This window comes from Vreelandella sp. DA03-1M (assembly GCF_055725665.1).
In genome coordinates, this window is sequence record NZ_CM146798.1 from 967569 (window position 1) to 1082911 (window position 115343).

The window sequence follows — 115343 nt, forward strand, 5'->3', positions numbered from 1 at the left end:
AGTGGAGCGGCTCGGCGGGGCTTAGCTACCGCTATCGCTCACAGCATCAGGCGTATATCAACACCGGCACCGCCTTTGAAACCCCAACGTTCTCAGAGTTTGCTAACCCAGCGGGCGGCGGTTTTAACCCGGCGGTTGAGCCACAAAAAGCGTGGAACCGCGAGGTGGGGTTGCGTGGCTATGTGGGGCCACTCGCAATGGATTATGACTTGGCGCTGTTTTCAGTACGCGTGCGCGATGAGCTAGTCCCTTACGAAGAGGAAAATGGGGGGCGCACGCTCTACCAGAACGCGGGTGATACTGATCGTGACGGTATCGAGTTGGCGCTCGGTTGGCAGTTAGCCGACCAGTGGCGGTTGGATAGCGCCCTGACGCTGGCGCGCTATGAGTTTGATCAATTTGCCACACCAACGGAAAGCTTTGACGGCAACCGTATCCCCGGCTTACCTGAACAGACCTGGTTCAACCAGCTAACCTGGGAAGGAGTTGATGAACGCTTTGCGACCCTGGAAACCCAATACGTGGGTGACTTGGTGGCGGACAATGCCAATGAAACCGAGGTCGATAGCTACTGGCTGGTCAATCTGCGGGTGGGAGATGGTTGGCAGTTGGGCAGCGATACGCGGCTAAATGCCTATGTGGGCGTGCGCAACCTATTAGATGAAGAGCATTATTCCAATGTGCGTTTGAACGGCACCTTTGGTCGTTTCTATGAACCTGCTCCTGGACGCAGCGTTTATGGCGGATTAGAAGTGCGTTTCTAAACGCTGCATAAATAAAAACGGGCGGCCCATTGGGTCGCCCGTTCTCGTTGGTGAATCTATTAGCTCGATCGGTTACTCAGGCAGCGCGTAGCCAATCACATAGTCACCCATTTTGGTGCCAAAGGTGCCGTGACCCCCTGCCGTGACCACGACGTACTGACGACCATCTTCGCCGGTGTAGGTCATGGGTGTGGCTTGACCACCTGCTGGCAGGCGCGCTTTATACACTTCCTCGCCAGTGGTGATGTCGTAGCCACGCAGGTACTGATCTAGCGTGCCGCTCAGAAACGATACACCGCCCGCAGTGGTGATCGGGCCGCCGAGTGCGGGAACACCGACATTCAGCCCAATCGGCAGGTCGAACGGCATGCTGTCGCGTGTCGTGCCATTACGGTGTTTCCATACCACTTCTGCGCTTTGTAGATCGATACCGGCCACATCACCCCAGGAGGGTGCTTGGCAGGGCAGCCCTAGCACGGAAAGCAGTGGGCCAAGCTCAACGGCATAGGGGGCGCCTGCATTAGGCTGCAACCCCTGTTCGCTGGCCGAGCCTTGGCCTTCTTCTACCTCTTCGCGAGGTACCAGGGTGGAGACGAATGCCAGGTATTTAGCACCGGTAAACAACGCTTGACGCTCAGGATCAACAGCGACGCCACCCCAGTTCATTACCCCGACATTGCCCGGATAAACAATACTGCCTTCCAGCGAAGGCGGCGTGTACTGGCCTTCATAACGCAACGAGTTGAACTGAATGCGGCACATCATTTGGTCAAACGGTGACGCACCCCACATATCGCGTTCGGTGAGCGGGGGAGGCAGCAGGTTTAGCGCTGAGCGCGGCTGTGTTTCCGCTGTCCAGTCGCCTTCAACAGCGCCTTGCGGAGCAGGCACCTCTTCGATGGGCACAATCGGCTCACCGGTTTCACGGTTCAAGACGTAAAGGCTGCCTTGCTTGGTCGGCTGAATCACCGCGGGCTGGGGGCCTTCATTTGTGGCCAGGTCAATCAGCACCGGTTGGGCGGGTGTGTCCATATCCCATAAGTCGTGATGGACAAACTGATAAACCCATTCCACTTGGCCATCTTCCAGATTAAGTGCCACCAAGCCTGCGCTATAGGTTTCATCGTTTTCGCTACGGTTAGCGCCATACTGGTCAGGCGTCGCGTTGCCCATGGGCAGGTAAACCATGCCGAGTTCTTCATCTACGCTAATCGGCGCCCATACGTTAGGCGAGTTACGGGTGTAGGTTTCGCCTTCAGCTAGTGGTTCGGTGTCATCGGGGTTACCGCTATCCCAGTTCCACACCAACTCGCCGGTATGCACGTCAAAAGCGCGAATGACGCCAGAAGGCTCATCAGTGGAGCTGTTGTCGGTAACGTGTCCACCAAGAATAACCAGATTTTCAGTTACTGTCGCAGGCGAGGTGGAGTAGTAACCACCAGGGTCGAAGTCGCCAATATTGTTGGTCAAGTCGACTTCACCATTCTCGCCAAAGTTGGCGCACCGTTCACCGGTGTCAGCATTCAGCGCAATTAAACGCGCATCAGCGGTGGGCAGATAAAGCCTGCGTGGGCACATGACATCCGTTTCGCTAAGCATGGGCTGCGAGTTGCCTTCATTTTCAGCGCCAAACATCAAGGATAGGAAAGAGAGGTCGAGGCTGAAAATATCATTGTTATCGAAGATGTCGAAAGAGAGCGCTGTGTCACTCGTCGCGGCGCTATTGTTGCCGGCCTCGCTGTCATCCGCTGTTTCGCTAGTGTCTGAACCAGCGGCGTAATTAGCCGCATCGTAGTAGGCGAGGCCGCGGCAGGTCATATGCGCCCAGAGCGAGAAATCCTCGGCACCCAGCGTGCTCACCTCGGGGTCAAACTCCCACAATGTTTCCCCTGTTTCCGGGGAGAGCGCCATCGCGCGGCTGTGCGAGGTACAAATATATAGGCTGTCGTTTACTTTAAGCGGGGTATTCTGGTTGGTGATTTCGGGCGGCGCGCTGGGCCCCGCCACATCGCCGGTTTGAATGCGCCATACCTCTTCCAGTTCGCCGATGTTGTCAGGCGTAATCTGTTCAAGCGAGGAGTAGTGAGTGCCTGCGTTGGTGCCGCCATAGGCGGGCCAGTCGTCTCCCGCTACTTGCGCAGGGTTAACGGTGCTAGCAGCTTCGTTGGGGTTGGAAATCGTCCCTTCGATTCTGCCTGGGTCGCTTAACTGGCTCGCAATAGCCACCAAGATGGCAGCAATAATGCTACCTACCAATGCCAAGCTGCCGCCCCGTGAATGTAACGGTTTACGCCACCAGGGAAGCAGTAGAATAATTCCGATTAGACAGAGGATCGCAACGCGTGGCACCAACTGCCACCAGTCTAATCCGACTTCCCATAACGCCCATACAAGCGTCGCAAACAAGATAAGCGCATACAGCCAGAGCGCTGCTCCCCGGCGCATTGCCAGTAAAACACCGCTGGCGATAACGCCTATGCCGGTAATTAAGTAATAAGCACTGCCGCCTACGCTAAGCAGCTTGCCGCCGCCAATGGCCAAGGCAAGTCCCGCCGCCACTAGCAAAAGGCCAAGCAGTAATAGCGGCCATCTGCTGTGCGTACGTAAGTGTTCATCCATGAGGTAACCCCTATTTAACAACGAGTTAATGCCGCTTAGTAGTGGCTGCTAAGCGGCGATTCAGCAGTGTGCCCTAACCCATCAGCAAAGCCGATGGGTTAAAACACATCTCAACAGCTAATCGATTTTAATAATCAATTCGCTTTTGGTCTAATGATTTCTGGTAGGTAAGCATGAACAGTGATCAATAAAAAAGCCGCACTATCAACGTAGCGCGGCTTTCGGGGTGTGGGATAGGTAACTCCAGCAAGTTTAATCTAGCGCAACGATTAGCTGTCTAGTTTGACCAGCATCTTACCGGTATTACCGCCCTCAAACAGTGCCAAGAAAGCCTCTGGGGTGCTCTCTAAACCCTCTTTCACGGTTTCTTTATAAGCCAGTTTGCCAGCGGCGACTTGCGGGGCCACTTCGTTTAGGAAGTAGGGATAGCTCGACCAGTGATCTGCCACGATAAAACCCTGCATCTTGGCTTTTCGTATCACCAGTTGCGAAAGGTTGCTGGGGCCGGGAGTGGGCTCTGCGGCGTTGTAATCGTCGATCATACCGCACACCGCGATTCTGGCGCCTTCATTTAACTGGCTGAGGGCAGCTTCCAGGCAAATGCCACCCACATTTTCATAATACACATCAATACCGTTGGGGCTTGCGAGCTTAATGGCGTCGCTTAATTCATGCGCATTGCGATCACGATAGCTGACTGGTTCGACACCCAGTGATTCAAGCCAAGCGAGCTTATGAGCAGCACCCGCAATGCCCACGACATGGCAGCCTTTTGCTTTGGCTAACTGAACCGCCAACGAACCAACCGCACCGCTGGCCGCACTGACCAGCACGTTATCGCCCGGTTTGCATTCTGCAATCAAATTGAGGCCGGTCCAGGCGGTCATGCCGGGCATGCCTAACACACCCAGGTAAGCCTGTTCAGGAACATCAAGGTCGGGTAATGGCGTCACCCCTTGGGCAGGCAGTTGGGCAATATCACGCCAGCCGCCCATATGGCTGATACGATCGCCCACCTTGAGGTTTGCGTCATTGGATTCGATCACTTCACCAATGGCGCCGCCTTCCATGGGTTTGCCGAGTTCAAATGGGTCTACATATGTGCGAACGCCATTCATGCGGCCCCGCATATAAGGGTCTACAGAGAGCCAGCGATTACGAATTCGCACTTCGCCGTCGGCTAGCTCAGGCAGCGTCTGCGTCTCCAGTTTAAACAGAGCGCGATCGGGTAGGCCGCGGGGATAATCGGTGAGCGTATAAAACTGTGACTGCATAAATGCCTCCTGCGAATAAATGGCGCTTTGAGCTATCTGTTTCAGCTACGCGCGTTAAACTCCTTGCAGCATAGAGACCATTAGCTTGCTTGCAAGTTCGCCATGCATGAGAAAGCGGTAAGAGATAAAGCACCTCAAAAGAAACAGGGCGACCATTGCTGGTCGCCCTGTATTTATAGAGTGGCACTATTTTGACTGGTTTACTGTCGCATTAATTAGGCTAAGGGGTATCACACACCAACCAAGAATGTGTTATCCGTTAATCCAACAGCGTTACCATAACCGGTGCTGTACCGCGGCGTAGCATGCCAAGTTTCACTGCCGCGCGTTTGGATAAATCAATAATGCGCCCTTTAACGAAGGGGCCGCGGTCATTGATCAATACTTCTACCTCTTGCCCCGTGTCCGGGCGCGTCACCAACACCTTCGTGCCAAACGGCAAGCTAGGGTGGGCGGCTGTCAGTGCCTGCTGGTCAAAGGGCTCTCCACTCGCTGTGGTGGCTCCTTGAAAGCGGTCACTGTAAAAGGAGGCGACGCCTTCCTGTGTATCTGTTTCGTGTGCGAAAGCACTATTGGCAGCGCTACCAACTACTACCGCTGCCAAACAAATCGTTCGGATCAGTCGTTTTTGGGCTCCCATTAGGAGTACCTCAGTTTTGCGTATTACGGATCCCGCATTCTTTGATGAGGTGCCGAGTAGGCCTTGCGATAGTACCCTTGTCGTTGCGGGTCAGCAAGCTTTGAGAAGATCGACGCAATTAGGTTCAATTTCAAGATTTTTTAATCGTAATGTTCGTGCCCTTGCGTTTCAGTGACTTATCAACCCAAGGGTTAAGTTAGTAAAAAATCAGTTTTTTGCAATGCAGTATTTTTTATCAAACGCTCACTTGATTTCGTTAAGCATCTTATAATCACGTTTGCTTAATTTATTAATGATTGTCATTACAACTTAACAAGGGATCGTTCATGGCTAAATCAGCTTCGCTAGCGTTTATATTAGTGGCTTTTGGGGGCGCTGCCGTCGGCTTTTTCATCGCTCAGGCGTTGCCTCTAACCGAGGAGATGGCGGAGAAGGCGCCCACCGAAAACGCCGAAACGACTGATCAGCCAGCGGCCGCCGAGGCTATTGTGGGTTTGGAAAGGCTCGCGCTAGCGGAGCGCACACGCGGAGAAATAACCTCGGCGAGCGAACTGAACGGTAACGATGGCAGCCGCTTTATGCGCTATGCCATCGCCTTAGATGCGGATGAGATTGTCGAAATCTCTCTTGATGGTGCCTTGCAGGGCGTCGTGGCTCTTTACGATGACCAGCTCCAGTTGCTCGATAATGCGCCTGTGGTGCGCCATCGAGTCGAGGAGAGCGGTGACTATGTGGTGGTGGTGAGCGGTGCCGATGCTTATAGCTATGGCCCATTTACCATTGATAGCCGCAGCGTAGAGCTCACCGATGCTGACACGGTGACAATAGGCGAACCATTCGACAGCTGGTTGCAGGGCGATGCTGATGAAATAGCGTTGAACATAGAAGAGGCGGGTCTTTACCAGCTTGAAATGCGCTCTGATGATTTTGACGCCTATTTAGCCATAGAAGGACCCAACGGCTATACCCGTGCAGATGATGACAGCGCCGGTGATTTAGACGCTCGCATTGCCGATTTCTTTGAGCCCGGTGAATACACGCTGACCGCGCGCAGTGCTTATGACGATGGCAATGGTGTTTATACCCTTTTCGTGGCGCCTCACGAATTACCGGGCGATGGCGAGCTGCGCAACGATGGGTCACTCACTGCCGATGGATCGCTCAGTGGTTGGTACAGCGGTGAACCACTGATCTATCAGTTGGAGCTGGAAGAGAGCTCGTTGGTTACCATAGAAATGCGCTCCGCTGATTTCGATACATTGATTGAAATTAGTGGCCAAGGCGTTGCAGCCAGCGACGACGATGGCGCAGGGGGCACCGATTCCCGTCTTCAAGAGCAACTACTGCCTGGTATTTACACAGTAAGCGCAAGCGGTTTTAGCGCTACCGGTAGCGGTTTGTTCGAGTTAAATGTGGAAATGGAACCGACGGAAATTCCTCCTGAGCTGTAATTGCTACCTTACTTACCCCGGTAAATCTATTTAAACCAGCTAGGCTGAAGAGGCATTGCCAAAAGCACGCATTGTGTCTGCTTTAGCACTGTTTACTGCAATTCAATAATAGGCATGGATCGCTTATGAACCAACAAATCAAAACACACCGCTCAGCACGTTTAATGGTGGTTGACCCGCAAGGCCACCTACTGCTTTTTCGCTATCATGATGAGCATCAAGCGCCTTATTGGACCACCGTAGGCGGCGAATTGCTTGAAGGAGAGGATTACCCCAGCACGGCAATGCGCGAGCTGAAGGAAGAAACGGGGCTGACCTGCCCCATCGGCCCGCTATTGTGCGAACGAGATGACATATACGCCGTGGCAGGCTCTTCGCCAGCCCGCTGGCTTGAACGCTACTTTCTGGTGCGCTGCCCGCCAATGGCTGAAATTGCCACTGCCCAGTGGAGCGATGAAGAGCCTTCTACTGTTCATGCCAGACATTGGTGGACGCGGGAAGAGATGCGCGAGTCCGACCCCGCGCTTTTTAAACCCAGGTGGATACCTGAATTACTCGACGACATTCTATCTAGCGAGCCAGTGACTAAAGTAGCCGAGGTGAATCTGTTTAAGTAAGCCTAGCCCGGATTTCTCACAGGGTATAAAAGAAAGCGGCTGAAAGTGTTAACGTTTCAGGGCCTTACACCAAAAACCAACACCAACAGCCGCTTCCAAAATGGTACCTGAAAAGCTGACCTTCTCGCCACTCTCTCGCCGCCAAATTGAAGCCGACTTCTCCGGGGGCCACATTACGTCGGACGCCGGATTACTCCTGCTTCGTGAAGTCGATAAACAGCATCGCCTAACACGCCGCTTGGCCGCCGTGCTTCATGATCCCCGCTCACCGGAACAGGTTCGTCATAAGCTCGACACGTTGGTTCGTCAGCGGGTGTTCGGTGTCGCCGCTGGCTATGAAGATTTCAACGACCATGAGGCCCTGCGCTATGATCAGGCCCTTCAGACAGCGCTCGGTGAAGAGGATACGCTGGCAGGCAAGTCGACGCTGTGCCGGGTGGAGCAGAACGCCGATCGGCAAGCAATAGTGAAGGCCCATGAGTTGCTGTGGCATCACTTCATTGAACAGCATGACGAACCACCCAAGGAGATCGTGCTGGACTTTGATGGCACCGACATCCCCGTGCATGGCGAGCAACCCGGCAAGTTCTTTAACCGTTATTACGATCACCACTGCTACTTCCCACTGTATGTCTTCTGTGGGCGCCACTTACTGGTGAGCTATCTGCGCACCAGTGACCGCAGCGACAGCCGCCATAGCTGGGCGATCCTCGCCTTACTGGTACGCTTTATCCGTCAATACTGGCCCGATACGCGCATCGTGTTACGAGGTGATAGCCACTTTTGTCGTCCCCGGATGCTGAACTGGTGTGATCGGCATCACGTCGACTACATCGTGGGAATCGCAAAGAACAGCCGGCTGCTCAAGGAAGTGGACGTCCCCATGATGCTGGTGCGCAAGACCCAATGGCAGGTGGGAGGGAAAGTAGCGGGGACGTTCCGCTTCCAGTATCAAGCCCGCTCCTGGAAATACCCACGCTGGGTGGTGGCCCGCCTAGAAGAAGGTGAGTTAGGCTCTAATCCCCGGTTTATCATCAGCTCTCGTTACGATGACGGCTTCAAGCTTTACTACGAGCAGTACTGTGCCCGGGGTGACATGGAGAACCGGATCAAGGATCAACAACTGAGCCTGTTTGCTGACCGGACCTCCAGCACGCACTGGTGGGCCAATCAGTGGCGGCTGATCTTGTCGGGCTTCGCTTATACGCTGTTCGAGCGGTTACGGACTTACCTGAAGCACACGCCCTTCGCGCGCATGAGTCCAAGCAACCTGAGGCTCAAGCTCATCAAAGTAGGCGCGGTCATCCTCCGCAATACGCGCCGCATCCGGGTGTTGATGAGTGACAGCTACCCCTATAAAACGGCGCTATCCGATCTGGTCAGGCGGTTGGTGCCGAACTGACTGCTCGGGCGCCCCCGGCCCGACGCAATGGGGGAAAGGGGGAAGTGTGTCTGAAGGACGGAAAGTGGTTAAAAAGTAGCCGATGTAAGTCGAGCCAGTAGGTGTTTAGCGGTGTTACAGCCTGAGTGCGGTACTGGCTGAGGTACTATGAGAAATCCAGGCTAGCGGCCAGCTTTAAGGCAGCCAACCACCACCAGCACTGCCGCAGTGGGTAAGCGCCAGTCGAGCACACTCATGCCTGCTAGAACCAGTAGCAGGGCGGCCAAAATCGGCACGCCATACGCTAAGCTGCCCACTAGGCTGGCGTGCCCCCAGCGCAGTGCTTTATCCCATGCCACCATGGCCACGCCGTAAGGGCCTAATCCTAGCGCAATGCCTGCTAGTAACGCTTCCCCGCTGGGCAAAGGGAGTTGTCCTTCAAGTAGCAGGCTAGCGGCCACAGCAATAGCACAAGCGATCAGCAGCAGTCGTGGCAGTAGCGGTGTCAACGCCACTGGAGATGCCTGGCTGAGCCATGAATAGAGTGCCCAACAGCAGGCAGCCAGCAGCGCTAGTGCATAGCCAGTGGTGGCGCCCCCTAATCCGCCGCTGATGGCTTGAGGAACCAGCAGTAATGCTGCGCCTGAAAACGCAATCAGCGCACCGACAACGCCTGCGATGCGCAGACGGCCAAAGCGGCTCCACTGACTAAGCAGCACAAATAGCACGGGCCAGGTATAAGTAATCAGCGCCGCTTCAGCGGCGGGCGCTAGCCGCATACCAATAAAGTAAGTACTCACAGCACCAAAAATAAGCAACGGAATGCCCACCCAGACACTTAACTGCCAACCCGCGCCGCTGGCAGCAACATTAACGCGGCGGCTCAGCGGGAGCGTTGCCAGCGCCCCCGCAAGCAGTGTTACTGCGGTTAGCTGTAAAGGTGGCGTCGCCTTGGCAAACTCTGCCAGCAGCGGCGCTGCGCTCCAAAGCATCACAGCCACCAGTGCCGCACCAACACTGTACCAACGTGGAAAAAGGGCGGGAGAGTGGGCGCGATGCATCGGAGGTCTCCTTGATTTGAGCATGTGCCGAGCAGCATACTCATCATCAATGCATCACAATATCGATCTTCTATGATCATTTTCATCAAGAATGGTGATATATGCGCGCGCCTACCTTAGACCTAACCCTGCTGCGTACCCTGGTGGCAATTTCGGATACCGGCAGTGTGACCGCCGCCGCCAAACGCTTGGCTTACACGCAGTCTACGGTGAGTATGCAGTTGCAAAGGCTGGAGGCGCAGTTATCGCTAACACTGCACGAGCGGGAAGGGCGACGAATACGCTTTACGTCAGAAGGCGAGCGCCTACTTAACCATGCCCGGCGGCTGCTGACGCTTAATGATGAAGCATGGAGTGATATGCAGGCGCGCCAAGTTACCGGTGACCTCACGTTAGGCATACCGGAAGATTACGCCTCGCTGCTGCCCTCGGTGTTTGCTTACTTTAATCAGCTCTATCCGGCGGTGGGGCTCAAGGTGATCTGCGGTACCAGCGCCCATCTCGTAGAGCAGGTAAAAGCCAAAGAGCTTGATCTGGCACTGGTGACACGCCAACGCAACTCACCAGGGGGCGATGTAATCCGTCGAGAGCCTTTGCTGTGGGCCGTCGGAATGCACCAGCAGCCGCTGCTAAGCGATCCATTGCCATTAGCGCTTTATTCGCCGGGGGCTGACGTGTTTCGTGAAGTCGCCGAGCAGGCGCTGCAGTCGGCAGGGCGCAGTTGGCGTGTTGCCTATACCAGCCAATCAATGGCCGGGCTGGCGCCGATTGTGACCGCGGGGCTCGCGATAGTGGTGGTGACGCGCAGCATGCTGACGCCGGCGCTAAGGCCATTGGATGAGAGCAGTGGCCTGCCTGCGCTGCCAATGATTGAGCTGGCGCTTCACCGCGCACCCCACCGGCCCTCAGAGCCAGCGCGGCGCTTGGGTGAGTTAATACGTGAGCAATTAGCCGTGCCTGACTAGGCTATATAAACACCGACCGTAGCGATTCAACCGTTCCCAGCAGGTAGTAGAGGGTAGGCACTGGGCAAAAGTAACACTTAACGTTGAGGGCAGCGAAGTGCTTTAATCAGCGAAAGGGAACGTTACTGACTAGACTAAAAAGCAAATAAATTTGCTGTTAGGAGCACTGCATGCACGAACTGGATCATTATATCTACCCGCACCGGGTGCTGCACTGGCTAGTGGCGGGCGCCGTGTTACTCTCGTTGGCTAGCGGTTTAACGCTAGGCTTGCTGGGGTTTGAGCGCACCGTGGCGTTGGTAGGCAATACGCTCACGAACTTGCTTTATACCAGCCATAAAACGCTCGGCGTATTGATATTATTGCTGATGACGCTGCGCATTATTACCCGGCTGGCGTTTGTGGTCCCAGATCATGAACCACCTTTAAATGCGTTCGAGCGGATTGTTAGCTCCAGTGTGCACCATCTGCTCTATTTAGCGCTCATTATTATGCCTTTACTGGGTTGGGCCGCCACTGCTAGCGGCGGCTTTCCGGTAGAGTTTTTCCACTGGCATTTGCCCGGTTTACTTGCTGAGCGTGAGCAGCTCTCTGAACAACTTTTTATGTGGCATGGGCGGTTAGGTTGGATCATTTTAGGCTTAGTGGTACTACACGTTGCTGGCGCGATATTCCATTGGAAAATCAAGCGTGACAACGTTATGAAGCGCATGAGCCTGTTTGACTAGAATTAAGAACTCGCCGAGCCGTAGCGATAGTAAGCTGCGGCTTGGCTTGATTTAACTGCATACATATTGCTATCAGCTTCACTTAGCAAACTTTCAAGCGTGGCCTCATCTGCGCCGTGACAGGTGCTTACCCCAATACTGACGTTAACGCTGACTTGCTCACCGCCGGGAAGGTCGATCGGCGAACAGATGGCTTGGTCAATACGCGCCAGAATAGGCGCTAACGTATCGCCGGTTCCTATATTCTCCATGATAATAATGAACTCATCGCCTCCAAACCGGGCACAGTGATCATTGGTGCGCGCTAAGTGGACGATGCGTTTGGCTATTTTCTGTAAAACAAAGTCGCCTGCTTCATGACCATAATTATCATTAATAGGCTTAAAGCGATCCAGGTCGAGCATTAATAGTGCCAAACGATGGCCATGCTGACGATTACGCTGTAGCGCTCCTTCGGCAGAACGCATCAGTCCATGGCGATTCAGCAGGCTAGTGAGTACATCATGATTGGCCAAATGCTCCAATGCTTTGGTGCGGGCAGCGACTTTTCGTTCCAACAGGGTTTCCTGTTTCTGGAGTGCTGCCAACATCGTGCTTTGAGTTCTCTCTTTTTGCCGTTTAAGTTTATTGAAGCGCGATGCTAAGGCAAACGAGAGCAATAACATTTCCAGTGCTGAGCCAATTTGAAGGCCGTGCAGAGTAATAAAGTTGGCTGGAAGCAGACTCAGGTTACGCAGCGCAAAGACACCAGTACCTAGTAAAAATAGCGACCACGCAAATACAAACAGCCGCGCACTGGGTACGCGTTGCAAACTACAGTAGCTGCCACAGAGCAGGAGTAGTAAAGCTGCCATACAGCCCGTCACATCCATGAGGTGAAGCGCCGAGGGAATGGGCAATAACAGTGTGGCAATCACTGTCAACCAGCAGTAACTGCGAAAAGTACTCAATACGTTGTGCCAGCGGGGACAATAGGTCTTAGTGTTAAGAAAACTTTGCGAAAATAGCGTGGCCATGGTGGAAGCGAAGGTAAAACCGAGTGCCACTAGACGAGCCGTGTTGTCACCCAGAAAACTCCAAAACATCAGTGTACCGATGCCGTTAAAGGTCAGAATAGCGACAGCAAAGCCGCCGACAAAGAGCGAATAGTGAAGAAAAACCCGTTCCTTTAAGCCAAAAAATAGCAGTAAGTTATATAAACCCATTGCCAGCAGCATGCCGAAGTAGGTAGCCAGCCAAAAATTATAGCGATCGTTTTGGGTATAAAACGCCTCGGGCGTTATTAGCTTGTAGTTGAGCATTTTACTGCCTGAGGCAGCCACATGGGTATACAGCGTTACTCGCTCATGGGCAGCAAGCTCCAGTGAAAAAACCGCCTGACGATGGGCTAGGGCGCGCTGTTCAACCGGGACTGCACTACCGCTGCGCTGCGCCTCAATGCCCTGTTGGCGCAGTGTGTAAAGTGTGACGTAATCCAAGAATGGGTACTCAAACTGTACCATCCAGCGCTGAGTTTCCGGTGAGTCATTACGCACTTGTGTTCTCAGCCACACATCATGACGGGTATAGCCGAGGTTTAAATCCTCTTCGTGATGGGCGTGCTTAAAATCAGGCGGGTGAGAGAGGAAGTTTTCAAGCATGATTGACTGATCAGTTGCATGCCAAAGTTCGCTATAAGGGGCAAGCGAGTAGCTCGCCTGGTTTGGCGATGCGGATAAAAGAGTAGTTGCATGTGCCCAAGGTACCCAACATCCAGCCAACAGCAGCAATAGTCCGGTGTAAACATCCGCCGTTAAGCGTCGAAAATGCATATCACATCGCTTTTTTAGTTTTTAACCTGACCAATTTTCCTGTGTCGCGCGATAAGCATTTTTAGTTTAGTCGGGTTTGAAAAAAGTCACTGTTTAAAACTTGCGTACTTAATAAATGATATGACTCAAATGTTGCGTAAGGCGTTGAATCAACTCTCCACTATGGCGCCAAAAATGCCAATAGAGAGGCACCGATAAAGAGTGGCCTGGCGCCACGCTGACCAGCTGGCCACTTTGCATTAATTCACTCGTCTGCAATTGCGGCATCATGCCGTAACCGACCCCCGCGGCGGCTAAACGAACAAAGCCCTCCGATGAGGGGCAGAGGTGATAAGGGAAGCGACCTTGAAAACCAAACAGTGCCATAAACCGATGCTGCAACTGATCGTGGGGGCCGAAAACGATGGCTGGTGCACGCTGAAAGTTCTTTGTCGCCGGGCCATCTGGAAAATAGCGCTCAACGTAAGCAGGTGTCGCCAACGGGTGATAGCGCATTTCTCCCAGCGCAACGCAACGCGCACCTGCAATTGGTTGCGGTGTGGCGCATAGACAGGCCGCTACATCTCCATCGCGCAACCGCTTGAGTCCGACATCTTGATCTTCAATCACAAGGTCCAGTAACACGCCTTCTTGCTGACAAATAGTGGCGACAGCCTCGGCCCACCAGGTGACGAGGCTGTCGGCATTAATCGCAATACGAAGGCGTGGAGCCTGATCATCTAAGGTGGGTAGTGAGCCACGCAGGTCACGCTCTAATAGCTGTACCTGCTGGTAGTGGGTTAACAGCCGCTGGCCAGCAGGGGTTGGAGCTAAATGCGGGTGCCGAACCAACACTGGCTGGCCAAGGCGAATTTCTAGTGCTTTTATACGTTGGGATACGGCGGATTGCGACAGCTCCAATTCATCCCCCGCGCGCTCAAAGCCGCCGCACTCCACCACGGTCGCCAAGGCATGAAGCAGTTTGTAATCCAGCATGGTGGTTTTCCCAGGGCAGCAAAAAATGATGTAAAACAAAGAAGGGCAAATAAACACAGCAGCGCATTATTTTTGGGCTTCAAATGTAATTGAATCTCAAAAGTTAATGAATTACATTTAAAGCGAAATATCTACCCCTCGTATTGCCAGGATATGAGTAGCTTCTGTCACGCCTCAGCCTAAAGGATACTGTAATGCCTGCCATCATGCTCCGTCGCCCCCTTGCTGGCATCGTTGCGCTTAGCGCGCTGATGCCTTTCGCTTCAGTTGCTGCCGACACTGCTGCTGACGACACCGTTAGCGCTGACGCCGTGGTTAATCACTACGCCGATCTGGCTCATGCCAATTACGCCGATGCGCTCAACGCCGCCGAGGTGTTGAACGAGCGTATCGACGAATTGCTCGCCAATCCCACCGCCGAAACGCTGAGCGCAGCCAAGCAAGCCTGGCTGCAGGCGCGGGTACCTTATCAGCAGAGCGAAGTATTCCGTTTCGGTAATGCAGTGGTGGACGACTGGGAAGGGCAGCTCAACGCCTGGCCTCTGGACGAAGGCATGATCGATTATGTCGAGGGCGACGACTACCAGCATGAGCTGGGTAACGAAGGCGCCACTGCCAATATTATCGCCAATGAGCAAATTACCGTCGGCGGTGAAACTCTGGACGTCAGCGAGATTACCCCAGAATTACTCGCCGATCTGAACGAAGTCGGTGGTTCGGAAGCCAACGTCGCCAGCGGCTATCACGCCATCGAATTTCTGCTTTGGGGGCAGGATCTGCATGGCTTTGAGGCAGGCAGTGGCGAGCGCCCGGTAAGCGATTACCAAACTGGCGATGACTGCACCCATGGCCACTGCGATCGCCGCCGTAGCTATCTGGACGCGGTGTCCGACCTGCTCGTTGACGACCTTGAATGGATGGTGGCCCAGTGGGCGCCGGAAACCGAGGGTAACTATCGCCAGGAGCTGCTGGCGGAGAGTGATCAGGAAGGTCTGCGCCGTATGCTGTTCGGTATGGGCTCGCTGTCGCTGGGCGAGCTGGCAGGTGAGCGTTTAAAGGTCGCCCTTGAAGCCAACTCTTTTGAGGATGAGCACGACTGTTTCAGCGACAATACCCACAACTCTCATTACTACAACGGCCAGGGGATTCAGAATATCTACACCGGCAGCTATCAGCGTCTTGATGGCAGCGTGGTAGAAGGGCCTTCACTGGAGGATTTGCTGGCTCAGGAAGATAGTGAGCTGGCTGACACGCTAGGCAAACAGCTTGAGGCGACTATGGCGCGGCTTGATGCTATCAAGCAGGCGGCTGAAGCGGAAAGCTCGCCGATGGCCTTCGATATGATGATCGCGCCGGGTAACGCGCAGGGCAGTGAAATGATCAACGAAGCGATTCTTACCCTGGTGGCGCAAACAGGATCTATCGAACAGGCCGCAGGCGAGCTGGGCGTTACTTCCCTGCAACCTGATGACGCTGGTCACCGGTTCTAAAGCGAACTAGCGTCTACCATGAGCCGCCGATAGTGTTGCTATCGTGCGGCTCTGTTAGTTTTTGTCGAATGGCTCGTATTTAGTATCGTCCTTCTCAAGGTATCACCATGTACCGCTTACTCCGTGTCTCGCTAAGCAGATTATCTCAAGGCAGTCTGCTGCTGATCCTGCTGGCGGCGCCCTTGCAGGCAGCCGACTCACCTACCCAAGATCATCCCATCCAAACGACGCCCATGAGTGGCGGCGATGGCTCGGTGGAGCAGTTTGACCATAACGCCTATTCGCTGCCGTTGGGCAATATGTCGATGACCAAGCGGCTGGATTTCAGCGTTGGCAACAGCTTCTTTCGCAACCCCTGGGTAGCAGCACCCGCCAGCACCGAGGCCCGGGATGGCCTAGGCCCACTGCTCAATACCAATAGCTGCCAGGGCTGCCACCTTAAGGATGGTCGGGGACACCCACCCAGCGGCGACGAAAACCCCATCGCGCTGTTTCTGCGCCTCTCGTTACCCGCTAGCCAAGCGGATCCAGAGACACTGGAGCAGCGGGGCGCACTGCCGGTGCCTAACTATGGCCTGCAGCTACAAACCGCCGCTATTAGCGGCGCCAAGCCTGAGGCCACGCTGGTGATTGAGTATCGTCCCCGAGAAGTCAGTTATGCCGATGGCTCCAGTGTTACTCTGCAGGAGCCGCTCTATTCAATTGCCGAGCCCGCCTACGGAGCGCTGCCGGAGTCACTGCAAACCTCGCCACGGCTGGCACCGCCAATGATTGGCCTGGGCCTGCTAGAAGCGATTCCTGAAGCTGACCTTATCGCTGCCGCAGACCCCGATGATGCTGATAACGACGGGATTTCCGGCCGCTACAACCAGGTGTGGGATGTGCGCAGTGGCACCACGGTAATGGGGCGTTTTGGCTGGAAAGCCGGCGAGCCCAGCATTGAGCAGCAGGGCCTGCACGCCTTCGCTGGGGATATGGGGCTGACCTCCAGCCTGGTGCCACACACCGACTGCATGGAGAGCCAGGGGTGCGATGCTTTTCCTAACGGTGGCACGCCTGAAGTCAGCGATGACGTGGCCGACTTCGTGACCTTCTACGCCTCTAGCTTGGCGGTACCGATGCGCCGCGATATGGATGATCCCGCGGTGAAACAGGGCGCAGAGAGCTTTAACGCGCTGGGCTGCGCCAGCTGCCATACGCCGCGCCATCGCACTGCTACGGACGCTCCTCGCCCGGCGTTGGCGGGGCAGGAGATATGGCCTTATAGCGACCTGCTGCTTCACGATATGGGTGAGGCCTTGGCGGATCATCGCAGCGAGTTCCAGGCCGATGGCCGTGAATGGCGCACCCCGCCGCTATGGGGGATCGGCTTGGCGCAAACGGTTAATCCCCGGGCTGGCTTTCTCCATGATGGTCGCGCCCGCACCCTGGAAGAGGCGATACTTTGGCACGGTGGTGAGGCAGAAAGCGCTACCCAGGGCTATCGCGCATTGCCTGCCGAACAGCGCGCGGAACTTATCCGCTTTCTTGAGTCTCTGTAAATGATTGTTGTTAAGGAGTTGACGTGATCGCATCTCTTCGCCGCCTGAGTTTGCTGGCCTGTGCGCTACTCGCAACGCCGCTCTCTTTCGCGACAGACACCCCCACGCCGCGAGAAATGTGGCACGGCGCGGTGGAGCTTCAGTATGCCGAACTGAGTGTCGCTTCCGAGCGCCTGGAAGCCAGCGCCGCACGCTTTTGCCAAAGCCCAGGCGAGGCACTCAGGCTGCGGCTGGAAAATGACTGGCTGAGCGCCTATCAAGCTTGGCAGGCGGTGCGTTTTATTCAGTTCGGTCCGCTCGAGCAGAATAGCCGAGGCTGGCAGCTGCAGTTCTGGCCAGACCGTAAAAATCTGGTGGGCAGTAAGGTGCGCGGCTGGCTGGAGGCAGCCAAAGCCCCGGATGCTCAGGATATCGCCAGTGACAGCGTGGCGGTCCAAGGCTTTCCCGCCCTTGAATACTTGCTTTATGACGACGCCATGGACGCACAGGTCCTGAGCGCCCCTGGAGCCTGCTCGCTGATGCAGGCCATCACCACGCATCTTGCGGATACCACGAGCGCGCTGCATCGCGACTGGCAGGCCTTTGGCGAGCACTATCTTAATACTGCCGACTACACGGAGGCCACGCTGGCGAGCGCCATCCAAGCCCTCGAAATACTCGAAGATAAACGGCTCGGTGAGCCCATGGGCCTCAAAGGCGCACCTGCCAACGGCTACTTAGCCGAAACGTGGCGTAGCGGACAAACGGTTCGTTTGGTAGAGAGTAGCCTGGAAGGCCTGCGTACCGGCTTTTTGCCGGGCCTTACCGCGCTGTTGCGCGAGGCCGGTGCGCTGCCGCTTGCCGAGGCGTTTCGTGATCAGTTGGATAAGACACTCGTTCAGGCCAGCGAGCTGCCGCCGGGCTTGGTGCCTTCCCTTGAAGACGAAGAGGCGTTTCGTGGTCTGCAGTCGCTCTACCTCGACATCAGCCAGCTACGCCATCTGCTGGGTAACGAGATTGCTGGTGAGCTGGGGCTGGTGCGCGGCTTTAACTCTAGCGATGGGGATTGAACTATGCATAGACGACAGGTACTCAAAGTCGGGTTGGGCAGCTTCGCCATGGCACTGACCCCGCTGAGCTGGGCGCTGCCCGCACGAGAGGAAGCCGCTTGGTTGTTTAGCGCGGTGGATGACCCCAGCGGTGCGCATTGCATCGCCGGGGTAGCGCTGGATGGTCAGACCCGCTTTATGATCGAAGTGCCCGAGCGCTGCCACGGCGGCTGTTTACGGCCCGGTTCACGCCAAGCGGTATTGTTTGCACGCCGTCCTGGTACACGGATGCATGTGATCGATGGCGACAGCCGTCAGTTAGCTCACACCATTGCAGCCGGTGAGGGCCACCACTTCTATGGTCATGGCGTGTTCGATCTAAACGGACGCTACCTTTATGTCACCGCCAATCGTTTGGAGGATAGTGAGGGGCTCGTACGCGTTTACGATGCCGCCAACGACTACACCCATGTGCGCGATATGCCGCTGGACGGTATTGGCCCCCATGAGCTTAGGCTAATGCCAAATGGCGACACCCTGGTGATTGGCCTGGGGGGTATCCAGACGCACCCTGACTACGGTCGGGTAAAGCTTAACCTAGACACCATGGCACCGGCGCTGATTCTGCTGGATCGCCACAGCGGTGATGTCCTGGCCCGTCACAAACCTTCCCATCACCAGCTAAGCTGCCGTCATCTTGATGTGGCGGCGGACGGCACGGTGATCGCCGGTTATCAGTTCGAAGGCCCCGAGTGGGAAACCCACCCACTGATCTGCCGACTGGATGCCCAGGGACACTTTTCTGAACTGTCGCTGGCCGATGAAGTCACCGCCAGTCTGAAGCACTACACTGCCAGCGTGGCGTTTAGCCGTGTGTCTGGCAATGTTCTGGTGACTGCCCCTCGCGGAAACCGAGTGCTGCTGCTGGATGCCGCGCAAGGCAAACTTGTTGCCAGCTTCGCATTATCCGACGCCGCTGGCGCCCGGTGCGATGGCAACGGCGGCTTTCTGGTTTCCTCCGGCCAAGGCGGGCTCTACCGTGTTACGCCTGACTTAGCGATGCCCGAGCTTCTCGCCAGCCTGGAACTGCACTGGGATAACCATCTGACATGATTTTCAGAAAAGCGGCTTGGGATAGCATTCCGCACCAGTGACCGGTTGCCACATAATCCTCCAATGTTAATGACTCCTTCTTGGTGAGCGGCGCTGCTGTTAGACTTCAGCGCTCTTTACAGGAAGGCAAGGAGTCCCATGGAACTGCTGCGCTTAGTATTTCATCACTACCGCTGGCCTTTTTTAGGCGCTATTGCTTTGAGCCTATTGAGCGCTGGCTTAGGGGTCGGGGTGATTGCTTTTATCAACCAGCGGCTTATTGAGGTAGGCAGCATGGCGGCGCTGCCGCAATTTCTAGGCCTGCTGGCGGTGCTGCTGGCAGTCACGCTAAGTACGCAATTGGCGCTGACGGTACTGGGGCACCACTTTGTGTTTGACTTGCGCTCGCGACTGGTGAAGCGGATTCTCGACACCGATATTGAGCGCTTGGAGCAGCTGGGCAACGCCACCTTGCTTGCTAGCCTGTCCAGCGATGTGCGCAACATCACCATTGGTTTTGTGCGCCTTCCGGAGCTGATTCAGGGCGTGGTGCTTACACTTGCCTCGGTGGCCTATTTGGCCTGGCTCTCGCCGCAAATGGTGGTGATTACCGTGTTGTGGATCGCGTTCACCATGGGCGTGGGCTGGGTGCTGGTGTCGCGGGTGTATCGCCACTTTCGCCTGGTGCGTGAAAGTGAAGACAGCCTCTATAAAGATTTCCAGGCAGCCATTGAAGGGCGCAAAGAGCTGGCGCTGAACCGCGACCGTGCTCGGCGCTTTTATGATGAGCGTTATACCGCCAATGCCCGCGACTACCGTCACCACATTATCCGCGCTGATACCTACCACTTAAGCGCTAACAACTGGTCTAACATTATGATGTTGGGCGCCATCGGGGTGGTGTTTTTCCTCTCTAATGGGTTGGGCTGGGCGAGTACCACGGTGGCTTCCACCTTTGCATTGACGCTGCTGTTTCTGCGTACGCCGCTGATTCAGGCGGTGGGCGCTTGGCCAACGCTGATCAGTGCCCAAGTGGCCTTTGATAAATTGAGCAGTCTGGAGCTAGCCGAGTACCAGTCAAGCTTTGCCGTCGACGATACGCTGGCTGATTGGCAGCGTCTGGAGCTGGAGGAAGTCACTTATCACTACCCGGACACTGCCCAGGGCGAGGGCTTCCAGGTGGGGCCTCTCAATATGACCCTTGCGCGCGGTGAGCAGGTGTTTTTGATCGGCGGCAACGGCAGCGGTAAGTCGACCCTGGCAAGACTGCTCTCGGGGTTATACCGCCCCCAAAGCGGCACCATTAAGATTGATGGGCAGGTGGTCAATGCTGCTCAGTGGGAAGCGTTCCGTGCTCGCTTTGCCAGCGTGTTTACCGATTTCCATCAGTTTGATCAGACCATGGGCCCTGAAGGGCTACCTGCTGACCCGCAGGTCGTTGATACTTGGCTTGAGAGACTGCAGATGCAGCACAAACTGCAGTGGGAGGGTGATCGCGTTATCAACACGCAGCTCTCACAAGGGCAGCGTAAGCGCCTGGCACTTCTGCTGGCGATTGCCGAAAAGCGCGATATCTTGCTCCTCGACGAGTGGGCGGCGGATCAAGACCCGCAGTTCCGACGACTGTTCTACCGCGAGCTATTACCACACTTAAAAGCGATGGGTAAAACCGTGTTTGCCATCAGCCACGACGACAGCTACTTCGTCCACGCTGATCGGTTGCTGGAGATGTCGAAGGGGCAATTAAGCGAGCTGAAAGGCGAGCAGCGTGCGCGAGCAAGTGAAGATGCGGTGGCGCAAATAAATATCTAAACCGCTTTAACGGGCGGCCAGTTTGGCGCGTTTGCGCGCCTCCAGGTCGCAGCCCTCAAGTGGGCAGGTACCGCAGGTATCAAACTCATCCAGTAAATAGCGCAGGCAGCAGAGCTTGCGCACCCGCTTAACTTCCTCACTCCCCTTGGGCGTAAAGTAACGCACCGGCTGAAACAGCGGGTTGCGCTTGCCGTTGGGCAGGTTGCGCGCCTCCAGCAACGCCTTGGCGGCCTCAAACGCCTGCCTATTGGCAAGCGGGTGCTCGCCCAGCGCGTTGACGTAAAAATCCAGGTAGCCACCGGCATTGCTCCAGAACACCCGCTGTGCAGCGCCAGAGATAGCCGCTAATTGCTCAATCAACGGTGCCCAGTGCTGTTCAATCAGGGTGGCAAAACGCTCAAACGGATCTTGAGTGGTTATCGGCGTGCCTTCGTGGGGTAACCACAGCCGCGAGGTGGCGCCCTTGTCGTTAAAGATAACCTGCATGTCGTCCAGTCCCACCGGCAGGTCACGGTTAAGCAGTAGGTTGGCTGTCAGTGTGGGAACGGTTAGCGCACTTAAATGCCATTTCGACCAGATCGATACCACTGCCCGCTGGTCTCCGTCTGGATACTGTCCAGCGAAACGGGAGAGATCCTCTTTGAGCCAATCGGCATTCCGCCAATAGGCTGTTTTGAACGCTTCCAGCGGCGGCGTTCCACCTATTAACGGCGGCGTAAAGTTCGCCAACGGCCCGGTGTAGCAGGAAGCTAACGAAGGCTCGAACAGTTGTGGCTGACGCAGAGCAGAGGGCATCGCGGGGCTCCATCACAGGGCTTTAACACAAGGTTTTGACACAGCGCACTGAGGAAATAAGGCTGAGGTCATCATAAACGATAATGCATATCACTAAAATAGCTATATACGTTAAATGCATCGCTGTTATAAATTTAAATGATTATTCTTTAGTGTAAGATTCGCGTTCCCATTGCAATGATTATATTGCTGGCTGCTCTTATCTGAAGAGGATTCACCATGTCGCTACCTTGCCTCTCCTGGCGTACGCTCACGTTCGTATTGCTGGGATCGCTCCCTTTGCCCTGCACTGTCTGGGCGCAAGCATCTTCCAACGACAGTGCTTCGCTGGAGACCGTAACGGTGATCGGGGAGGCTGCAGCGAGGGGTGATACTCCGGCGCCTGCATTTGCCGGTGGCCAAGTGGCTGCCGGTGCCCGCGTTGGCACCTGGGGGCAGCGCAATGCGGCCGATGTGCCGTTCAATGTGATTGGGTTTACCGCTGAGCTGATTGAAAACCAGCAGGCTGAGACGCTGGCCGATGTGTTAATCAATGATGCATCGGTACAAAGCGGTTTTGGCTACGGCAACTACGCAGAGAAATTTCAGATCCGCGGTTTTGAACTCGATGGCGAAGACGTTGCTTACGGTGGACTGTATGGCGTTCTACCTCGCCAGGTAGTCGCGACCAATATTGCCGAGCGTGTGGAGCTATTTAAGGGCGCCAACGCCTTCGCTAATGGTGTTTCGCCCAGTGGCTCTGGCGTTGGTGGCGCTATCAACATTGAGCCTAAACGCGCTGCCGATGAACCCCTCAATCGGCTTACTACCGGAGTGACGGACAGCGGCTATGTCGAAAGTGGTATCGAGCTTGGTCGGCGTTTTGGTGATGAAAATCAGTTTGGCGTGCGCGCTAATGTCGTGCGGGGGCGTGGCGACACAGCGATTGACGGTGAAGAACGCCGTGCGACCTCCGCCGTGATTGGGCTTGACTATCGCGGTGAGCGCGGCCGCGCTTCGTTGGATATTGGACATCAAAGTCACACCGTGAACGGTGGCCGCTCAGTGGTTTACGCTGGGAGTATCACAGCAGTACCCGACGCACCTTCTGCTAGCACCAACTATACGCCAGAGTGGGCCAATACCGATCTAAACACCAACTTTGCGATGCTGCGCGGTGAGTATGATATCACCGACAGCTGGACAGCTTATGCGGCACTGGGTGGCAATGACACTCGTGAAAGCGGCGTTTACGCCTCGCCTACGGTCAATAATTCTCAAGGCGATGCTACTATTGGCCAGATGCGCGTACCTTATCGGGCTGAAAGCGTAGGCGGCCAGGCGGGGCTACGGGGCGTTTTTGATACAGGCATGGTCACTCATCAGTTGGATTTAGGCTATTCCAGCGTCTATCGCACCACGCGTTCGGCTTATGAGATGGTGCTGTTTACACCGAGCGATACCAACATTTATCAACCTGTCGATGTGCCGCTGCAAACGCCGGATTGGAGCGACGGCGATATGAGTAATCCTAACCTACGTAGCCGCACCCGTAACAACGGCGTATCGCTATCCGATACGCTCGGCTTCCTGGATGATCGACTGCTGTTTACCCTGGGCGCCCGCTATCAGGAAGTTGACGTCACTAACTATGACTATAAGGGTGATTTTGACAACAATTTCAGCGATACACGGCTTTCGCCTGTGTATGGCGTCGTCGTGAAACCGACCGACTCACTCTCGCTATACGCTAACCATATTGAAGCACTGCAGCCGGGTGATACGGCTCCTACCTCGGCGGTAAATGCTGGGCAGAGTATTGGTTTGGTCGAAGCTAAACAGAACGAGGTAGGTGCCAAACTCGATCTGGGTAACCTGGGTGGCAGCTTAAGCCTGTTTGAAATTGAGCAACCCAACGCCTTTATTAACACTGAAACCGGCGTTTATGACTATTACGGCGAACAGCGTAATCGTGGAGTGGAGGTAAGCGTTTACGGTGAACCGCTGGACGGCTTGCGCTTGCTAAGCAGTGCTATGTGGATAGATCCTGAACTGACGCGTACTGACGATGGCACTAACCAGGGTAACGATGCGATTGGGGTGCCCGGTTATCGGTTAGTCCTAGGCAGCGAGTGGGATATTCCACAAGCCCCGGGCTGGACGCTCAGTGGCCGTGCGGTGCGTAATGGCAGCCAGTATTTAGACGCTGCCAATCAGCTTGAAGTTGACGCCTGGACGCGCTGGGATCTCGGCGTACGTTATGCCATGCCGCTCAACGGCACTACGCTCACCTGGCGAGCTAATATCGAAAACCTTACCGATGAGAACTATTGGGCCTCGGCAACCGGTGGTTATTTGACTCAAGGTGAGCCGCGTACGGTCAAACTTTCGGCGGCACTGGACTTCTAAACGCTCTTTAAAACGGCTTCGTTTAACGGGCTAATAGCGCTTCGCTGAGTAACTCAGCGAAGCGCGCAGCGGATGGCAGCCCCCCAAAACTCCAGACCGCCGGTACGCGAACAACGCGGTTCTCTTTCACAGCGGGTAATTGCTGCCACAGTGCATTACTGGTAATGCCGTCGTCCATTCCTGAAGGGAGCGGCTCGACGATGATGATTGCCGCATCGGAGTAGCTCAACAGCTCTTCTAACGCTACCGTGGAGAACCCCCATTGATTGGTAGGTTGTTGCCAAACATTGGTCAACCCCAAGCGTTCTACCACCGCCTGAAACAGACTGTGCTCACCAAATACCCGTAGATGTCGCGCGTCGATAAACTGCACGATAAGTAGTGGTGGCTGTGGTTCCAAGCGTGCTTTTTGTTGACTCAGGTATGTTTCAACGCCATCAATCAGCGTGGCGGCCGCGGCTTGATTGCCGCTCAGTTTGGCTAGGGTCACCGTTGTGCGCTTTAGGCGCTGCCAAAGGGGACCTCCAGGCTGGTAGGTGGCCAGCGCAGTGATAGGAGCAATAGTACTCAACTGGTCGCTCAAGCGCATAAACAGCGGTGAGAGAAGGACGTGATCGGGTGCCTGCTGAGCAATGAGCTCGCGATTGGGTTGAGCACGCAGGCCGACATCAAGAACGCCACTCGGTAATCGCTCGACGCCAGCCCAACGCTGGTACTGGGGAATCTCTGCTAACCCAACGGGCGGACTATCTAAAGCGATCAGCGTTTCGGCTATTGTCCAATCCAAGGTGACTACCTTCGTTGAAGCAGCTACTCCATTGGATGTTAGGGTGCCAAGACAGGCCAACACTAACAAGCCACGGTGAAAGCAGTGTCTCATTGTGCAACAGCAATATTGTGCTCTCCGTTGGGATGTTTCATGACTTGCATCGGCAATCCATAAATCGCCTCTAAGGTACTACAGCACATCAAATCGCCAGGACTGCCATGGGCCAACAAGCGACCGCTGTGCAGTGCCATTAGCTCGTCGCAGTAACGTGATGCCATGTTGATATCATGCAACACGATAATCACACCAAGGTTTAACTCGTCACACAGCTTACGGATTAGCGCTAGCACTTCGATTTGATGGGCGATATCAAGCGCCGCTAAGGGCTCATCCAACAGCAGGAATCGGCTGCCCTGGGCTAGCAGCATCGCCAACCACACCCTTTGACGTTCACCACCAGAGAGTGTGTCGACCAAGCGGTCGGCAAAGGCCTCTGTGTGGGTCAGAGCAATAGCGCGATCAATAGCATCTTTGTCTTTCTGGGTGTGGCGGCCCAGCAGCCCGTGCCATGGGTAGCGGCCAAAGGCGACTAGCTCGCGCCCGGTAAGACTTTCTGCGCTTGGTAAATGCTGGGGTAGGTAAGCCACCTGGCGGGCAAACTCACGATTCCCCCAGTCACTCAGTGGGCGCTGATCAAAGTGAATCCCCCCCTGGCTTACCGGCTGCTGCTGGGCCATGAGCTTGATCAGCGTCGACTTGCCCGAGCCGTTATGGCCAATCAGGCCGTAAACCTTGCCCTCATGAAAGCTGTGGTCAATGGGGTTTAGAATCGACTTACCATTGATTTCAAAGGTGGCGCCTTTGACCTCGAACATGAATGACTCCTGGGGACGGGGTGAATAACAATAGTTCTATTCTAGTGCTAATGGTTCTCATTTTTAACAAAAAAATGAAAAGATTTACGTGAGAGAGGGCAAACGCCCTTGGGGAACGCAGGCAAGGGGAAAGTTTCAGCCAGCTAGCCTCCACTGATTGGCTAGCCAGTGAGCTTAGAGATGACTTAGATCGTTTATCAGGGCAGCTAAAACGCTAGCAGTTGGCTATGCCAGTCAGGGGGCACCCCGCTGGGCACAGTTATCATAGAAGGCAACCGTGGCTGGCCAATCGCTGAAGACGCCGATAACGCCAACATCATTGACGAGGGCATCCAAGGTAATCAGTTTGTCGCCATCACGCTGGATAACATCTTCAGTGGTGCTGTGGTACCACTGGCCGCCTTCCTCCAACGGCCCCGAGCGTTCCAGGGTCCATGCAATCATTGTTAGACCCGCTTCACGGGCACGTTGGGCATAGAGTGAAGGCTGCAAGCGCCTCTCCAGTTCATCGTTGCCGAAATCGGGATTCGTTTCTAGCAGCATCCAGGTGGGAGGGGCGATAATCTGAACACCGCTCTCCACCAGCGACTGCATACTTGGCTGCCACGTATCGGGGTTAGTGTGATCAAAGGACTCATCGCTGTAGCGGCCATCAAGGTAAACCGCCTGATTGCCAAACTCAGGCTCATGTTCAATCCAGTAAAGCACATCGTCTAGATTGAATGACTGCGGGAAGACGTCGCTGGGAGGAACGCCTGCCGCTTTGTACTCATCGATCATTTTTTGTGCGTACGCCTGCTGCGTAAATGCTTGCTCTGAACCGCCTGTAAACGGCATTTCAACCTCTGGCGCTTTCAGCTCTGGGGTCATCTGCACGCCAAGCTGCTGAAACAGCGCAATGCTGTCGGCATGGCTCATCAGTGTGCCGCGGGTAGCATACAGCTCTGTGCGCCATTCGGGTGTGCCTGAAAGGTACTCTTCAAGGGTAGCTGCATCAGTGTTAACCCCCTCCATGGTGCCTTGCAGGCTACGAAATTCGGCTAACGTAATATCGCTGGTACAGCAGCGTATATCGGCTGCATTTACTAGCTCGCCATTTTCTTCGTCAAAAGCGGGAGGCACGCTGCATTTTTCAGCTAAGTCGGTCTCGACGATGTTGGTGGTGTAGTGTAAATCGCACTGGGAGTGACGGCAGACGAGCTCCTCATCTGCGGTGAAGGCGACGTCGCACTCAAGAATACCCGCCCCGCCTTGAGCCCCGGCAATATAAGATTCGAGCGTATGTTCTGGAAACTGTAACGGCGCGCCACGATGTCCAATCGTCAAGGGAGAGCGCTGCCATTGGGTTTGCTCCGCAGCACAATTCAATAAAGAGGCTTTCAATTCGCGCTCGTGATCGTTATCCGCGCTCATGTCGTTAACCAAGAACAGCGGACGCGGCCCCAGCGTCACCTGCTGAGCCGCGTTAACCAGGGCATCATCCCAGCGCTTTGCGTCACTCTCTTCTTGAGCATGGGTGGTGTTAGCGGCTAGCAGGCCAACTGATATGAACGTAGTTGTTAGGAGACCGGGAGCCTTCATCAACGAGATTCTCTTTGCGGCGAAGTGGGTGTTTTGAGTGTAGGTAGGTTTCACGTGTTCTTCGATGACAACCTTTACATGCTAATGAGAATCATGTTTAATTGTTATGTTATCTTATATCTATTATAGTTGAAGGAGCCGAATATGCGAAAGGGGATTCATCCTGCTTATGACTACGTGGTATTTCGTGACACCAGCTGCGGCGCCACTTTTCGGATCCGTTCTACCTGCACCTCAAAGCAGACAATTGTCTGGAAAGATGGCAAGACCTATCCGGTGATTGATCTGGATGTCTCTAGCGCGTCTCACCCTTTCTATACCGGCGAGCAACGCAGGGTTTCCGCAGAAGGTCGGGTGGCGCGCTTCCAACAGCGCTTTGGTAGGGTTTCGCGTCAGTCTTCTGACGCCAAATAGCGGAGCTATAGCGTGCAAGTACTCAGCTCACTCAAGTCGGCCAAAAATCGCCATCCCGATTGCCAAGTGGTCAAACGTCGCGGGCGGCTCTATGTCATTTGTAAGACCAACCCCCGTTTCAAAGCGCGCCAGGGAGGAAAGCACAAAAAATAGGCCGAAGGGGCTTTCATCAGCCGCTTATTTGCGTCAATGAATCGACAACGCGCGAGTTCCGAGGTGACGTTGATCGTTTATCAACAGGCATTTAAGCACGCCAGCAATTGGCTATGCCGCTCAGGGGGCGCTGCAATTAGGCTGTCCCATTGAGCGGGATTCGGCTCGCCAGTGAGATCCGTGACGGTGTAGCCAGCTTCTCGGGCAATCACAATACCGGCGGCGATATCCCAAAAGTCGAGCTTAGCGCCTTGAGACCAAAACGCATCAAACCGGCCCAGGCTGGTGTAGGCGATCTCCAGCGCCGCTGAGCCTGGGCTGCGGATGCCGGCCACCCGGGGCATTAGGGCAGCGAGTTGATCTAGGGCCGTCGTGCAGTCGCCTTTAGCATGGTAGGGCAGGCAGGTGCTTATTAGCATCTCGTTGAGTGGGCGCGGTTCCGGCGTGCTGAGTGGTGTGTCGTTGAGGAAAACGCCGAAACCAAGGCTTGCCCAGAGCATTTCATCAAGCAGCGGTTGATAAACAACACCAATGATCAGCTCGTCACCTTTAGTCACCGCGATGGAAACCGAGAAGTGAGGCACCCCATGCAGAAAGTTGCTAGTGCCATCAAGAGGGTCAATGATCACGGTATAGTTGCTATCGGTGGGTGTAAGCCCGCTCTCTTCACCGAGGAAAGCGATATCGGGAAAAACGCTGCTGATACAGTCGATAATGATGTTCTCGGCGGCTGTATCGTAGTAGCTGACAAAGTCTGACGCCCCCTTTTGCTCAAAGGCAATCCGACCCTTGAGCGAATATCCCTCGCGTAACAGCGCACCCGCCTCGTACGCCGCCTGCTTCACCGTTTCGAGCAGGTCATTGCTGCTATCGAGCATTGTATTTCCCCTAAGCATGCATCGTGTCTTATTGAATGGTCAAAACTGTATCTATGCAATGTAACAAACCATTCAATGTAACTAGCCATTCATGACATACCGATGACAGCGGCGGAAAGCTTGATAACTAAGCCAGAGTTTCCACTTCAAACCCCCCAATTTGGCGCTGGACGCTAGAAAACTCCACGCCGATTAGATGGATGGGCTTGCCAGAGGCGAGATGCTTATCGGCATAGCCTTTGTGTTTGATCTGCGCCAGCGCTTTGCCTTCCGGCAGTTGTTCCACCACCTTGAACTCAAACAGGTAGATATGCCCACCAAAATCCACGCTCATGTCCACCTTGCCGTGGTGGCTGGCGTCTTCCACGGTCACATTCAGCCCCAAGGCTGCAAAGTGGCTGTAAAAGACGCTGGCATAATGGCCTTCGTATTTGGCGATGGGATTGTTGCGGTACCAGTCGTGGGGCAGACCTGCGTAGAGCGCTTTGAGGTGCGTTTCCAATCCGGCCAGGTCGTGTTGGCTTAAATGACGAAACAGCGTTCTGCGCTCGCGTGGGGCGTTCTCGACCCCCAGTGACGGCAGCAGCGCATGGTTGAGGCTGGTTTCGACTTCGCGGTTAGGGAAGCCAAGGGTGTACTGGCGGTAGCCCCGCAGAGGCTCTTCTACTTGCTGAATGGTCAGGTAACCGGTTTGAAACAGCAGGCCTTCGGTGCTGATCTGATCCACATCAAATTGGCTGAGCAATTCGTACTCGGTTTCCCAATGATCCAACGAGGGGGTAAAAACACCGCGCTGCTTAAGAATGTCGACCAAAAACGTCGGAGTTGCGGACTCAAACCAGTACGGGCCGAACTCGCGTTTCTGAAACAGCAACAGCACGTCGAAGGGATTGTAGACGGACGTTACCTCACGGCCACCCCAGCGGTAGCCGTTATACCACTGGCGGATCGCCTCGCGATCAAGGCCGGGCAACTCAGCGGTGAACACCGTGTCAATGTCCTCGTCGGTATAGCCGCAAATCGTGCTGAAGGGGGCATCCAGAGTGATATCGTTGAGGTTATTCAATCCTGAGAAAAGGCTGACCTTACTGAATTTGGAAACGCCGGTCAGCAACACAAAGTGCAAGTATGGGTCGGCGTCTTTAATAACGCTGTAAAGGTTCTTCAAACCCTCACGCAATTCCCGGGCGCGCTCCGGTACCAGGATATTGTCCAGAATCGGCTTGTCGTATTCGTCAATCAGAATGACCACCCGCTGGCCACGCTGCTGGTGGGCGGCACGAATGAGGGCGGAAAATTCACCCGGTATATCGGTTTTATGGTGGTGGGTAATGCCGAGTTGCTCACGTTGGACGCGCAGCTGCTCACGGATACGTTCATCCAGCCCTTCACGGCTCTGCATCACGCCATCGGCAAAGCTAATCCGAATCACCGGATAGCGCTGCTGCCAGTCCCACCTGTCGTGAATATACAACCCTTCGAACAGCGCCTGGCGACCTTCAAACAGGCAGCGCAGGGTGTCCAGCAACAGGCTTTTGCCGAAGCGGCGTGGCCGCGAGAGGAAGTAGTATTTATTCTGGTTAACTAGGCGCTCAATGTGCGGGGTTTTATCGACGTAGTAATAGTCACCCTCGCGGATATCCGAGAACGTCTGAATCCCGATGGGTAGCTTACGGCGGTGGGCATCCGTCACGGTGGGTCTCCAGAGCAAAAAACAGCGATACGAGCAGCAGTAGTTTAGCATGCTCAGGGGCTGAAATGCCTAGCCACGAGTCGTCAGCGTGCCGAGTGTTGTTCGCAGCCTAAGGCAGAGGTGTTGGTGGCAATGAATGAAGTAACAAGTGCTGGAGAGGGGGGGGAAACATCTCATGGAGCAGTGCCGCCAACAAGCATATCGTTATAAAAAGTGAGTTAGCTCTCACCCGTTGACTTACCAGGCTCTAACGCAAATAATAATTATTGCCATTTATTCCGTGGTGTTAATCAAGGCAGGAGGCCGAGCTGTGGATACCCAGACCTGGAGCGCTGAGTTAGAAGATATCTTCGTTAATCAGCGGCCCCGGCTCTGCTGTGTCGCTGCAAGAGTCTTGGGCAATGCTGATCAAGCCGATGATGTTGTGCAGGATGCCTATCTTAAAATTTCGGAAGCAACCACGCTTTTTGAGGTGAAGCAGCCCATATCCTACATATCACGTGTGGTGCGCAACCTCGCCATTGACCGCTGCCGTCGTTCCGCGTTTGAGTCAGCGCTGTTTGCAAAAGCAGAGGAGGGGGATAACGCCTCTTGTGCGTCACACTCACCTGAGGTGATTGCCATTGATCGCCAGGCATTGGCCCAGGTGGTCGAATCGTTGAACGAACTGCCAGAGCGTACGCGACGCGCATTTGAGCTTTACCGTTCGGGAAACCATACCCAGCGGGAAGTGGCGCTACAGCTAGGTGTTTCTACCACGTCAGTTAATTTTATGATTCGCGATGCACTGACTCATTGCCGCCAGTCGCTACAAGGTCAGACGTTGCCAGATCGGTAAGCCCACGTTCCGTCCCCTCTTTGTTGTCGCTTTGTTACACTGTCAGCAAATAGCGTTGATACTATTACACGCTTCCCGAAACAGGTGTTCAGCAGGCAGCAGTAGCGAGGTTTGACAATAACGATGGATAACGAAAGCGGCGATGATGCCGTTTGGCAAACGGCGCTAGACTGGCTGATGCGCGAACATGAAGAGACATTGAGCGATGCTGACCGCGAATCGCTCCATGCGTGGTTAGCGGCTTCTTCTCAGCACCGCCGGGTATTTCGTGAAGCCGAACAGCTCTGGCTGCTAACGGGGATGATTCCAAGTGGTGATGAGCGCAACTGATCAGCCACTGTTTTTTTACTCTCCTCCTTCGGTTGTCAGGCTAACTAAATGGTCGCGAGCTAAAGCTGCCTCCCACTGGTCCAATTCTTAGCCTGGCAAGGGTAATTCTATGCAGACACCCTAGCGGCTCCTCTCCTTATTTTTTCTATTTTCCTCCCTCAACATTAAATTTTCTGACGCCTCACTCGTCATTGAGTAATGAGAAGTAATTGCATTTTATTTCTCATTCCTTTGGCAACGATGAGGTTAGTCCCATGACAAGTTGTTTTGATCGTGAAGATGGTGTCTTCCGCGTATTAGTCAACCACGAAGAGCAGTACTCCCTCTGGCCAGAATGGAAAGCGATCCCTGCGGGCTGGACCGATACCGGCGTGCTTGGCGATAAGCCAACCTGCCTCGACTACGTCGAAAAGACCTGGACTGATATGCGGCCACTCTCGCTGCGCCAGTGGATGGATGCGCAAGCCAAAAGTGAGGCGGAGCAGGTGGATGCAGGTTAAGCGTTTAAGGCTGCTCTGCCTGCCTTGTGCCGGGGCTAGCGCCACTATGTATCTGCGCTGGAAGCGTCAGTTGCCCACCTGGATAGAGGTATATCCCGTCGAGCTGCCTGGGCGTGGTGAGCGCCTGGGTGAGTCGCTCATCGATGACTTCGAGACCCAGGTCGTGCGGTTGTGCGAAGAGCAGGCAACGCGGATGCGCGGCGACTTTGCCCTGTTCGGTCACAGCATGGGGGCGCTGCTGGCCTATGGCATGGCGGTACGCTTACGCGATGTGGGGCGCCCTCAGCCACGGATGCTATTCGCCTCAGGCAGCGCGGCGCCCTCAATGCGTGACTCAGAGCGCTTGGCGGGGCTTGATAACGATAAGGCCTTAATCGCAGATCTGCGCCAACAGGGCGGCACCCCAGAGGAGGTCTTCGAAAGCCCTGAGCTGCTGCGCCTTACCCTCGATATCTTGATGGCGGACTATCGCCTCTGCCGCAGTTTTCGCTATCGCGGCGGGTCGCCGCTTGCTTACCCACTGCAGGTACTCGCCGGGCGTGAAGACGATATTGAGCAAGAGCGTCTGGAAGCGTGGCAGCGAGAAGCGGGCGGGGCGTTCTCGTTGAACTGGTTCGAAGGAGGGCACTTCTTTATTCGCCAGCAGCAAGCACAAGTGCTGGAGACTATCGAACGGGCGCTGACTCGACGGCTTGAGGAGGTGCCCTATGCAGCGCCTGCGGTTAGCTGAAGGGGCGCCCGCAGGGCTTGAGGTCTGGTGTTTAGCGCTCGACCTGAACGCCCCGGTGGCCGACGAAGATGATCGACTGCTGAGTCGAACCGAATGGCAGCGTGCCCAGCGGCTTCGCTGTCACGCCGATGTCGTACGCGCCGTGGCGACTCGCGCGGCCCTGCGGCGACTGCTATCAGCCCACACCGGTATAGCGCCAGAAAAGTTGGTGTTCACTCAGAACGCTTACGGCAAACCGGCGTTGGAAAACGCTGATGGGCCTGCTTTCAATGTCTCCCACTCTGGCCATGTCGCCCTGATCGCGCTTGCTCCCGGCGGCGCGGTGGGGGTCGATATTGAGCGCTGCCGACCCGAGGCCGAACTGGCGCCGCTGCACGGGCTGGTGCTATCGCCGAGTGAGCAGCTCGACCACGCACGCGACAGCTCCGCACTGCCCTTTATGGAGCGCTGGGTGGTTAAAGAGGCGGTGCTCAAAGCTTTGGGCCTAGGCATCGCTGATCATTTGCGGTCGCTCTCGATCGCTTCCTCTTTAGGGCCGCCAGGCACCTATCACCTTGAGCACTCGCTTCCCATGTCATCACCTTTGCAAGCATGGCCGCTGCCAGCGCCGAGTGGCTATGCCGCTGCCCTGGGCTATGTCGACAAAAGCTATGTCGACTCGGACTGCACCTGCTATGCCCATGGCGCCCAGGGCCAACGCGACTCAACGACTTTTCAGGAGATCCATCATGGATAATCAAAGCGCAACACCAACGCAACCAACCAACACCATATCCAAACGTCAGGGGCCTGCTGATTCGGAGCTGCCCATTATGATTTCCCCCACCTATCCAGGGCAGCCGCTGCTGGAAGCCTTTGGCGAGTTGCGTGCTGATATTGAGACGCTGGTGGCCAGAGTCGGTGGGGTGTTGCTAAGAGGCTTCGATGTTCCCTCCGTGGACGATTTTCAGCAGTTTGCTGCCGCCTTTGGTCATCCGCTGCTGAGCTATGAGTTCGCCTCAACACCGCGTTCAGCGGTTTCGTCAGGCATTTATACCTCGACCGAGTATCCCGCTCATCAACATATTCCCCTTCACAATGAGCAGGCCTACACCCGCGAGTGGCCGATGAAAATCTGGTTCCACTGTGTCACCGCTTCACCCGAGGGCGGTGAAACCCCTATTGCCGATAGCCGCGCCATTTACCGCCGTATGCCGGTAGAGATTCGTGAGCGCTTTGCCCCCGGGATTCTCTACGTACGCAACTACGGCGATTTTGATATGCCTTGGGAAAAGGTGTTTAACACCGAAGACCGCGCCGAAGTGGAGGCATTCTGCCAGCGTGCGGGGATTCGCTGTGAATGGAAACCCGATGGCGACCTGCGTACTACCCAGCTATGCCAAAGCATAGAGACTCACCCTGTCACCGGTGAGCAGGTGTGGTTCAACCAAGGCCATCTTTTCCATGTCTCCAACCTGCAGCCAGAGGTACGAGAGTCGCTGGAAGAGCTGCTTGACCCCGAAGACATGCCGCGCAACGTCTTCTTTGCCGATGGTAGCCCCATTGACGATGCCATCTTCGATGAGATTCGCGGTGTTCTGGCCGAAGAAACGGTGATGTTCCCCTGGCAGGCAGGCGATGTGCTGATGCTCGACAACATGCTGGTCGCCCATGCGCGCACGCCGTTTAAAGGGCCGCGCAAAGTCGTCGTCGCCATGGCGGAAGGTCACGGCAACCTCTCCAACGACTAAACATAACGCCTCATCTCACGGCCAGGAGTTCCAGCAGGTACGCATATGAATATAAGGCACGCCCAGACAATGAACAGCCACCCGTCCCATAATGTTGCTAACAACAGCTTCGTTGAGCATTTAAGTCGCCTGGCCCAGGAAAGGCCCAGCGACAGGGCGCTGATTGTAGTGAACGCTCAAGGTGATACCACCCTTGATTACGCCACCTTGGAGCGGCGTTCGCGTGCTTTGGCCAGCGAGCTACAGCAGCGGTTCCCGGCGGGTGAGCGTGCCTTGATCCTGCTGGATAACGATGAGCACTACGTGGTGGCGTTCTTCGCCTGCCTGTATGCCGGGGTGATTGCCGTGCCGGTCTTCCCTCCAGAGTCGGCCAAGCAGCAGCATCTGGCGCGCCTGCTCGCCATTGCCGCCGACTCTCAGGCCGCCTGTGTGCTCACCTCTACAACGATTATCGATGTGGTCGCATCGGCAAGCGAAGGCTTCGGCAGCGCCGAACTGATCCCCGTGGATGCCGTAGATGAGAGCCGCGCTGAACACTGGGTCGAACATCACCCCAAGCGTGGTGATATCGCCTTTTTACAGTACACCTCAGGCTCCACGGCCACGCCCAAAGGCGTTATGGTCAGCCATGGCAACTTGATGGCCAACGAGCGTGCTATCGAGACGGGCTTCTCGATTGGTGCTGATGATGTTTTCGTCAGTTGGCTGCCGCTTTACCACGACATGGGGCTGATTGGCGGCCTGCTGCAGCCCATCTATCGCGGTATCCCTGCGGTATTGATGAGCCCCACCTTCTTTTTACAGCGGCCGGTACGCTGGCTGGAAGCGATCTCCCGCCACCGGGGCACCATTAGCGGTGGCCCCGATTTTGCCTATCGGCTGTGTCTTGAGCGTATCCGCGACGAGCAGCTTGAGGCGCTCGATTTATCCAGCTGGCGGGTCGCGTTCTCAGGCGCTGAGCCGGTACGCCACGATACCCTCACTGGCTTTATCGAGCGCTTCCGCCCAGCGGGCTTTGCCGCTGACACCGCAGCACCCTGTTATGGCTTGGCCGAAGCGACGCTATTGGTTAGCTGTAATTCGCGCGGTACGGGCGTGGTGGGCACGGCTTTTTCTCAACAGTCGCTGGCCGAGGGAAAGGCTGCCTCAGCGGTTGAAGGCAACACCCTGGTGGGCTGCGGTACACCGGAACCTTGTCACGCTATCGATATTGTCGATCCTGAGGGGCTTCACTCGCTGCCCAATGGTGAAGTCGGCGAGATCTGGGTCAACGGGCCCAGCGTGGCACATGGGTATTGGCAGAATCCAGAAGCAACAGCGAAAGCCTTTGTCACCCGCGATGGGGTCAGTTGGCAGCGCACCGATGATACTGATGCACAGAACCACGATGCTCGCGATGATCGCTGGCTACGCACCGGCGATCTGGGCTTTCTGCACGAGGGGCAGCTGTATATTGCCGGGCGTATCAAAGATCTCATCATTTTGCGCGGCCATAACGTCTACCCACAGGATATCGAGAGCGCTATCGAGGCGGAAGTGGAAGCAGTGCGCAAAGGGCGCGTGGCGGCCTTTGCCGTGACCACCCCCGAAGGCGCCGAAGGCATTGGCGTCGCGGCAGAAGTCTCTCGCGGCATACAGAAGCTAGTGCCCGCCGAGAAGTTGGTCGAAGCGCTAAGCGAGACGGTGGGATCCGCTTGCCACGAGCCACTTTCGGTAGTGCTACTGCTCAACCCAGGTGGCCTTCCCAAAACCTCCAGCGGAAAGCTACAGCGCAGCGCCTGCCGCCAAGGCTGGGAGGCGGGTAGCCTGGATGCCTACGCCATTCACGCCTTTGGGCATTTTGTCAGTGGTGGTGACGCTGAGGACGCTGGTGGTGGAGAGTCATCACAATCTACTGCGGAATCAGGGAGCGAAACCGAGCAGACGTTAGCGATGCTCTGGCGCCAAGCGCTGGGAAACAACAAGGAAACGCCACTGGGAAGCAATGCTCACTTCTTCGCCAGCGGGGGTAATTCGCTGGCGGCGGTTCGACTAGCCGCCGCCATCAGTGATCACTGGGGCGTCGAGCTATCTCTGCACGCGCTGTTCGAGCAACCGCGCTTGTCTGCCATGGCTAAAGCTATCGAAGCATGCCTGGCGGCATCATCGGATCAACGGGTGCTGGTCATCCCACGCCTTGAAGATGCTCAACGTCAAGGCGATATACCGTTGTCAGAAGGGCAGCGTAGCCTATGGCTGACGTGGCAACTCGATCCCCAGAGCGCTGGTTACAATATGGCAGGGGCACTGCACCTCAAGGGGGTGTTGGATCTATCAGCGCTCAATGCAGCGCTGGAGGCCCTTGTTCAGCGACATGATATTTTACGTACTTACTACCCCTTGAGTGAGGCGGGAGAACCTGTTCAGCGGCTAGCGCAGGACTGGAGTCCTGAGCTGATCTGCAACGATATACCCGGTGATACCGTGGTTGAACAGGAGCAGGCATTGCATGACGCACTCACTCAACTGGCGCGGCAGCCTTTTGATCTTGAACAGGCGCCTCCTTTAAACGTCGTCCTCTACCGCTTGTCCACGGAGCACCATGTGTTAGCTGTCGTGCAGCACCACATTGCTGGCGATGGATGGTCAGTACAGGTGCTCATCGATGATCTATGCGCATTTTATGAGAGCGCCTGCACACAGCGAGACGTCGAGCTTGCACCTCTGCCAATACAGTTCGCAGATTATGCGGTTTGGCAGCAGCGTCAGCAGCACAGTAGTGAGCGGCAGGGCCAACTTGCTCACTGGTGTGAACGCCTCTCCGGGGATCATCCCCCGCTAGCGTTGCCCTTGGATCGCCCACGCCAAGCGATGTCCGCACCGAGCGAAGGCCACCTGCGCTTTACGCTTCCCGGTGAGTTGAGCGAGCAGCTACGTAGCCTAGCCCGTGAAAGAAACGTTTCACTCTATGCCGTGATCTTGGCGCTATTGAAGCAGACGCTGTATCGCTTTAGCGGTGAGACAGATATCAAGGTAGGGGCGCCGATTGCCAATCGGCATAAAGCCGAGCTTCAGGGCTTAATTGGGTACCTTATCAATGTCGTTGTGTTGCGCACTCAGATTGATCACACTGGAAATTTCGACCGTTTGTTAGATGAGGTGAACGCTACCCTGATCGATGCCCAGCTGCATCAGGATGTCCCCTTCGATCAAGTGGTGGAGGCGCTACAGCTAGAACGGCAACCGGGGGTACATCCGCTATTTCAGGTGAAGTGTACTCAGCAGGAAATGTGGCAGGCGGAGCGTCACGTGGCTGGCCTGGCCATTCAAGCCGAGCAGGTATTCACGGGTATTGCTCACTTCGATCTGAGTCTCGATTTTTGCGATGAGCCTGAGGGAATAACAGGTCTATTCGCCTACTCCGCAGAGCTGTTCGATGCCGCTACGATCGAGCGTTTCTGTCAGGCATTCCGGTGCCTGGCTGAGCAGGTCGTCGCTGATCCGCAGTCTCACACGGCGATGCTGGCGCTACCCGAGCCTATCTCCGTGCTGGAAGGCAACCAAAGCGAATTTCTTGCTCAGGATATACCCACCCTGCTGTCGAAAGCGGTGGCAGCTAATGCTGATGAGTTAGCCATAAACGACGGGCAGTACCGTTATACCTATGCCAGCCTGGATGCCCAAGCCCAGAGTCTGGCACAGGCGCTAATCGCAAAAGGCGTTGGTTCCGAGGTGCGTGTTGCCATTCACGCCGAGCGTTCATGCGAGTACGTGCTCGGCATTCTCGCCGTACTTAAAGCGGGTGGGACGTTTGTACCGCTGGATCCGCAACTGCCGAGTGAACGTTTGGCCTATCAACTGGCTGATAGTGGTGCTCGCTTAATGCTGAGCAGTACGGCTTGCGACTGGAATGGTGACGTTCCGGTAATGGAACTGGCGTTTGCCGACGATATTTCGGCTGCAGTCGAGCACGAACCACCCGTCATTCATCCCCAGCAGATCGCCTATGTGATCTATACCTCTGGCTCCACGGGCAAGCCTAAAGGGGTGGCGGTTAGTCACGGTGCTCTGGCCAATTACGTACAGGGCGTTCTGGAAGCGTTGGCGCTACTAGAGGATGCCCGCAACATGGCGATGGTCTCGACGGTAGCGGCGGATCTGGGGCATACGGTGCTGTTTGGTGCCTTGTGCACCGGCCGCACCTTGCACCTTATTTCCCCCGAGTGCGCCTTCGACCCAGATGCCTTTGCGGCTTATATGCGGGAACAGCGGGTGGATGTGCTCAAGATTGTGCCCAGCCACCTGCGGGCACTGCTGAGTGCTGCAAACCCGGCTGACGTGCTTCCGCACGAACGCCTGATTCTGGGCGGCGAAGCGACCGACTGGGCGCTACTGGCGCGTATTGCCGAGCTTAAGCCCACCTGCGGGGTGCTCAATCACTACGGCCCCACGGAAACCACGGTAGGTATTCTCACCCAGCAAGCCGACATGGCCGATCGAGCTGCCAGCACGCTGCCGATCGGCACACCGCTGGCCAATGCTCGGGCCTATGTGCTCGATCCCTGGCTTAATCCGGTGCCGAAGGGTGTTGCCGGTGAGCTCTACTTGGGTGGCCCAGGGCTGGCTCAAGGCTATCTACAGCGGCTGGGGCAAACGGCGGAACGTTTCGTTGCAAGCCCCTTCCATCCGGGGGAGCGGCTCTATCGCAGCGGTGACCGCGTGCGCCAACTGGCCGACTGTAGCCTGGAGTTCCTTGGCCGTGTGGATGATCAGGTCAAGATTCGCGGCTATCGGGTGGAACCGAGCGAGGTCGCTGCCCTGTTGCGCGACCAGCCAGGGGTCTCGGAGGCCGAAGTGGTCGCTCGGGAAAATGAGGAAGGACGCGCGCAACTGTACGCTTATGTGGTGATGGCAGCCGGGAGCGACGTTGAAGATGCTGTGTTACTCGCGCAGCTTGGCGAGCGCGTGCCGGACTATATGGTTCCCAGCGCCCTGGTACGGCTGGAGGCTCTGCCACTAACCGCCAATGGCAAGCTGGATCGCAAGGCGCTGCCCGAGCCAGTGCAAGCCGGTAGTGGTAAAACCTTTGAAGCGCCCCAGGGAGAAGCAGAAGAGACGTTGGCAGCGGTCTGGGCTGACGTGATCGGCTGCGAGCAGGTGGGGCGCAACGACAACTTCTTCGAGCTGGGTGGTGACTCCATCCTCAGCTTGCAGATCGTCGCGCGCTCGCGTAAGCGTGGCTACAAGGTAACGCCCAAGCAGTTGATGGAAGGGCAGACCATTGCCGCAGTGGCGGCGATGGCCACGCCCTTGGTGGCTGCCGCACCTAAACAAGCGGCTGCGCCCAGCAAGGCTGCTTCCTTTGCGCTGCTGCCGGTACAGCGCTGGTTCTTCGAGCAGAACTTTGCCAAGCCACACCACTGGAATCAGTCGTTGATGCTGGAAGCGGACAGTGGTGTAGATACCGCGCTGCTACGGCGTGCCATTGAGGCAGTGGTAGATCACCATAGCGCCTTGCGGCTGCGCTTTGAGCGCGTTGGCGATAGCTGGCAACAAGCCTATGGCAAGCTAGCCGACGATCTCCTCAAGCACGTGGACGTAAGCGATCATGCGGATCCGGCGCAGGTCATCACCCAGGCTGCCGATGCTGCGCAAAGCAGTCTGAGTTTGGCGCGGCCGTTCCGTGCTATCTGGATGGCACTGGGAGGCGAGCGCGGCGGACGATTGCTGCTAGTGGCTCACCACCTGGTGGTGGACGGCGTCTCGTGGCGCGTGATCCTCGACGACCTGCAAACGGCCTACGCGCAGTTAAATGCAGGAAAGATAGTCGACCTACCACCGGCAACCACCTCGCTAGATGAGTGGGCGCGTGCCCTGGCCGACTATGCCAAATCGGAGGCTTTGGCTGAGCAATGCTCCTATTGGGAGAGCCTTGTCAAAGAGCCAGAGCCTAGCCTACCTGCACATAATCCCCATGGCAGCAACACCGTCGCCGATACCGCATCGCTCGTTGGCAGTTTGCCTACCGAGGCGACCACGCAACTATTGGGGCCGGTGCATAAAGCATACCGCACCCAGGTGGATGACCTGCTTCTCACTGCACTATCGAGCGCCCTGTGCCAATGGGCAGAGAGAGAGAGCGTACTGATTGAGCTGGAAGGCCATGGCCGCGAAGACCTGTTCGACGGTGTCGATCTCAGTCGCAGCGTAGGTTGGTTCACCTCGCTCTACCCGGTTCGCCTGAGCCCAGATAATGCGGAGCCCGGCACAAGCCTAAAAGCAATCAAAGAGCAACTTCGCCAAGTGCCTGAAAAGGGGCTCGGCTACGGCGTGCTGCGCTATTTGAAAGAAGAGCCCGCGCTGGTCGGTGGTGCCTACCCCCAGGTCACCTTCAATTATCTAGGCCAGTTGGATCGCTCCCTACAGGGCGATGGGGCCTGGCGGCTCGCCAAAGAGAATGCAGGGCAGGCTCGCGCGCCGCAAAGCAAGCGCCGTACCTGGATTGAGGTGGTGGCCTGGGTTCAAGATGGCCAACTGCGCTTCGACTGGAATTACAGTCGTGAGATTCACCGCGAGGAAGCGATACACGCCTTGCAAGCAAGCTTCCAAGCGCAACTTGAGGCACTGATTAGGCACTGTGCTAGTGGCGTTCGTGGCGCAACACCTTCGGACTTCCCGCTGGCGGGGCTGAGTCAAGAGCAGCTGGACGGCTTGCCTATTGCCACCGACCAACTGGCGGATATCTATCCGCTGTCACCACTCCAGCAGGGCATGCTGTTCCATAGCCTCTACGATGACCAAGATGTGGCCTATCTCAACCAGTTGCAGGTAGAGATTACCAACCTGGATATCGAACGCTTCCAGCGCGCCTGGCAAAACGTACTCATGCGCCATGAGATATTACGCAGCGGCTTCCTGGAGCGAGCTGGAACGCCGCTGCAGTGGGTCGCACGTACCGTCGACTTGCCGTGGTTCGAGGCGGATTGGAGCGAACGAGCGGATCTATCAGGAGCGCTTGAGAGGCTGGCCGAGGAGCAACGGGCGCCATTCGATCTGACGGCGCCGCCCCTGATGCGTTCGGCGCTGGTGAAAATAGCAGATACCCGGCACTGCTTTATCTGGACGCGCCACCATCTGCTGCTGGATGGCTGGAGTACCTCGCAACTGATGGGTGAGGTATTGCGCAGTTACGCAGGGGAGACTCTGCCACCTACAGAGGGGTGCTATCGCGATTACATCGCTTGGCTCCAGCGCCGTGACACTGATGCCAGTGAAGCCTACTGGCGTGACCAATTACAGCATCTCGATGCGCCTACGCATCTCGTCAGCGCCATGCCTAGACCCCATGAAGCGCAAGCTGGGCATCAAGAGATCACCCTGTCACTGGATAGCACGACCACTCAGCAACTGGAGAGTTTCGCCAAAGCGGCTCGCATAACGCTCAATACGCTAATGCAAGGCGCCTGGTCGCTGCTGGTGGCACGTTACACGGGGCAAGATAGCGTCTGTTTTGGCGCGACCGTAGCCGGGCGACCTGCGGAGCTACCGGCGGCAGAGCAGTTGATCGGCCCCTTCATCAATACCTTACCGGTCATTGTCTCACTAGATCCCTCGCTTCGCGTCGATGAGTGGTTGCGCCAGTTGCAGGAACAAAACCTGGCGAGTCGTGAACATGAGCATACGCCGCTTTACGAGATCCAACGTTGGGCGGGGCAGGGTGGCCAGTCGCTGTTCGATAGTTTGCTGGTATTCGAGAACTATCCCGTTGATGCAGCATTGCATCAGAACCTGCCGGATGAATTGGTGTTCGGCGAGGTGGCCAACCGCGAACAGACCAATTACCCCGTCACGCTGGTGATTTTCCAGAAGGAAACGTTGGAGCTTTGCTGTGGCTATTCACGATCACAGTTAGATGATGCCGCTGCCGAGATGTTGATCCAGCATCTGGTAGGAGCGCTTAAACAGTTGAGTGAGTCGGCCACTCGACGAGTCGGTGAAATCGACTGGTTAAGTGACGGTGAGCAGCAACAGCTTGAGGCGTGGAGCGTTAATGATGAGCATTATAACTGGGAGGGCCCGATCCATCGTTTGATTGAGCGTCGTTCCAATATAGCGCCTGGAGCTACAGCCCTCATTTTCGATGATCAGCATCTCAGCTACGCCGAGCTTAACACCCGGGCCAATCGCTTGGCCCACTATCTGATTGGTTTTGGCGTACAACCTGAGACTCGAGTAGGCATCGCTGTTGAGCGCTCCGTCGATATGGTGGTGGGGCTGCTGGCTATCCTCAAGGCGGGTGGCGCCTATGTACCGTTGGATCCGGATTATCCGAGCGAGCGGCTGGCCTATATGGTTGAAGACAGCGGTATTGAGCTGCTGCTTACCCAACAGCACCTTCGCAATACGTTGCCGGTGTCTGAGAGCCTTGGCGTTATCGAGCTGGATCAATTGGACGTGGCGCATCATGCGTCAACCAACCCGGAGGTGGCACTGCACGGTGAACATCTCGCCTATGTCATTTACACCTCGGGTTCTACCGGGCGCCCTAAGGGTGCGGCCAACCGTCATCACGCGCTGACCAACCGCCTGCAGTGGATGCAAGACGCCTATGGGCTGACGACCGACGATGCGGTGCTGCAGAAAACGCCATTCAGTTTCGATGTCTCGGTATGGGAGTTCTTCTGGCCGCTGATGCAGGGGGCGCGGCTGGTGATGGCGCCGCCGGGAGCCCATCGCGAACCGGCACAATTGGTCGAGCTAATCCGTAGCCATAACATCACTACACTGCACTTTGTACCTTCAATGCTTCAGGCCTTCTTGGCTCATGGCAAGGTTGAAGACTGCACCAGTCTGACGCGCTTGGTATGCAGCGGTGAGGCGCTGCCGGCCAAACTGCAGGATCAGGTATTTGCCCGCTTACCTCAAGTGGCGCTCTACAACCTCTACGGCCCCACCGAAGCGGCCATTGATGTCACCCACTGGATCTGCCAAGACGATGGGCGCAACCACGTAGCTATCGGTCAACCCATCGCCGGTATCCGCACCTACGTGCTGGATGGAGATCTTAACTTAGCGCCACCGGGAGTTGCGGGGGAGCTCTATCTCGGAGGCATTGGGTTGGCACGGGGCTATCTGCACCGCCCTGACCTTACCGCAGAACGTTTTGTCGCCGATCCATTTGCGCAGGGCGAATGTCTCTACCGCACCGGCGACCTAGTGCGCTGGCGGGAAGATGGTCAGCTCGAGTACCTGGGCCGCCTCGATCACCAGGTGAAGATCCGCGGCCTGCGTATCGAGCTTGGCGAGATCGAAGCCGAACTACTCTCTCAGCCGGAGGTTCGCGAGGCAGTGGTAGTCGCTCAAGAAGGCCCCGGTGGTTTGAGGCTGGTGGCCTATGTGGTGCCCCAGGCCGACAGTGAACTCGACACTAGTTCACTGCGTGAAGCGCTGGGGCAGCGACTGCCGGGCTATATGGTGCCGGGAGTCGTGGTCACGCTCGATACGTTACCACTGAACCCCAACGGCAAGGTGGATCGCAAGGCGCTACCTGAGCCGGATTTGGCCATTGGCTCGCAGTACGAGCCGCCTCAAGGCGAGGTGGAAGTGGCACTGGCGAATATCTGGTCAGAAGTCCTTGGCGTCGAGCGTGTGGGGCGTCATGACAACTTTTTCGACTTAGGGGGGCACTCGTTATTGGCTTTAAGAGTGCAAGCCAGAGTGGAGGAACATTTCTCTATACGACTTCCCCTGCGTATCTATTTCGAGCAGGCCACTTTGGTCTCGATGCGTGAGTCCATTCAGGAGTGGGGTGAAAGCGTGAAAGAGGAAGAGGGCGCACAGCTCGAAAAGATGGCGGCGCTATTAGATGGTATGGAGAGCTGATATGGAACTCAATAAACACACGATTGCTGAGCGCTTCGCACACCTGCCACGAGGCAAGCAGAGCGTATTTCTTGAGGCATTAAAACAACAGGGTATCGACTTTTCGCAGTTGCCAATCGTTAGGTCTCAGAATCAAGAGAGCAGAACACTCTCCTATGCCCAACTTCGCCAGTGGTTTATGTGGCGCATGGATCCCCTAAGCAGCGCCTACAATATTACTGGAACTCTGTCCCTTAAGGGGACTCTTGATCCTGAAGCATTGCGGTGCAGCTTCGCCGCTTTAGTAGCACGCCATGAGGCATTGCGCACGGTGTTCCGTGACGATGGTGAAGGCGAGGCAATGCAAGTGGTGAAGGCTGAAAATAACTTCATATTGCACGATGTTGACCTAGGCCATATGCCGGCGAATGAGAGCGAAGCGGCAGTAGAGAATCAGGTTGTGCGGCTCTGCAATGCTCCCTTCGACTTGGAGCAGGGGCCACTGCTAAGGGTTGGGCTACTACGTTTATCAGAAGAGAAGCACCTTCTGGTAGTGGTGATGCACCACATCATCTCCGATGGTTGGTCGATGCAGTTGATCATCAATGAGTTTGCCGCTGACTATCGCGCTCGGGTGACGAGGGAGGCTTGGGAGCCGCCAACCTTGCCAATTCGGTATGCCGATTATGCACTCTGGCAGCGTCAATGGATGGAGGCGGGTGAGAAAGAGCGTCAACTCGCCTACTGGCAGGCGGAACTTGGTGACGAACACCCAGTGCTGCAACTGCCGACCGATCGCCCGCGCCGTAACGATGGACATTATCACACTGCACGCCACCACATAGTACTTCCAGAATCGCTGGTGAGAGGATTGCGTCAACGAGCTCAGACTCAGGGTGCCACCCTGTTTATGACGTTACTCACCGGCTTCCAAGCGTTGTTGTATCGATATACGGGGGAGGAAAGTATTCGGGTCGGCGTGCCAATCGCCAATCGGCATCGTACAGAAACCCAAGGAGTGGTAGGGCTTTTCGTCAATACCCAGGTGATGTGCAATCAGTTAAATGGTCGCCTGAATTTGGCCGAAGCGCTAAAACAGGTAAAACGTGCGGCGCTTGGTGCTCAAGAACATCAAGATCTGCCTTTTGAGCAGTTAGTAGAAGCGCTGCAGCCGGAGCGCAGTCTGAGTCACACGCCACTATTTCAAGTGATGTTCAATTACCAGCAGCAGGATCATAGTGCGCTGAAGACACTACCAGGATTGGAGTTGAGTACCTGGCCACTAGAAAAGAAAGAGGCGAAGTTCGAGCTGACGCTAAATGTGGAGGAGTGTACTGAAGGTTGCCTGGAGGCAAGTTTTATTTATGCTGAAGCGCTGTTTGATTCCACCACCGTTGGGCGCCTGGCGCGGCATTATGTCATTTTATTAAAGGCTCTGGCAGAGATGCCAGAACGTGCGTTAAGTGATATCGAACTACTTGATAAGAATGAACAGCTTCAATTGAAGAAATGGGGAGGTAGCACTCAACGATACTCCGATGTTCTACCTACTCATCATCTAATTGAACGCCAAGCAGCGGCAGCCTCTGATATCACAGCGCTAGTGTTCGAAAATCAGTTACTTAGCTACGCAGAACTCAATACCCGCGCTAATCGCTTGGCGCACTATCTGATTGGCTCGGGTGTAAAACCTGAAACCCGAGTAGGCATCGCCATGGAGCGCTCAGTTGATATGGTGGTGGGGCTACTGGCTATTCTCAAGGCGGGTGGCACTTATGTGCCGCTGGATCCGGATTACCCCGCCGAGCGGTTGGCCTCTATGGTAGAAGACAGCGGCATAATGATGTTGGTCACCCAGCAACACTTACGTAAGACGCTGCCGGTAACTGATGGGGTGAGCATTATTGAGCTGGATCGACTGGATATAGCACATCATGACTCTACCAATCCGGAAGTGGTACTGCACAGCGAACATCTAGCCTACGTGATTTACACCTCGGGTTCTACTGGACGACCTAAGGGGGTTGGGATCACGCATGGTGCTCTGAGCAATTATGTGGAAGGGGTTCTGGAGGCTTTAGCGTTATCTGATGATGCTCGTCGTTTTGCAATGGTGTCGACAATAGCCGCGGATTTAGGCCATACCATGCTATTCGGTGCCTTGTACAAGGGGCGAACTCTTCATTTGATTTCATCTGATAGCATACTTGATCCAGATGCTTTTACTAGATACATGCATGAGCATGAAATTGATGTCCTCAAAATAGTGCCTAGCCATTTGCGCGCCCTAATGAGTGCAAAGAATCCATTAAATACATTGCCGAGAAGGTGTTTGGTTCTTGGCGGGGAGGTAAGCGATTGGTCTCTGGTTAACTGGATCTCAGAACTAAATCCATCTTGCCAAGTTGTTAACCATTATGGCCCCACTGAGACCACTGTCGGAGCTTTGACACAAAGACATGAAAGCGCTGATCAGCGAGCATCCACGCTACCGATTGGCACCCCCTTGCGTAACATGCAAATTCGAGTACTTGACCCTTGGATGAACCTTGTGCCTCAAGGAGTGAACGGTGAACTTTATCTAGGAGGGGTGGGGTTGGCCCGCGGTTATCTGGGGCGCCTTGATATGACGGCGGAACGATTTGTAGCTGACCCCTTTGGTGAAGGAGAACGTTTATATCGCACCGGCGACAGTGTGCGGCAGTTGCCAGATGGAAGCTTGGAGTTCCTTGGTCGTATGGATGATCAAGTTAAAATCCGAGGACATCGTGTGGAGTTGGGGGAAGTTCAAGCGCAGTTGTTATTGCAACTGGCGGTTCGCGAGGCGGTGGTGGTCTCCCAAGATGGATCTAGTGGCCCGAGGTTGGTGGCTTATGTGGTTCCCCAAGCCGGCATGGAACTTGACGCCACCTCAATACGCGAGCAGTTGAGCCAACATCTGCCAGACTATATGGTGCCGGGAGCTGTGGTCACCCTCGATGCGCTGCCGTTGAATGCCAATGGAAAGATAGACCGCAAGGCACTGCCCGCACCGGATTTGGCCAGTGGCTCGCAGTACGAGCCGCCTCAAAGCGAGGTGGAAAAAGCGCTGTCGGAAATCTGGTCAGAGATACTTGGCGTCGAAAGGGTGGGCCGCCACGACAACTTCTTCGAGCTGGGCGGCCATTCGCTATTGGCTCTGAAAGTGCTGGAGCAAATGCGGCATCGGGGACTAACGTCGCAGGTACGCACGCTGTTTCAATTCCCAGAACTGGCGGCCTTCGCCCAGGTACTAACGCAGACATCAGAGAGGCAGGAAATCATTATCCCGCCCAACCGTATTCCAGATGGCTGCTCGGCAATCCAGCCCGAGATGCTGCCTTTGATTGAACTCAATGGCGAAGAGATCAGTGCGATTGAAGCAGCAGTGCCGAGTGGAGCCAGCAACATTCAGGATGTCTACCCGTTGGCACCTCTGCAGGAGGGTATCCTATTTCACCATCGACTGCAGGAAGAGGGCGATGCCTATGTGACCCAACACTTGCTTGGCTTCGACAGCCGAGAACGGCTGGAGGCCTTTATTGCCGGTTTTAACCAGCTCATTGCCCGCCACGATATTCTGCGTACCGCCGTGCTCTGGGAGGGCTTACGAGAGCCAGTGCAGGTGGTGTGTAGGCATGCCGAGTTGGAGCTTGAATGGTTAGAATTGGATCATGTTTCTTCACTTAGTGTTGTCGAACAACTGAATGCTGAGGTAGATCCTGATTATCATCGCCTTGATGTGCGCCAAGCACCGATAATACAAGCGGTAGCCGCATACGATGCCGAGCAAGGGCGATGGTTGCTACAGTTACCTAGCCACCATCTAGTCATGGATCACATCACCCTCGAACTACTGTTAGAAGAGATTGCCTTGATCCAGCAAGGCCGCGAAGATGAGCTACCGCAACCCCTTCCATTCCGCAATTTCGTTGCCCAGACCCGACTAGGGGTAAGCCAGGAAGAGCATGTGGCCTTCTTCGGAGAGAAGTTGGGCGATATTGATGAACCGACCGCGCCCTTCGGCCTGTTAGACGTTCGTGGCGATGGCAGCGAGATCGAGGAAGTTCGCCTTCCTTTTCCAGCGGAACTAGCCCAGCAAGTTCGGCAACAGGCCCAGCGCCATGGTGTCAGCACGGCCAGCTTGTTCCATCTGGCCTGGGCACTGGTGCTGAGTAAAACCACCGGACGGGACGATGTGGTGTTCGGCACCGTGCTGTTCGGCCGCATGCAGGGTACCGAGGGAGCCGAGCGGGCGCTGGGGATGTTTATTAATACGCTCCCTGTGCGTATCAAAATGGGCACTCAAGGTGTCGATAAGTGCCTGCGTTACACCCACGATACTCTGTCTGAGCTAATGCACCACGAGCATGCCAGCCTTGGCCTCTCGCAGCGCTGTAGTGGTCTATCTGGGGGGGCGCCTCTGTTTACCAGTTTGCTGAACTATCGTTATAGCGCACCTCAACAAGAGGGCAGCACCGTTCATAGCTGGGAAGGTATGGAGGTGCTGGACGTTCAAGAGCGTACCAACTACCCGATCACGATATCGGTGGACGATCTAGGTAACGGCTTCCAGTTGGTTGGTCAGGTGAGCCGTATGATCGGTGCGCAGCGGCTATGTGATTACCTGGAAACTGCCATTGCAGACATCGTAAAACATCTGCAAGCAAGGCCGCAGCGAGCGATGAGAGATATCGAGCTGCTCAATAAAACCGAGCAGCATCAATTGCAGGGATGGGGAGTGAATACGCAGCATTACTCCGATGCTCCGCCGATTCACCACCTGATTGAGCGCCAAGCTGCGGCAACCCCTGAGGCTACGGCACTCGTCTTTGAAGAGCAGTCACTTAGCTACGCCGAGCTTAACACCCGCGCCAATCGTTTAGCCCACTACTTGATTGGCTTAGGCGTAAAACCTGAAACCCGAGTGGGCATTGCTGTGGGACGCTCTATCGAGATGGTGGTGGGGCTGCTGGCGATTCTCAAGGCAGGTGGTGCTTACGTACCGTTGGATCCGGATTACCCTGCCGAGCGGTTGGCCTATATGGTCGAAGATAGTGGCATTGAGCTGCTGCTTACTCAGCAGCATCTTCGCGATACGTTACCGGTAGCTGAGAGTCTGAGCGTTATCGAGCTGGATCGTCTAGAAGTAGCGCACCATGCCTTGAATAATCCCGAATTAGCTCTGCATGGTGAGCACCTCGCCTATGTCATTTACACCTCGGGTTCCACCGGACGGCCCAAGGGAGTGATGGTGCGCCATCATGCGCTTAGCCATTTCTTATTAAGCATGCAGGAAACCCCAGGCCTAAGCCCAGACGATATCCTGGTGGCGGTGACCTCACTATCGTTCGATATTGCCGCCCTGGAGCTGTATCTGCCATTGATCAGCGGAGCAAGGGTAGTGTTGGCGAGCCGCGAGACGACTCGAGATGGCAAGGCCTTGGGTGAATTACTCAATCAGGAAAAAGCGACGGTTCTGCAGGCGACACCCTCCGGCTGGCGGTTGCTACGTTCGTCAGGCTGGCCATGGACGACGGTTCCGCTCATAGAGGGCTTTAAGGGGCTATGTGGCGGTGAAGCTTTGCCACCTGATTTGGCTGAGGATCTGCAAACTCAGGGGGTCGAATTGTGGAACATGTACGGCCCCACTGAGACCACGATTTGGTCAGCAACGGATCAAGTGAAGGGCTGCCAAGCTTTCCTGGGAAGGGCGATTGCGGCGACGCAGTTGTACGTTTTGGATAGTGCGCTCAACTTGGCACCCCAAGGGGTGGCGGGGGAGTTGTATCTAGGAGGTGTGGGCTTAGCGCGGGGCTACCTGGGCCGTGCAGAACTGACGGCGGAGCGCTTCGTGGCCGACCCCTTTATTGCGGGCGAACGAGTCTATCGAACCGGTGATCTAGTGCGTTGGCGGGAGGATGGCCAGCTTGAGTACTTGGGACGGATTGACCATCAGATCAAAGTGCGCGGTTTCCGTATTGAGCTAGGCGAGATCGAAGCCCAACTGCTAGCCCTGTCGGAGATACGCGAGGCAGTGGTGGTTGCCCAAGAGGGGCCTAGCGGATCTAGGTTGGTGGCTTATGTGGTTCCCCAAACCGACGTTGAGCTCGATACTACCTCGCTACGCGAAACGCTGGGACAAAAGCTACCAGATTATATGGTGCCTGGAGTGCTAATCACTCTGGAGGCGCTGCCGCTAACCCCGAACGGTAAGGTGGATCGTAAGGCACTGCCCGCACCAGACTTGACCAGTAACTCGCAGTACGAGCCGCCCCAGGGTGAGGTGGAAGAAGCGCTGGCGGAAATCTGGTCAGAGATACTGGGCGTCGAGCAGGTGGGCCGACACAACAACTTCTTTGAGCTGGGGGGGCACTCGCTACTTGCTGTGCAGATAGTGGCTCGCGTTCAAGCAGATATGCAAGTTGAGCTCAAAATATCTGAAGTGTTTAAACATCCATTACTTAGCGATTTAGCAGAATGTATAGCCGCACTAAACAGTGGGTACCCCATTGAGCAATCGCTCTCCGATATTGATTCCTTCATCGACAGCATGGATACCGTTCAATGAGTAATATCGATACCCGTCGTATTGCGGAACGCTTTGCCGGATTGCATGCCGAGCAGCGCCGCGTGGTTTACGACAAGATTCGTACACAGGGGTTAGGCATTGGCCAGTTCCCAATTCTTTCTCGCCCTGCATCACAACAGAAAACTTGCTCACCCTCTTATGCCCAGCTTCGCCAGTGGTTTCTGTGGCGCATGGATCCTAAAAGCAGCGCCTACCATATTACGGGTGCTCTGACCCTTAAGGGGGCTCTTGACTCTGGAGCACTGCGGGGTAGCTTCGCCGCCTTAATATCTCGTCATGAGGCATTGCGCACGGTCTTCCGTGACGATGGCGAGGGCGGGGTGATGCAAGTGGTGCAGGCTGATAGCAACTTCGCATTGCATGAGGTCGACCTAGGCCATATGGCGAAGGATGAGCAAGAGGTTGCAATAGAAAATCAGGTTGATCGGCTTTGCAATGACCCCTTCGACTTGGAGCAGGGGCCAATGTTGCGGGTGGGGCTATTGCGCTTAGCCGAAGAGGAACATCTTCTGGTAGTGGTGATTCACCACATCATCTCTGATGGTTGGTCAATGCAGTTGATCATTGATGAGTTTACTGCCGACTATCGTGCCCGTGTGATGGGTGAGACTTGGCAGTCGCCAGCTTTGCCGATTCAGTATGCAGATTATGCGCTATGGCAGCGTCAATGGATGGAAGCGGGCGAGAAAGAGCGTCAGCTTGATTATTGGCAGACGGAACTGGGTGACGAGCACCCGGTACTGCAACTACCGACTGATCGCCCGCGTCGCAACGATGGGCATTATCACGCTGCGTGCCACCAAATTATGTTCCCTGAGCTATTGGTAAGCGGGTTGCGTCAGCGAGCTCAGGCGCAGGGTGCCACCTTGTTTATGACGTTACTCACCGGTTTCCAAGCGCTGTTGTATCGATATACGGGGCAGGAAAATATCCGGGTTGGGGTACCGATTGCCAACCGTCACCGCACGGAAACCCAAAGTGTGGTGGGCTTTTTCGTTAATACTCAGGTATTACGCAACCAGTTGGATGGTCGCCGGAGCTTGGCTGAGGCGCTGCAACAGAGCAAACGTGCGGCGTTGGACGCACAAGAGTATCAGGATCTCCCTTTTGAGCAATTAGTGGAAGCGCTTCAGCCCGAGCGTAGCCTGAGCCACACGCCGCTGTTCCAGGTGATGTTCAATCACCAGCGGCAAGATCATGGATCACTGCAGACGCTACCAGGACTGGAACTGAGCACCTGGCCGCTGGAACAGGGAAGAGCACAGTTAGAACTGACGCTAAATGTGGTAGAGCGCAAGGATGGTTGCCTGGAGGCAAGCTTCGTTTATGCAGAAGAGCTGTTTGATGCAACCACCATTGAGCGCCTAGTTCAGCACTATATGGTTATTCTACAGGCGCTGGCGGAGGTGCCAGAACGCGCGTTGAGCGATATCGAGCTGCTAGGTAAAGATGAACAGCTGAAATTACAGGAATGGGGTGTAAACACACATAGGCATACCGATGCTCAGCCAATCCATAGCCTAATTGGGCGACAGGCTGCTGCAACCCCAGAGGCCACAGCGCTAGTATTTGAAGATCAGTCACTCAGCTACGCCGAACTCAATACCCGCGCCAACCAGTTGGCTCACTACCTTATCGGCCTAGGCGTAAAACCTGAGACCCGAGTGGGTATTGCCATGGAGCGCTCCATCGAGATGGTGGTGGGGTTGCTGGCGATTCTCAAAGCGGGGGGCGCCTATGTGCCACTGGATCCCGAGTATCCTTCGGAGCGGCTGGCGTTCATCGCCGACGATAGTGGCATCGAGCTGTTGCTGACTCAGCACCACTTGCGCGAGTCATTGCCGGTAGCTGATAGCCTTAGCGTTGTTGAGTTGGATCAGCTAGATGTAGTACATCACACCTCTTTCAATCCATCGGTAACACTGCACGGCGAGCACCTCGCCTATGTGATTTACACTTCGGGCTCCACCGGGCGGCCCAAGGGCGCCGCCATCCGCCATGAGGCCTTGACCAACTGTATGGTCTGGATGCAGGAGACCTATCAGCTCACCAATACCGATGCCGTATTGCATAAGGCACCGTTCGGGTTCGACGTCTCTGTGTGGGAGATTTTCTGGCCGCTAAGTGTCGGGGCACGTTTGGTGATTGCCCAACCAGGAGATCATCGAGATCCAGAGCGCATCATCGAGCTGATCCAGCGGCACGGCGTTACCACGCTCAATTTTGTGCCCTCAATGCTCAAGGCCTTCCTAGCCTATCCCGATGTTAAGACTAAGACGCGGCTCAAGCATATTATGTGCGGTGGCGAGGCCGTTCCAGCCACGTTACAGCACGATGTAGCTGAGTGCCTCGACGGTGCCAACCTGCACGATCTTTATGGCCCCACAGAAACCACCATTCATGTCACTCACTGGTGGTGCCGTGATGACGCTCACCGTCAGATTCCCATTGGGCGACCCATTAGCAGTACCCGTACCTATGTCTTGGATAGTGAACTTAACCTGGCGCCAACGGGTGTTGCGGGAGAGCTCTATCTCGGCGGGGTAAGCCTAGCCCGTGGGTATCTCAATCGCAGTGATCTAACGGCGGAGCGTTTTATCTCTGATCCGTTCGCCGAGGGCGAACGCCTTTACCGCACTGGCGATCTGGTGCGCTGGCGAGAGGATGGCCAGCTCGAGTATCTGGGCCGCCTCGATCATCAAGTGAAGATCCGCGGCCTGCGTATCGAGCTGGGTGAGATCGAAGCTGAGCTGCTATCGCAACCGGAAATTCGCGAGGCGGTGGTGGTCGCCCAAGAAGGCCCTGGTGGCTCAATACTGGTGGCGTATGTGGTTCCCCAAGCCGACTGTGAACTCGGCACCAGTAAATTACGCGATCGATTGGGTCAACAGTTGCCAGATTATATGGTGCCGGGAGTTGTGGTCACTCTCGATGCACTGCCGCTGAATGCTAACGGCAAGGTAGATCGCAAGGCGTTGCCCGAGCCGGATTTGGCTAGTAGCTCGCAGTATGAGCCGCCTCAAGACGAGGTGGAAGAAGCGCTGGCGGAAATCTGGTCAGAGATACTTGGCGTCGAAAGGGTGGGCCGTCACGATAATTTCTTCGAGTTAGGTGGCCATTCGCTATTGGCTCTGAAAGTGTTGGAGCAAATGCGGCATCGGGGGCTAACGGCGCAGGTACGCACGCTGTTCCAATTCCCGGAACTGGCGGTCTTCGCCCAGGTATTGACGCAGACATCTGAGCGGCAGGAAATCATCATCCCGCCCAACCGGATCCCCCACGATTGTCAAGCTCTCAAACCTGAGATGTTGACGCTAATCGAGCTTAATGCCGAAGAGATCAGCGTGATCGAAGCGGCAGTGCCTGGCGGTGCCAGTAATATCCAGGATATCTACCCGCTAGCACCGCTGCAGGAGGGTATCCTCTTTCACCACCGGTTGCAGGAAGAGGGCGATGCCTATGTCGCTCCGCGTCTGCTTGGCTTCGACAGCCGAGAACTGCTGGAAACATTCATTTCCGGTTTTAATCAACTGATTGCCCGCCACGACATCCTTCGCACTGCTGTGCTGTGGGAAAACCTGCGTGAGCCGGTGCAGGTGGTATACCAGCATGCTGAATTAGCTCTAGAGTGGCTAACCCTGGATGGTGTCCCATCACAAAGCGTTGCCGAACGACTGAATGCCGAGGTGGATACTGAGAACCATCGCCTCAACGTGCGCCAAGCACCTATGATTCGGGCGCTGGCTGCCCTCGATGCTGAGCAGGGACGCTGGCTGCTGCAGCTACCTAGTCACCACTTGGTCATGGATCACACCACCCTCGAGCTACTGGTGGAAGAAATTGCCCTGATCCAGCAAGGCCGCGAGGACGAACTGCCCAAGCCGATCCCATTCCGTAACTTCGTGGCGCAGGCCCGGCTAGAGGTAAGCCTGGAAGAGCATGAAACCTTCTTCCGCGAGCGGTTGGGAGATATTGAAGAACCGACAGCGCCTTTTGGGTTGTTAGACATTCGCGGCGATGGCAGCGATATCGAAGAAGTACGCGTTCTTTTGAACACGGAACTGGCCCAGCAGGTGAGGCGACAGGCCAAGCGGCATGGTGTCAGCACGGCTAGCCTGTTCCACTTGGCCTGGGCTTTGGTGCTAAGCAAAACCACCGGGCGGGACGATGTGGTGTTCGGCACCGTTTTGTTCGGCCGTATGCAGGGCACTGAAGGGGCCGAGCGTGCACTAGGGATGTTTATTAATACGCTTCCTGTGCGCATCAAAACCGGTGCCCAGGGAGTAGATAAGTGTCTGAGCCAAACCCACGGTGCCCTATCTGAGTTAATGCACCATGAACATGCCAGCCTCGGGTTAGCACAGCGCAGCAGTGGCTTGATGGGGGGAACACCGCTATTCACAAGCTTGCTGAATTATCGGTATGGCGCGACTCAACAAGAGGAAGCCCCTGTTCATACCTGGGAAGGCATGGAATTGTTGGAGGCTCAGGAGCGCACCAACTACCCGATCACTATGTCGGTGGACGATCTGGGTAACGGCTTCCAACTGGTAGGACAGGTTAGCCGAATGATTGGTGCACAGCGGCTGTGTGATTACTTGAACTCAGCCATTGTAGGTATCGTAGATAATCTGCAAGTGGCGCCTCAACAACCATTAAGTGAGATCAACCTGCTCAGAACAGACGAACAGCAGCTGTTGAACGAGCGGGGAGAAAATACGCAACAGTATTCAGGCACTTCTCTGATTCATCATCTATTTGAGGGTCAAGCAGCGGCAACCCCAGAGGTCACGGCACTCGTATTTGAAGAGCAGTCACTCAGCTATGCTGAACTTAACAGCCGTGCAAATCGCTTGGCGCACTATCTGATTGGCTCGGGTGTAAAACCTGAAACTCGGGTGGGTATTGCTGTTGAGCGCTCCCTTGAAATGGTGGTGGGACTGCTGGGTATCCTCAAAGCGGGTGGCGCTTATGTGCCGCTAGATCCAGATTATCCGAGTGATCGGTTGGCCTATATGGTCGAGGACAGTGGCATCGAGCTGCTGCTTACCCAGCAATATCTTCGTGAGTCGTTACCAGTAGCTGAAAGCCTGAATGTCATCGAACTGGATCAGTTGGATGTGACGCATCATGCGTCGACCAATCCAAACGTGGCGCTGCACGGCGAAAATCTTGCTTACGTTATCTACACCTCGGGCTCCACAGGGCAACCTAAAGGGGCGCAGCTATGTCATGCGAACGTGACACGATTACTTGATACCACGGCACCTTGGTTCAATTTTGACGAGCAGGATGTCTGGACAATGTTCCACTCCTACGCCTTCGATTTCTCAGTATGGGAGATGTTTGGGGCACTGTGTACGGGCGGAAAACTTGTCGTAGTGCCCTACTGGGTTAGCCGTTCGCCGGAGGATTTCCTTGAGTTGCTATGCCGGGAACAAGTGACAGTCCTAAACCAGACGCCTTCTGCCTTCCGGCAGTTGATGGCCACCCCTGATCTCTATAACACGGAAGACTTAGCACTGCGTGTAGTGATCTTCGGTGGTGAAGCATTGGAACCGGAAAGCCTGCGCCCTTGGATTGAGCATTTCAGTGATGATCATCCCCTCCTAATCAACATGTATGGCATTACTGAAACTACGGTGCATGTCACTTATCGGCGTGTGACAGCTGATGATCTGAGAGGTCAACGTAGTCCTATAGGAATTACACTCCCAGATCTTGGTGCACATGTATTAGATGGCCAGCTTAATCGCGCCCCCATCGGGATTCCTGGAGAGCTTTACGTATCAGGAGCAGGTCTGGCACGAGGCTATTTGAACCGCCGCAGCCTTACTGCGATGCGTTTTGTTGCTGACCCGTTTGGCTCTGGAGAGCGGCTCTATCGCACTGGTGACCTAGTACGCTGGCATGAAGACGGCCAACTCGAGTACATGGGGCGTATTGACCACCAGGTGAAAGTTCGTGGCTTCCGTATCGAGCTGGGGGAGATTGAAGCCCAACTGCTATCTCAGCCGGAGGTGCGTGAGTCGGTGGTGGTAGCCGAAGAAGCCCTCGTCGGCATTAGATTAGTCGCGTATTTAGTTCCTCAAGCCGACATTGAACTCGACACTGGCTCTCTACGTGAAGCACTAGGTCAGAAGCTACCGGATTATATGGTGCCGGGAGCTGTGGTCATCCTCGATGCGCTGCCGTTGAATGCCAATGGAAAGATAGACCGCAAGGCACTGCCCGCACCGGATTTAGCCAGTAGCTCGCAGTATGAACCACCGCAAGGAGAGGTGGAAGCAGCCTTGGCGAAGGTCTGGAGCGAGGTGTTGGGGGTGGAGCAGGTAGGGCGTCATGATAATTTCTTTGAGTTGGGTGGGCATTCGCTGCTGGCTCTGAAAGTGCTTGAGAAAATGCGGCATCAAGGTCTGACAGCGCAGGTGCGCATCCTATTCCAGTACCCGGAGCTGGTGGCATTTGCTCAAGCGTTGACGCAAGCGCCTGAGCAAGCTGAGATCACCATCCCGCCCAATCTGATCCCTCGTCATTGCCAGGTTCTCCAGCCGGACATGCTGACACTAATCGAGCTCAATGCCGAAGAGGTCAGCTTGATCGAAGCGGCAGTGCCCGGCGGTGCTGCCAACATCCAGGACATCTACCCATTGGCGCCGTTGCAGGAGGGCATCCTTTTCCATCACCGTCTGCGGCACCGGGGAGATACTTATGTGCTTCCCTGCCTACTTGGTTTCGATAGTCGGGAGCGGTTGGACAGGTTTATTGCTGGTTTTAACCAGCTCATTGCCCGCCACGATATTCTTCGTACCGCTGTGCTCTGGGAAGGGCTCCGTGAGCCGGTGCAGGTGGTATACAAGCATGCCGCAATGGAGGTCGAATGGCCGTCGGTGCCGGATGAGGAAGCTGGTCGTGTCGCCGAATGGTTATACACCCAGGTGGATCCTGAACATCACCACATCGATGTGCGCCGAGCACCCATGCTACGAGCGGTGGCAGCATACGATGCCGAGCAAGGGCGATGGTTGCTACAGTTACCTAGCCACCATCTAGTCATGGATCACACCACCCTTGAGTTATTGGTGGAAGAGATCGCTCTGATACAGCAAGACCGTGAAGCTGAGTTGCCCAAGCCGCTACCCTTCCGCAACTTCGTGGCACAGGCCCGACTAGGGGTAAGCCTGGAAGAGCATGAAACCTTCTTCCGTGAGCGGTTGGGCAATGTTGAAGAACCGACCGCGCCCTTCGGCCTGTTAGACGTTCGTGGCGATGGCAGCGAGATCGAGGAAGTTCGCCTTCCTTTGCCTGCGGAACTGGCCCAGCAAGCTCGGCAACAGGCGCAGCGTCATGGCGTCAGTACGGCAAGCCTGTTCCATCTGGCCTGGGCCTTGGTGCTCAGCAAAACCACCGGACGGGATAATGTGGTTTTTGGTACCGTGCTTTTCGGCCGCATGCAGGGTACTGAAGGTGCCGAACGGGCGCTGGGGATGTTTATTAATACGCTCCCTGTGTGTATCAAAACAGGTTCCCAGAGTGTTGATAAGTGTCTACGCCTCACCCACGATACTCTGTCTGAGCTAATGCACCATGAACATGCCAGCCTTGGACTCGCACAGCGCTGCAGCGGGTTGCCTGGTGGGACGCCACTATTCACGAGTCTGCTGAACTATCGTTACATCGCACCTCAGCAAGAGGGCAGCACCGTTCATAGCTGGGAAGGTATGGAGATGCTGGGTGGCCAGGAGCGTACCAACTACCCGATCACGATGTCGGTGGACGATCTTGGGAACGGCTTCCAATTGGTAGGGCAGGTGAATCGTATCATTGGTGCTCAGCGGTTGTGTGACTACCTGAGTGCCGCCATTGCAGGGATCGTAGGAAATCTGCAAGCGGTGCCTCGACAACCATTAAGTGAGATCAGCCTGCTCAGAGCAGACGAACAGCGGTTGTTGAGCGGGTGGGGAGAGAATACGCAACAGTATACAGGCACTTCTCCAGTCCATCATCTGGTTGAGCAACAGGCGGCGGCAACCCCAGAAGCCAGGGCACTCGTGTTCGAAGATCAGTCGCTCAACTACGCTGAACTTAACACCCGTGCCAATCGTTTAGCCCACTACTTGATTGGCTTAGGCGTAAAACCTGAAACCCGAGTGGGCATTGCTGTGGGACGCTCCATCGAGATGGTGGTGGGGCTGCTGGCGATTCTCAAGGCAGGTGGTGCTTACGTACCGTTGGATCCGGATTACCCTGCCGAGCGGTTGGCCTATATGGTCGAAGATAGTGGCATTGAGCTGCTGCTTACCCAGCAACATCTGCGTGATACCTTGCCGATGCCCGATGGGCTAAACGTTATTGAACTGGATCGCTTGGATGTGACGCATCATGCGTCAATCACCCCGGAGGTGGCACTGCACGGTGAACACCTCGCCTATGTCATTTACACCTCGGGCTCCACCGGGCGACCTAAGGGCGTAATGGTGCGTCATCACGCCCTTAGTCACTTCTTATTAAGCATGCAGGAAACCCCTGGCCTAAGCCCAGACGATATCCTGGTGGCCGTAACCTCTCTGTCGTTTGATATTGCCGCCTTGGAGCTGTATCTCCCATTGATCAGCGGAGCAAGGGTCGTGCTGGCGAGCCGCGAGACGACTCGAGATGGCAAGGCCTTGGGTGAATTACTCAATCAGGAAAAAGCGACGGTTCTGCAGGCGACACCCTCCGGCTGGCGGTTGCTACGTTCGTCAGGCTGGCCATGGACGACGGCTCCGCTCATAGAGGGCTTTAAGGGGCTATGTGGCGGTGAAGCTTTGCCACCTGATTTGGCTGAGGATCTGCAAACTCAGGGGGTCGAATTGTGGAACATGTACGGCCCCACTGAGACCACGATTTGGTCAGCAACGGATCAAGTGAAGGGCTGCCAAGCTTTCCTGGGAAGGGCGATTGCGGCGACGCAGTTGTACGTTTTGGATAGTGCGCTCAACTTGGCACCCCAAGGGGTGGCGGGGGAGTTGTATCTAGGAGGTGTGGGCTTAGCGCGGGGCTACCTGGGCCGTGCAGAACTGACGGCGGAGCGCTTCGTGGCCGACCCCTTTATTGCGGGCGAACGAGTCTATCGAACCGGTGATCTAGTGCGTTGGCGGGAGGATGGCCAGCTTGAGTACTTGGGACGGATTGACCATCAGATCAAAGTGCGCGGTTTCCGTATTGAGCTAGGCGAGATCGAAGCCCAACTGCTAGCCCTGTCGGAGATACGCGAGGCAGTGGTGGTTGCCCAAGAGGGGCCTAGCGGATCTAGGTTGGTGGCTTATGTGGTTCCCCAAACCGACGTTGAGCTCGATACTACCTCGCTACGCGAAACGCTGGAACAAAAGCTACCAGATTATATGGTGCCTGGAGTGCTAATCACTCTGGAGGCGCTGCCGCTAACCCCGAACGGTAAGGTGGATCGTAAGGCACTGCCCGCACCAGACTTGACCAGTAACTCGCAGTACGAGCCGCCCCAGGGTGAGGTGGAAGAAGCGCTGGCGGAAATCTGGTCAGAGATACTGGGCGTCGAGCAGGTGGGCCGACACGACAACTTCTTTGAGCTAGGTGGTGATTCGATTCTCAGCCTTCAGATCGTCTCACGGTTGCAACGGGCTGGTTGGATGGTTACTCCGCGTCAAGTCTTTGAGCACCAGAGCATAGCCGAGTTGGCTCTGAACGCGACCGGTGCGCTGGAGGAGGCGCAAAAAGGTGAAGTCGAGCTAAATGGATTGGCAGATTATCTAAGCAGTGAGCAGATTGAAGCCCTAGGCTTAGACCAAGACAATATCGAAGATGTTTACCCCCTGTCGCCCACGCAAGAGGGGATGTTCTTCCACTCTCTTGAAGCGGAAGAGCCGGGGCTCTACGTCAATCAATTGAACGTAGACGTCAGTGGACTGGATGCCAATAGGCTAGTGAGGGCTTGGCAAGCTATGGTCGAACGCCACGCCACGCTAAGAACGGGTTTCTTATGGCAGGCGGGTATGGCGCGTCCACTACAACTCGTCTTGGCACAAGTAGAGCCTGAGATCGTACAGTTGGATTGGCGCAATAGGAAAGATGGGCTTGATGAGTCCCTCGCCACCTATGCTGAGCAAGTAATTAAGCGCCAAATTGATTGGCTGACACCACCCTTAGCCTGGTTGCATTTGATTCGACTCGATGATGACCGCTATCAACTGATATGGACTCGGCACCATATCTTGTCCGATGGCTGGTCAGAAGCCCGTCTAATTAACGAGTGGCTGGCCAGCTACGCGGAAGAGCCCTTGGCGGCTGTTGGACGGCCCTACGGTGATTACATTCGCTGGTTGCAGCGCCAGGATGCCGCTTCGACTCAAGCCTTCTGGACATCGGAACTGGCGGAGCTGGAGGGGCCGACACTGTTGGCAGAGTCGACCCGTCAGGAGAGTGAGGCCCAGGGCTTCGCCAAACGCTATACCCGTCTAGGATGGCAAGATACCGCTCTACTAAAAGCTGCTGCTCAGCGGCAACGCGTGACTCTAAACACTTTGATACAGGCAGCCTGGGGTGTGTTATTGCAGCGCTACTGTCATCAGGAACGGGTGGTGTTTGGCGCGACGGTATCCGGTCGCCCACCCAGCCTGCAAGGCGCTGAGGAGATGGTCGGTCTGTTCATCAACACCATCCCTGTGGCATTGGAGGCGCGGCCTGAGCAGAGTGTTGGTACTTACTTGCAGAGTGTGCAGGCTACCAATCTGGGCATTCGCGAGTATGAACATGCCGCGTTAGCAGATATTCAACGCTGGTCTGGGTCATCGGGCCGCGCCTTGTTCGACAGTATCATTGTATTTGAGAACTTCCCCGTCGATAGAACAATGCGTGATCAGCAGCGGCATGGTCTGCGCTTTGGTGAGGTTGCTGGGGAAGGCATAACTGGCTACGCGATGGATCTGCAGGTGGTGATCGACGATGAACTGGAGATTGAGTACTGCTATAGCCGAAGGGATTTCCCTGAGCCGTTCGTTGATGAACTGAAATATGCTATGGAACTGCTCATTCGTCAGATGGCGGAGTCGCCTGATCGGCCTGTGGGTGAGTTAGAGTGGATTGAAAAGACTCGATGGGATGCACTGAGTGAGTTGGGCCAGAGTGGCCGCAGCGGGTTCTCTCGCATGCCTGTGCATCGCCGTATCGCTTCGCACGCGGATACACGGCCAGATAGCACTGCACTTCGTATGGGTGATCAGGCTGTAAGTCATGCGCAGCTGAACGCTCAGGCTAATCGCCTTGCTCACTATCTACGCGAGCAAGGCGTAGGGCCAGATGTGCGGGTCGGCGTAGCGCTGGAGCGTTCGCCCCAAGTCATTGTCACTCTGTTGGCTGTACTGAAGGCGGGCGGTGCTTATGTGCCACTCGATCCGACTTACCCGCCCGAACGTCTGAGTTTTATGATCAAAGATAGTGGCATGGCCCTGCTACTAACGCAGCACGTGGTGCTGCCGCGCTTGGCAAAGGTGGAGGGTATACCTTATGTGGATTGCGAGGCGCTCGATCTTAGCCGTTATGACGATGCTGATCTCGATGTGGCCGTGCATGAAGAGTCATTGGCTTACGTGATCTATACCTCGGGCTCCACCGGTACGCCTAAAGGCGTTACGGTGGCTCATGGCCCGCTGGCAATGCATTGCCAGGCGATCAGCGAGCTCTATGATATGGAACCAGACTCCTGCGAGTTACACTTCATGTCATTCTCCTTCGATGGTGCCCATGAGCGCTGGCTGACAGCCCTGTGCTCGGGGATGAGTCTAGCGATTCGGGAAGAAGAGCTATGGACAGCGGAACAAGCCTATACGGCCCTGCAACACTATCGTGCAGCGAACGTGGCTTTCCCTCCAGCCTATTTGAATCAAGTCGCTGACTGGGCGGAAGGGCGTAATGATACGCCGCCGGTGGAATTATACGTTTTCGGTGGCGAGGCAATGCCCAAGGCAGCCTATGACAAAGCGCGCCGCACACTGCGGTCGCGCTGGTTCATCAATGGTTATGGGCCCACCGAAACAGTGGTGACGCCACTGCTGTGGAAGACACCCGCCGAAGAGACCTTTGACTGTGCCTATGCACCGATTGGTCGCCCCGTTGGCGAGCGGTCGCTCTACGTGCTGGACGACAACCTACAGCCGGTACCCAAGGGCGTTGTGGGCGAGTTGTATATCGGCGGTTATGGTTTGGCGCGAGGGTATCTTGGACGTACCGGCTTAACAGCCGAGCGCTTTGTGGCCGATCCCTTCGATACTTTAGGGGCGCGTCTCTACCGCACCGGGGATCTGGTGCGCTGGAGAGAAGATGGCAATATGGAGTATATGGGCCGGGCGGATCACCAAGTGAAGGTACGTGGCTTCCGTATTGAGCTGGGTGAGATAGAGGCACGTGCCCGTGAAATACCTGGCGTGAGTGATGTCGCCATCGTTACCCATGAAACCTCGAATGGCCATCAATTGGTTGCTTATTTGGTAGCTGATGAGGAGGCAGATAACGATCGATTAGTGCGCCTTGCACGCCGACACTTCGAAGCGCATCTGCCCGACTACATGGTGCCAGCACATATGATGGTGCTAACAGCCCTGCCGCGTATGGTCAATGGCAAACTGGATCAGTCGGCGTTACCCGAGCCACGGCTGGATGAGAACCGCGAGCACGTGGCCCCCTCTACACCGGAAGCCCGTCAGCTCGCCGAGATTTGGCAGGACGTATTGGGTATCGAGCGGATCGGAGAAACTGATAACTTCTTCGAGCTGGGTGGGGACTCCCTGCTGAGCCTGAAGGTGTTGAGCCGAGTACGCTCTCTCAAGGAGAGTACTCTTGATTTCAAACTGCGTGATCTGATGCAGAAGCCGACCATTGCTGGCTTGTTGGGGCTGGGAGAAGCTTCGGATGCCTTGCTGGATGGCGTGGTTATGCTCAATGGCGAGAAGCAGGATCAACCTCCGTTGTTCTGTGTTCATGCCGGTATGGGCACCCTTTACGACTACCAGCCGCTGGCACGGAGTCTACAGGGAGTATGTACGGTATATGGATTGCCGTGCCGGATGCTAACCGACCCGCAACATTGTGATACGTCGCTGGAAGCAATGGCTGATGAATATGCAACCATTGTTCGTCGCTTGCAGCCTCACGAGCCCTATCGGTTATTAGGGTGGTCATTAGGCGGCACCTTGGGGGCGATGATCGCGGCACGGCTTGAAAAGCAAGGCCAGGAGGTGAGCCTTTTGGCGCTGGTGGATCCCTATATCCCGGGTAGCGACCAGAGGCGCGAAGATGATTGGCGGCAGGACTTCGCAGCTTTTGTGTCAGTGATCTTACCGGGCATCTCGGCTGAGGCAGTAGCCAGTAGTAATAGTGACGCGCCCCATGAGGAGCCGAGCGAAACTAAGCTAGCCGACAGGTTGGATAGGCTACTGGCGTCGGATGAGGCACACGGACGGGAAGGTTATGCCGCTCTGGGCGGTGAGGAACTAGCTCGAATCTTCTGTGTAGCGCGGCATCTGAAAAGGCTCTCCCTGCAGACCGATACCTTGCCAGCGTTGGGCTGTGAAGCGGATTGTTGGTGGTCTGAGGGGCGTCCACACGAGGAGCGACAAGCGTTAACGAATCAAGTGGGGCAAGCGCCACATCGTGCTATTGAAACTTCTGAGGATCACTTCTCGATTGTTTCCAGTGATTTGCTGTTGTTACAGGTGGTGGAAAAACTGCAAGAGGTACCCTATCCATCGAAGTGTATAGAGGAGAACTTACCGGCCTAAGGGCCGGTTTTTGAAAAGTATGCTTACTCTTCTCGGCTGCCAGGTGAAGGCAGTCGGGAAAGTTAAGTATTTTCCAGCGCTTCTTTGAGTGATTTAGCGAAGCGGAGCATGGATGGGAACCCTCCCCATGGCCAATAATTTCTATTGACACTTACTGATGTATCATCCAACCAATGCTGCCATAGTCCTGACGCTGGCAATGTTGAGTCAGGTAAGTCTTGAGAGTAATTCGAGCGAAGCAGAATTATTTTCCCTTCTAACTGAAATGCCTCTGGGATAGTTAATGTGCTGAACCCCCAGTCATTAGTGTGGCCTTTCCAGGCATTCTCCAATCCAAGTTGGGTTAGGGTCATATCCTCCAGGCTTCCAGGCCCATAGACACGAACATGTCGGTCATCTCGGATTTCTACGATCAACAGAGGATCTGCAGGTCTTTCAATCTGTGTGGCTATTAATGATAGCTCAGCGTCTACAGAGTCAATTAATGTTTGAGCTTGCTGTTGCTGATCGTTCAGTTTCCCCAAATTTCTAGTAAGTTGTTCAAGGCTCTGCCAAATATTTAATTCTTTCCCAAACAACCGGATTTTAATTACATCAGCAATATCGGAAAGTTTATTCTCTAAATTCAAGTGGGCCGGTGGCGATATCAGAATGGCATCAGGTTCCAATGATGCTAGATATTCAAAATTGGGCTGAAACCTAAGTCCGAGCTCAAGGGTGTCAGGCAGTAAGTGTTCTTGGTTTAATTTTCTATATTGTGCTAAACCAGCCATTGCTATGGGAGGGCGTTGCAAAGCAGCAAGTGTATCTGCAATAGCATAGTCGAAAGTGACGAGTTTTTTGGGTTCTTCAGCGTTAGCAAGTGGCACGATCAGCGGTAAAAATAGCAGTATGACTAAAAAAACTGCTCTGTGGCCTGACGATGGTAAGTTGCCCATATCGATCATTTATATAATTTCTATTTTGGCTTTTATAAAACAATGGCAGGCGGTGATGCCGCCTGCCATTGCCTCTATTGGTAATGACGTTACCACTGGTAACTTACTGAGCCTATGATGCTTCTCGGCTCGCCATAGTAGCAGCCATAAGTGCAGGACTCGATATAGGTTTTATCAGTGAGATTGGTGGCATTCACTGCATATACCCAAGATCCAGTTTCATAACTCACTCGCGTATCGACAAGTGTAAACGACGGCACTTCTCCCTCTACCCAAGTCGCCCGGGTTGGGCCTACGTAGCGAACTCCACCTCCTACTTTCAACCCCGGCAGGCCGAAATCGCCAAAGCGATAATCACTCCATAGCGAGAATTGGTTATAGGGTGTATTGGCCGTTCTCCTGCCCACCTGATCTGGCGTAACGGGGCTGCTTTTCGTTGTACGCGCATCTGTGTAGGTGTAGGCGGCTATCAAGTTGGCATTGGGGCCTAGTGCCGTCTTCGCTTCCAATTCGACACCACGTGAACGCACTTCCCCTATCTGTGTCTGAAAGCTGGTGTCCACCGGATCGGTGACGCTGACGTTTTCCTGTGTCAGCTCATAAGCGGTTGCGGTGAGCATTGTATCCCAGCCATCTGGCTGAAAGCGAACGCCTAATTCATATTGCTCACCCCGTGTGGGCTCGAACTGATTGCCGTTACGGTCAGTGCCGCTGGTAGGTTCAAACGACTGGCTATAGCTGATGAAAGGCGCCAAACCGTTATCGGCAAGATAGACTCCCCCCACACGTCCAGTGAAAGCATTATCCGTTTCACGACTCCACTCTGTGGGGCCAAAGTAGGGTGAGGTCTCAGATTCAGTCCAGTCCTGACGCCCTCCTAATAAGAGAACCCATTTGTCAGCGATTTTCATCTGATTTTGAGCATACAAGCCAACCTGCTCACTGCGTTGCTTGGATGACCATGCAAAGGCCACCGGGTCGCCGAACTCTCCACTTCCGTACACAGGATCAAATAAATCAAGCGATGACACAGTTCGGTTGTAGCGCTCAGTTTCGTGGCGTTGTCGTGTGTAGTCTATTCCGATCAAGCTGGTGTTGTTGGTGTTGCCAGCCTCCCAGTCATATTGCAAGGAGGTATCTGAGGTTAAGCCCGATGAGGCATCACGGCGATCCTGGGCGCTCCGGGCATAAATCCGCTGATCGATACTTTGGCCAAGACCTATCTGAGGAAAATCTCGATCGGCCCGGAAAGTGCGGAGGCTATGTTGTAGGTGGAGGCTGTTAGAGAAGTCGTGCTCGAGCAAGTAGCCGATCGAATAACGCTCGTTATCATACTCATCAAAGCCGGGCTCCCCAGTGAACCGCTCCCGAGGAATGTCACCATTCGGGTTAGAAAGAATGGTGCCGCTGGTGGGTAGCCCATACACATAGGCCGTGTCGTCGCGCTGATATTCACTCAGTAGGGTGAGCGAAGTATTCTCGCTAGGCTGCCATTTTAAAGCTGGAGCGATATAGGTGCGATCATCCGGCACGTGGTCGACGAAGCTGTCACTGTCCCGATGCAGCATGGTAATACGGTATGACCATACGCCATCTTCATCCAAGGAATCGGAAAAGTCCGCAGATATTTGACGTCGGTCGAAACTACCTGCCTCGATATTAACTTCGCGTAGTGGAGTACTGGTGGGGCGTTTACTAACGGCATTAAGAATGCCTCCTGGGGCAGCCACACCATACAAGATTGATGAGGGGCCCTTAAGTACTTCCAGCCGTTCCAGACCATAGAGCTCTTGCTGACCGTCATACATGTTGGCTTGGTATTTGCTGCCGTCTCGGTAGGTTGTTGTGTTGCGAAAACCGCGAATTCTTAACCCTTCCGTGGTTCTTTCGGCTCCATTGAACCTGGAGATGCCAGCAGTATAGCCGAGCGCTTCAGTGAAGTTCCGAGCCCCGTAGTTTTTAAACTCCTCACTGCTAACAACCGAGATAGACTGCGGCGTTTCAATAATAGGTGTGTCGGTTTTGGTGCCTGTTGCGCTGCGAGTGGCGGCAATACCTTGTACAGGCCCTGTGGCTTCTTCATAGAGGCGGCTTTCGGTTACTTGCAGGGTAGGTAGTGTGGTACTTGTTTCGCTGTTTTCGTTAGATTGTAGATTAGTGCCTTGAGCGAGGGCAGCCGGTGCCGCCAATAGCGTCGCAGCGCAGGCATTAGCAATGGCCACAGAGAGCAGTTGCCTGCGCAGGCCGGTACGAAGTTGCTGCATAGTAATCCCCTTGAATGATATTTATGCGTTAATGGTAATTGTTATTATTAGCATTATGTTCTGGATTTGTACTGTCTTGCAACACTCTGTTGCTCAAAATGGTACCTATGGCAAGAGGCGCCACAGGTACTAATCATGCCGTGCCCCATGGGAGGAAATTAAAAATCAACAGGGCTGGGGTGCTTACTAAGATGGTGCTGAAGTGCTTTGGCGATATCTGCGCGTACCTGGCCGGTGGCATCGGGGGTAATGCTGCCCAGGCGCGCGAAGTCGTGCACCATGCCGGGGTATATGGTTAGTTGGGTATCCACGTTCGCTTCCTGTAAGCGGTTCACGTAGGCGATGCCTTCGTCGACTAGAAGATCATGTTCGGCCAGGGCGATGAAGGCAGGTGGTAAGTTTTTGAGTTTCGCAGCCTCCAACGGCGCAAAGCGCCAGTCATGGCGTTCCTCACTGCTATTTAGATAGTGGCCAAACATCCACTGCAGGGTGTCTGCTTCCAGCAGGTAGCCTTGCGCGTATCGGCGATGAGACTCGCTGTCTTGCCAGGCACTGGTGCAGGGGTAGAGCAAAATCTGGCAGCGTGGAAGGTGCCAACCATTATCACGTGCTGACATGCAAAGAGCCGTGGCGAGGGTGCCGCCTACACTGTCACCACCAACGGCGATGCGTGAGGTATCGAGGCCCATCTCTTCGCCATGCTTCAGCAGCCAGCAGTAGGCATCTTCAGCGTCGTGAAAAGCTGTCGGAAACTTGTGCTCGGGGGCCAGGCGATAGTCGACAGCCAACACTGTGTAGCCAGTTGCTTGAGCGATGCTTTGGCAGAGCGAATCGTGGGAATCCAGGCTGCCCAGTAGGTAGCCGCCGCCATGGAAGTAGAGCAGAGTGGGCGCTAAAGGCTCCTCGCCTTGGTAGCGGCGCAGTTTAAGAGGGTGACCATCTCGACAGGTGATGCTCAGTGCCGTTGCATCGTTAGCTATTGGCTCATCAAGCATCTGTGATGATGCCTCGTAGGCAGTGCGTGCCTGTTGTGGTGAGAGAGAGTGGAAAGGCGGGCTGCCACTATCGGCGACTAGGTCTAAGAAAGCGGCGACATCAGGATGTAAGGACATAATGGGCTTAAGTCTCGGTATTAGGGGCCGCTCTGAGAGAGCGGCCATGCGTTAATAGTGCTTGGTTAGTCCGCGCCTACTAGTGAGGAAGTTGATACTCCTGAATAGGATGTTGGCAGTGCCTCATTAAGCACTTCACAAATCTCACTTGTCCTGGCTGCCAAAATCGACAGCAGGGTATCGCTTAAACCATGGGTGGGCTCGCAGCTACCTTGCAGGAAAATAGCCGGTTTGAACGCAGGCTTGGCGTAAAGCTGATAGTGGCGGTTAACGGCAAAATCAGGCAGGTAGTCCGCGACGGGGGCTAACAGCTGTTTATGAGTGTCGCGTACATAGCCGGTGGCTAACACCACTGCGTCGTAGCGAGTGGACTCCGTATGACCACTCTCTAAATCGCGTACAAGTAGCTCAACGCCTTCAGTAGTTGCTTCGCTGCCAATAACCTCATGTCGGCGGCGGAAGCGGTGGCGGGCCTGGCCGGTTACTTTTTGCTGATAGAACACATCGTAAATCTCCTGAATCAGCGCCAAGTCAGGGGCTGAGTAGTTGGTGCTTTTGTACTCCTGCAGCAGTGCTTCCCGCTGGCCAGTGGGGTTGTTGAACACGTAGTCGGTGTATTCGGGGTTGAATATCTCATTGACGAAGGGGCTATCGTCGGAGGGCTTAAAGGCCCATGCCCGGCTAATAAGATCCACCTGAATGCCTTCACGGCCATGCAGGTCAAGGAATATCTCAGCGGCGCTCTGGCCCGCACCAATCACCGCGATGCGTTTGGGGGCGTCTTGCTTCGCCAGCTCTCTGAGGTAGTGGCTGGAGTGGAAGACCCGTGGGTCGTCTTTTAGCCCGGCGAAGCATTCAGGCACATTGGGCGCACCCCCTACGCTAATGACCAATGAACGGGTGAGCCTTTCCTGTACCGCCCCACTCTCATCCCGTGAACGCACGCGGAGGTAGGCGACCTCGTCGTTATCCGTTTCGGGCAGCACTTCAAACACATCCTCTCCATAGGTGCACTGGTGTTCAAAGTGGCTGGCAGTCCAGCTTAGGTAGTCATTGAATTCGTGGCGGCTGGGGAAGAAGGTTTGTAGATTGATAAAGTCTTGTAGGCGGCCTTTGCTGTGGAGGTAATTGAGAAAGCTGAAACGGCTGCCTGGGTTGCGCGGCGTGACCAGGTCTTTGAGGAAGGAGATCTGCATATGGGCATTTTCCAGCAGCATATGCGGGTGCCAAGCAAAGCAGGGCTGACGCTCAATAAACAAGACATCCTTCGCTTGCCCTGCCTGGCGCTGTTCGTCGAGCGCAATGGCCAGGGCAATATTGGAGGGGCCGAAGCCGATGCCGATCAAGTCGTGAATATGCATAAGAGTCCTCGTGGCTGACGTATTTATGGGGTGAAGCGTGGATCGGGTCGTGGGGCTGACCCAGGGTGCGAGGGCTGCGGAACCCAGCAGCGCTCGTTGAAAAAGTGTTCGCGTAGCTGCATGCCGAGCATGGCCCGCTTATGGGGGAAATCGAACGCCTTCACATGGGCATAACCGCACTGGGCAAGGTTGCGCAGCATCTTGGCGTTATCCACCCGGGGCTCGATCACCAGGCGTTGGGTGCGGCAGTCGTCCAAAAAGAGGTAGTGCGAGATAGAGGGCAGCCAGGCGGCGACATAAGGCCGCCCGCGAAAAGCGGCTTCACCGATCAGCACGTGCCAGCCGCGGTCAAAGTCATCGGCGTCGTAATAAGCGCCGATGCGATCCTCCTTGGCCCAGTAGGTCTCGAAATAGCCGAAGGGTTCGCCGTCGATACAGCCGATCAGCGGTACAACGCTGGGGTTCTGGAGCGTGCTTTCTAGCCGCTCGCGATGCTGTTCCAAATCACCCTGCTCTTCCCAGAAATGGGCGACGACCGGGTCGTTCATCCAGCGGTTGAAGCGCTCCAGATCAAGTTCCAGGTCAAGCACTCGAAAGCTCAGGGTGGCATCCAGCCAGGCAATATGGCGCTGATATACCGTGCCGCTGGGGCGCGGCGGGCGGCGCGGGTGCCGTTTTCCGTTCTCCAGGATGGGCTGCTGCGGATAGGGGCGCATGCGCGTTGAGGTCAGCCAGAGCGTGGGTAACTGCCAAAATAGCTCCGCATATACCCAGAGCTCTCCATGGCTTTCTTGAACCGCGATGCCGGCGGCACACAGGTTGGCGTGCAAAACACTAGGTAGCTGAAGGCGTAGCGCAACACTGGCCGGGTAAAAGGCAAAAGCCCCTTCGATAGCGGCAAGCAATGCCGGGAAAGGTGGTGCTGAACGCTGTGACCACTGCAGCATCAAGATGCTGTTATCGTCTACTAGCAACCACTCAAGACGCTCTTGATGTCCTTCCACATAAAGTGTCTGCGTGGTTACCTCATAGGAAACTTGATAGGTGCACCCCTCTGGGCGTGAGAGCAGCGAGGCCACCGCGTAGCTTTCAGAGGGTACGTGTACCTGTGGTTGTGCCTGGACAGAACTGGACACCGCTAAGCTCCTATCAATAAGAACGAATCAAAGAAACGAATTAAAATCACCCCGCCGGAGGGCGGCGTTACTGACTTCCTTATTTAATGACGAATGAGAATGAGGCTTGTTTACATAAAATTGGTTAACTTTTTACGCGAGCGGTTCGTCATTAGAGATAGGTGCCGATTTCCAGTCGCTTTTTCTAATGGCTTTCCAATGAGGTGAATGTGCTTCCCTATCTGATTCGTCGAACTCGCGGGTTGATGACCGCTGCTGCGCTGGCCAGCATTCTCTCGGGGCTTTTCAGCGTGCTGCTGATTGCCCAAATTAATGCGGCGTTAACCAGCGACTCCGCCAGCCGCGCCAGTGCGGCCTGGGCCTTCGCGGGTATCGCCGTGGCCCTAATGGTCTGTCGGATGGTGTCGACGGCGCTGTTTGAGCGGCTGGGGCAGCGTGCGTTGGCCGAGTTGCGCAGTTTTGTCGCCCAGTGTGTGGCCGAAACCCCCTTTGCTCGGTTCGAGCGTGTGGGCAGTGCGCGGATCCAGTCGGCACTCACCGAGCACAGCAACAACGTGGCGGTACTGTTCGTTAGCTTGCCGGTGATTTTGACCAATACGGTCATCGTGGTGGGATGCTTGGGCTACCTGGCAATGCTTTCATGGCAGGTGTTTTTATTTGCACTTGGGGTGATTGGGCTGGGCGCTGTCGGTTACCATCTGGTGCACTTACGCGCTATTCACTACCTCCAGGATGCCTCGTCAGAGCAGGATCGCTTGTTTGGTCATTTCCGCGCGCTGACCGATGGTGCAAAAGAGTTGCGGCTACACCAACGTAAGAGCCGGGTCTTTATGGATCAGATACTGGGGGAGTCGGTTGAAGGCGTGCGGCGGCTGCGTACCTATGGCATGTCGCTGTTCGTGATCTCGACCAGTTGGGGGCAGTTCCTGATGTACGCCTTTATTGGTCTGGTGTTGTTCGTGTTGGCAGGCGATGGGCCTAACCAAACCCAGGTAATGACCGGTTTTGCCCTGGTGTTTGTGTTTATGGTGACGCCCCTTGAGGGCTTGCTGATCAATATTCCACGGATCAATATGGCGCGGGTAGCCGCTAGCCGAATTGATGACATCACACGAGAGATGCCCCAGGGGCAGGAGAGGCAGGCGTCACCTCAGGTGCTTGCTTTGCAGCGTCTTGAGTTGCGCGACGTCACCCATCAGTACTACCACGAGCAGAGCGATGACTTCTTTGAGTTGGGGCCGATTAATCTGAGCTTTACGCCGGGGGAGGTGGTGTTTCTGGTAGGAGGTAACGGTAGCGGTAAGACCACGCTGGCCAAAGTAGTGGTGGGGCTTTACCCGCCGGAGGGTGGCGAGGTGTTGCTTAATGGCGAGCGGGTCGAGCCAGATGGCTGGGATGCCTACCGGCAGCTCTTCTCGGTGGTGTTCTCTGATTTCCACCTCTTCGAGCGTCTGTTGGAAGCGCCGCGGGAAGATCTCGACGAAGAGGGCAACCGCCTGCTGGCCAAACTGCACTTGCAGCATAAGGTGCGGGTTGAAAACGGTGCGTTTACCACTCAAGCACTCTCCCAGGGCCAGCGTAAGCGTCTGGCGCTTGTCGTGGCCTACCTTGAGGATCGGCCCTTCTTGGTGTTTGACGAGTGGGCGGCGGATCAGGATCCATTATTCAAAGAGGTGTTTTACTGCGAGGTGTTGCCCGAGCTAAAACGCATGGGCAAAGCGGTGTTGGTCATCACCCACGATGACCGCTATTTCCACCTTGCGGATCGATTGGTGCGGCTAGAGAGTGGCAAGCTATTGACTGCTGAGTCTGAGACTGCCGAAGAGTCGCTAGCGGAACCCTCACCGGCCACTTGACCCCACCATCCGCGCCAGTACGCGGTCTTTGAGCCAGAAGCGGTGAATCAGCGCCATCGTGATGTGGCCGATGACTAATCCACATAACAGCCACGAGAGCGGGCCGTGAAGGAGCTCGGCTGGGGCGATCATCCAGGTGATGTCGCGTTCCGCTTCGGGCAGCAGCTCCATGCCATAAAAGCGTAGCGCCCCGCCGCGGCCGTACTGGCGCAAAATAGCGAAAGCGGGCAACCACATTAGTAGCCCATAAAAGGTGATATGGACAAAGCGCGTCAAGCGCCCACCTAGCCCTGGCGTGTGGGGCGGGCGTTGCTTGCGATTTATCCATGCCCAGCCAAGGCGAGCCAGCGTCACGATCAGAATCATAAATCCTAATGAGCCGTGGGGCCCGATGCTCGCCAAGAACAGCGTGATAGCGTTTTCGCCCATTCCTCGCCAGGCCAGCAACACGGTAAATTGCAGCGTGACCAGCGTGGCGGTCAGCCAGTGAAGCGCACGGCTGACCCGCCCATAGCCGTCAGGGCTGTCTCGCCAGCCAATAGGCGCTTGAGCTGGTGTGCTTAAGTAATCACTGTTTGGCGCCGTGCTGTTTACTGCTTCTTTAACCATTGGCCTTGCCCTGACGCCAGTAGCCCATGCTGGTGACGTACTGTTTGGGGAGGCCGCACTCGTTGACCAGGTAGCGGCGCAGCGTCATGGCGACTTTGGTTTCAGCGGCGATCCAGGCATAGAAGGGCGCGTTGTCGTCCAGAGTGGCGGGATCCCAGAGCGGGCCGTCCTCATCGTCGCTTTCGTCGTTGGTAGTGGTGTTAGTAGGCGTGCCGCCTAGCGTTTGAATTTCCTTATGTAAATCAATATTACGTAGCGTTCTCAGTAGTAGCTCACCGTGCTGGCAGCCTGGCTCACTATCGCGTGCCAGCCAGTGAAGTTTGGCGGCATGGGGGAGCGGCTGAACATCGTCGCTGCGAGGCACTTCGAACAGCGCTTCAACCTTGGGTTTGAGCGGCAAATCATCAAGGGTTTCCAAAATACCGGCGGCAGCGGGGAGGGCAGTTTCATCGGCGAGGATCAGAATACGGCGCACGCCTTGGGGTGGCTTCCACTCATAGCCCAGCTTTGGGCCCTCCGCACTGGCGTCGGGGGCTGTCATCGCTAAGCGGTCGCCGGGGCGTGCATGCATTGCCCAGCGTGAGGCGGGGCCATTGTCGCCGTGGAGTACAAATTCAACGTCCACCTCGGCTTGTTCTGGGCGCAGGGCTCGGATGGTGTAGGTGCGCGCAGAGGGGCGCTGGGCGTCCGGCAGTGCGCGGTAGGCGCCGTACCAGTCGTGCTCTTCCAGCTTGGCAATCTCAAACAGCGGGTCGAGACTGCCACCGCCTTCGGGGAAGAACAGCTTGACGCGCTGATCCGGGGCGTAGGTGTCCATTTGACCAACATCTGGGCCAGTAAAGGTGAACCTGACTAATGAGGCGCTGACTTGGGTGCGCCGGGCGAGGGTGATATCGAAAAGCCGGTAGCTCGGTTTGGCTGCCATAATGATGTCTCCTTTATATAAGGAGTCAATTGTAGTGCTAATCGTTATCATTTAGAATCATTGTTAGTTATTCAATCGCTAATTTCCATAAACTCGTTTGCATAAATAGTAAGGCTAAGAAAATGACGCTGCTGCCTATCACGTCTCTTTGGGCGAACTGTCCGGTTACCACGAAAGGGTGCTCGCTATGTTAGGCGCCGCGCAATTTGCCCAAAGAGCGGGGGGGATGTCGCCCGCTAAAGCCTGCCTATTGCTTAGCCTACCGATGGTGGTGCTGTTTTGGGTGGGCCTAGAGGGCCAAGGCGGTTTTGCGCTAGGCCTGCAGGCGTTAGTGGCTCCCTCCTTTGAAAACGTTGATGAGTTGCTGCTTTACTATGCTTGGTGGCCGCGACTCTCGATCGCCCTGCTCGCCGGGGGCGGCTTGGGGCTGGCGGGCGTACTCATGCAGCAGGTGCTGCGCAACCCGCTGGCCTCGCCCACCACCTTGGGGGTGGCATCGGGCGCTAATCTGGCGCTGATGACCGCCACCTTGCTAGCGCCGGGGCTGCTTGTCGCCGGGCGCGAATGGGTCGCCTTATTGGGTGGCGCGCTGGCGGTTGGGTTAGTTTTCCTGCTCTCCTGGCGGCGCGGGCTGGCGCCAATCGTGGTGGTGCTGGCGGGCCTGGTGGTCAATCTTTACCTGGGGGCGCTGTCTACGGCGCTGCTGCTGTTTAACCACGAGGCGCTCTCGGGGCTGCTGATCTGGGGCGCGGGTTCGCTGGCGCAAAACGGCTGGGATGGTGTTGCCATCCTCTGGCCTCGGCTGGCGATTAGCTGCATAGCCGCGTGGTTTTTGCTGCGCCCTTTGGCAGTGCTGGAGCTTGACGATGCCAGCGCCAAGAGCCTGGGGGTTTCGCTGACCTATCTGCGCTTTGCGGGGATGGGGCTGGCGGTGTTTATTACCGGAACCATTGTTAGCGTGGTGGGTATTATTGGTTTCATCGGGTTAGCAGCGCCCAATATTGTACGTATGGCTGGTGCGCGCCGCTTAGGGCCACGGCTACTCTGGTCGACGCTATTGGGGGCCGTGCTGCTGGCTACCACCGATCTGCTCCTGCAGCAGTTTGGTGGCATGGTGGCGGCCTTTATTCCTACCGGGGCGATTACCGGTGCCCTGGGGGCACCGCTGTTAATGTGGCTGATTCCGCGCCTGAAACTGCAGGGCGACCAGCCGCCAAAAGGGGCCGGTGTTTTCGCTCATCGCCACCCTGCGCCGTCACGTTTAGCCACTGGTTTAATCCTCGCGTTACTGGGGGCAACGGTTCTCGGCTTGCTGTTTGGCCAGGGTGTAGACGGCTGGTATTGGCTGGCGCCCAATAACTGGAATGTCATGCAGTGGCGCATGCCCCGGGTGATGGCAGCAGCCGCCAGCGGGTTGATGCTGGCGATTGCCGGGACGATTCTTCAACGCCTTTCTGCCAACCCCATGGCCAGCCCCGAGGTACTGGGTATCAGCGGTGGCTGTGCCATTGCGCTGATTCTAGGAATTTTCCTGCTGCCTGCGCCCACCAATATGATGCTGATTGGCGTGGGCACCCTGGGGGCTTTCGCGACGCTGTTGGTGTTGGTGGGTATCAACCGCAAGAGCGGTTATCTCCCCGAGCGTTTGCTGCTCACCGGGGTGGCGGTCAGTGCGTTATTTGATGCGGTTCGCAGCGTAATGCTGGCAGGTGGCGATCCTCGTGGCCAGCAGGTGATTGCCTGGCTGGCGGGCTCCACCTACTACGTGGATATCACCAATGCGGTGGTGGTAGGGGGGATTGCCGCTGTATTGGCGCTGGTCACACTGCCCTTCACTCGCTGGCTGGATATCCTGCCCCTGGGCGCGCCCACGGCCAAGGCCCTTGGGGTCACTCTAAACCGTGCCCGTTTGGCGTTGCTGCTACTGGTGGCGCTGCTCACCGCTTGCGCCACCCTGGTGGTGGGGCCGCTTTCGTTTATTGGCCTGCTGGCGCCGCATATGGCGCGCTTGGTCGGCTTCTCCCGTGCAGGGCAGCACCTGCTGGGTGCTGCGTTGATCGGCATGCTATTGATGGTGCTGGCGGACTGGGTGGGGCGTCAGATTATTTTCCCTTACGAGATACCTGCAGGCTTGGTCGCCTCGCTGATTGGCGGTGCCTACTTTATGTGGGGGCTAAGGCGGTTGTAGTTACCCGTGCTTTTAGCACGCGCTTTTAGCATGCACCGAAAACAAGATGCCGGGGAGTTGTGGTCATGGAGCTGTTAAGGATTGTATGGCGTGATTATCGCTGGCCGTTTGTGGCCGTGGTGGTGCTCAGTTTGGTCAGCGCTGGTCTCGGCATCGGTGTCATCGCCTTTATCAATCAACGGCTGCTAGGCACCTTTTCCGATCCCTGGCGCATCCTGCCCGAATTCCTGGGGCTGATTGCGCTGCTGCTGGTCATTACCCTGATATCACAATTGGCGCTAACTACCCTGGGTCACCATTTCGTCTACCGGCTGCGAGGGCAGTTGATCAAACGAATTCTGGATACCAATATCGAACGCGCCGAGCAGATTGGCAGTGCGCGTTTGCTGGCGAGTCTCTCCACCGACGTGAGTTCAGTGACCGTTGCTTTTATACGCTTGCCGGAGCTGATGCAGGGCGGAGTGCTGACGGTAGGTGCCACGCTTTACCTGGCGTGGCTTTCGCCTGCCATGCTGGGCGTCACCGCGCTTTGGGTGATCGTGACTATTTTAATTGGCATACGCTTGGTGGCCCGGGTCTATGGGCATATGGCCAAGCTGCGCGAAATACAGGATCGTCTTTACGCGGATTATCAATCAGTAATCGAGGGACGCAAAGAGTTGGCGCTCAACCGTGACCGGGCAGAGTGGCTGTATCGCGATGTCTACACCCCTAACGCACAGGATTGCCGGCGCCATTTCATTCTTGGCGATACCTATCATCTGAGCGCGGTGAACTGGTTCAACATTATGATGCTGGGGGCCATCGGTGTGGCGTTCTTTTTGGCCAACGGCCTGGGTTGGGCGTCGGTGCAGGTAGCCACTACTTTTTCACTCACGCTGCTGTTTTTACGTGCGCCGTTGATGCAGGCGATAGGGGCCTTTCCGACACTGATTAACGCTCGAGTGGCGTTTGAGAAAATCAGCAGCTTAGACCTGGCCGAGCACCGTGAGGGGTTCGGCCATTCTGCGCTGCGCCATGACTGGCAAGCGCTCACCCTGGATCAGGTTAGCTATTGCTACCCGGATGAGGAATCGCGGGCGGGTTTTGCCATCGGCCCTATCGATCTGACCTTGAAGCGTGGCGAGGTAGTGTTTCTGATCGGCGGTAACGGCAGCGGGAAATCGACTTTGGCGAGGCTGCTGACTGGGCTCTACCAGCCCCAAAGCGGCTGCGTGCGAGTCGATGGCAGGCCGCTGCGGGAAGAAGACTGGACACGCTATCGCCAGCACTTCTCGGCCATTTACACCGATCTGCATCTCTTTGACCGTTTGATGGGCCCTGCGGGCGAGTCACCCGACTCGGGGCTGGTGGAGGAGTGGCTTGCCGCGCTGGGCATGCGCAGTAAGCTCGACTTCGACGGCGATCGCATCACCAACGTCAACCTCTCCCAGGGCCAGCGCAAGCGTCTGGCGATGCTGCTAGCCGTTGCGGAGCAGCGCGACCTGTTGCTGCTGGACGAGTGGGCCGCCGACCAAGACCCACAGTTCCGCCGGGTCTTCTATCGTGAGCTACTGCCCCAGTTACGGGCGTTGGGCAAGACGCTGGTGGTAATCAGCCACGATGATCACTACTTCGACCAAGCTGATCGCCTGCTGGAAATGCGCCAAGGGCAGTTGGTAGAGCTCACCGGTGAGCAGCGAGAAGCCGCGAGCCGCGATGCGGTGGCAAAGGTGAGTGGGTAATGCGTAACGATGTTGGGGCGCCTAATTTAGCCAAGACCACGGCGTACCATACCGGCTGCCGGGACTCCCTCGGTCAGCTGTATCACCACCACCAGCCTTGGCTGCAGCAGTTGCTCAGCCATCGGTTGGGGTGCAGTGAATCGGCGGCTGACTTGGCGCAGGATGCGTTTGTGCGATTGATCAAAACGCCCCGCCAACTGGATAGTTTCGACGGTGCCAGAGCCTATCTCAGCCGTATGGCCAAAGGGCTGTGCGTGGATCATTGGCGCCGTCAGGATATCGAGCGTGCCTGGCAGCAAGCCTTGGCGGCCAGCGCCGAGGCGCATTTGCCCTCTGCCGAACACCAGCAGATCGTCATCGAAACGCTGTGCGAAATCGACCGCATGCTGGCGCGGTTGCCCGAAAAAGTCGCCAGCGCCTTTCTGGCCTCCCAGCTACACGGCAAACCCTATCGGCAGATTGCTGAGGAGCTAGGGGTTTCTGAGCGCATGGTCAAAAAATATATGGCCCAAGCCATGCTGCGGTGCGCGTTGATCGAAGCGGGCTTCGAGGCGAGCCTCTAAATGGCCTCTGCCGCCAGCCCTGATGAAGCCGCCAAGCGCCGCGCCTTGGCCGATGCCGCCGAGTGGTTTGCTGAGTGGCAGGCAGGCGAGCTCTCTTCAGTTCAGCGTGAGCATTGGCAGTCGTGGTTGGAGGCCAGCGATACCCACCGCTGGGCCTGGCAACAGGTGGAAGGCGTTAGCCAGCGTTTTACCACTCGTCTGGATGAGGCTGAGCGCCACACCGCCGACTGGGTCATCAGTTCGGCGCGGCAACGACGGCGAGGGCGATGGCATCTGCTAAGTGGGCTCTCTAGCCTGGCGATTGTGGCCGTGTTGATAGGGCTCTCTTGGCAGTGGACGCCACTGACCCAATGGGTAGCCTACTGGGGCGCCGACTACCGTACGGCTACCGGTGACATCACTCGCATCGAGCTGGATGATGGCACCCAAGTGTGGCTCAGCAGCGCCTCGGCGTTGGACGTGGACTACGACCGCCAGCGGCGCCGACTGCAGCTGGTGGCGGGCGAAGTGCTGGTTACGACCGGCAAAGACCCCGAACGACCACTTTATGTCGATACCCGCAGTGCCCGGCTAACGCCCTTGGGCACCCGCTTCAGCGTGGCTGAGCAGCCATCAGGCGAACTGCTGGCGGTGTTTGACGGTGCCGTGGCGATCCAGACCCTGGGTGATGCTCAGCATGCGAGTCAGCGGCAGGTGGTCAATGCAGGACAGCAAGCTTACTACGCCGCTGACCGCATCGGTGAACTCACCCCCGCTGAAGGCCGCAGGGAAGCCTGGGCCAACGGCATTCTGCTGGCCGAAAACATGTCGCTTAAGACCTTCGCTGCGGCGCTTAGCCGCCATCACCGTGGCCGCCTTGAGGTTGACCCGGCGGTGGCGGATCTCACCCTGCTCGGCGCTTTCCCGCTTGATGATCTAGAGCGCACCCTGAACATGGTCGAGACCACGCTTCCGGTGAAGGTGCGCCGGGTCATGCCCTGGTGGATCAAGATCGAGGCAAGCGAGAAAAGCCCCAACCAAGAATAAAAAGAGAAAAAATTGGTTTTTCTGGTTCCCCTTTTTCGCGCTGGTTCGATTCCCCTTTATAAGCACTTAAAACGTATCTGCAAGGGGAATCGATATGCTCCAACAGCGCACTGCACTTCAACCGCTTACTGCCAAGCACCAACCGACGCTTAACCGCCGCGCCTTGGCGCTGGCGGTTCATTTTGCCGCCGCCGGACTATTGGCCGTGCCGCAGCTATCGCAGCCCGCCATGGCACAAGCCTCCCAGCAGCAAACGCGCCACTATGATATTGCCAGCGGCCCGGTAAGCAGGGTTATCAACCGCTTCGCCGCCGAGTCAGGCGTTTTTATCAGCGGCGCCGGCGAACTGGGAGAAGGGCGTCAAAGCCCTGGCCTGCAAGGCCAGTATCGCGTCGATGAAGGGCTGGAGCGGTTGTTGGATGGAACAGGTTTAACGGCAGCCCGCCAGGGTGATGGTAGTTATCGGTTGGAAGAGCGGGCTGCGGATGTGGCATTGACGACAGTAGAAGTAACCGGAGCGCGCCTGCCCTACGGCATGACCGAGAATAGCGACTCTTACACAAGCGAAAGCGCTAGCATTGGCTTAGCTTCCCAGTCAGTAAAAGAAATACCTCAGTCCGTGAGCGTCGTAACTCGGGAACGTATGGATGACCAAGGTACGGCCTCATTAGCTGAGGCTATGCGCAATGTCACTGGTATGACCGTGCGTGAGTACGGGCCCAATCAGTACGAGCTCAAGTCTCGAGGTTATAATATTAACTCCTTCCTCATTGATGGTAGTCCTGCTCAGAGTCCAGAAAGTGCCTGGGAAAGCGCTGGAGTATTTGACACAGCCCTACTCGATCGTATTGAGGTGCTTCGTGGGCCTGCAGGTATTCTCCAAGGGACTGGTGAGCCCAGCGGTACCATCAACCTTGTGCGCAAACGTGCTTTAGCTGAAAGCCAAGCTTCGGTTACCCTTTCTGCCGGTACAGATGATGCTTACCGAGGGGTAGTCGACGTAACTGGTGCACTGGATAGTGATGGGCGAGTCCGGGGCCGCTTCGTCGGTGTCTATGATGATCGCGGCTCTTTCATTGATAATGTATATTCGGAGAACCAAGTCGGTTATGGAACCTTGGAGTTCGACCTGACCCCGAATACCACATTGTCCTTGGGGGCAACCATACAAGAGGAGGAGTTCCGTCCTAACTCGGGATTACCGACCTACAGCAACGGCTCCCTACTCAATATTAGTCGCTCTACGTATCTAGGTTCGGACTGGGAAAAACAAGCTGGTGATGCCCAGCGCTATTTTCTAGAATTGGAGCATCAGTTGAATAATGGTGCTGAAATCACTTTTAAAGCCAATCACCAGAATCGAGATTCTAACCTCCAAAAGAGTGAAAGCCATTCGTCCGTTTCACCCGATACCGGTGAATTCTTGATGCGCCGAATCCAGTGGGATCAAGAACGCCAAGATGATTACCTCGAACCCTGAATTCAACTAATAAGTGCAGCACCTGCGGTTTCTAGCGCTCCTGAGTATTCACCTAAGAACACCTGGGCTGGGGTTCGGTATCCCAGCCGCTTTCTTGGTCTATCGTTTAGCTTATTGACGACTCTTCGTAGCTCGGCATTGGTCACTTTGCGGAAGTCAGTACCTTTAGGAAAATACTGCCTAATCAGACCATTGGTGTTTTCATTAGTACCACGCTGGCATGAGCGGTACGGGTCGCAAAAATAGATCTTGGCCGAGACGGACTTGGCAACCTTCCGATGCTCGGCGAATTCCGACCCATTATCCAAAGTGATGGTGTGCACTGCCCCTCGGCGTGGTGCCAATAACCGCGTCATCGCCTGTGCCGTTCTAGTGGCGGTGATTGTTGGCAGCCGCGCTGCCAAGAGGTAGCCACTGCGTCTTTCGACCAGGGTCACCAGCCCGGATTCTTTGTGGCCCTTAAGCACCGTGTCGCCTTCCCAATGTCCGATATGGCGCCGTTCTTCCACCTTGGCAGGGCGCTGCTCGATGCCTACTCGGTGCGGGATTTTGCCTAACCCCGCCCGCTTAGCCAATTGGCGCTGATAGCGCCGCTGGCGTGGCAGCCGGAGCCGTTTCCATAAGGTTCCACCGTGCTTCTTGTCGTCCCAGATTAACGCATAGATCCACTGATGGCTTACGCAGACTCCGTTGGCATTGGCCATAAAACCACTGATTTGTTGAGGGCTCCATTCGTCCATCAATTGGCCAGTGACCCAGCGAACCAGGCTGGGTAGTCGTTTAGTCACTTTCCAGGCGGTGCGTCGGCGCTGATCACTTACCAATTGGGCCTGTTCAGGCGCATAACCACGGGTCAGACCGTTACGTTTTATCTCGCGGCTAATGGTGCTGCTGTGGACACCAATGGCCTGGGCGATCTGTCGCTGGCTGATGCCGGTCTCAAGATAGGCAAAAATTTGGTATCGTTGGATTTGGGTCAGTTGTCGGTATCCCATGCTCTGCTTCACTTTGGTAGGTAAGGCAGAGAGGGTACCGGCGCTGGCCCTCCTGCCTCTACCTTGTGATCCAAAGTGCTGCGCTTATTCTATGAATCCAGGGCTTCAGGCACGTACTCCCTTTGAACTGGCTGGAAACTCTCACGAAGCCGTATTCGGCGCCAGCTATTTAGATAGGGAAGTTATCCGTATATTTGCATCTGGTAATCCGATCACTGTTCCGGCAAGCATTTTCTCTTCCGGCCATAGAACTTCAGAGCCTCCTACCTTCGATCAAAACCCTGTCGATTTTGACGTAGGTAGCAAGCAATATGCGGCTTATAGTAAAGCTCAGTTCAACCTATTTGATCCTCTCACCCTTGCCTTGGGGGGACGCATCAATTGGTGGGAAACTGAGAGTTCCCTCAGTTCTGGAGGATCAGTGAGCGAGAATGCTAGCAGTGGAACCGAATTCATTCCCTATGCGGGCTTGATCTACCAACTCAACCCCGAGATCAATCTCTACGCTAGCTACACCGGCTTCTTCGAACCGCAGACGGCAACAGACCGCAATGACAATATTATCGATCCACGTGAAGGCGACCAAATAGAGATCGGGATCAAAGGATCTAACCTTGAGGGCGGTTTAAACTGGCATGTCGCAGCTTTCCGTATTGAAGACACCAACCGTGCCTTTGCCGATCCTGATAATCCAGGTTTCGCGATCCCTATTGGAAAAGCCGAGAGTGAAGGCTTAGAAGCTGAAATCAGCGGTCAGTTGTTGCCTCGCTGGGATCTCAGCGTTGGTTATGCTTATACGCAGACAGAGTTTGTAAGGGACGCTAGCTCAGAAGGCCTCACACTCTCACCGGACACACCTGAGCATAACTTCAACCTATGGTCACGCTATCGCTTTAGCGACAACCCAAGTCAGGGGTGGCGGGTTGGTGCAGGCGTGAATACCGCTAGTGGAGTTTATGCCGAAAGTGGGGATGTTAAAACTGAACAAGGAGGTTATACCACTGTTTCAGCACTGCTCGGCTATCAGGTCAATGAGAACTTGGACATCTCATTGAATGGTAATAACCTAACCGACAAGGAGTACTACTCTACAATTAGAGGAGGAAGTAGGCATAATTATTACGGTGCACCACGAAACTTCATGCTTACCATGGATTACAATTTCTAATCACCCATGGGCAGAGTAATATACCTGCCGTTCTAGGACTTATTAACTTGGCGGAAACTTAACGGCTACTGAAATGATGAGTGATTGAAGTTGCCGCCACGTTAACAGCGCATATATTTTTATAAGTATTACCATATATTGAGAAAAACATGAGTACTCCTCTCTCTCAACCAAAGATAAACAACGAATTTTCTCTGCGTGCCTTTTTTGTATGCCTCTCATTTTTTATCCCCGTCACCTGTCTAGCTTCGCCCCTACCTTCTACGATAGCACTTAGTTGGACTACTGCCGAAACACTGGTCGCCATTGGCGCCCCACCTGAAGGGATGTCAATGAGAAATAATTATCAGAAATGGGGAAGCATCAGATCCATACCCGAAGACACAGTTGAAGTTGGCCTTTCTTTTCAACCAAATCTTGAACTCATTACATCGATGCACCCAGATATAATAATATCAGACAGTGTTTTCGCCGTATCCGATGAGAAGCTATCAGACAAATACAAGACATATCGCTTCACTCTCTATCACGAAGATGTAAATAGATGGAATGAACTTACAGATTTCACAAGAGAAGTGTCTTCGGCTATTACACTGTCAGATGCTGGAGAGATGTATATAGCCGACGTTGAAAATAAAATTGAACATTTAAAAAATAGAATCAAGGAGTGGAACGAACCACTACTGATTATTCGCGCTCTAGATTCCCATCATGTGAGGGTTTACGGAAAAAATAGCTTGGTTCAAGCCGTGCTTGATCGCCTGGGCTTAGCCAACGCCTGGCAAGAACCAACAAACCAGAAGGGGTTTTCAATTGTCGGTGTAGAGGAGCTAATCGGCATTGATGCGCGACTAGTAATCGTGGAGGGCCCACAACTTTCTGGGAATATAGCAAGCCAACTTTACGGCCGTGGCCTATGGCAGTATGTGCCTAGCATTCGAGAAAAAAATTTAATAACAGTTCCTCCGTTCTGGGTATTCGGTGCTCTTCCCTCAGCCCTCCGCTTCGCCGAATCCCTCGTTGAGGCATTAGAGGGGCCAACCACGCCCTAACACGGATCTGATCACCGCCATATGATTTGTAATGATAAGTATTATCACTTATTGTTTGCGTCTGGTTTTGCCCCTTTTTTGGGGCAGTTGGCACCATGTTACCGGATGGGCGGCGCAATCCACTCTATCAACCAGTGCGTTATCTTGAATTGGGTGGCGATACTCCCAACCGCGTACGACGCTTGTGTTGTATCAAGTATCGCCTTCCAAATGAGCCGTTGTGCGCCGCCTGCCCTTTGAAACCTGAGAATTGTCAAGCAAAGCGTCACCGCTAACTCTCTTGCTCCCAGGGAGTGTTGGGGGCGTATAGAATCCCATGCTTTTTAATAAATCCAATCAATACCCCCATCATAAGAAAAACTAATACCCCATTAGCAGGATGATTTTTAGCAATCAGCATTCCCAGTTACTTTATTGCCAGGTTAATGAACGCGGCGCTAATTCCGGCAATGAGGGCAGAGCAATGTGGGAAAGTTATATCACCGGGCTGGTGGTGTGCGGCGGGATTATCATGGCGATTGGCGCGCAGAATGCCTATATCCTAGGGCTGGCGATTCGTCGCGAATACCACTGGTGGTCGGCGGGGCTGTGCATCAGTGCGGATATCATTTTGCTTACCGCGGGCATGTTTGGCGTGAGCGCCATTCTGCTGACCATGCCCAATGCCATGGAAGCCATGCGCTGGGTCGGCGTGGTATTCTTGAGCTGGCTGGCGGCCCAGGCGCTGTGGCGTGCGGTTAGCGGTCGGCAAGGGTTAAGCGCTGAGGCGGGCAAAGCGCCTAGCTTAACTAAAGTAATTTTCGCCACCCTTGCCGTCACCGTGCTCAATCCTCAGGTCTATCTGGATACGCTGCTGCTGATACCCTCCATTGGCGCCCAGCAGGAAAGTGCGGGCATTTTTGTAGCGGGTGCCTCCACGGCTTCAATCCTGTGGTTTAGCCTACTGGCTTGGGGCGGCGCCGCGCTTTCACCGTGGCTCTCAAAGCCCATTGCGTGGCGCGTCATTGACGGATTGATTGGCATGATGATGGCAGGCATTGCCATTCATCTTGCGCTTGGCGCGGCGTCGCTCAGCTAAGCAGCTGAGCGTTTTATGGCGGCGAATGTTTAATGACGACTAAAGTAGGCCTCCATGACCGCGATGACTTTATCAATGTCCGCATCGTTAATATCGCGATGGATAACAAAGCGGGTGGCGTAAAGTAGCTCAATCAAAATACCGTGCTCTTTTAGCCAGGCGGAAAGTGGCTGCACATGGTTGTCGGGAAAGCGTGCGAACACCATATTGGTTGCCTGTGAGGTGATGTCGACCCCCGGCAGTGTTGCCAAGCCTACGGCCAACCGTGCGGCGCGGCGGTGATCCTCGTTTAAATCGCTCACATGATGATCGAGGGCGTACTGACAGGCCGCCGCGATAATGCCTACTTGTCGCATTCCACCCCCCACCATTTTGCGTAGACGGCGAGCTTTATCAATCAGTGCTTGAGAGCCCACTAATGCCGATCCCATTGGTGTTCCCAAGCCTTTTGAAAAGCATAATGAAACGCTATCGAAAGGTAGGCAGAGCTGCTTAAGCGACCTGTCGGTTGCGACGGCAGCATTAAACAGACGTGCTCCATCTAAATGCGTTGTTAGGCCGCGTTCTCGAGCGAGTTCTGTCGCTTTTAGAACGTACTCTTCGGGCAGCACTTTACCGCCAATGGTATTTTCCAACGCCAGCAGTTTGCTACGGGCAAAGTGACAATCGTCAGCTTTGATGGCAGCGCTTATTTTTTCCAGTGGCAGCGTGCCATCGGCCGCATTTTCAATAGGCTGAGGTTGGATACTGCCCAAGACCGCTGCGCCACCGCCTTCATAACGGTAAGTGTGCGCCGACTGACCCACAATGTACTCATCACCGCGCTCGCAGTGGGCCATGAGCCCAACTAGGTTACTTTGCGTACCACTAGGAAACAGTAGCGCAGCTTCTTTGCCTGCCAGTTCGGCCAAGTTTGCCTGGAAAGTGTTTACCGTTGGGTCATCGCCCCACACATCATCACCTACCGGCGCGGCCATCATGGCTTCAAGCATCTCGGGAGTGGGGCGCGTTACCGTGTCGCTGCGTAAATCAATCATGTGGAACTCCTTTTTTGTTTAAGAGCGCCCACTTAGGGCTATTTTGTCGAGCAAGTTTTGAGGAACCATCTATGGTTAACAGCATACTGCAAGTCTCTCCAGCATAGGCATCCCGATGGACCTAAAAAGTGGCTATCCCTTTTGGGCTGTAAAAAACGGCCTGTTGAAAACCTTTCCAAAGCTTACCCGAGACCACCAAAGCGAAGTGGTGGTGATTGGTGGTGGTATTACCGGTGCACTGATTGCCGATGAGCTCAGCCGCCACGGCCACCATGTGGTCGTGCTTGAACGGCGCGATGTGGGGTGGGGCAGCTCCGCTGCGAGCACTGCCTTACTTCAGTATGAGATTGATACGCATATGACGGAGCTAGCGAAGCGTTACGGTGAAGCCGACGCGGTGCTTGCTTACCGCGCCTGTGCCGATGCCATTGGTGAGCTTGAAACCTTGGCGGCTGGCCTGGGGGATGTCGATTTTGAGCGTCAGCAGAGCCTCTACTATGCCAGTAATGAAGAGGATGTGGCGTCATTAAAAGAGGAGCTGGCGCTACGTTTAAAGCACGGCTTTGACGCTTCCTGGCTTGAAAGTGAGGCTATCTTGGCGGAGTACGGCTTTGTGGCCCCCGGCGCGATACTGACCCAATTGGCCGCCAGTATTGACCCATACCGCATGGCTTATCAGCTGTTTACCAAGTTAGTCGAGCGCGGTGGGGAAGTGTATGACCGTACGCAGATGGAGATGATGACGCCGGATGAGCAGGGAGTCACGCTCACGCTTACCAACGGTGCCACCCTGCGCTGCCAGTACGTGGTAATGGCGGCGGGCTATGAGTCGCAAGCCTGGTTGCCTGAGAAGGTCGCTATTAACCGCAGTAGCTATGCGCTGATTACCGATCCGCTACCGCCGGAGGCATTAGGTAAATTGCGTCATACCATGGTGTGGGAGTCCGCGCGGCCCTACCTTTATATGCGTACGACCTGCGATGGTCGCCTTTTAGTGGGTGGCGACGACGATGATGAAGATATTCCCAAGCGTCGCGATGCTCGGGTAGAAGAGAAAGCCGAAGGGCTGGCGCGGAAGGTCGAGGAGCTATGGCCTAAGCTCGATATCAATCCGACATTCTCATGGGGAGGCACCTTTGCCGAAACCGATGATGGCCTGCCTTTTTTTGGGCCTCATGAAGCTCATGGGCCACGGGTATATTTCGCCATGGCGTATGGCGGTAACGGCATTAGCTATAGCATGATCGGGGCAACATTACTGCGGGCGCTGATTGAAGGAGAGGCGCATCCGCTGGCAGAGCTGTTTTCATTCCGGCGCCTAGCCAAAATGACTGAACAGTAAAAAGCGACCTTGGCTTCGGCCTTAAAATCAGTCATAAAATCTAGCGGCGCGTCAGTGGAAAACGAGTATTCTGAAGGGATATTCACAAGGATTGAGGGCCATGAGCCATACACTGTATTTACGGGCACTAGAGCGCAATGATCTGCGCTTTGTCCACGAACTCAATAATAATCAGAGCATCATGTCGTACTGGTTTGAGGAACCCTACGAGTCATTTGACGAGTTAGAGGAGCTCTATAACAAGCATATTCATGACAATGCAGAGCGGCGCTTTGTCGCCGAAGATAGCCACGGTACCGCGATTGGCTTGGTCGAGCTGATTGAGATCGACTACATCCATCGCAGTGCCGAATTTCAAATCATCATTGCTCCGGACCATCAGGGTAAAGGGTTTGCCCGTTCGTTGATTCGCCAAGCATTGCACTACTCCTTCACTATCCTAAACCTGCATAAGGTCTATCTCATTGTGGCGGTGGAGAACGTTAAAGCGATCCACCTTTACGAAGAGAGCGGTTTTATTGAAGAGGGGCATCTAGTGCATGAGTTCTTTATCAATGGCAAGTATCGGGATGTGAAACGTATGTATATCCTACAGGGCACCTATCTCGATCAACTTGATACCACCGAAGCGCCCGAATCTAACTGGCTGTGAACATAGCCAAAAAAAACGCCTCGCTGTGACGAGGCGTGATATGTAGCTGACATCGCAGGGTGCAAAACAGGGCTTACGCTTAGCCGAGATAGGCCTTGATCGCATCAAGCGCCGCACGCTGCTGTTGAGCACGTTTAGCCCAGACTTCCATAATATCGGCTTCCATCGACTGTCCGTGGTTGAGTGAGTGCTGCATGGCGACCGCTCCTTTTTCAGGGGTTAGGTGAAAAGCGTTGTAATTCACAGCTTATTTCTTATACACATGTTAGTTTTTGCAAAGCAGTATTTTAGCTGTGGGTAACGATAGTAAGGGCTTTTCCTGGCTACGGCTAGTTCAAAAGATGTAGGTGATTTGCTATTACGTGTAAGCATTTGCTTACAATTAAGCCATATATACCTCTAGGCAATTGAATGGAAAAGGTTTTCATAGACATAAAAAGCCGGGAGTTACCCCGGCTTCTGTGTTTATCTTTCAGTCTTAAGGGGATAAAGCACCTGAATTAACCTAAATAGGCTTTCAGCGCTTCTGCTGCGGCACGATTCCATTGGGCGTTCAAGTTCCAGAACTCTAGAACTTCTTTATCGCGTGCAGGGGGCGTTATTAGAAATGTCATATGTGGTCCTCCTAGTGGGACTACATATGGAGTATAGTCTCTTTATGCTGCGATGCAGCATAAAAATTGTTATAAAAACCTCTGGGTAAAGAGAAACAGGCTTAAAATAAAATATGTTATTGTTAATAAACGACTAAAGATAACGATAGTATCTTCTAATGACTTATCTCTCTTCCGCCTCGGTTGTACACCATGACAGCATGATAGACGCCCCAGGTGGGCGACTATTTGTACGTGCCTGGCAACCAGCCAGTGCCCAGTCCCTTGAACAAAGCCCTATCGTGCTGCTGCACGACTCACTAGGTTGCGTTGAACTATGGCGTAGCTTTCCTGCTGCGCTGTGTGCAGCCACCCATCGCACGGTAGTCGCCTATGATCGCCTGGGTTTCGGCCGCTCTGATGCCCGCCACGACACGTTGCCATTGAGTTTTATCGATGATGAACCAGCTCAAGGTTTCTCTGTCCTTCGTGATGCATTGGGTATTAAGCGCTTTATTGCCCTTGGGCATAGCGTAGGCGGCTGTATGGCTGTTCACTGCGCGGGGGTATATGCCGATGAGTGCGGTGGTTTGATTACCATCTCTGCCCAGGCGTTTAACGAAGCACGTACGCGAAACGGTATTGTGGGAGCCAAAGAGGTATTTCAGGCGCCAGAACAGCTTGCCAAGCTGGAAAGATATCATGGTGATAAAGCCCAATGGGTACTCAAGGCCTGGACAGAAACCTGGTTAAATCCAGCGTTTGAAAACTGGACATTAACGCCAGCATTGGCGCAGGTGACGTGCCCCAGCTTAGTGATTCATGGTGAGAAAGATGAGTATGGCTCGCACCGTCAGCCGGAGCGTATTGTTCGCTATATTAACGGCTCTGCACACGGCGAAATGCTGGCCAATATTCACCACGTCCCTCATCGTGAGTGTGAAGCCGATGTAGTGAGTCTGGTCAGCCGGTTTGTTGAATGTCGTTCACGCTAGCTACCGTGATGAAAGCCACAAGGAGCCTTATGCGCCTGCGTATTTTGTCTGATTTACACTTGGAGTTTTTCGATGGCAACCGCGAACTGCCAGAAGTGGATGCCGACGTGGTGATTCTAGCTGGCGATATTCATCGCGAGAGCGAAGGGCTTGCCTGGGCGCGTTACCGCTTCCCGGATATGCCTATTATTTATGTACCTGGCAACCATGAATTCTACGGCACGTGCATGCCGCAGCTGCGTGGAGAGTTGGCGCGCGAAGCCGAGCGCCTCAATATCGAGCTTTTGGATAATCGCGCGGTAACCCTCGACGGCGTGCGCTTTTACGGCACAACACTGTGGACGGACTTCGCGCTCTATGCCAATGACCCGACCCAAAACCCTGCCCATGCCGAGTCAAAAGCACTGCGTTATATGCCCGATTTCAAAATCGTCCAAACCTCTCCCGGCATAACGTTCACCCCGCTGGCGAGCCGCCAGCTACATGCTGAAGCGCTAGCATGGCTTGAAAGCCAACTGGCCCAACCGTTTGACGGCCCTAAGGTGGTGATCAGCCATCATGCACCGCTGCATGGGTGTATTCCTGGCCAATACCTAGGCGACGCGTTATCCCCCGCGTTTGCTTCAAACCTGCCGCACCTGATGGGCAAGATGGATGTGTGGGTGCATGGGCATGTTCATGAACCAATAGATATGTTGCGTAATGGTACGCGCGTTATCGCCAACCCCGGTGGTTATCCTTATGAGTTCACTCCTGAGCTATTTAAGCCAGATTGGGTGATTGACGTATAAAAAATTATTTATTTCATTGGGTTGCATCTATCTACTGGCTGTTTCGGGTGACTGTTTGGGTTTACGAAGAAGTTCTACTTTGGTTTAAGTTACGCTACTTTCGCTTGCGCCATATCGACTCGATACTTATCTTCCTAGTTGTATGATGTATTACATAAGATGTTGGCCAGCCGATGGAGCCTGCTCATTCAATGGTCAGCGCATTTACAAAGAGGGCGCAACGTGACGTTTTCAAGAGAAGCAGTAATCAATGCCATCGGTGATGGATTGCTATCGTTCCCCATCACGGACTTTGATAGCCAGGGCCGTTTTGATGAAGCGAGTTATCGTAAACGGCTCGAATGGTTTATTAGCCATGAAATTTCCGCAGTCTTCGTGGCGGGTGGTACGGGCGAGTTTTTCAGTCTCTCAATTGATGAGTATCGTGACATTGTTCGTGTTGCTGTTGAGGTAATCGACGGACGTTTGCCGGTAATCGCCAGCGCGGGGTTAAGCGTAGAGACAGGCAAAGCCTTTGCAAAAGCGGCAGAAGAGGCGGGTGCTGACGGCATCCTTTTAATGCCTCCCTACCTCACCGAGTGCCCGCAGGATGGCCTGGTTGAGTATGCTCGCCAGATCTGTGATGCCACCGCCGTCAACGTGATTTATTACAACCGCGGCAATGGCATTTTGACCGCTTCCTCTGTTCAGCAACTCGCCGATCACTGCCCTAATTTAGTGGGGCTGAAAGATGGCAAAGGCGATATTCAGGCACTCAACAAAATCGTCAAAACCGTGGGCGACCGGCTGGTGTATATCGGCGGTGTGCCTACGGCAGAAATTTTTGCTGAAGCCTATGTGTCCATTGGCGTGAATACTTATTCCTCAGCCGTTTTTAACTTTGTACCAGAAATGGCTGTCACGTTTTACAAGGAGTTGCGTAAAGGCAATAAAGACGTCGTGAAGCAGATTACCAACGACTTTTTTATTCCTTTCGTGGATCTCAGGGATCGAAAAGCAGGCTATGCCGTTAGCCTCATCAAAGCAGGTGCTGCCATTGTCGGTAGGCCAGCGGGCAATGTTCGCGCACCGCTGGTAATGCCAACCAACGAGGAGTGCCTGTTGCTTGAAGCCCTTATCAAGGTAGCAAAAAAGACTAATACGTCATTGATGCTATAAAACAGCATTAACTAATAAATAACTATCAATAATAAGAGGATGTTAGACATGCGTACACATAACAACTGCATGAGCGCAAGCCCTATGAAAAACCATACTTTAAAAACGTTAGCCCCCATTGCCAGCGTGGCTGTATTAGTCGCCATTGCGCTACCTGCCCAAGCTGAAGACTGGCGTGGCTGGAATATTCACCCTGACGGTTACCCCAATACCATGGCGCTAGAAGAGTTTGCCGACGCCGTGGCGGAGCAAACGGAAGGGCGCGTTAACCCACGTGTTTATAACAATGCGGTGCTGGGGGATCAGTCCGACGCTATCGAGCAAACCCGCAACGGGGCGCTGGATTTTGCTAATTTTAATATGGGGCCGATGGGCCCGATCGTTCCAGAAACCAATGTGTTCTCGCTACCCTTCCTGTTCAATGATGTTGAACATATGCATACGGTAATGGATGGTGAAATAGGTGAGCGTTTTGCCGACGCCTTAGAAGATAAAGGCTTGGTGGTGCTTTCGTGGTTCGATTCGGGTGCCCGTAGCATATATAACACTCAACGCCCTATTAAAACCCCTGAAGACGTTGAAGGCTTAAAGATTCGCGTGATGAATAACGATCTTTACGTCGACATGATTGCCGCCATGGGCGGTAACGCCACGCCGATGTCTTATGGTGAGGTGTACCAAAGCTTAACCACCGGCGTACTTGATGGTGCTGAAAATAACTATCCCTCTTTTGAGTCAAGCAATCACTATGAAGCAACGGGGTACTACTCATTAACCGAGCACTTGATTATTCCTGAGTGTCTGTGCGTGGCTAAATCCAGCTGGGAGGAACTCTCGGAAGAAGACCAGGAAATTGTTCGTGAAGTAGCCGAAGAGGCTTCCGCACGTCAGCGCGAGCTATGGGTGGAAAGCTCCGAAGAGAGTCGTCAGATTGTTCTCGACTATGGTGTTGAGATTAACGAAGTAGACGATAAAGCCGCCTTCCAGGCCCTTATGGAGCCTATGTATGAGGAGTTTATCGCCAACAACCCTGGCACGGGTGAACTGATCGCGGAAATTCGCGCCACCGAGTAATACTGACACCCATACGCTTCCGGCAGTTAGCTAGCGGTTACGTAGCCGCTGTCGGAAGTTAAAAAGGAAACGTGCCGTGAGTATCGAACTTGAATCGTCGGTCGATAAAGAAGACGCAGAACATAGCGGCTCACTGAATCGAATTTTAGATAGTGTTGCCAGTTTATGCATCCTGGTGGCGGGTATTTTGTTAGTTGCCTTGATTACTATCTTTGGATGGTTAGTCTTTGGCCGATATGTACTTAACAATACCCCTACGTGGGTTGAACAGGCCTCACTAGTGCTGGTTGTGTATATCACCTGTTTAGGCGCAGCGGCAGGTGTCAGGCATCATAGCCATCTTAATATCGATTTTATACGCGAGAGCTTTAGCGGCCCTTTACGTAGCTTAATGCATCACCTTGCTGACCTTTTTATTCTTTCCTTTGGCGGATTCATGGCCTTTCAGGGGTGGACATTAGTCATGTCAAACCTGAATAGAGCCATCCCGATGATAGGACTATCAGAAAGTTGGCGTGCAGCTCCCCTAGTAATATGTGGTGTATTAATCATGCTTTTTGCAGCCTCTGATATAGCGCAGCGCTTACTGACTCGAAAAGTTAAGAGGGTATAAACGATGGGTCTTATTATTCTTTTCGGGATCTTTTTCTTAGGCCTTATAGTTGGCGCACCGGTTGCTTTTGCTGTTGGTTTAGCTGCCGTTGTTACCTTCCTGTATGAAGGCTTGCCGCTGTTTGTGGCCTTTCAGCGCATTCTCTCCGGTATTTCCGTTTTTTCACTACTCGCAATTCCCTTCTTTATCTTTGCCGGTGAGCTAATGATGCACGGCGGTATCTCCACTCGCTTGGTGCGCTTAGCATCGGCGATGGTCGGTAAGGTGCGCGGTGGTTTGGGAATGGTGAATATCAGCTCTTCCATGCTGTTCGGGGGAATCTCCGGCTCGGCAGTAGCGGATACCTCTGCTTTGGGTTCTATCCTGATCCCGGTAATGAAAGAGAAAGGCTACGATGCCGACTATGCCGTCAACGTCACCGTGACATCATCAATTGCGGGTGTCGTGATTCCTCCTAGCCATAACATGATTCTTTATGCGGTCGCAGCAGGCGGTGGCATTTCCGTTACTCAATTGTTTATCGCCGGTATTGTTCCGGGAATTTTGATGTGCATAAGCCTAGCCGTTGCGGCCTACATCGTTGCGGTTAAACGCGGCTACAAAGGTGAAGCATTCCCTGGTTGGTATGCACTGATGATTAGTTTTGTCGCCTCGCTGCCTGGCCTGATGACGGCTGTAATAATCGTTGGTGGGGTGCTGTCAGGCATCCTAACCGTCACGGAGTCGGGCGCCTTCGGGGCTATCTATGCCATTGTGGTGACCGGTTTGGTTTACCGCGAATTGACCTGGGCATCGTTTAAGTCAGCCGTGATTCAAGCCGTAAAAACCACCTCGCTGGTGATGATATTGGTCGGGTGTGCATCGGCCTTTTCCTACCTGCTAGCGCTCTATAATGTTCCGGAAATGCTGACAACAGGCCTGATGGCTATTTCCGATAAGCCGCTGGTTATTTTCCTCATGCTTAATATCATCCTATTGATTTTAGGGATGATTATGGACATGGCGGCGTTAATTCTTATCTGTACGCCTATTTTTCTTCCGGTGGCCATGCAGTTCGGCATGGACCCGATCCAGTTCGGCATTATTTTAATGATGAACCTGGGGCTAGGGCTATGTACACCTCCCGTTGGGGCCTGCCTGTTTGTCGGCTGCGTGATCGGCAAAATCAAAATTGAGGAAGCAGTGCGCACTATTTGGCCGTTCTTCTTAGCGCTGTTTGTGGCCTTGATGCTGGTGACCTATGTGCCCGCTATCTCTTTGACGCTACCCAGCTTTTTTCAATAAGTCCGTTTGATTAAAATCGCTAACAAGGATAGACAGATCATGAAAGTCGTCGCTGTAAACACCCATATACTTGATTATCAGCTTGAGACGGCGTTTGAAAGTGCCTCTATGCATTTTTCGCGCCGCCAACACTGCTTAGTCGAAGTCATTTGTGACGATGGCACCATCGGTTGGGGCGAGTGCTTGGGGCCCGCGAAGCCTAATGCCGCCATTGTGGAGGTCTACGCCCAATCGCTCGTAGGCGAAGATCCTCTCCAAACAGAGAAAGTTTGGTTAACGCTCTATAACCGGTTACGCGACCAAGGTCAGCGTGGCTTAACCGTGACGGCCTTAAGCGGTATTGATATTGCGCTGTGGGATATTAAAGGCAAGCACTTTGGTGTACCTATCTCGACGCTACTGGGTGGACGTTTTCGCGACAGCGTGCGCGCCTACGCCACCGGCTCTTTCCGCCGAGAGGGCGTTGATCGCGTCACGGATATAGCTGCAGAAGTAGCAGGCTACCGTCGCGATGGTTTTCACGCCGTTAAGATAAAAATTGGCTTCGATGTCGAGGAAGATCTTGCGGTGATTGCCGCCGTACGTGATGCCCTTGGGCCGGATATGCGCATGATGATTGATGCCAATCACGGTTACGATTACTTGGAAGCCATTGAGCTGGGCAAGCGCGCCGCGCAATACGGTATCGATTGGTTTGAAGAGCCCGTTCTACCTGAACAAATTTCTACTTATGAAGCGGTTCGTGCCGGTCAGCCGATCCCTGTTGCCAGTGGTGAAAACTGGCATGGTCGCTATGCCATGCACGAGCCGCTGGCCCGTCGCGCCGTGGATATTGTGCAGCCGGATATCTGTGGCGTCGGCGGGTTCAGCGAAATGCGCCGGGTGGCGGATATGGCCGCCCTGCATGGCGTTCGCTTAGTACCACACGTATGGGGAACGGCGGTCTGTTTGGCGGCAAGCCTGCAGTTTATGGCCGCGCTACCGCCTAACCCACCACGCCGCAAGCCTATCGAGCCCATTATGGAGTTCGACCGCACTGAAAACCCCTTCCGCCAAGCCGTTGTACAAACCCCTTTAGAGCATCATCAGGGCGTGATGACGATCCCTGATGGCCCCGGGCTGGGGATTGAAATTAACCGTGATGCGCTATCCACCTATGCACTTAGGGAGAAGTAACGTTGTCTATCCCCGCCAATACACGTCCGCTAACAGGGCCGCCGCCTGCTTTAAAGGCGCCTGCAGGGGCAACCGATTGCCATATGCATTTATATTTGCCCGGCTATGAAGCGCAGGCGGGTGGCCCAAACATTGCCGAGTTGGCGACAGTGGCCGACTACCGCCAAGTTCAGCAGCGGCTTTCGCTGGAGCGCGTTGTGGTAGCGCAATCTAACGCTTACCAGTTTGATAATCGCTCGATTTTGCAAGGCGTGGCGGACATTGGGCAGGCGCGCGCCAGAGCGGTTGTGGCAGTCCCCACGGATATTTCTGAATCACAGGTTGAAACGCTACATGCTCAAGGTGCTCGGGGTGCCAGAATTATGCAGCTACCCGGTGGGGCCGTCGGGATGGAGGGGTTAGCCGCAGTGGAGGCGCGGGTAAAAGCGTTTGGTTGGCATTTAATGGTGCAGTTCAATAGCCATGAGATCGATAACTACATGGCCACGCTGCAAGCGATCGAAACCGATTACATCATTGATCACATCGGTAAATTTATGCCGCCGGTAGTTGCTGATGATCCTAGGGTAGCGCAAATACTAAGCTTGCTGGATCGTGGTAATGCATGGATAAAAATCTGCGGCGGTTATGAAACCAGTTTAAGCGGCGGGCCTGAGTATGCTGATGTTAGCCCGCTTGCTAAGCGGCTTATCCAGCATGCCCCTGAGCGGGTGATCTGGGGCTCAAACTGGCCCCATGTTGGCGTCCCCAGAGAGCAGTATCCCGACGATGCTGAACAGCTGGATGTCTTGCTGCATTGGGCCGATGAGAGTATTCGCCAAAAGATTCTGGTGGATAATCCTGCCGCGCTCTATGGCTTTTAAAACAGATGGCTTTTAAAACTGACGGCTTCTAAAACAACGCTTTATTTAATGGTTTATACAAAACAGTAAGGAGTTCTTATGTTAAATCGACTTTTAGTTACCGGTGCGGCGGGTGGTCTGGGCAACAGCTTGCGGCCTCATTTATCCAAACTCGCCAAGCATGTTCGTTTATCTGATATGGCTCCATTAGGCGAGGCGGGTGAAGGTGAAGAGCTAGTTCAAGCCGATCTTAGCGATATGCAGGCAGTCTCAGAACTGGTGCGCGACTGCGATGGTATCGTTCACCTAGGCGGCATGTCGGTAGAAAGCCCCTGGGAGGCCATTTTGCAGGCCAATATCATGGGCACTTATCACCTTTATGAAGCGGCCCGTAAACAAGGGAAGCCGCGGATTGTGTTCGCCAGCTCCAATCACGTCATCGGTTTTTATGAGCGCCATCAGCGTATCGATACCCAGGTAGTTCAAAAGCCGGATTCCCTTTATGGCGTTTCAAAATGCTTTGGTGAAAACCTCGCTAGCCTCTATCACGACAAGTTTGGTGTAGAGACGCTTAGCGTGAGAATTGGCTCGTGCTTCGATAAGCCTGTTGATACCCGCATGATGGCAACGTGGCTGAGCTTGGCGGATTTTGTCAGTCTTTTGCAGCGTGCTTTTGTGACGCCGAGTTTAGGGCATACAGTAATTTACGGCGCATCGGATAATGCTGAAAAATGGTGGGATAACTCCCATGCCAGCTTTTTGGGTTGGGCACCTAAAGACAGCTCAGAGCCTTGGCGGGAAGAGACCGAGCAGCTTGATCGGACCATTGATAGCAAGGATTTGGCTGTACGTTTTCAAGGCGGTAAATTTACTAAATCAGGGCACCCAGACGACGTTTAATAGTACTTATAAGTCCTGAGTTGTACGATATAATACAACTTTAGGCATTAATGAAGGACAGCTTTCATGGCCAAACCTAGCGCAACGGCATCTGCTCTAAAACCGCTTCAAGTAAGCAAAGTGACGCAGCAGGGCAGCTTGTCCGTTCACGTAGCTGACCAGCTGGAAGCGTTGATCACTCAGGGCAAGGTTGCGGTGGGGGATAAACTACCCACCGAGAACAGCCTGTGTGACTCCTTTGGCGTTAGCCGCACGGTAATACGCGAGGCGATTACCCACCTTAAATCGCTGGGGCTGGTGGAGACTCGACGGGGTGTCGGCACATCGGTGCTGCGCTCATCTACCGTAGAGGCGCGGCCTGCTGAGCGCATTAATCCGACCACCGTCGAAGATATCTTACATTTGCTGGAGCTACGTTTAACGCTAGAGCCCACTGCGGCTGAGCTGGCAGCATTACGTTACGATGATGAAGATCGTCAGCGACTCGAAGCGCAGCACGCTGCGTTTAGTAAAACGTACGCTGCCAAATCACAAGCGCGCGAAGAAGATTATCTTTTCCATTTTGCGATTGCCACAGCGACCAAAAATCCCTTCTTTCAATCCTTTTATAAGCAGTGGAGCCAGAGCGTCATTCCTCGCGCCAAGCTGTTAAGCATTGATATTAATCCGATCTCCTCTGAACGTTATTTAGAACGAGTGCAGGAAGAACACTCTTACATACTTGAAGCGATTCTTTCCCGCGATGCTCAAGCCGCCCGCGAAACGATGTTTCAGCACCTCAACCGGGCGCGCAACACGTATGCCCAGTATCGCGAACAGTGATATCACTGACCCTATAAGGAGCGACCCATGACGATTCGAGGCAAAATGCTAATTGGTCAACAAGCAGTGACCGGTACCCAAGCCAACATTCAAGCGGTGAATCCCGCCACCGGTGAAAAGCTAGCGCCCGTTTATGTGGGTGGCAGTCGGGCCCATGTTGAGCAAGCCTGCGAACTAGCCGAGGCAGCTTATAGCACTTATCGCGAAACGTCCCTCGAAGTGCGGGCGACGTTTCTAGAGACCATCGCCAGTGAAATTGAAGCCATCGGTAGCGAGCTGATTGAGCGCGCCATGGCCGAAACCGGCCTACCGCAAGCACGGATCGAAGGTGAGCGGGGCAGAACCTGCGGGCAGCTGCGCCTGTTTGCTTCGGTCGTACGTGCGGGTGAGTGGTTAGATGTACGTATCGATCCGGCAATGCCAGATCGCCAGCCACTGCCGCGAGCGGATCTGCGTCAGCGCCATATCGCCCTAGGCCCAGTTGCGGTATTCGGTGCTAGCAACTTCCCGCTGGCGTTTTCGGTGGCCGGTGGTGATGCCGCGTCAGCGCTCGCCGCTGGTTGCCCGGTCGTGGTGAAAGGCCACTCGGCGCACCCGGGTACCTCTGAGCTCGTCGGGCAGGCGATTCAAAAAGCCGTAAAAGCCTGCAATTTGCCGGAAGGTGTTTTCTCGCTGCTGTTTGGTGCCGGTAATGAAATTGGTCAGGCGCTGGTCGATGACCCGCGTATTCAAGCGGTGGGCTTTACCGGTTCGCGCAGTGGCGGCATGGCGCTGATGAAAACAGCCCAAGCACGCCCCCAGCCGATTCCGGTCTACGCTGAGATGAGTAGCATTAACCCCGTCTTCTTGCTGCCGGAAGCCCTTAAATCGCGTGGTAAAGCACTGGGTGAAGCGTTTGTCGGTTCGCTCAATATGGGCGCGGGGCAATTTTGCACTAACCCCGGTCTGGTTATCGCCATTAAAGGCCCAGAGCTTGACGCGTTCATTGAGGCGGCACGTGGTGCAGTGGCAGCCAGCGGCGCGCAGACCATGCTGACGCCGGGTATTCATCGCGCCTATCAAGAGGGCGTTTCCAGCCTGAGCGGCGCAGCCAACGTGCGTGAAATCGCCCGTGGCCAAACTGGCAGCGCCTATCAGTGCCAAACCGGTTTGTTTGCCGCCTCTGCGAGCGATTTCCTTGCATCAAAAGCGCTGCAAGCCGAGGTGTTCGGTGCCAGTTCATTGGTGGTTGAATGTGCCGATGCGGCTGAGGTTAAGCGCGTCGCTGAGCAGCTAGAAGGCCAGCTCACCGTTACGCTGCATATGGATGATGCGGATATCGAGGCTGCTAAAGCACTGCTGCCGACGCTTGAGCGTAAAGCAGGCCGTATTCTCGCCAATGGCTGGCCCACCGGGGTCGAAGTTTGCCATGCCATGGTGCACGGCGGGCCGTTCCCAGCAACGTCTGATTCGCGTACTACCTCGGTAGGTTCGGCGGCCATTCACCGTTTCCTACGGCCAGTATGCTACCAGTCATTACCAGAAGGCTTGCTGCCGGACGCGCTTAAAGAGGGTAATCCGCTGAAGGTTTCGCGGCTAGTCGACGGCAAACGCGAACTTTAAAAAATAGCTGTCATTATCGCGCATTCCACAAGCAGGCATTCATTGCCTGCTTTTTTAGTGCGGTTTTTAAAGGCGGTTGTAAATAAAGAAGTAACAACAAGAGTGTGTAAGGTGATGCTATGAGTGATGCTATTACTATTTCTCTACAAGAAGCCGAAGCGCTGAGTAACAAAGTGCTTACCCATAATGGCTTTAGCCAAACCCACGCCGACGCGATTACCCGCAGCGTCATAGCGGCCCAGCGTGATGAGTGCCATTCCCACGGTTTATACCGGCTGATTGGGTGTGTCCAAACCGCCTTGAATGACGGGGTTGATACCCAAGCCGAGCCGACTATCACTGACCAAGCAACAAGTGTCGTCAAAGTTAACGCTAATAAGGGCTGCTCGCTGCTGTCGTTTGAAAGGGGTAAGCCCTACCTAATCGAAAAAGCTAGACACAATGGGATTGCGGCGCTTGCCATTAATAATAGCTTCCATTTCTCAGCACTGTGGCCCGAAGTTGAAGCACTTTCAGCAGAGGGGCTTGTGGCGTTAGCCATGACCCCAAGCCATGCTTTTGTTGCTCCGGCGGGTGGTACTTCGCCCCTTTTTGGTACCAATCCCATTGCCTTTTCCTGGCCTCGCCCAGGGAAGACACCCTATACGTTTGATTTTGCCACCAGCGTGGTCGCCCGTGGCGAGATAGAGCTACATCGGCGTGCGGGTAAATCGATTCCTGAAGGGTGGGCGATGGATGATGAGGGAAACTCGACGACTGACCCTGTGGCAGCCCTCGCTGGCGCCATGTTGACTTTTGGCAGCTATAAAGGCTCTGCGCTTTCCACCATGGTGGAGCTATTGGCAGGCCCGCTGATTGGTGATCTGCTAGGCCATGAAACCCAGGCGGCGAATGCCGAAAAAACCGGCAAACCCTTTCATGGCGAGCTGATTATCGCGATGTCACCTGAGGCTTTTCTGGGCAAGGGCGCAGAGGGCCACCTCAACCACGCTGAAGTCCTTTTCGAGAGCATTCTGGGCCAAGGTGCACGCTTGCCTTCTCAGCGCCGCTTTGAGGCAAGAGAGCGAAGCCAAGTAAATGGCATCACTTTCCCTCAGGTGTTGTATGACGAGCTCAAGGCATTAGCGAGTAGCTAACGTCGCAATCATTAAGGGTAAGCTGCGAGGTTTTTTAAGGCGTTTTTTGGGGCTGCTACAAAAACTGGCTAGAATCGGGGGGGGCGTCGTGTTTTCGGCGGCCATTTCAACACCTCGGGCTAGGGTACTTCCTGGATTTTCTGGTAACCCGGGTGTGAACAAACGCTAACTGGAGAGCATTCCCATGGAGACCCTCGAATTACTCATTGCCCCGCTGCGCGATGGTCTCTATGCCATCATGATGCCTGTCAGTAACTTTATTTGGAGCTACATTCTTGTCTATCTACTGCTAGGCGCTGGCCTGCTGTTCACCATTATGACCAAGGGGATGCAGTTTCGTCTGTTCAGGCACATGGCGTATGTGACATTCACTGCCCGCGGGGCTGGGGATGGTATCAGTGGCTTTCAGGCCTTTGCGACGTCGATGGCAGCGCGGGTCGGTACCGGTAATCTAGCCGGTGTGGCTCTGGCGCTCTGGATTGGCGGGCCGGGGGCGATTTTCTGGATGTGGGTGACCGCGCTGCTGGGTTTTGCCACCGCGTTTATCGAGTCGACCTTGGCCCAGGTCTATAAGCATCGCAACGAGGATGGCGTATTCCGTGGCGGGCCGGCTTACTATATTGAACGCTGCCTGGGGTGGCGCTGGTTAGGCGCGCTGTTCGCAGTGTTTCTGATTATTGCTTATGGCTTGGCGTTTAACGCGGCGCAATCCAATACTATCGCGCAAGGGATGAATGGCGCCTTTGGCATTCCCAATTGGCTGACGGGCGTCGTGATTGCCATCTTGGCAGGTTTTGTTATTTATGGTGGCCTCAAGTCGGTAGCGCGTACCGCTGAGAAAATTGTGCCAGCGATGGCGATTGCTTATCTGCTCGTGGCGCTATGGATTCTGGTGACTAACCTTTCTGCCGTGCCTGACATGCTCTCGTTGATTGTGATGAGTGCTTTTGGGCTTGGCCCAGCGGTAGGCGGTGCAGCTGGCTATGCGATCAAAGCGGCGATGGAAAACGGCGTCAAGCGTGGCCTGTTCTCCAATGAAGCGGGCATGGGTTCCACCCCGAATGCGGCGGCCCAGGCGACCGTCAAGCACCCGGCGGCCCAAGGCTTAGTGCAGTCTTTCGGGGTGTTCGTCGATACCATCGTGATTTGTAGCTGCACCGCGGTAGTGATTCTGCTTTCTGGTGTTTATGAGCGGCTGATGTCGGAGTCGCCGGGCGATAGTATTGAAGGTATTCAACTGACCCAGGATGCCATGGTGGATCATCTAGGCGGGTTTGGTGAGATATTCATTGCGCTGGCGATTTTGTTTTTTGCCTTTACCTCAATCTTGGCCAACTTCTCGTTCTCAGCGGTGAATATCGAATTCCTGTTCCGCCGTCACGCCGCAAAAGCGGTGGGCGTGTTCAAGGTGATTGTGATCGTCATGGTGCTGCTCGGCTCGGTGGCTGAACTGAGTGTTGTCTGGGACTTTGCCGATCTTGCGATGGGGCTGATGGCGACTACCAACCTGTTTGCGATACTCATCATGGGGCCAATTGCCGTAGCCGTGCTGAAAGACTATGAGCGCCAGCGCCGTGACGGTATTAAAGAACCGATATTTGACCCTGTCATACTGAAACGCCCAGAGCTTGTGGATGCGGATGTATGGCCAGTGAAAGAGGTTAAGGAAGGGTAGGTTCAACGAACTGCATCAATAAACGCCTTCGCCCTGGGATCCTGCATATAGGCAACGTTTAGCCGGAGCCAGGGGGTTGGTTGATGATCCGCAAAGAACAGATGGCCTGGTGACAGCATTACCTCGCACCGGTCAGCCAGCTCAGACAGCGCCTCTGGCGTGATGGTGGCCGGTGGCTTGGCCCACACAAACATTCCTCCTGCCGGTTCGGTATAAACCTCCCAGTTCGACTTTTTGAGAATACTTAGCGCCAACGCCATTTGATTGGCGAGCTTGGTGCGCAGCCGCTCGGTCAGCTTTCGATAACTGCCGTTCTGTAACATGGTAGTGACCACTTGCTCCGCAAAGCGCGACGCAGAAATGCTGGTCAGCATCTTGATATCGACCAACCGCTGCATCAGAGAGGGGGGTGAGGCGATAAAGCCTACCCGCAGCGAAGAGGAGAGGCTTTTTGAGAAGCTGCCAAGGTAGAGCACCCGATTCAAGCCATCTAAAGCGGCAAGGCGTGTCGTCGGTGCGTGCTGAAAATCCGCGTAGATATCGTCTTCAATAATCTGAAAATCGTGTCGTTCGGCGAGCTGCAACACCCGGTGAGCAATCGCTGGGGTGAGGGTGCTGCCCGTGGGGTTATGAAACACGCTGTTAATGTAAAACAGTTTGGGTTGGTACTTCGCCAGTAACGCTTCCAGGCGTTCGATATCTGGCCCATCGGCCAATCGCGGTACGCCAATCACGCGGATGCGCTGCAAGTGCAGCAGGCCGAACAGGTTGTAATAACCCGGTGATTCCACGAACACCACATCGCCCGGTTCAAGCAGCATCCTTACCAATAGATCCAGCGAATGGCTGCCGCCGCTGGTCATCACGATCTGCTGGGCGTCGGCATTGATCGCTAGCGGGCGCAGACGCTCTTGGATCAGGCGGCGTAATTCTTCAGGCCCCTGCGGCGTGCTGTACTCGAAAATTCCCGAGCGGCTTTTACGCGCGACCTGGCGAATGGCATGGGGCAGGTCATCGTCCTCGCGCCAGTGGCTGGGTAGCCAGCCGCAGCCCAGCTTAAGCGTGTGCTCACTGGCACTGAAAAGCCCCCACAGGCCATTGGTGACCTCTTCCAATCCGCTCGTAGCTGCTGGCTGCGATACCAGGGCTGCCGCGCTATCCGCCACATAAAAACCTGACCCGGGCCGTGAGCGCACCAAACCGGCAGCCACCAAGCGCTCATAGGCGTCAATCACCGCGTTACGGCTAATATGATGGGTCGCGGCCAAGCGGCGAATAGAGGGTAAACGGCGGCCACCACCGGCACCGTGCGCGGCAATCCAGGTGCGAATACCGGCTTCAATCTGCTGTGCAATGGGTGTGGGGGCGTCGCGGTTAACCTTAAGCTTCATAGCTGACCCTGTGGCTCAGCACTGTTCTCGAAAAGGGCGGAACAGTGTCTTGAAAGTGGTGGTTAAGTGTACCTTACCGGTGATCGGCAAGCGTGGGAGCTTAGTGGTTCAAATATTGGCTTATTTAGGGTAACGCTATGAACCGCGCTTTAAATCGAACCATCACCCAACGTAGCGCCGTTTATCTGGCCTTTGCGCTGTGCATGATTACCACGGCAGTTAATTTACAGGCGCCGCTCTACGATGCACTGGCGGCGCGCGACGGCTTGGGGGTAGGGGCAACCACGCTTGCCTTCGCTTGCTATGTGGCGGGTGTCTTGCCGGTGCTGCTGGGCTTAAATGGCTTGGCAGATCGGGTGGGGCGCAAGCCATTGATCATTGCTGCACTACTGTTAAGCCTGATGGCGACGGCGATGATCTTGATAGCTCCCAACCTAGTGGCACTAGGGGTTGCCCGCTTCCTGTTGGGTATTAGCATGGGATTAACGTCGGCAGTGGCGCCTGCGTATATGCAACTGCTCGTGGATGGGGATGATAATCGCCTCGCCACCAATTACGTGACGGCCAGCACCTCGCTTGGGTTTGGCCTGGGAGCAGCGGTCACCAGCCTGTTTCTTTTTCATACCCCCAGTGTGTCGCCGCCCAGCCTATGGATTTACCTGGTCGCCGCGGTGCTGGCGCTAGTGGTGGTCACCACATTGGAGGATAGCCCGCCGAGTGACACTAACCGCTCGCTGCTGCGTCTGCCTAGTTACCCTCGGGGCGCATTTGCCTTTGGGTTGGCTATTTTGCTGGCCTGGGCGACGGTGGGATTAGTGATTGCGATACTCCCTTCCGCCCTGCAGCGACACGGTTTAGCCGCCTGGAGCGGCTTCGCCACGTTCGGGATTTGCAGCTGTGGGGTGCTGTTTCAGCCCTGGGCAAGACGGTTCGCGCCAAGAAGGGCGACGCTGCTGGGGCTGGTGATTTTGCCGATTGCCTATGCGCTGATCGCCTGGGGAGCCCTTCAAGGCTACCTAGCAGCGGTGCTGCTGGGTACGGTGGCCGCCAGTAGCGCCTGCTATGGGTTTATCTACCTGGGTGGGTTGAGTGGCGTGTTGGCAGCGGCCGATGCGTCCGCGCCCGAGGCCAGCGCAGGCTATTTTTTGATGGCGTATATTGGCTTCAGCCTCCCGGTGATCACGACCGGGGCGCTTATTGATGCAGTGGGGCATACCCTGGCGCTAACGCTGTTTGGTTTTGCGCTATTAGGCGGTGTGATCACGGCGTTCGCTTTGCTGCGCAGAGCGCTCACGTGATCGACGACCACTTAAGCTACCCTTTTTCGACCAACAGCCCGCAAGAGGGCGCGGCCCAGCGGGTGTTGGCGGTAAACACTACATCACACACCACCAGCGAATAGTAACGGCGCACTTCTTCATCGACCCGTGCGCGCAGCGCATCTTGATGAACGATGGTCAAATTGGGTTCCTCTGGCAATACCACATGCACCATCACATACAGCAGGCGGCCAGGGCGAACCATACGCACGCGCACCTCTTGCGTGTCAGTGCTCGCCAGGGCATTCGCAACGGCGCGGCGGACGGGTGCTGCGATGGCCTCCTCCGGGGTCTTGTTAAGCAGTTCCTGCAGTGCTTGGGAAGCCATGCGCACCGGTACGCCCAAACACAGCACCACCACCGCAATCACCAATACCGCATCCACGTAGGGCAGAATGGCCAGCCAGCCCAGGTGTTCAAACAGCATCACCAAACAAAACGCCGCGAGTACGGCGGCAGAAATGACGCTGTTGACCAGCCAGTTGAGTTTGTCTGCTGCCACCAGGGGGCTACTGACATGGCGCTGGCTGCGGTGCATGACCCAGGCGGTAAGCGAGCAGGCCGCGGTGGCAAAGAGGGCGTAGATAACGGCAAGCCCAGCGGCAATGTCACGACCGCCTGTTAGTAGCGCGGCGACAGCATCCACCAGTGCAAAAATGGAAACGCCTAAAATCAGCAGCCCTTTGCAAAGATTGACTAGCGACTCGAAGTAGCTATAGCCAAAAGGGTAGGATTCGCTGTCCGGGCGGCTGGCAAGCTTGCTGACCTTAATGGTCACGAGGGCAACGCTGAAATAGATCAGATTAAATAGCCCATCCAGTAGGATCGCTTGAGAGTTAGAGGCCAGCGTGGCCACGATGCCTGCACAGCCAATGAGCAGCGCCATAACAGCGGAGAAGGCCAAGGTACTCGATTCTTTCTTCACAAACGTTTCTGCTCCAGAGTGCACACCGTATAAATAGCCGCTAAGCATAGCAATTTTGTTAGTGACTTATCGACGGCGCCGTGCTGATGTCTTTCGCCCTGCTTTCTGACCAGACTGCCCAACGCCTTCCTTTGGACAGCACTGCTAGTTCTACTAACCTTAGAGCACATTTGTTTGATTCACGTTAAGCCAAACAGGAGGGTGAGACGATGCCAATGCTGAGCGTAGGAACGGAGCAGGGCACGCCGGTAGAGCTTTATTACGAAGTACGTGGGGCAGGTAAGCCTGTGGTGCTCATTCATGGCTGGCCACTTAGTGGTCGTTCATGGGAAAAACAGGTGCCAGCGCTGGTTGAGGCAGGCTATAAAGTCGTGACCTATGACCGCCGGGGATTTGGTTGGTCGACGCAGGCCGATGGCGGCTACGACTACGATACGCTCGCAACAGACCTTAAAAAATTGATCGACACGCTGGATCTACACGATGCCACCCTGGTGGGCTTTTCCATGGGCGGCGGCGAAGTGGCCCGCTACCTCTCAAGCTACGGCACTGGCCGGGTGAGTAAAGCCGTGTTTGCCGCTGCTGTGCCGCCTTACCTGTATAAAGCTGACGACAACCCCGAAGGTGGCCTGGATGACGCGACGATCAATCAGTTTCTGGAGGGGGTGAAAGGTGACCGTATCGCCTTCCTGAAGGAGTTTACCAAGAACTTCTTTGCTGCCGGTGAGCGCAGCGATTTAATCAGTGAACCGAACCGCCAGTACCATCGCGATATTGCCGCCTTTGCATCACCCCAAGCGACCTACGACTGCATCAAAGCCTTCAGCTACACCGATTTTCGTAAAGACTTGCCTAAGATCGATATCCCCACGCTAGTGCTGCACGGTGATGCAGACGGTATCGTGCCCTTTGAGGTCAGCGGCAAGCGAACCCAGGAGCTACTGCCCAACGCGAAGACGGAAGTGATCAAGGGTGGTCCGCATGGCCTGAATGCCACGCACCCAGATGAGTTTAATCAGGCGCTGATTCAGTTTATGAATGATTAGGGTTTGGATGAATAAGCATCTGGATGAATAACGTTTGAGAGTTACTTCCCACTAACGACAACGCCGCCCTGAAGGCGGCGTTGTCGATTTATCAAAGCTAATTAATGTGGTTACCCCTCAACCCACACCTCATTACCTTTAAATTCGATCTTCCAGGTGCGCAGTTTGACGCTCTCATCTTCCAAACACTGCCCATCTTCAAAACGGAAGTGTTGCTTGTAGATAGGCGAGGCGACGACGGCGGCACCTTTAAGGTCACCAACGATGCCGCGGGCGATCACATTGGCCTTGGAGAAGGGATCAAAATGGTCGAGGGCGTAAAGTTCGTGATCCTTTCCTTGTCTCAGCCCTGGCAAGTAAAAAATAGCCACTTGGGCGGGGCCATCGGCGGTTTCAATCCAGGCGGCGACGCCCGAAAACTCGACAAGATCGGCCTTGGTGCAGACCTTTTGCCACGTCTTGGTGGTTTGTTCCGCCATGGTATCCATCTCTTTTTTCAGTGCCGTTGCGGTCATGAGTTGCCTCGTTTTTATTCAGAGTCAGTTAACGCATCAATCAAGCAGGCCGAAGCTGGCCACGTTCACTGGTCATAATGATGGACGGATCCGGACGGTCGTCGTTGACGAAGCTGCGGAAGCGCTTGAGCTTTTCCGGGTCGCTAATGGCGTCGGCCCATTCGCACTGGTAGGTGTCCACCACGGTTTGCATCTGACGCTCCAGCTCGTCGTTGATACCCAGGCTATCTTCCAGAATCACCTCTTTAAGATACTCCAGGCCGCCGTCAAGATTTTCACGCCATACCGAGGTGCGCTGCAGCCGGTCGGCGGTGCGCACGTAGAACATTAAGAAGCGGTCAATAGTGCGGTAGAGCTGCTCGTCGTCCAGGTCGGTAGCGAACAGTTCGGCGTGGCGAGGGCGCATGCCGCCGTTACCGCACACGTACAAATTCCAGCCGTTTTCGGTGGCGATAATGCCAATATCTTTGCTCTGGGCCTCGGCGCACTCGCGGGTGCAGCCGGAAACGCCGAATTTGATCTTGTGAGGGGAACGCAGGCCTTTGTAGCGGTTCTCCAGCTGGATCGCCATGCCAACGCTGTCCTGCACGCCGTAGCGGCACCAAGTGCTGCCCACACAAGATTTCACCGTACGCAGCGATTTACCGTAGGCGTGGCCGGTCTCGAAGCCTGCGGCAATCAGCTCGCTCCAGATATCCGGCAGGTCTTCCAGCCGCGCGCCGAACAAGTCGATACGCTGGCCGCCCGTCACCTTGGAGTAGAGGCTATATTTGTTGGCCACTTCGCCCAGGGCGATCAGTTTGTCGGGCGTAATCTCGCCACCAGCCACACGCGGCACCACCGAGTAGGTGCCGTTTTTCTGCATGTTAGCCATAAAGGTGTCGTTGGTATCCTGCAACGGGATATGCGCCGCATCGGTGATCGGCTCATTGAAGCAGGAGGCCAGAATGGACGCCACGGCGGGTTTGCAGATGTCGCAGCCCAGACGGTGGGTGTCGGCGTTGCCGTGTTTTTCAATCAAGTCGGTGAAGGTTTTAATGCCCTCTACACGGACGATATCGTAAAGTCCCTGGCGGGTATGGGCGAAGTGCTCGCAAATCGATTTATCGACTTCCACGCCGCGGGCTTCCAGCTCGTGATCCACCACGCTTTTAAGCAGCGCGGTGCAGCCGCCGCAGCCGGTGCTGGCCTTGGTGGCGCCTTTGACGCCACCAAGATCTACCGCACCGCCGTCAATCGTGGCGCAAATGTCGCCCTTGGTGACGTTATGGCAAGAGCAGATGGTGGCAGTTTCGGGCAGTGCACCGGGGCCGAGCGTTGGCGCGGCGCCGCTGCTTTGCGGCAGAATCAGCGAGGCGGGTTCAGCGGGCAGCTCAATACCGTTGGAATAGTACTGCAGCAGCGTGTCGTAAACGCTGTTGTCGCCGACCAGCATGGCGCCCAATAGTTTTTTACCATCGCTGGAGACTACCAGCTTGCGGTACTCCTGCTTGATGGGATCCAGGTAGCGAAACATCCGCGCGCCGGGGTTCTGGTTACCGTGAGCATCGCCAATCGAACCCACATCCACGCCCAGTAGCTTGAGCTTTGTGCTCATATCGGCGCCGCCAAACTGAATATCGCCTTCGGTTAGCGTCGACAGCGCCGTTTTGGCCATCTGGTAGCCTGGTGCCACCAAGCCGAAAATGCTTTGGTTCCATAGTGCGACTTCGCCAATCGCCAGAATGGCCGGGTCGTTGGTGAGGCACTGGTTATCCACTACCACGCCGCCGCGTTCGCCAATCTCCAGACCGCAGTCACGGGCTAGTTGATCGCGGGGGCGAATGCCCGCCGAGAACACGATCAGGTCGGTTTCCAACACCTTGTCGTCCTGGAAGACCATGCGGTGTCGGCTCGCCTCGCCATCTTCAATGCGCTGGGTGGCGCGCTCAGTGAGCACCTGTACACCCAGAGCTTCGATTTTTTCGCGCAGCAGCTCGCCGCCTTCATTATCCACCTGCATGGGCATTAGGCGTGAAGCGAACTCCACCACGGCGGTATCCAGGTTTAAGCCGCGCAGGGCGTTAGCCGCTTCCAAGCCGAGTAGGCCACCGCCCACCACCACGCCGGTGGTAGCGTTTTCGGCGGCGGCCTGAATGGCGTCCAGGTCGTCCAGGGTGCGGTAAACCAGGCATCCATCGCGGTCGTTGCCGGGAATCGGCGGCACAAAGGGGAAGGAGCCGGTGGCCAACACCAAGCGGTCATACGGGTAACGGCCTTGGTCGGTGACCACTTCTTGCGCGTTGCGGTCGATCTCGATTACAGCCTCGCCAGTGCGCAGTTCCACGCCGCTTACGGCGTAGTAATCCGCTTCGCAAAGCGCGAGCGAATCGGCGTCGCGGCCGCTGAAGTATTCAGATAGGTGCACCCGGTCGTAGGCGCGGTGGCGCTCTTCGCCAAACACGGTGACGTGATAGCGCTCAAGGGCACCGTTATCGACGAGCTGCTCGACCAAGTGGTGGCCGACCATGCCGTTGCCGATAATAATAAGCTGTTCGGGAGTTGCCGTTTTTGGGCTAGACATTATGCCACCTCTAAGGTCGATAAATGGGGAGTGTCGCTCTGCTGTTCCGCTATGTTGGTCTGGAGTACTTCAACATCAGCGGCACCAAACAGCAGGGCGTGGCGGTAAGCGTTGAGATCGGTACCTGCGAGCGCCTGCTCGAAGTACCAGGGGCCTTGGCTGGTGTCGCCGTAAAGCACCGCGCCTTCTATCTGGCCATCGCGCAGCAGCAGGCGGCGGTAGTCACCGCGCTCAATGTCGTGGTAATTCAGCACTTCGTGCTCGGCGCTGGCCTCGGTGGGGCCAAAGGCATAGAGCGCCACGCCGCTGATTTTGAGTTTGGTGGCGCTGGGAGCATCCGCGTAGCCAAGGGTAGGTGTGCCACCTAGCCGGGCGGCGAGTACTTCCACCTGACGCCAGATCGGTTCCACCAAGCCGTACGTAGTGCCATCAAATTGGCAGCACTCACCCAGTGCTGAAATCGCTGGGTCGCTGGTGGTGAGAAACTCATCCACCACGATAGCGCGCTCGGTGGTCAGGCCCGCCTGGTGGCCAAGTGCTGCGTTAGGCGTAATGCCCGCTGCAACAATGACGCTCGTGGCAGCCAGTTGGCGGCCATCATCAAGATGAAGCTTGCTGACCTGTCCTTGGGCGTTGCCCTCAAGCCGTGCTAACTGGGCGCCGGTAATAATCTTCAAGCCGCGCTGGGACAGTTCGTTTTCAAGCAGGTGTGAGGCGGTGGTATCCAACTGGCGATTCATTAAGCGTTCACTGCGCTGGAGTACGCTGACGCTGATATCGTTGCCGCGCTTACGCAGCCCCTCGGCAGCTTCCAGGCCTAGCAGGCCGCCGCCAATCACGACTGCCTCACCACCGCGTTGAGCGATGTCGGTCAGCGCATCAGCATCTTGCAAGTCACGAAAGCCGTGCACGCCCGCAAGCTCAATTCCAGGTACATCGGGCATTGCTGGGCGCGAGCCGGTAGCAAGCACTAGGTGGTCGTAAGGCAGCGTGCGGCCGGTGTCGGTGACCACGGTTCGGCGGTCGCGATGAAGGGCGTCGACTTTTTCGCCAAGAATCAGCGTGACACCCTGGTCCTCGTACCACTGAGCATCACGCAGAGTGAGTGCATCTTGAGTCATCTCGCCGGCCAGCAGTGGCGAGAGCAGAATACGGTTATAAGCGGGAGTTGGCTCAGCGCTAATCACCGTGATGTGCTGAGGACGCGTGGGTAGTTTCACCAACGCCTCAATCAGGCGGTGGCTGGCCATGCCGTTGCCAATAATCACCAGGTGGTCATTGAGATGATCATTGTGTGAGCACCGGGAAGTGGTTTCCATGGGTGGCTCCTCTGTGTCTTTGCGGCTTCTTGAGCACCAAACAAAAAACGCCCCTAACACACCTTCCTTTCCACAATGTGGAGAAAGAGGGAGCATCAGGGGCGTCGTTGCCCGATAGCGTTGTTTAAAATCTATGCTTTAAACGCACGGCAACCGCCATTGGCTGCCAGCTGATTAAAAACCTTACCGTGTATAAAGCAAGGAACTAGCCAACTGGCTATTAATCACTATTTATCCAAGCACGTCAGTTGTTTAGGAAATGATGGTAGGAGAACAGTCGCATCGCTGTTAGAGCAAGCTGCACAGCGATGGTGCGAAAAGGGAGGTGGTGTGCACTCTCACACGCCATTTAGCGTGACCACAGTGCCAAAAAGAGCGTTGCGTGAAGATCTTTTATTTTTTAACTATTTGTTTTTCAGTAGTTAATTTCCGGTAGGCCGGTTGTCGGCTTGGCTCTTGCAGCTATTAAGGCAATAAGTGAGTTAACAAGGAATAAGCGCTCATTGTTTGGCGATGGCAGCGAACAATTCCAAAGCCGTTAGAAAAACAACTAGCCGTTAGAAAATGTGTAGCTGTTAGTAAGTCTTCGATTGTTTGAAGAGACTACTGCAAAGAGTACTGCACCGAAGAAGGTGCGCTGTGGCAACGACGTCCAGCCCTCTTCTCTTAATGCGTTTATAGAGCGCATTAGAGAAAGGGACTGGGCGTTTTTTTATGCCTGGCGCGAATGAGGAATCCGAGGAGTAGCTATGACTCAGGCCAAAACCACATGCCCCTACTGCGGCGTCGGCTGCGGCGTGACGGCGACCATTGAAGCAGGCACGCTGAGCGCAGTAGAAGGCGACCGTGAGCACCCTGCGAATTATGGTCGGCTGTGTGTTAAAGGTTCTGCGCTACATGAGACGTTGGGCGAGCAGGGCCGCCTGACGCATCCGCGTATAGATGGCGTTGAGGTTGCCTGGGAGTCCGCATTGAACACCACCGCTGAGCGTTTAAACGCCCTGCGGGCCGAGCATGGCAATCACAGCGTGGCGGCGTACCTGTCGGGACAGCTATTAACTGAAGATTACTATGTGGCCAATAAGCTGTTTAAAGGCTTTTTGGGTACGCCTCATTTAGATACTAATTCGCGACTGTGCATGGCCTCCGCGGTGGCTGGCTACAAGCGTGCCTTCGGCGCGGATGCGGTGCCGTGCAACTACGAAGACTTGGAAGAGGCGGAGTTGGTCGTGTTGGTGGGTTCCAACTTAGCCTGGAACCATCCGGTGCTTTATCAACGCATTAAAGTCGCTAAAGAGCGCAACCCACTGATGCGCTTGGTCGTCATCGACCCGCGCGTGACCGATAGCTGTGAAATCGCTGACCTCTACCTGGGGATTAAGCCGGGCAGCGATGCTTTTCTGTTTAATGGTCTGCTGGCGTGGATGGCAAAGCGTCGCAAGCTCGATATCCTCTATCTTGAGCGTCACACCGAAGGCTTTGATGAGGCCCTGGCGGCAGCTCAACAAACCGCTGGGTCGGTGGCGGAAGTAGCGGCTGCCTGCGATGTCGACCCTGAGCGTCTGGAAACCTTCTACTACTGGTTTGCCAGCCAACTGCATGTGGTCACGCTCTATTCCCAGGGCGTTAACCAATCCGCCAGCGGCACCGATAAATGCAACGCGATTATTAACTGCCACCTGGCGGGCGGAAAAATCGGTTTGCCGGGGGCAGGGCCGTTCTCGATTACCGGCCAACCCAATGCCATGGGCGGGCGCGAAGTAGGTGGGCTGGCAAACCAGCTAGCTGCGCATATGGATTACCACACCCCCGGCGCCATTGATCTGGTCAGCCGTTTCTGGGCGACCGATAATCTCACGCCCATTCTGCCGGAAGGGCCGGGTTATAAAGCGGTGGAGCTGTTTGAAGCCATTGAGCGTGGCGAGATAAAAGCGC

The 115343-nt window shown here is 55.2% G+C and carries 77 protein-coding genes (2 of these 77 cut by a window edge); 51 read left to right on the top strand and 26 right to left on the bottom strand.

Going from position 1 to position 115343, the window contains the following annotated elements; all coding sequences use genetic code 11:
- A protein-coding gene (locus ACXUPB_RS04630; RefSeq protein WP_472955622.1) for a TonB-dependent receptor family protein crosses the window boundary here: on the top strand, nucleotides 1-764 show its final stretch. It extends 1303 nt beyond the left edge of the window; 764 of the gene's 2067 nt are visible here — the last part of the coding sequence; its start codon lies beyond the left edge, outside the window; it ends in the stop codon at nucleotides 762-764.
- A gap of 72 nt (nucleotides 765-836) precedes the next feature.
- Here ACXUPB_RS04630 and ACXUPB_RS04635 read toward each other — a convergent pair whose 3' ends face one another.
- The 3 genes from ACXUPB_RS04635 to ACXUPB_RS04645 form a co-directional block, all read right to left on the bottom strand.
- Nucleotides 837-3383, bottom strand: coding sequence for a glucose/quinate/shikimate family membrane-bound PQQ-dependent dehydrogenase (locus tag ACXUPB_RS04635; RefSeq protein ID WP_472955624.1), 2547 nt, complete (start codon nucleotides 3381-3383; stop codon nucleotides 837-839).
- Nucleotides 3384-3652: 269 nt separating this feature from the next.
- Nucleotides 3653-4657, bottom strand: coding sequence for an NADP-dependent oxidoreductase (locus ACXUPB_RS04640; protein WP_472955625.1), 1005 nt, complete (start codon nucleotides 4655-4657; stop codon nucleotides 3653-3655).
- A 259-nt stretch (nucleotides 4658-4916) separates the two neighbouring features.
- On the bottom strand, nucleotides 4917-5297 hold the full coding sequence (locus tag ACXUPB_RS04645) for a septal ring lytic transglycosylase RlpA family protein (protein ID WP_176303323.1): 381 nt from the start codon (nucleotides 5295-5297) through the stop codon (nucleotides 4917-4919).
- Nucleotides 5298-5623: 326 nt separating this feature from the next.
- Here ACXUPB_RS04645 and ACXUPB_RS04650 point away from each other — a divergent pair, with 326 nt between their 5' ends.
- The 3 genes from ACXUPB_RS04650 to ACXUPB_RS04660 all read left to right on the top strand — a co-directional run bounded on the left by ACXUPB_RS04650 (nucleotide 5624) and on the right by ACXUPB_RS04660 (nucleotide 8767).
- The gene (locus tag ACXUPB_RS04650; protein WP_472955627.1) at nucleotides 5624-6748 is read left to right on the top strand and encodes a hypothetical protein; all 1125 of its coding nucleotides are present in this window, start codon (nucleotides 5624-5626) and stop codon (nucleotides 6746-6748) included.
- Between the two features lie 125 nt (nucleotides 6749-6873).
- Complete coding sequence (locus ACXUPB_RS04655) at nucleotides 6874-7365, top strand: NUDIX hydrolase (RefSeq protein WP_472955629.1); 492 nt, start codon at nucleotides 6874-6876, stop codon at nucleotides 7363-7365.
- Between the two features lie 100 nt (nucleotides 7366-7465).
- Complete coding sequence (locus ACXUPB_RS04660; protein WP_179917458.1) at nucleotides 7466-8767, top strand: IS1380 family transposase; 1302 nt, start codon at nucleotides 7466-7468, stop codon at nucleotides 8765-8767.
- 161 nt (nucleotides 8768-8928) lie between these two features.
- On the opposite strand, the gene ACXUPB_RS04665 is transcribed toward ACXUPB_RS04660, so the two are convergent.
- Nucleotides 8929-9807, bottom strand: a complete 879-nt coding sequence (locus ACXUPB_RS04665; protein ID WP_472955631.1) for a DMT family transporter — start codon at nucleotides 9805-9807, stop codon at nucleotides 8929-8931.
- 101 nt (nucleotides 9808-9908) lie between these two features.
- On the opposite strand from ACXUPB_RS04665, the gene ACXUPB_RS04670 reads away from it, so the two are divergent.
- Nucleotides 9909-10772, top strand: a complete 864-nt coding sequence (locus ACXUPB_RS04670) for a LysR substrate-binding domain-containing protein (RefSeq protein WP_472955633.1) — start codon at nucleotides 9909-9911, stop codon at nucleotides 10770-10772.
- A gap of 170 nt (nucleotides 10773-10942) precedes the next feature.
- On the top strand, nucleotides 10943-11500 hold the full coding sequence (locus tag ACXUPB_RS04675) for a cytochrome b (RefSeq protein ID WP_472955634.1): 558 nt from the start codon (nucleotides 10943-10945) through the stop codon (nucleotides 11498-11500).
- 2 nt (nucleotides 11501-11502) lie between these two features.
- On the opposite strand, the gene ACXUPB_RS04680 is transcribed toward ACXUPB_RS04675, so the two are convergent.
- Nucleotides 11503-13311 (bottom strand): diguanylate cyclase, encoded by a 1809-nt coding sequence (locus tag ACXUPB_RS04680; RefSeq protein WP_472955636.1) that lies wholly within the window; start codon nucleotides 13309-13311, stop codon nucleotides 11503-11505.
- A 108-nt stretch (nucleotides 13312-13419) separates the two neighbouring features.
- Nucleotides 13420-14286 carry a LysR family transcriptional regulator ArgP gene (locus ACXUPB_RS04685; RefSeq protein ID WP_472955639.1) on the bottom strand — a complete coding sequence of 289 codons (867 nt, stop codon included), beginning with the start codon at nucleotides 14284-14286 and terminating at the stop codon, nucleotides 13420-13422.
- A gap of 194 nt (nucleotides 14287-14480) precedes the next feature.
- On the opposite strand from ACXUPB_RS04685, the gene ACXUPB_RS04690 reads away from it, so the two are divergent.
- The 5 genes from ACXUPB_RS04690 to ACXUPB_RS04710 all read left to right on the top strand — a co-directional run bounded on the left by ACXUPB_RS04690 (nucleotide 14481) and on the right by ACXUPB_RS04710 (nucleotide 21249).
- Complete coding sequence (locus tag ACXUPB_RS04690) at nucleotides 14481-15776, top strand: imelysin family protein (RefSeq protein ID WP_472955641.1); 1296 nt, start codon at nucleotides 14481-14483, stop codon at nucleotides 15774-15776.
- 107 nt (nucleotides 15777-15883) lie between these two features.
- On the top strand, nucleotides 15884-17317 hold the full coding sequence (locus ACXUPB_RS04695; RefSeq protein WP_472955644.1) for a di-heme oxidoreductase family protein: 1434 nt from the start codon (nucleotides 15884-15886) through the stop codon (nucleotides 17315-17317).
- A gap of 23 nt (nucleotides 17318-17340) precedes the next feature.
- A complete protein-coding gene (locus tag ACXUPB_RS04700; protein ID WP_179916811.1) occupies nucleotides 17341-18366 on the top strand; it encodes an imelysin family protein in 1026 nt (341 codons plus the stop codon).
- Between the two features lie 3 nt (nucleotides 18367-18369).
- The gene (locus ACXUPB_RS04705; protein ID WP_472955646.1) at nucleotides 18370-19458 is read left to right on the top strand and encodes a DUF1513 domain-containing protein; all 1089 of its coding nucleotides are present in this window, start codon (nucleotides 18370-18372) and stop codon (nucleotides 19456-19458) included.
- 138 nt (nucleotides 19459-19596) lie between these two features.
- A complete protein-coding gene (locus ACXUPB_RS04710; protein ID WP_339935313.1) occupies nucleotides 19597-21249 on the top strand; it encodes a multidrug ABC transporter permease/ATP-binding protein in 1653 nt (550 codons plus the stop codon).
- 6 nt (nucleotides 21250-21255) lie between these two features.
- Here ACXUPB_RS04710 and fhuF read toward each other — a convergent pair whose 3' ends face one another.
- Complete coding sequence (gene fhuF / locus ACXUPB_RS04715) at nucleotides 21256-22044, bottom strand: siderophore-iron reductase FhuF (protein WP_472955649.1); 789 nt, start codon at nucleotides 22042-22044, stop codon at nucleotides 21256-21258.
- Nucleotides 22045-22263: 219 nt separating this feature from the next.
- Here fhuF and ACXUPB_RS04720 point away from each other — a divergent pair, with 219 nt between their 5' ends.
- Nucleotides 22264-24432 carry a TonB-dependent receptor gene (locus tag ACXUPB_RS04720; RefSeq protein ID WP_035564213.1) on the top strand — a complete coding sequence of 723 codons (2169 nt, stop codon included), beginning with the start codon at nucleotides 22264-22266 and terminating at the stop codon, nucleotides 24430-24432.
- A 22-nt stretch (nucleotides 24433-24454) separates the two neighbouring features.
- Here ACXUPB_RS04720 and ACXUPB_RS04725 read toward each other — a convergent pair whose 3' ends face one another.
- The 3 genes from ACXUPB_RS04725 to ACXUPB_RS04735 all read right to left on the bottom strand — a co-directional run bounded on the left by ACXUPB_RS04725 (nucleotide 24455) and on the right by ACXUPB_RS04735 (nucleotide 27657).
- Nucleotides 24455-25219: an ABC transporter substrate-binding protein gene (locus ACXUPB_RS04725; RefSeq protein WP_472955652.1), complete on the bottom strand. Its 765-nt coding sequence runs from the start codon at nucleotides 25217-25219 to the stop codon at nucleotides 24455-24457.
- An 89-nt stretch (nucleotides 25220-25308) separates the two neighbouring features.
- A complete protein-coding gene (locus ACXUPB_RS04730; RefSeq protein ID WP_035564217.1) occupies nucleotides 25309-26076 on the bottom strand; it encodes an ATP-binding cassette domain-containing protein in 768 nt (255 codons plus the stop codon).
- A gap of 234 nt (nucleotides 26077-26310) precedes the next feature.
- On the bottom strand, nucleotides 26311-27657 hold the full coding sequence (locus tag ACXUPB_RS04735; protein WP_472956691.1) for a glycerophosphodiester phosphodiesterase family protein: 1347 nt from the start codon (nucleotides 27655-27657) through the stop codon (nucleotides 26311-26313).
- Between the two features lie 144 nt (nucleotides 27658-27801).
- On the opposite strand from ACXUPB_RS04735, the gene ACXUPB_RS04740 reads away from it, so the two are divergent.
- Both ACXUPB_RS04740 and ykgO read left to right on the top strand, forming a co-directional pair.
- Nucleotides 27802-28071 (top strand): type B 50S ribosomal protein L31, encoded by a 270-nt coding sequence (locus ACXUPB_RS04740; protein WP_035564221.1) that lies wholly within the window; start codon nucleotides 27802-27804, stop codon nucleotides 28069-28071.
- A 12-nt stretch (nucleotides 28072-28083) separates the two neighbouring features.
- A complete protein-coding gene (ykgO, locus tag ACXUPB_RS04745) occupies nucleotides 28084-28224 on the top strand; it encodes a type B 50S ribosomal protein L36 (protein WP_082072625.1) in 141 nt (46 codons plus the stop codon).
- An 80-nt stretch (nucleotides 28225-28304) separates the two neighbouring features.
- Here the strand turns inward: ykgO and ACXUPB_RS04750 are convergent, their stop codons facing one another.
- The gene (locus ACXUPB_RS04750) at nucleotides 28305-29102 is read right to left on the bottom strand and encodes an inositol monophosphatase family protein (RefSeq protein ID WP_472955657.1); all 798 of its coding nucleotides are present in this window, start codon (nucleotides 29100-29102) and stop codon (nucleotides 28305-28307) included.
- Between the two features lie 127 nt (nucleotides 29103-29229).
- Nucleotides 29230-30846, bottom strand: a complete 1617-nt coding sequence (locus ACXUPB_RS04755) for an ATP-binding protein (RefSeq protein WP_472955659.1) — start codon at nucleotides 30844-30846, stop codon at nucleotides 29230-29232.
- 259 nt (nucleotides 30847-31105) lie between these two features.
- On the opposite strand from ACXUPB_RS04755, the gene ACXUPB_RS04760 reads away from it, so the two are divergent.
- The 9 genes from ACXUPB_RS04760 (at nucleotide 31106) to ACXUPB_RS04800 (ending at nucleotide 65163) form a co-directional block, all read left to right on the top strand.
- Nucleotides 31106-31633, top strand: coding sequence for an RNA polymerase factor sigma-70 (locus ACXUPB_RS04760; RefSeq protein ID WP_472955662.1), 528 nt, complete (start codon nucleotides 31106-31108; stop codon nucleotides 31631-31633).
- A 123-nt stretch (nucleotides 31634-31756) separates the two neighbouring features.
- Nucleotides 31757-31963, top strand: a complete 207-nt coding sequence (locus tag ACXUPB_RS04765) for a FecR/PupR family sigma factor regulator (RefSeq protein WP_472955664.1) — start codon at nucleotides 31757-31759, stop codon at nucleotides 31961-31963.
- 254 nt (nucleotides 31964-32217) lie between these two features.
- Nucleotides 32218-32463, top strand: coding sequence for an MbtH family protein (locus tag ACXUPB_RS04770; protein WP_144810397.1), 246 nt, complete (start codon nucleotides 32218-32220; stop codon nucleotides 32461-32463).
- Entirely contained in the window at nucleotides 32453-33193 is a 741-nt protein-coding gene (locus tag ACXUPB_RS04775) for a thioesterase II family protein (RefSeq protein WP_472955667.1), read from the top strand. The genes ACXUPB_RS04770 and ACXUPB_RS04775 overlap by 11 nt, the downstream gene beginning before the upstream one ends.
- On the top strand, nucleotides 33171-33929 hold the full coding sequence (locus tag ACXUPB_RS04780) for a 4'-phosphopantetheinyl transferase family protein (RefSeq protein WP_472955669.1): 759 nt from the start codon (nucleotides 33171-33173) through the stop codon (nucleotides 33927-33929). Before ACXUPB_RS04775 ends, ACXUPB_RS04780 begins: the two co-directional genes overlap by 23 nt.
- Nucleotides 33922-34923 (top strand): TauD/TfdA family dioxygenase, encoded by a 1002-nt coding sequence (locus ACXUPB_RS04785; protein ID WP_472955671.1) that lies wholly within the window; start codon nucleotides 33922-33924, stop codon nucleotides 34921-34923. The genes ACXUPB_RS04780 and ACXUPB_RS04785 overlap by 8 nt, the downstream gene beginning before the upstream one ends.
- A 69-nt stretch (nucleotides 34924-34992) precedes the next feature.
- On the top strand, nucleotides 34993-44784 hold the full coding sequence (locus ACXUPB_RS04790; RefSeq protein ID WP_472955674.1) for an amino acid adenylation domain-containing protein: 9792 nt from the start codon (nucleotides 34993-34995) through the stop codon (nucleotides 44782-44784).
- 1 nt (nucleotide 44785) lies between these two features.
- Complete coding sequence (locus ACXUPB_RS04795) at nucleotides 44786-51352, top strand: non-ribosomal peptide synthetase (RefSeq protein WP_045812161.1); 6567 nt, start codon at nucleotides 44786-44788, stop codon at nucleotides 51350-51352.
- A complete protein-coding gene (locus ACXUPB_RS04800; RefSeq protein WP_045812160.1) occupies nucleotides 51349-65163 on the top strand; it encodes a non-ribosomal peptide synthetase in 13815 nt (4604 codons plus the stop codon). Before ACXUPB_RS04795 ends, ACXUPB_RS04800 begins: the two co-directional genes overlap by 4 nt.
- A gap of 62 nt (nucleotides 65164-65225) precedes the next feature.
- Here ACXUPB_RS04800 and ACXUPB_RS04805 read toward each other — a convergent pair whose 3' ends face one another.
- From ACXUPB_RS04805 to ACXUPB_RS04825, 5 genes are all read right to left on the bottom strand, one after another.
- Nucleotides 65226-66110 (bottom strand): ABC transporter substrate-binding protein, encoded by an 885-nt coding sequence (locus ACXUPB_RS04805; RefSeq protein ID WP_472955677.1) that lies wholly within the window; start codon nucleotides 66108-66110, stop codon nucleotides 65226-65228.
- An 80-nt stretch (nucleotides 66111-66190) separates the two neighbouring features.
- The gene (locus ACXUPB_RS04810) at nucleotides 66191-68365 is read right to left on the bottom strand and encodes a TonB-dependent siderophore receptor (RefSeq protein WP_035559127.1); all 2175 of its coding nucleotides are present in this window, start codon (nucleotides 68363-68365) and stop codon (nucleotides 66191-66193) included.
- A gap of 158 nt (nucleotides 68366-68523) precedes the next feature.
- Nucleotides 68524-69477 (bottom strand): alpha/beta hydrolase, encoded by a 954-nt coding sequence (locus ACXUPB_RS04815; protein ID WP_035559130.1) that lies wholly within the window; start codon nucleotides 69475-69477, stop codon nucleotides 68524-68526.
- A 65-nt stretch (nucleotides 69478-69542) separates the two neighbouring features.
- On the bottom strand, nucleotides 69543-70838 hold the full coding sequence (locus ACXUPB_RS04820) for a lysine N(6)-hydroxylase/L-ornithine N(5)-oxygenase family protein (RefSeq protein ID WP_472955680.1): 1296 nt from the start codon (nucleotides 70836-70838) through the stop codon (nucleotides 69543-69545).
- 23 nt (nucleotides 70839-70861) lie between these two features.
- Complete coding sequence (locus ACXUPB_RS04825; RefSeq protein WP_472955682.1) at nucleotides 70862-71974, bottom strand: GNAT family N-acetyltransferase; 1113 nt, start codon at nucleotides 71972-71974, stop codon at nucleotides 70862-70864.
- 209 nt (nucleotides 71975-72183) lie between these two features.
- Here ACXUPB_RS04825 and ACXUPB_RS04830 point away from each other — a divergent pair, with 209 nt between their 5' ends.
- Nucleotides 72184-73830: a cyclic peptide export ABC transporter gene (locus tag ACXUPB_RS04830; protein WP_472955684.1), complete on the top strand. Its 1647-nt coding sequence runs from the start codon at nucleotides 72184-72186 to the stop codon at nucleotides 73828-73830.
- Here the strand turns inward: ACXUPB_RS04830 and ACXUPB_RS04835 are convergent.
- Together ACXUPB_RS04835 and ACXUPB_RS04840 are read right to left on the bottom strand one after the other, a co-directional pair.
- Entirely contained in the window at nucleotides 73816-74439 is a 624-nt protein-coding gene (locus tag ACXUPB_RS04835; protein WP_339935302.1) for a cytochrome b, read from the bottom strand. The two genes, ACXUPB_RS04830 and ACXUPB_RS04835, sit on opposite strands and share 15 nt — an antisense overlap.
- A complete protein-coding gene (locus tag ACXUPB_RS04840; RefSeq protein WP_472955687.1) occupies nucleotides 74432-75364 on the bottom strand; it encodes a siderophore-interacting protein in 933 nt (310 codons plus the stop codon). Before ACXUPB_RS04840 ends, ACXUPB_RS04835 begins: the two co-directional genes overlap by 8 nt.
- Nucleotides 75365-75551: 187 nt before the next feature.
- On the opposite strand from ACXUPB_RS04840, the gene fhuB reads away from it, so the two are divergent.
- From fhuB to ACXUPB_RS04865, 5 genes are all read left to right on the top strand, one after another.
- Nucleotides 75552-77552 (top strand): Fe(3+)-hydroxamate ABC transporter permease FhuB, encoded by a 2001-nt coding sequence (gene fhuB, locus ACXUPB_RS04845; protein ID WP_035559145.1) that lies wholly within the window; start codon nucleotides 75552-75554, stop codon nucleotides 77550-77552.
- Between the two features lie 65 nt (nucleotides 77553-77617).
- Nucleotides 77618-79276: a multidrug ABC transporter permease/ATP-binding protein gene (locus tag ACXUPB_RS04850; protein WP_472955690.1), complete on the top strand. Its 1659-nt coding sequence runs from the start codon at nucleotides 77618-77620 to the stop codon at nucleotides 79274-79276.
- Complete coding sequence (locus ACXUPB_RS04855; RefSeq protein WP_472955692.1) at nucleotides 79276-79839, top strand: sigma-70 family RNA polymerase sigma factor; 564 nt, start codon at nucleotides 79276-79278, stop codon at nucleotides 79837-79839. Before ACXUPB_RS04850 ends, ACXUPB_RS04855 begins: the two co-directional genes overlap by 1 nt.
- Complete coding sequence (locus tag ACXUPB_RS04860; protein WP_472955694.1) at nucleotides 79840-80865, top strand: FecR domain-containing protein; 1026 nt, start codon at nucleotides 79840-79842, stop codon at nucleotides 80863-80865.
- A gap of 94 nt (nucleotides 80866-80959) precedes the next feature.
- On the top strand, nucleotides 80960-82345 hold the full coding sequence (locus ACXUPB_RS04865; RefSeq protein WP_472955696.1) for a TonB-dependent siderophore receptor: 1386 nt from the start codon (nucleotides 80960-80962) through the stop codon (nucleotides 82343-82345).
- A 2-nt stretch (nucleotides 82346-82347) separates the two neighbouring features.
- Here ACXUPB_RS04865 and ACXUPB_RS04870 read toward each other — a convergent pair whose 3' ends face one another.
- Nucleotides 82348-83340: an IS30 family transposase gene (locus tag ACXUPB_RS04870; protein ID WP_350359360.1), complete on the bottom strand. Its 993-nt coding sequence runs from the start codon at nucleotides 83338-83340 to the stop codon at nucleotides 82348-82350.
- A 91-nt stretch (nucleotides 83341-83431) separates the two neighbouring features.
- On the opposite strand from ACXUPB_RS04870, the gene ACXUPB_RS04875 reads away from it, so the two are divergent.
- The 4 genes from ACXUPB_RS04875 (at nucleotide 83432) to ACXUPB_RS04890 (ending at nucleotide 86638) form a co-directional block, all read left to right on the top strand.
- Nucleotides 83432-84508, top strand: coding sequence for a TonB-dependent siderophore receptor (locus ACXUPB_RS04875; protein ID WP_472955699.1), 1077 nt, complete (start codon nucleotides 83432-83434; stop codon nucleotides 84506-84508).
- A 149-nt stretch (nucleotides 84509-84657) separates the two neighbouring features.
- Nucleotides 84658-85560 carry an ABC transporter substrate-binding protein gene (locus ACXUPB_RS04880; RefSeq protein ID WP_082072621.1) on the top strand — a complete coding sequence of 301 codons (903 nt, stop codon included), beginning with the start codon at nucleotides 84658-84660 and terminating at the stop codon, nucleotides 85558-85560.
- A gap of 95 nt (nucleotides 85561-85655) precedes the next feature.
- Complete coding sequence (locus tag ACXUPB_RS04885; protein ID WP_442905763.1) at nucleotides 85656-85835, top strand: (2Fe-2S)-binding protein; 180 nt, start codon at nucleotides 85656-85658, stop codon at nucleotides 85833-85835.
- A 188-nt stretch (nucleotides 85836-86023) separates the two neighbouring features.
- Nucleotides 86024-86638, top strand: coding sequence for a LysE/ArgO family amino acid transporter (locus ACXUPB_RS04890; protein ID WP_472955702.1), 615 nt, complete (start codon nucleotides 86024-86026; stop codon nucleotides 86636-86638).
- 29 nt (nucleotides 86639-86667) lie between these two features.
- Here the strand turns inward: ACXUPB_RS04890 and ltaE are convergent, their stop codons facing one another.
- Nucleotides 86668-87675, bottom strand: coding sequence for a low-specificity L-threonine aldolase (ltaE, locus tag ACXUPB_RS04895; RefSeq protein WP_472955704.1), 1008 nt, complete (start codon nucleotides 87673-87675; stop codon nucleotides 86668-86670).
- 115 nt (nucleotides 87676-87790) lie between these two features.
- On the opposite strand from ltaE, the gene ACXUPB_RS04900 reads away from it, so the two are divergent.
- The 15 genes from ACXUPB_RS04900 to ACXUPB_RS04970 all read left to right on the top strand — a co-directional run bounded on the left by ACXUPB_RS04900 (nucleotide 87791) and on the right by ACXUPB_RS04970 (nucleotide 104330).
- The gene (locus ACXUPB_RS04900; RefSeq protein ID WP_472955706.1) at nucleotides 87791-89017 is read left to right on the top strand and encodes an NAD(P)/FAD-dependent oxidoreductase; all 1227 of its coding nucleotides are present in this window, start codon (nucleotides 87791-87793) and stop codon (nucleotides 89015-89017) included.
- Between the two features lie 100 nt (nucleotides 89018-89117).
- Entirely contained in the window at nucleotides 89118-89669 is a 552-nt protein-coding gene (speG, locus tag ACXUPB_RS04905; protein ID WP_035559158.1) for a spermidine N1-acetyltransferase, read from the top strand.
- A 772-nt stretch (nucleotides 89670-90441) separates the two neighbouring features.
- Entirely contained in the window at nucleotides 90442-91257 is an 816-nt protein-coding gene (locus ACXUPB_RS04910; protein ID WP_472955708.1) for an alpha/beta fold hydrolase, read from the top strand.
- Between the two features lie 29 nt (nucleotides 91258-91286).
- A complete protein-coding gene (locus tag ACXUPB_RS04915) occupies nucleotides 91287-92048 on the top strand; it encodes a metallophosphoesterase (RefSeq protein ID WP_179915693.1) in 762 nt (253 codons plus the stop codon).
- Between the two features lie 222 nt (nucleotides 92049-92270).
- Nucleotides 92271-93206, top strand: a complete 936-nt coding sequence (gene kdgD, locus ACXUPB_RS04920) for a 5-dehydro-4-deoxyglucarate dehydratase (RefSeq protein ID WP_472955711.1) — start codon at nucleotides 92271-92273, stop codon at nucleotides 93204-93206.
- A gap of 84 nt (nucleotides 93207-93290) precedes the next feature.
- Entirely contained in the window at nucleotides 93291-94280 is a 990-nt protein-coding gene (locus ACXUPB_RS04925) for a TRAP transporter substrate-binding protein (protein ID WP_472955715.1), read from the top strand.
- 76 nt (nucleotides 94281-94356) lie between these two features.
- Entirely contained in the window at nucleotides 94357-94893 is a 537-nt protein-coding gene (locus ACXUPB_RS04930) for a TRAP transporter small permease (protein ID WP_472955717.1), read from the top strand.
- Between the two features lie 3 nt (nucleotides 94894-94896).
- On the top strand, nucleotides 94897-96177 hold the full coding sequence (locus ACXUPB_RS04935) for a TRAP transporter large permease (RefSeq protein WP_035559168.1): 1281 nt from the start codon (nucleotides 94897-94899) through the stop codon (nucleotides 96175-96177).
- Nucleotides 96178-96216: 39 nt separating this feature from the next.
- On the top strand, nucleotides 96217-97353 hold the full coding sequence (locus tag ACXUPB_RS04940) for a mandelate racemase/muconate lactonizing enzyme family protein (RefSeq protein ID WP_472955720.1): 1137 nt from the start codon (nucleotides 96217-96219) through the stop codon (nucleotides 97351-97353).
- Between the two features lie 2 nt (nucleotides 97354-97355).
- Entirely contained in the window at nucleotides 97356-98216 is an 861-nt protein-coding gene (locus ACXUPB_RS04945) for an amidohydrolase family protein (RefSeq protein WP_035559172.1), read from the top strand.
- A gap of 78 nt (nucleotides 98217-98294) precedes the next feature.
- Nucleotides 98295-99095 (top strand): NAD-dependent epimerase/dehydratase family protein, encoded by an 801-nt coding sequence (locus tag ACXUPB_RS04950; RefSeq protein WP_035559174.1) that lies wholly within the window; start codon nucleotides 98295-98297, stop codon nucleotides 99093-99095.
- Nucleotides 99096-99161: 66 nt separating this feature from the next.
- A complete protein-coding gene (locus ACXUPB_RS04955; RefSeq protein ID WP_035559175.1) occupies nucleotides 99162-99917 on the top strand; it encodes a FadR/GntR family transcriptional regulator in 756 nt (251 codons plus the stop codon).
- Nucleotides 99918-99944: 27 nt separating this feature from the next.
- Nucleotides 99945-101519 carry an aldehyde dehydrogenase (NADP(+)) gene (locus ACXUPB_RS04960; RefSeq protein ID WP_472955723.1) on the top strand — a complete coding sequence of 525 codons (1575 nt, stop codon included), beginning with the start codon at nucleotides 99945-99947 and terminating at the stop codon, nucleotides 101517-101519.
- A 119-nt stretch (nucleotides 101520-101638) separates the two neighbouring features.
- The gene (locus tag ACXUPB_RS04965; RefSeq protein WP_035559180.1) at nucleotides 101639-102655 is read left to right on the top strand and encodes an Ldh family oxidoreductase; all 1017 of its coding nucleotides are present in this window, start codon (nucleotides 101639-101641) and stop codon (nucleotides 102653-102655) included.
- A 184-nt stretch (nucleotides 102656-102839) separates the two neighbouring features.
- Nucleotides 102840-104330: an alanine/glycine:cation symporter family protein gene (locus ACXUPB_RS04970; RefSeq protein ID WP_035559181.1), complete on the top strand. Its 1491-nt coding sequence runs from the start codon at nucleotides 102840-102842 to the stop codon at nucleotides 104328-104330.
- Between the two features lie 2 nt (nucleotides 104331-104332).
- On the opposite strand, the gene ACXUPB_RS04975 is transcribed toward ACXUPB_RS04970, so the two are convergent.
- Nucleotides 104333-105721, bottom strand: a complete 1389-nt coding sequence (locus ACXUPB_RS04975; protein WP_035559183.1) for an aminotransferase-like domain-containing protein — start codon at nucleotides 105719-105721, stop codon at nucleotides 104333-104335.
- A 137-nt stretch (nucleotides 105722-105858) separates the two neighbouring features.
- Between ACXUPB_RS04975 and ACXUPB_RS04980 the strand changes: the two genes are divergently transcribed.
- The gene (locus ACXUPB_RS04980) at nucleotides 105859-107019 is read left to right on the top strand and encodes an MFS transporter (RefSeq protein ID WP_035559192.1); all 1161 of its coding nucleotides are present in this window, start codon (nucleotides 105859-105861) and stop codon (nucleotides 107017-107019) included.
- Nucleotides 107020-107035: 16 nt separating this feature from the next.
- Here ACXUPB_RS04980 and ACXUPB_RS04985 read toward each other — a convergent pair whose 3' ends face one another.
- Nucleotides 107036-107965, bottom strand: a complete 930-nt coding sequence (locus tag ACXUPB_RS04985; RefSeq protein ID WP_035559658.1) for a cation diffusion facilitator family transporter — start codon at nucleotides 107963-107965, stop codon at nucleotides 107036-107038.
- Nucleotides 107966-108174: 209 nt separating this feature from the next.
- Here ACXUPB_RS04985 and ACXUPB_RS04990 point away from each other — a divergent pair, with 209 nt between their 5' ends.
- Complete coding sequence (locus tag ACXUPB_RS04990) at nucleotides 108175-109011, top strand: alpha/beta fold hydrolase (protein WP_035559195.1); 837 nt, start codon at nucleotides 108175-108177, stop codon at nucleotides 109009-109011.
- Nucleotides 109012-109121: 110 nt separating this feature from the next.
- Here the strand turns inward: ACXUPB_RS04990 and nirD are convergent, their stop codons facing one another.
- From nirD to ACXUPB_RS05005, 3 genes are read right to left on the bottom strand one after another with little or no spacing between them, the layout of a single operon-like run.
- Nucleotides 109122-109526, bottom strand: a complete 405-nt coding sequence (gene nirD / locus ACXUPB_RS04995) for a nitrite reductase small subunit NirD (protein WP_035559198.1) — start codon at nucleotides 109524-109526, stop codon at nucleotides 109122-109124.
- Nucleotides 109527-109566: 40 nt separating this feature from the next.
- Entirely contained in the window at nucleotides 109567-112089 is a 2523-nt protein-coding gene (gene nirB / locus ACXUPB_RS05000; RefSeq protein ID WP_035559201.1) for a nitrite reductase large subunit NirB, read from the bottom strand.
- Nucleotides 112089-113408 (bottom strand): NAD(P)/FAD-dependent oxidoreductase, encoded by a 1320-nt coding sequence (locus ACXUPB_RS05005; protein WP_035559203.1) that lies wholly within the window; start codon nucleotides 113406-113408, stop codon nucleotides 112089-112091. The genes nirB and ACXUPB_RS05005 overlap by 1 nt, the downstream gene beginning before the upstream one ends.
- 749 nt (nucleotides 113409-114157) lie before the next feature.
- Between ACXUPB_RS05005 and ACXUPB_RS05010 the strand changes: the two genes are divergently transcribed.
- Nucleotides 114158-115343: the start of a nitrate reductase gene (locus ACXUPB_RS05010; RefSeq protein WP_035559206.1), read on the top strand. Its footprint extends 1529 nt past the window's final position; 1186 of the gene's 2715 nt are visible here — the first part of the coding sequence; it begins with the start codon at nucleotides 114158-114160; its stop codon lies beyond the right edge, outside the window.

What these genes read in the sequence shown, in the direction of transcription:
- ACXUPB_RS04635 (WP_472955624.1), bottom strand. Translation starts at nt 3,383, where the DNA reads ATGGATGAACACTTACGTACGCACAGCAGATGGCCGCTATTACTGCTT.
- ACXUPB_RS04640 (WP_472955625.1), bottom strand. Translation starts at nt 4,657, where the DNA reads ATGCAGTCACAGTTTTATACGCTCACCGATTATCCCCGCGGCCTACCC.
- ACXUPB_RS04645 (WP_176303323.1), bottom strand. Translation starts at nt 5,297, where the DNA reads ATGGGAGCCCAAAAACGACTGATCCGAACGATTTGTTTGGCAGCGGTA.
- ACXUPB_RS04650 (WP_472955627.1), top strand. Translation starts at nt 5,624, where the DNA reads ATGGCTAAATCAGCTTCGCTAGCGTTTATATTAGTGGCTTTTGGGGGC.
- ACXUPB_RS04655 (WP_472955629.1), top strand. Translation starts at nt 6,874, where the DNA reads ATGAACCAACAAATCAAAACACACCGCTCAGCACGTTTAATGGTGGTT.
- ACXUPB_RS04660 (WP_179917458.1), top strand. Translation starts at nt 7,466, where the DNA reads ATGGTACCTGAAAAGCTGACCTTCTCGCCACTCTCTCGCCGCCAAATT.
- ACXUPB_RS04665 (WP_472955631.1), bottom strand. Translation starts at nt 9,807, where the DNA reads ATGCATCGCGCCCACTCTCCCGCCCTTTTTCCACGTTGGTACAGTGTT.
- ACXUPB_RS04670 (WP_472955633.1), top strand. Translation starts at nt 9,909, where the DNA reads ATGCGCGCGCCTACCTTAGACCTAACCCTGCTGCGTACCCTGGTGGCA.
- ACXUPB_RS04675 (WP_472955634.1), top strand. Translation starts at nt 10,943, where the DNA reads ATGCACGAACTGGATCATTATATCTACCCGCACCGGGTGCTGCACTGG.
- ACXUPB_RS04680 (WP_472955636.1), bottom strand. Translation starts at nt 13,311, where the DNA reads ATGCATTTTCGACGCTTAACGGCGGATGTTTACACCGGACTATTGCTG.
- ACXUPB_RS04685 (WP_472955639.1), bottom strand. Translation starts at nt 14,286, where the DNA reads ATGCTGGATTACAAACTGCTTCATGCCTTGGCGACCGTGGTGGAGTGC.
- ACXUPB_RS04690 (WP_472955641.1), top strand. Translation starts at nt 14,481, where the DNA reads ATGCCTGCCATCATGCTCCGTCGCCCCCTTGCTGGCATCGTTGCGCTT.
- ACXUPB_RS04695 (WP_472955644.1), top strand. Translation starts at nt 15,884, where the DNA reads ATGTACCGCTTACTCCGTGTCTCGCTAAGCAGATTATCTCAAGGCAGT.
- ACXUPB_RS04705 (WP_472955646.1), top strand. Translation starts at nt 18,370, where the DNA reads ATGCATAGACGACAGGTACTCAAAGTCGGGTTGGGCAGCTTCGCCATG.
- ACXUPB_RS04710 (WP_339935313.1), top strand. Translation starts at nt 19,597, where the DNA reads ATGGAACTGCTGCGCTTAGTATTTCATCACTACCGCTGGCCTTTTTTA.
- fhuF (WP_472955649.1), bottom strand. Translation starts at nt 22,044, where the DNA reads ATGCCCTCTGCTCTGCGTCAGCCACAACTGTTCGAGCCTTCGTTAGCT.
- ACXUPB_RS04720 (WP_035564213.1), top strand. Translation starts at nt 22,264, where the DNA reads ATGTCGCTACCTTGCCTCTCCTGGCGTACGCTCACGTTCGTATTGCTG.
- ACXUPB_RS04730 (WP_035564217.1), bottom strand. Translation starts at nt 26,076, where the DNA reads ATGTTCGAGGTCAAAGGCGCCACCTTTGAAATCAATGGTAAGTCGATT.
- ACXUPB_RS04735 (WP_472956691.1), bottom strand. Translation starts at nt 27,657, where the DNA reads ATGAAGGCTCCCGGTCTCCTAACAACTACGTTCATATCAGTTGGCCTG.
- ACXUPB_RS04740 (WP_035564221.1), top strand. Translation starts at nt 27,802, where the DNA reads ATGCGAAAGGGGATTCATCCTGCTTATGACTACGTGGTATTTCGTGAC.
- ACXUPB_RS04750 (WP_472955657.1), bottom strand. Translation starts at nt 29,102, where the DNA reads ATGCTCGATAGCAGCAATGACCTGCTCGAAACGGTGAAGCAGGCGGCG.
- ACXUPB_RS04755 (WP_472955659.1), bottom strand. Translation starts at nt 30,846, where the DNA reads ATGCTAAACTACTGCTGCTCGTATCGCTGTTTTTTGCTCTGGAGACCC.
- ACXUPB_RS04765 (WP_472955664.1), top strand. Translation starts at nt 31,757, where the DNA reads ATGGATAACGAAAGCGGCGATGATGCCGTTTGGCAAACGGCGCTAGAC.
- ACXUPB_RS04770 (WP_144810397.1), top strand. Translation starts at nt 32,218, where the DNA reads ATGACAAGTTGTTTTGATCGTGAAGATGGTGTCTTCCGCGTATTAGTC.
- ACXUPB_RS04775 (WP_472955667.1), top strand. Translation starts at nt 32,453, where the DNA reads ATGCAGGTTAAGCGTTTAAGGCTGCTCTGCCTGCCTTGTGCCGGGGCT.
- ACXUPB_RS04780 (WP_472955669.1), top strand. Translation starts at nt 33,171, where the DNA reads ATGCAGCGCCTGCGGTTAGCTGAAGGGGCGCCCGCAGGGCTTGAGGTC.
- ACXUPB_RS04785 (WP_472955671.1), top strand. Translation starts at nt 33,922, where the DNA reads ATGGATAATCAAAGCGCAACACCAACGCAACCAACCAACACCATATCC.
- ACXUPB_RS04790 (WP_472955674.1), top strand. Translation starts at nt 34,993, where the DNA reads ATGAACAGCCACCCGTCCCATAATGTTGCTAACAACAGCTTCGTTGAG.
- ACXUPB_RS04795 (WP_045812161.1), top strand. Translation starts at nt 44,786, where the DNA reads ATGGAACTCAATAAACACACGATTGCTGAGCGCTTCGCACACCTGCCA.
- ACXUPB_RS04800 (WP_045812160.1), top strand. Translation starts at nt 51,349, where the DNA reads ATGAGTAATATCGATACCCGTCGTATTGCGGAACGCTTTGCCGGATTG.
- ACXUPB_RS04805 (WP_472955677.1), bottom strand. Translation starts at nt 66,110, where the DNA reads ATGATCGATATGGGCAACTTACCATCGTCAGGCCACAGAGCAGTTTTT.
- ACXUPB_RS04810 (WP_035559127.1), bottom strand. Translation starts at nt 68,365, where the DNA reads ATGCAGCAACTTCGTACCGGCCTGCGCAGGCAACTGCTCTCTGTGGCC.
- ACXUPB_RS04815 (WP_035559130.1), bottom strand. Translation starts at nt 69,477, where the DNA reads ATGTCCTTACATCCTGATGTCGCCGCTTTCTTAGACCTAGTCGCCGAT.
- ACXUPB_RS04820 (WP_472955680.1), bottom strand. Translation starts at nt 70,838, where the DNA reads ATGCATATTCACGACTTGATCGGCATCGGCTTCGGCCCCTCCAATATT.
- ACXUPB_RS04835 (WP_339935302.1), bottom strand. Translation starts at nt 74,439, where the DNA reads ATGGTTAAAGAAGCAGTAAACAGCACGGCGCCAAACAGTGATTACTTA.
- ACXUPB_RS04840 (WP_472955687.1), bottom strand. Translation starts at nt 75,364, where the DNA reads ATGGCAGCCAAACCGAGCTACCGGCTTTTCGATATCACCCTCGCCCGG.
- fhuB (WP_035559145.1), top strand. Translation starts at nt 75,552, where the DNA reads ATGTTAGGCGCCGCGCAATTTGCCCAAAGAGCGGGGGGGATGTCGCCC.
- ACXUPB_RS04850 (WP_472955690.1), top strand. Translation starts at nt 77,618, where the DNA reads ATGGAGCTGTTAAGGATTGTATGGCGTGATTATCGCTGGCCGTTTGTG.
- ACXUPB_RS04855 (WP_472955692.1), top strand. Translation starts at nt 79,276, where the DNA reads ATGCGTAACGATGTTGGGGCGCCTAATTTAGCCAAGACCACGGCGTAC.
- ACXUPB_RS04860 (WP_472955694.1), top strand. Translation starts at nt 79,840, where the DNA reads ATGGCCTCTGCCGCCAGCCCTGATGAAGCCGCCAAGCGCCGCGCCTTG.
- ACXUPB_RS04865 (WP_472955696.1), top strand. Translation starts at nt 80,960, where the DNA reads ATGCTCCAACAGCGCACTGCACTTCAACCGCTTACTGCCAAGCACCAA.
- ACXUPB_RS04870 (WP_350359360.1), bottom strand. Translation starts at nt 83,340, where the DNA reads ATGGGATACCGACAACTGACCCAAATCCAACGATACCAAATTTTTGCC.
- ACXUPB_RS04875 (WP_472955699.1), top strand. Translation starts at nt 83,432, where the DNA reads ATGAATCCAGGGCTTCAGGCACGTACTCCCTTTGAACTGGCTGGAAAC.
- ACXUPB_RS04880 (WP_082072621.1), top strand. Translation starts at nt 84,658, where the DNA reads ATGAGTACTCCTCTCTCTCAACCAAAGATAAACAACGAATTTTCTCTG.
- ACXUPB_RS04885 (WP_442905763.1), top strand. Translation starts at nt 85,656, where the DNA reads ATGTTACCGGATGGGCGGCGCAATCCACTCTATCAACCAGTGCGTTAT.
- ACXUPB_RS04890 (WP_472955702.1), top strand. Translation starts at nt 86,024, where the DNA reads ATGTGGGAAAGTTATATCACCGGGCTGGTGGTGTGCGGCGGGATTATC.
- ltaE (WP_472955704.1), bottom strand. Translation starts at nt 87,675, where the DNA reads ATGATTGATTTACGCAGCGACACGGTAACGCGCCCCACTCCCGAGATG.
- ACXUPB_RS04900 (WP_472955706.1), top strand. Translation starts at nt 87,791, where the DNA reads ATGGACCTAAAAAGTGGCTATCCCTTTTGGGCTGTAAAAAACGGCCTG.
- speG (WP_035559158.1), top strand. Translation starts at nt 89,118, where the DNA reads ATGAGCCATACACTGTATTTACGGGCACTAGAGCGCAATGATCTGCGC.
- ACXUPB_RS04910 (WP_472955708.1), top strand. Translation starts at nt 90,442, where the DNA reads ATGACTTATCTCTCTTCCGCCTCGGTTGTACACCATGACAGCATGATA.
- ACXUPB_RS04915 (WP_179915693.1), top strand. Translation starts at nt 91,287, where the DNA reads ATGCGCCTGCGTATTTTGTCTGATTTACACTTGGAGTTTTTCGATGGC.
- ACXUPB_RS04925 (WP_472955715.1), top strand. Translation starts at nt 93,291, where the DNA reads ATGAAAAACCATACTTTAAAAACGTTAGCCCCCATTGCCAGCGTGGCT.
- ACXUPB_RS04935 (WP_035559168.1), top strand. Translation starts at nt 94,897, where the DNA reads ATGGGTCTTATTATTCTTTTCGGGATCTTTTTCTTAGGCCTTATAGTT.
- ACXUPB_RS04940 (WP_472955720.1), top strand. Translation starts at nt 96,217, where the DNA reads ATGAAAGTCGTCGCTGTAAACACCCATATACTTGATTATCAGCTTGAG.
- ACXUPB_RS04950 (WP_035559174.1), top strand. Translation starts at nt 98,295, where the DNA reads ATGTTAAATCGACTTTTAGTTACCGGTGCGGCGGGTGGTCTGGGCAAC.
- ACXUPB_RS04955 (WP_035559175.1), top strand. Translation starts at nt 99,162, where the DNA reads ATGGCCAAACCTAGCGCAACGGCATCTGCTCTAAAACCGCTTCAAGTA.
- ACXUPB_RS04960 (WP_472955723.1), top strand. Translation starts at nt 99,945, where the DNA reads ATGACGATTCGAGGCAAAATGCTAATTGGTCAACAAGCAGTGACCGGT.
- ACXUPB_RS04965 (WP_035559180.1), top strand. Translation starts at nt 101,639, where the DNA reads ATGAGTGATGCTATTACTATTTCTCTACAAGAAGCCGAAGCGCTGAGT.
- ACXUPB_RS04970 (WP_035559181.1), top strand. Translation starts at nt 102,840, where the DNA reads ATGGAGACCCTCGAATTACTCATTGCCCCGCTGCGCGATGGTCTCTAT.
- ACXUPB_RS04975 (WP_035559183.1), bottom strand. Translation starts at nt 105,721, where the DNA reads ATGAAGCTTAAGGTTAACCGCGACGCCCCCACACCCATTGCACAGCAG.
- ACXUPB_RS04980 (WP_035559192.1), top strand. Translation starts at nt 105,859, where the DNA reads ATGAACCGCGCTTTAAATCGAACCATCACCCAACGTAGCGCCGTTTAT.
- ACXUPB_RS04990 (WP_035559195.1), top strand. Translation starts at nt 108,175, where the DNA reads ATGCCAATGCTGAGCGTAGGAACGGAGCAGGGCACGCCGGTAGAGCTT.
- nirD (WP_035559198.1), bottom strand. Translation starts at nt 109,526, where the DNA reads ATGACCGCAACGGCACTGAAAAAAGAGATGGATACCATGGCGGAACAA.
- nirB (WP_035559201.1), bottom strand. Translation starts at nt 112,089, where the DNA reads ATGTCTAGCCCAAAAACGGCAACTCCCGAACAGCTTATTATTATCGGC.
- ACXUPB_RS05005 (WP_035559203.1), bottom strand. Translation starts at nt 113,408, where the DNA reads ATGGAAACCACTTCCCGGTGCTCACACAATGATCATCTCAATGACCAC.